The sequence below is a fragment of the Variovorax sp. F042 genome, assembly GCF_057814215.1.
Genome location: NZ_JBVASX010000010.1, coordinates 110,489 through 223,474, shown reverse-complemented (window position 1 = coordinate 223,474; position 112,986 = coordinate 110,489). Strand labels below are relative to the sequence as shown.

The 112,986-nt window shown below is 67.2% G+C and carries 102 protein-coding genes (2 of these 102 only partly in view); 52 read left to right on the top strand and 50 right to left on the bottom strand.

Features of this window, described 5'->3' with window-relative positions; all coding sequences use genetic code 11:
• Window positions 1-2,245 carry the 3' portion of an RHS repeat-associated core domain-containing protein gene (locus ACZYSP_RS26330; protein ID WP_489017459.1) on the top strand. It extends 2,207 nt beyond the left edge of the window, so 2,245 of the gene's 4,452 nt are visible here — the last part of the coding sequence; its start codon lies off the left edge, out of view; the stop codon is at window positions 2,243-2,245.
• A complete protein-coding gene (locus ACZYSP_RS26325; RefSeq protein ID WP_093078682.1) occupies window positions 2,242-2,487 on the top strand; it encodes a hypothetical protein in 246 nt (81 codons plus the stop codon). The genes ACZYSP_RS26330 and ACZYSP_RS26325 overlap by 4 nt, the downstream gene beginning before the upstream one ends.
• Before the next feature lie 548 nt (window positions 2,488-3,035).
• On the opposite strand, the gene ACZYSP_RS26320 is transcribed toward ACZYSP_RS26325, so the two are convergent.
• The gene (locus tag ACZYSP_RS26320; protein WP_489017457.1) at window positions 3,036-4,691 is read right to left on the bottom strand and encodes a lactonase family protein; all 1,656 of its coding nucleotides are present in this window, start codon (window positions 4,689-4,691) and stop codon (window positions 3,036-3,038) included.
• Window positions 4,692-4,895: 204 nt separating this feature from the next.
• Window positions 4,896-6,776: a glutamine--fructose-6-phosphate transaminase (isomerizing) gene (gene glmS / locus ACZYSP_RS26315; protein WP_093056097.1), complete on the bottom strand. Its 1,881-nt coding sequence runs from the start codon at window positions 6,774-6,776 to the stop codon at window positions 4,896-4,898.
• 138 nt (window positions 6,777-6,914) lie between these two features.
• On the opposite strand from glmS, the gene ACZYSP_RS26310 reads away from it, so the two are divergent.
• Complete coding sequence (locus tag ACZYSP_RS26310; RefSeq protein ID WP_093172956.1) at window positions 6,915-7,397, top strand: Lrp/AsnC family transcriptional regulator; 483 nt, start codon at window positions 6,915-6,917, stop codon at window positions 7,395-7,397.
• Between the two features lie 114 nt (window positions 7,398-7,511).
• On the opposite strand, the gene glmU is transcribed toward ACZYSP_RS26310, so the two are convergent.
• Window positions 7,512-8,930: a bifunctional UDP-N-acetylglucosamine diphosphorylase/glucosamine-1-phosphate N-acetyltransferase GlmU gene (gene glmU, locus ACZYSP_RS26305; protein ID WP_489017454.1), complete on the bottom strand. Its 1,419-nt coding sequence runs from the start codon at window positions 8,928-8,930 to the stop codon at window positions 7,512-7,514.
• 31 nt (window positions 8,931-8,961) lie between these two features.
• On the opposite strand from glmU, the gene ACZYSP_RS26300 reads away from it, so the two are divergent.
• Entirely contained in the window at window positions 8,962-9,816 is an 855-nt protein-coding gene (locus tag ACZYSP_RS26300) for a DUF6279 family lipoprotein (RefSeq protein WP_489017452.1), read from the top strand.
• Window positions 9,817-9,831: 15 nt separating this feature from the next.
• Here the strand turns inward: ACZYSP_RS26300 and ACZYSP_RS26295 are convergent, their stop codons facing one another.
• The gene (locus tag ACZYSP_RS26295; RefSeq protein WP_256216864.1) at window positions 9,832-10,602 is read right to left on the bottom strand and encodes a Crp/Fnr family transcriptional regulator; all 771 of its coding nucleotides are present in this window, start codon (window positions 10,600-10,602) and stop codon (window positions 9,832-9,834) included.
• A gap of 91 nt (window positions 10,603-10,693) precedes the next feature.
• Between ACZYSP_RS26295 and ACZYSP_RS26290 the strand changes: the two genes are divergently transcribed.
• Window positions 10,694-11,104 carry a BLUF domain-containing protein gene (locus ACZYSP_RS26290; protein ID WP_307616327.1) on the top strand — a complete coding sequence of 137 codons (411 nt, stop codon included), beginning with the start codon at window positions 10,694-10,696 and terminating at the stop codon, window positions 11,102-11,104.
• Window positions 11,105-11,210: 106 nt separating this feature from the next.
• Here ACZYSP_RS26290 and ACZYSP_RS26285 read toward each other — a convergent pair whose 3' ends face one another.
• A complete protein-coding gene (locus ACZYSP_RS26285; protein WP_093056107.1) occupies window positions 11,211-11,528 on the bottom strand; it encodes a DUF2917 domain-containing protein in 318 nt (105 codons plus the stop codon).
• A 172-nt stretch (window positions 11,529-11,700) separates the two neighbouring features.
• Here ACZYSP_RS26285 and ACZYSP_RS26280 point away from each other — a divergent pair, with 172 nt between their 5' ends.
• A complete protein-coding gene (locus ACZYSP_RS26280; RefSeq protein ID WP_093056109.1) occupies window positions 11,701-12,684 on the top strand; it encodes a LysR substrate-binding domain-containing protein in 984 nt (327 codons plus the stop codon).
• A 10-nt stretch (window positions 12,685-12,694) separates the two neighbouring features.
• Here ACZYSP_RS26280 and ACZYSP_RS26275 read toward each other — a convergent pair whose 3' ends face one another.
• Window positions 12,695-13,312: a 5-formyltetrahydrofolate cyclo-ligase gene (locus ACZYSP_RS26275; RefSeq protein WP_093056112.1), complete on the bottom strand. Its 618-nt coding sequence runs from the start codon at window positions 13,310-13,312 to the stop codon at window positions 12,695-12,697.
• Between the two features lie 9 nt (window positions 13,313-13,321).
• Here ACZYSP_RS26275 and ACZYSP_RS26270 point away from each other — a divergent pair, with 9 nt between their 5' ends.
• From ACZYSP_RS26270 to ACZYSP_RS26260, 3 genes are all read left to right on the top strand, one after another.
• Window positions 13,322-15,364, top strand: a complete 2,043-nt coding sequence (locus ACZYSP_RS26270) for a lytic transglycosylase domain-containing protein (RefSeq protein WP_489017448.1) — start codon at window positions 13,322-13,324, stop codon at window positions 15,362-15,364.
• A gap of 1 nt (window position 15,365) precedes the next feature.
• Window positions 15,366-15,887 carry an MgtC/SapB family protein gene (locus tag ACZYSP_RS26265; RefSeq protein ID WP_093056116.1) on the top strand — a complete coding sequence of 174 codons (522 nt, stop codon included), beginning with the start codon at window positions 15,366-15,368 and terminating at the stop codon, window positions 15,885-15,887.
• Between the two features lie 111 nt (window positions 15,888-15,998).
• Entirely contained in the window at window positions 15,999-16,685 is a 687-nt protein-coding gene (locus ACZYSP_RS26260; RefSeq protein ID WP_489017446.1) for a glutathione S-transferase family protein, read from the top strand.
• Window positions 16,686-16,709: 24 nt separating this feature from the next.
• On the opposite strand, the gene ACZYSP_RS26255 is transcribed toward ACZYSP_RS26260, so the two are convergent.
• The gene (locus ACZYSP_RS26255) at window positions 16,710-17,435 is read right to left on the bottom strand and encodes an OmpW/AlkL family protein (RefSeq protein WP_093172968.1); all 726 of its coding nucleotides are present in this window, start codon (window positions 17,433-17,435) and stop codon (window positions 16,710-16,712) included.
• 166 nt (window positions 17,436-17,601) lie between these two features.
• Here ACZYSP_RS26255 and ACZYSP_RS26250 point away from each other — a divergent pair, with 166 nt between their 5' ends.
• The 5 genes from ACZYSP_RS26250 to otsA all read left to right on the top strand — a co-directional run bounded on the left by ACZYSP_RS26250 (window position 17,602) and on the right by otsA (window position 24,822).
• Window positions 17,602-18,768, top strand: a complete 1,167-nt coding sequence (locus tag ACZYSP_RS26250; protein WP_489017443.1) for a tRNA nucleotidyltransferase/poly(A) polymerase-related protein — start codon at window positions 17,602-17,604, stop codon at window positions 18,766-18,768.
• A gap of 45 nt (window positions 18,769-18,813) precedes the next feature.
• Complete coding sequence (locus ACZYSP_RS26245) at window positions 18,814-20,646, top strand: ATP-binding response regulator (protein ID WP_489017441.1); 1,833 nt, start codon at window positions 18,814-18,816, stop codon at window positions 20,644-20,646.
• Between the two features lie 77 nt (window positions 20,647-20,723).
• Window positions 20,724-21,521 carry a trehalose-phosphatase gene (gene otsB / locus ACZYSP_RS26240; protein ID WP_093056127.1) on the top strand — a complete coding sequence of 266 codons (798 nt, stop codon included), beginning with the start codon at window positions 20,724-20,726 and terminating at the stop codon, window positions 21,519-21,521.
• Window positions 21,518-23,440: a glycoside hydrolase family 15 protein gene (locus ACZYSP_RS26235; protein WP_093056129.1), complete on the top strand. Its 1,923-nt coding sequence runs from the start codon at window positions 21,518-21,520 to the stop codon at window positions 23,438-23,440. The genes otsB and ACZYSP_RS26235 overlap by 4 nt, the downstream gene beginning before the upstream one ends.
• On the top strand, window positions 23,437-24,822 hold the full coding sequence (gene otsA, locus ACZYSP_RS26230) for an alpha,alpha-trehalose-phosphate synthase (UDP-forming) (RefSeq protein ID WP_093056131.1): 1,386 nt from the start codon (window positions 23,437-23,439) through the stop codon (window positions 24,820-24,822). The genes ACZYSP_RS26235 and otsA overlap by 4 nt, the downstream gene beginning before the upstream one ends.
• Window positions 24,823-24,906: 84 nt before the next feature.
• Here otsA and ACZYSP_RS26225 read toward each other — a convergent pair whose 3' ends face one another.
• The gene (locus ACZYSP_RS26225; protein WP_093172976.1) at window positions 24,907-25,236 is read right to left on the bottom strand and encodes a hypothetical protein; all 330 of its coding nucleotides are present in this window, start codon (window positions 25,234-25,236) and stop codon (window positions 24,907-24,909) included.
• Between the two features lie 172 nt (window positions 25,237-25,408).
• Between ACZYSP_RS26225 and ACZYSP_RS26220 the strand changes: the two genes are divergently transcribed.
• Complete coding sequence (locus ACZYSP_RS26220; RefSeq protein ID WP_426391531.1) at window positions 25,409-26,854, top strand: aminotransferase-like domain-containing protein; 1,446 nt, start codon at window positions 25,409-25,411, stop codon at window positions 26,852-26,854.
• 15 nt (window positions 26,855-26,869) lie between these two features.
• Here the strand turns inward: ACZYSP_RS26220 and ACZYSP_RS26215 are convergent, their stop codons facing one another.
• From ACZYSP_RS26215 to hisN, 5 genes are read right to left on the bottom strand one after another with little or no spacing between them, the layout of a single operon-like run.
• Entirely contained in the window at window positions 26,870-27,316 is a 447-nt protein-coding gene (locus tag ACZYSP_RS26215) for a DUF1877 family protein (RefSeq protein ID WP_093056135.1), read from the bottom strand.
• A complete protein-coding gene (locus ACZYSP_RS26210) occupies window positions 27,313-28,839 on the bottom strand; it encodes a tetratricopeptide repeat protein (RefSeq protein ID WP_489017437.1) in 1,527 nt (508 codons plus the stop codon). The genes ACZYSP_RS26215 and ACZYSP_RS26210 overlap by 4 nt, the downstream gene beginning before the upstream one ends.
• A 30-nt stretch (window positions 28,840-28,869) precedes the next feature.
• Complete coding sequence (locus ACZYSP_RS26205) at window positions 28,870-29,796, bottom strand: ROK family protein (RefSeq protein WP_093078659.1); 927 nt, start codon at window positions 29,794-29,796, stop codon at window positions 28,870-28,872.
• 17 nt (window positions 29,797-29,813) lie between these two features.
• Window positions 29,814-30,008 (bottom strand): DUF2905 domain-containing protein, encoded by a 195-nt coding sequence (locus tag ACZYSP_RS26200; RefSeq protein WP_056509065.1) that lies wholly within the window; start codon window positions 30,006-30,008, stop codon window positions 29,814-29,816.
• A gap of 10 nt (window positions 30,009-30,018) precedes the next feature.
• Window positions 30,019-30,795, bottom strand: coding sequence for a histidinol-phosphatase (hisN, locus tag ACZYSP_RS26195; protein ID WP_307616339.1), 777 nt, complete (start codon window positions 30,793-30,795; stop codon window positions 30,019-30,021).
• Between the two features lie 114 nt (window positions 30,796-30,909).
• On the opposite strand from hisN, the gene ACZYSP_RS26190 reads away from it, so the two are divergent.
• A complete protein-coding gene (locus ACZYSP_RS26190) occupies window positions 30,910-31,302 on the top strand; it encodes a DUF5329 family protein (protein ID WP_093078656.1) in 393 nt (130 codons plus the stop codon).
• On the opposite strand, the gene ACZYSP_RS26185 is transcribed toward ACZYSP_RS26190, so the two are convergent.
• The 5 genes from ACZYSP_RS26185 to ACZYSP_RS26165 all read right to left on the bottom strand — a co-directional run bounded on the left by ACZYSP_RS26185 (window position 31,303) and on the right by ACZYSP_RS26165 (window position 36,262).
• Window positions 31,303-32,172: an ABC transporter permease gene (locus ACZYSP_RS26185; protein ID WP_093078655.1), complete on the bottom strand. Its 870-nt coding sequence runs from the start codon at window positions 32,170-32,172 to the stop codon at window positions 31,303-31,305.
• A complete protein-coding gene (locus ACZYSP_RS26180; RefSeq protein WP_489017433.1) occupies window positions 32,169-33,089 on the bottom strand; it encodes an ABC transporter ATP-binding protein in 921 nt (306 codons plus the stop codon). Before ACZYSP_RS26180 ends, ACZYSP_RS26185 begins: the two co-directional genes overlap by 4 nt.
• A gap of 3 nt (window positions 33,090-33,092) precedes the next feature.
• A complete protein-coding gene (locus ACZYSP_RS26175; protein WP_093078654.1) occupies window positions 33,093-34,103 on the bottom strand; it encodes an ABC transporter substrate-binding protein in 1,011 nt (336 codons plus the stop codon).
• 22 nt (window positions 34,104-34,125) lie between these two features.
• Window positions 34,126-35,019 carry a TauD/TfdA dioxygenase family protein gene (locus tag ACZYSP_RS26170; protein ID WP_489017430.1) on the bottom strand — a complete coding sequence of 298 codons (894 nt, stop codon included), beginning with the start codon at window positions 35,017-35,019 and terminating at the stop codon, window positions 34,126-34,128.
• Window positions 35,020-35,146: 127 nt separating this feature from the next.
• The gene (locus ACZYSP_RS26165) at window positions 35,147-36,262 is read right to left on the bottom strand and encodes a class I SAM-dependent methyltransferase (protein ID WP_489017428.1); all 1,116 of its coding nucleotides are present in this window, start codon (window positions 36,260-36,262) and stop codon (window positions 35,147-35,149) included.
• 23 nt (window positions 36,263-36,285) lie between these two features.
• On the opposite strand from ACZYSP_RS26165, the gene ACZYSP_RS26160 reads away from it, so the two are divergent.
• Both ACZYSP_RS26160 and ACZYSP_RS26155 read left to right on the top strand, forming a co-directional pair.
• Window positions 36,286-37,065, top strand: coding sequence for an SDR family oxidoreductase (locus ACZYSP_RS26160; protein WP_093078651.1), 780 nt, complete (start codon window positions 36,286-36,288; stop codon window positions 37,063-37,065).
• Between the two features lie 11 nt (window positions 37,066-37,076).
• Entirely contained in the window at window positions 37,077-37,451 is a 375-nt protein-coding gene (locus ACZYSP_RS26155) for a dihydroneopterin aldolase (protein WP_093056387.1), read from the top strand.
• Between the two features lie 11 nt (window positions 37,452-37,462).
• Here the strand turns inward: ACZYSP_RS26155 and ACZYSP_RS26150 are convergent, their stop codons facing one another.
• Entirely contained in the window at window positions 37,463-38,686 is a 1,224-nt protein-coding gene (locus ACZYSP_RS26150) for an MFS transporter (protein ID WP_093078649.1), read from the bottom strand.
• Window positions 38,687-38,785: 99 nt separating this feature from the next.
• On the opposite strand from ACZYSP_RS26150, the gene ACZYSP_RS26145 reads away from it, so the two are divergent.
• From ACZYSP_RS26145 to ACZYSP_RS26125, 5 genes are all read left to right on the top strand, one after another.
• A complete protein-coding gene (locus ACZYSP_RS26145) occupies window positions 38,786-39,709 on the top strand; it encodes a LysR family transcriptional regulator (RefSeq protein ID WP_093056157.1) in 924 nt (307 codons plus the stop codon).
• A 62-nt stretch (window positions 39,710-39,771) separates the two neighbouring features.
• A complete protein-coding gene (gene ttcA, locus ACZYSP_RS26140; protein ID WP_093056159.1) occupies window positions 39,772-40,704 on the top strand; it encodes a tRNA 2-thiocytidine(32) synthetase TtcA in 933 nt (310 codons plus the stop codon).
• Window positions 40,705-40,749: 45 nt separating this feature from the next.
• Complete coding sequence (locus ACZYSP_RS26135; RefSeq protein ID WP_093056161.1) at window positions 40,750-41,367, top strand: DUF4136 domain-containing protein; 618 nt, start codon at window positions 40,750-40,752, stop codon at window positions 41,365-41,367.
• A 19-nt stretch (window positions 41,368-41,386) separates the two neighbouring features.
• Window positions 41,387-42,031, top strand: coding sequence for a histidine phosphatase family protein (locus ACZYSP_RS26130; protein ID WP_093056163.1), 645 nt, complete (start codon window positions 41,387-41,389; stop codon window positions 42,029-42,031).
• 53 nt (window positions 42,032-42,084) lie between these two features.
• Window positions 42,085-42,777, top strand: coding sequence for a Crp/Fnr family transcriptional regulator (locus tag ACZYSP_RS26125; RefSeq protein WP_093056165.1), 693 nt, complete (start codon window positions 42,085-42,087; stop codon window positions 42,775-42,777).
• A gap of 235 nt (window positions 42,778-43,012) precedes the next feature.
• Here ACZYSP_RS26125 and ACZYSP_RS26120 read toward each other — a convergent pair whose 3' ends face one another.
• Together ACZYSP_RS26120 and ACZYSP_RS26115 are read right to left on the bottom strand one after the other, a co-directional pair.
• Window positions 43,013-46,177, bottom strand: coding sequence for an efflux RND transporter permease subunit (locus ACZYSP_RS26120; protein ID WP_093056167.1), 3,165 nt, complete (start codon window positions 46,175-46,177; stop codon window positions 43,013-43,015).
• The gene (locus ACZYSP_RS26115; RefSeq protein ID WP_093056170.1) at window positions 46,174-47,358 is read right to left on the bottom strand and encodes an efflux RND transporter periplasmic adaptor subunit; all 1,185 of its coding nucleotides are present in this window, start codon (window positions 47,356-47,358) and stop codon (window positions 46,174-46,176) included. Before ACZYSP_RS26115 ends, ACZYSP_RS26120 begins: the two co-directional genes overlap by 4 nt.
• A gap of 440 nt (window positions 47,359-47,798) precedes the next feature.
• On the opposite strand from ACZYSP_RS26115, the gene ACZYSP_RS26110 reads away from it, so the two are divergent.
• From ACZYSP_RS26110 to ACZYSP_RS26070, 9 genes are all read left to right on the top strand, one after another.
• The gene (locus ACZYSP_RS26110; RefSeq protein WP_256216862.1) at window positions 47,799-48,071 is read left to right on the top strand and encodes a hypothetical protein; all 273 of its coding nucleotides are present in this window, start codon (window positions 47,799-47,801) and stop codon (window positions 48,069-48,071) included.
• A gap of 61 nt (window positions 48,072-48,132) precedes the next feature.
• Complete coding sequence (miaB, locus tag ACZYSP_RS26105) at window positions 48,133-49,482, top strand: tRNA (N6-isopentenyl adenosine(37)-C2)-methylthiotransferase MiaB (RefSeq protein WP_093078646.1); 1,350 nt, start codon at window positions 48,133-48,135, stop codon at window positions 49,480-49,482.
• Window positions 49,482-50,909 (top strand): sensor histidine kinase, encoded by a 1,428-nt coding sequence (locus ACZYSP_RS26100; protein ID WP_093056176.1) that lies wholly within the window; start codon window positions 49,482-49,484, stop codon window positions 50,907-50,909. The genes miaB and ACZYSP_RS26100 overlap by 1 nt, the downstream gene beginning before the upstream one ends.
• A 58-nt stretch (window positions 50,910-50,967) precedes the next feature.
• Window positions 50,968-51,636, top strand: coding sequence for a hypothetical protein (locus ACZYSP_RS26095; RefSeq protein ID WP_093078645.1), 669 nt, complete (start codon window positions 50,968-50,970; stop codon window positions 51,634-51,636).
• Entirely contained in the window at window positions 51,633-53,021 is a 1,389-nt protein-coding gene (locus ACZYSP_RS26090; protein ID WP_093056180.1) for a sigma 54-interacting transcriptional regulator, read from the top strand. The genes ACZYSP_RS26095 and ACZYSP_RS26090 overlap by 4 nt, the downstream gene beginning before the upstream one ends.
• Window positions 53,022-53,214: 193 nt before the next feature.
• The gene (locus ACZYSP_RS26085; RefSeq protein WP_093056182.1) at window positions 53,215-53,418 is read left to right on the top strand and encodes a hypothetical protein; all 204 of its coding nucleotides are present in this window, start codon (window positions 53,215-53,217) and stop codon (window positions 53,416-53,418) included.
• A 5-nt stretch (window positions 53,419-53,423) separates the two neighbouring features.
• The gene (mdoH, locus tag ACZYSP_RS26080; protein WP_093078643.1) at window positions 53,424-55,433 is read left to right on the top strand and encodes a glucans biosynthesis glucosyltransferase MdoH; all 2,010 of its coding nucleotides are present in this window, start codon (window positions 53,424-53,426) and stop codon (window positions 55,431-55,433) included.
• Window positions 55,434-55,711: 278 nt separating this feature from the next.
• The gene (locus ACZYSP_RS26075; RefSeq protein ID WP_093078642.1) at window positions 55,712-56,611 is read left to right on the top strand and encodes an RNA ligase family protein; all 900 of its coding nucleotides are present in this window, start codon (window positions 55,712-55,714) and stop codon (window positions 56,609-56,611) included.
• Window positions 56,608-57,747 carry an AAA family ATPase gene (locus ACZYSP_RS26070; protein ID WP_093078640.1) on the top strand — a complete coding sequence of 380 codons (1,140 nt, stop codon included), beginning with the start codon at window positions 56,608-56,610 and terminating at the stop codon, window positions 57,745-57,747. Before ACZYSP_RS26075 ends, ACZYSP_RS26070 begins: the two co-directional genes overlap by 4 nt.
• A 66-nt stretch (window positions 57,748-57,813) precedes the next feature.
• Here the strand turns inward: ACZYSP_RS26070 and ffh are convergent, their stop codons facing one another.
• The gene (gene ffh / locus ACZYSP_RS26065; RefSeq protein WP_093056193.1) at window positions 57,814-59,202 is read right to left on the bottom strand and encodes a signal recognition particle protein; all 1,389 of its coding nucleotides are present in this window, start codon (window positions 59,200-59,202) and stop codon (window positions 57,814-57,816) included.
• Between the two features lie 114 nt (window positions 59,203-59,316).
• Between ffh and ACZYSP_RS26060 the strand changes: the two genes are divergently transcribed.
• From ACZYSP_RS26060 to ACZYSP_RS26025, 8 genes are all read left to right on the top strand, one after another.
• Window positions 59,317-60,129, top strand: coding sequence for a cytochrome C assembly family protein (locus ACZYSP_RS26060; protein WP_093056195.1), 813 nt, complete (start codon window positions 59,317-59,319; stop codon window positions 60,127-60,129).
• Window position 60,130: 1 nt separating this feature from the next.
• Window positions 60,131-60,391 carry a PP0621 family protein gene (locus ACZYSP_RS26055; RefSeq protein WP_093056197.1) on the top strand — a complete coding sequence of 87 codons (261 nt, stop codon included), beginning with the start codon at window positions 60,131-60,133 and terminating at the stop codon, window positions 60,389-60,391.
• Window positions 60,388-62,085, top strand: a complete 1,698-nt coding sequence (locus ACZYSP_RS26050) for a two-component system sensor histidine kinase NtrB (RefSeq protein ID WP_093078639.1) — start codon at window positions 60,388-60,390, stop codon at window positions 62,083-62,085. Before ACZYSP_RS26055 ends, ACZYSP_RS26050 begins: the two co-directional genes overlap by 4 nt.
• 4 nt (window positions 62,086-62,089) lie before the next feature.
• Entirely contained in the window at window positions 62,090-63,637 is a 1,548-nt protein-coding gene (locus tag ACZYSP_RS26045) for a sigma-54-dependent transcriptional regulator (RefSeq protein ID WP_489017418.1), read from the top strand.
• Entirely contained in the window at window positions 63,624-64,223 is a 600-nt protein-coding gene (gene ampD, locus ACZYSP_RS26040) for a 1,6-anhydro-N-acetylmuramyl-L-alanine amidase AmpD (protein ID WP_489017416.1), read from the top strand. Before ACZYSP_RS26045 ends, ampD begins: the two co-directional genes overlap by 14 nt.
• A gap of 350 nt (window positions 64,224-64,573) precedes the next feature.
• On the top strand, window positions 64,574-67,489 hold the full coding sequence (locus tag ACZYSP_RS26035) for a ribonucleoside-diphosphate reductase subunit alpha (protein WP_354338867.1): 2,916 nt from the start codon (window positions 64,574-64,576) through the stop codon (window positions 67,487-67,489).
• 192 nt (window positions 67,490-67,681) lie between these two features.
• On the top strand, window positions 67,682-68,911 hold the full coding sequence (locus tag ACZYSP_RS26030) for a ribonucleotide-diphosphate reductase subunit beta (RefSeq protein ID WP_097200119.1): 1,230 nt from the start codon (window positions 67,682-67,684) through the stop codon (window positions 68,909-68,911).
• A 196-nt stretch (window positions 68,912-69,107) separates the two neighbouring features.
• The gene (locus tag ACZYSP_RS26025; protein WP_019656794.1) at window positions 69,108-69,617 is read left to right on the top strand and encodes a histone H1-like DNA-binding protein; all 510 of its coding nucleotides are present in this window, start codon (window positions 69,108-69,110) and stop codon (window positions 69,615-69,617) included.
• Between the two features lie 81 nt (window positions 69,618-69,698).
• On the opposite strand, the gene ACZYSP_RS26020 is transcribed toward ACZYSP_RS26025, so the two are convergent.
• From ACZYSP_RS26020 to ACZYSP_RS25990, 7 genes are all read right to left on the bottom strand, one after another.
• Window positions 69,699-70,601: a carbohydrate kinase family protein gene (locus ACZYSP_RS26020; RefSeq protein ID WP_093056209.1), complete on the bottom strand. Its 903-nt coding sequence runs from the start codon at window positions 70,599-70,601 to the stop codon at window positions 69,699-69,701.
• A 63-nt stretch (window positions 70,602-70,664) separates the two neighbouring features.
• On the bottom strand, window positions 70,665-72,038 hold the full coding sequence (locus ACZYSP_RS26015; RefSeq protein WP_354338865.1) for a zinc-ribbon and DUF3426 domain-containing protein: 1,374 nt from the start codon (window positions 72,036-72,038) through the stop codon (window positions 70,665-70,667).
• A gap of 52 nt (window positions 72,039-72,090) precedes the next feature.
• Window positions 72,091-72,981: a 50S ribosomal protein L11 methyltransferase gene (gene prmA / locus ACZYSP_RS26010; RefSeq protein ID WP_489017412.1), complete on the bottom strand. Its 891-nt coding sequence runs from the start codon at window positions 72,979-72,981 to the stop codon at window positions 72,091-72,093.
• Between the two features lie 14 nt (window positions 72,982-72,995).
• Window positions 72,996-74,345 carry an acetyl-CoA carboxylase biotin carboxylase subunit gene (gene accC, locus ACZYSP_RS26005; RefSeq protein WP_081270245.1) on the bottom strand — a complete coding sequence of 450 codons (1,350 nt, stop codon included), beginning with the start codon at window positions 74,343-74,345 and terminating at the stop codon, window positions 72,996-72,998.
• A gap of 2 nt (window positions 74,346-74,347) precedes the next feature.
• Entirely contained in the window at window positions 74,348-74,815 is a 468-nt protein-coding gene (accB, locus tag ACZYSP_RS26000) for an acetyl-CoA carboxylase biotin carboxyl carrier protein (protein ID WP_093056213.1), read from the bottom strand.
• 100 nt (window positions 74,816-74,915) lie between these two features.
• Complete coding sequence (locus ACZYSP_RS25995) at window positions 74,916-75,467, bottom strand: TlpA family protein disulfide reductase (RefSeq protein WP_097200121.1); 552 nt, start codon at window positions 75,465-75,467, stop codon at window positions 74,916-74,918.
• A complete protein-coding gene (locus tag ACZYSP_RS25990; protein WP_093173026.1) occupies window positions 75,468-76,064 on the bottom strand; it encodes a hypothetical protein in 597 nt (198 codons plus the stop codon). It lies immediately after the preceding gene.
• A 111-nt stretch (window positions 76,065-76,175) separates the two neighbouring features.
• On the opposite strand from ACZYSP_RS25990, the gene mpl reads away from it, so the two are divergent.
• Complete coding sequence (mpl, locus tag ACZYSP_RS25985) at window positions 76,176-77,579, top strand: UDP-N-acetylmuramate:L-alanyl-gamma-D-glutamyl-meso-diaminopimelate ligase (RefSeq protein ID WP_489017408.1); 1,404 nt, start codon at window positions 76,176-76,178, stop codon at window positions 77,577-77,579.
• Entirely contained in the window at window positions 77,576-78,094 is a 519-nt protein-coding gene (locus ACZYSP_RS25980) for a cupin domain-containing protein (protein ID WP_093173030.1), read from the top strand. Before mpl ends, ACZYSP_RS25980 begins: the two co-directional genes overlap by 4 nt.
• A gap of 8 nt (window positions 78,095-78,102) precedes the next feature.
• On the opposite strand, the gene ACZYSP_RS25975 is transcribed toward ACZYSP_RS25980, so the two are convergent.
• From ACZYSP_RS25975 to rodA, 4 genes are all read right to left on the bottom strand, one after another.
• On the bottom strand, window positions 78,103-79,221 hold the full coding sequence (locus ACZYSP_RS25975) for a 3-deoxy-7-phosphoheptulonate synthase (protein ID WP_093056223.1): 1,119 nt from the start codon (window positions 79,219-79,221) through the stop codon (window positions 78,103-78,105).
• 235 nt (window positions 79,222-79,456) lie between these two features.
• Window positions 79,457-79,996, bottom strand: coding sequence for a hypothetical protein (locus tag ACZYSP_RS25970; protein WP_489017405.1), 540 nt, complete (start codon window positions 79,994-79,996; stop codon window positions 79,457-79,459).
• 42 nt (window positions 79,997-80,038) lie between these two features.
• On the bottom strand, window positions 80,039-81,499 hold the full coding sequence (gene tldD, locus ACZYSP_RS25965) for a metalloprotease TldD (protein ID WP_093056227.1): 1,461 nt from the start codon (window positions 81,497-81,499) through the stop codon (window positions 80,039-80,041).
• A 55-nt stretch (window positions 81,500-81,554) separates the two neighbouring features.
• Window positions 81,555-82,709 (bottom strand): rod shape-determining protein RodA, encoded by a 1,155-nt coding sequence (gene rodA / locus ACZYSP_RS25960; RefSeq protein ID WP_093056229.1) that lies wholly within the window; start codon window positions 82,707-82,709, stop codon window positions 81,555-81,557.
• A 129-nt stretch (window positions 82,710-82,838) separates the two neighbouring features.
• Here rodA and ACZYSP_RS25955 point away from each other — a divergent pair, with 129 nt between their 5' ends.
• Complete coding sequence (locus ACZYSP_RS25955; RefSeq protein WP_489017402.1) at window positions 82,839-84,920, top strand: carboxypeptidase regulatory-like domain-containing protein; 2,082 nt, start codon at window positions 82,839-82,841, stop codon at window positions 84,918-84,920.
• Window positions 84,921-84,957: 37 nt separating this feature from the next.
• Here ACZYSP_RS25955 and ACZYSP_RS25950 read toward each other — a convergent pair whose 3' ends face one another.
• A complete protein-coding gene (locus ACZYSP_RS25950; protein WP_354338862.1) occupies window positions 84,958-86,808 on the bottom strand; it encodes a sensor histidine kinase in 1,851 nt (616 codons plus the stop codon).
• 6 nt (window positions 86,809-86,814) lie between these two features.
• Window positions 86,815-87,561: a response regulator transcription factor gene (locus tag ACZYSP_RS25945; RefSeq protein ID WP_093056233.1), complete on the bottom strand. Its 747-nt coding sequence runs from the start codon at window positions 87,559-87,561 to the stop codon at window positions 86,815-86,817.
• 385 nt (window positions 87,562-87,946) lie between these two features.
• Here ACZYSP_RS25945 and ACZYSP_RS25940 point away from each other — a divergent pair, with 385 nt between their 5' ends.
• The 5 genes from ACZYSP_RS25940 to mtgA are packed head-to-tail and all read left to right on the top strand — an operon-like array spanning window position 87,947 to window position 93,177.
• Window positions 87,947-88,540 carry a YqiA/YcfP family alpha/beta fold hydrolase gene (locus tag ACZYSP_RS25940; protein ID WP_093056235.1) on the top strand — a complete coding sequence of 198 codons (594 nt, stop codon included), beginning with the start codon at window positions 87,947-87,949 and terminating at the stop codon, window positions 88,538-88,540.
• 47 nt (window positions 88,541-88,587) lie between these two features.
• Entirely contained in the window at window positions 88,588-90,654 is a 2,067-nt protein-coding gene (locus tag ACZYSP_RS25935; protein ID WP_489017399.1) for a ribonuclease catalytic domain-containing protein, read from the top strand.
• Window positions 90,655-90,703: 49 nt separating this feature from the next.
• Window positions 90,704-91,558, top strand: coding sequence for an energy transducer TonB (locus tag ACZYSP_RS25930; protein ID WP_093056238.1), 855 nt, complete (start codon window positions 90,704-90,706; stop codon window positions 91,556-91,558).
• Window positions 91,559-91,588: 30 nt separating this feature from the next.
• Window positions 91,589-92,437, top strand: a complete 849-nt coding sequence (gene aroE, locus ACZYSP_RS25925; RefSeq protein WP_354338859.1) for a shikimate dehydrogenase — start codon at window positions 91,589-91,591, stop codon at window positions 92,435-92,437.
• Window positions 92,434-93,177 carry a monofunctional biosynthetic peptidoglycan transglycosylase gene (mtgA, locus tag ACZYSP_RS25920; protein WP_354338858.1) on the top strand — a complete coding sequence of 248 codons (744 nt, stop codon included), beginning with the start codon at window positions 92,434-92,436 and terminating at the stop codon, window positions 93,175-93,177. Before aroE ends, mtgA begins: the two co-directional genes overlap by 4 nt.
• Here the strand turns inward: mtgA and ACZYSP_RS25915 are convergent.
• Window positions 93,143-93,562, bottom strand: a complete 420-nt coding sequence (locus ACZYSP_RS25915; RefSeq protein ID WP_354338902.1) for a ribosomal maturation YjgA family protein — start codon at window positions 93,560-93,562, stop codon at window positions 93,143-93,145. The genes mtgA and ACZYSP_RS25915 overlap by 35 nt on opposite strands.
• Before the next feature lie 9 nt (window positions 93,563-93,571).
• Here ACZYSP_RS25915 and ACZYSP_RS25910 point away from each other — a divergent pair, with 9 nt between their 5' ends.
• Together ACZYSP_RS25910 and ACZYSP_RS25905 are read left to right on the top strand one after the other, a co-directional pair.
• The gene (locus ACZYSP_RS25910) at window positions 93,572-94,447 is read left to right on the top strand and encodes a lysophospholipid acyltransferase family protein (RefSeq protein ID WP_354338857.1); all 876 of its coding nucleotides are present in this window, start codon (window positions 93,572-93,574) and stop codon (window positions 94,445-94,447) included.
• Between the two features lie 4 nt (window positions 94,448-94,451).
• Window positions 94,452-95,441 carry a phosphatidate cytidylyltransferase gene (locus tag ACZYSP_RS25905; protein WP_093078616.1) on the top strand — a complete coding sequence of 330 codons (990 nt, stop codon included), beginning with the start codon at window positions 94,452-94,454 and terminating at the stop codon, window positions 95,439-95,441.
• A 6-nt stretch (window positions 95,442-95,447) separates the two neighbouring features.
• Here ACZYSP_RS25905 and ACZYSP_RS25900 read toward each other — a convergent pair whose 3' ends face one another.
• Window positions 95,448-97,511, bottom strand: coding sequence for a tetratricopeptide repeat protein (locus ACZYSP_RS25900; protein WP_354338856.1), 2,064 nt, complete (start codon window positions 97,509-97,511; stop codon window positions 95,448-95,450).
• Between the two features lie 150 nt (window positions 97,512-97,661).
• Between ACZYSP_RS25900 and ruvC the strand changes: the two genes are divergently transcribed.
• Complete coding sequence (gene ruvC / locus ACZYSP_RS25895) at window positions 97,662-98,210, top strand: crossover junction endodeoxyribonuclease RuvC (RefSeq protein WP_093056250.1); 549 nt, start codon at window positions 97,662-97,664, stop codon at window positions 98,208-98,210.
• 4 nt (window positions 98,211-98,214) lie between these two features.
• Here ruvC and glyA read toward each other — a convergent pair whose 3' ends face one another.
• Entirely contained in the window at window positions 98,215-99,537 is a 1,323-nt protein-coding gene (gene glyA, locus ACZYSP_RS25890; RefSeq protein WP_354338855.1) for a serine hydroxymethyltransferase, read from the bottom strand.
• Between the two features lie 117 nt (window positions 99,538-99,654).
• Here glyA and ACZYSP_RS25885 point away from each other — a divergent pair, with 117 nt between their 5' ends.
• Complete coding sequence (locus ACZYSP_RS25885) at window positions 99,655-100,614, top strand: LysR family transcriptional regulator (protein ID WP_489017395.1); 960 nt, start codon at window positions 99,655-99,657, stop codon at window positions 100,612-100,614.
• A gap of 6 nt (window positions 100,615-100,620) precedes the next feature.
• Here the strand turns inward: ACZYSP_RS25885 and ACZYSP_RS25880 are convergent, their stop codons facing one another.
• The 12 genes from ACZYSP_RS25880 to mraY all read right to left on the bottom strand — a co-directional run.
• Complete coding sequence (locus ACZYSP_RS25880) at window positions 100,621-101,100, bottom strand: hypothetical protein (RefSeq protein ID WP_489017393.1); 480 nt, start codon at window positions 101,098-101,100, stop codon at window positions 100,621-100,623.
• Between the two features lie 69 nt (window positions 101,101-101,169).
• Window positions 101,170-101,346 carry a hypothetical protein gene (locus ACZYSP_RS25875; protein WP_164713437.1) on the bottom strand — a complete coding sequence of 59 codons (177 nt, stop codon included), beginning with the start codon at window positions 101,344-101,346 and terminating at the stop codon, window positions 101,170-101,172.
• Between the two features lie 24 nt (window positions 101,347-101,370).
• Window positions 101,371-102,294 carry a UDP-3-O-acyl-N-acetylglucosamine deacetylase gene (lpxC, locus tag ACZYSP_RS25870; protein ID WP_258351224.1) on the bottom strand — a complete coding sequence of 308 codons (924 nt, stop codon included), beginning with the start codon at window positions 102,292-102,294 and terminating at the stop codon, window positions 101,371-101,373.
• Between the two features lie 255 nt (window positions 102,295-102,549).
• Window positions 102,550-103,764, bottom strand: a complete 1,215-nt coding sequence (gene ftsZ / locus ACZYSP_RS25865; protein ID WP_093056258.1) for a cell division protein FtsZ — start codon at window positions 103,762-103,764, stop codon at window positions 102,550-102,552.
• Window positions 103,765-103,934: 170 nt separating this feature from the next.
• Complete coding sequence (gene ftsA / locus ACZYSP_RS25860) at window positions 103,935-105,164, bottom strand: cell division protein FtsA (RefSeq protein WP_007832444.1); 1,230 nt, start codon at window positions 105,162-105,164, stop codon at window positions 103,935-103,937.
• A 30-nt stretch (window positions 105,165-105,194) separates the two neighbouring features.
• Complete coding sequence (locus tag ACZYSP_RS25855; RefSeq protein ID WP_093078611.1) at window positions 105,195-105,983, bottom strand: cell division protein FtsQ/DivIB; 789 nt, start codon at window positions 105,981-105,983, stop codon at window positions 105,195-105,197.
• Between the two features lie 2 nt (window positions 105,984-105,985).
• Window positions 105,986-106,957, bottom strand: a complete 972-nt coding sequence (locus ACZYSP_RS25850; protein ID WP_354338852.1) for a D-alanine--D-alanine ligase — start codon at window positions 106,955-106,957, stop codon at window positions 105,986-105,988.
• On the bottom strand, window positions 106,954-108,432 hold the full coding sequence (gene murC / locus ACZYSP_RS25845) for a UDP-N-acetylmuramate--L-alanine ligase (protein WP_354338851.1): 1,479 nt from the start codon (window positions 108,430-108,432) through the stop codon (window positions 106,954-106,956). The genes ACZYSP_RS25850 and murC overlap by 4 nt, the downstream gene beginning before the upstream one ends.
• The gene (gene murG / locus ACZYSP_RS25840) at window positions 108,429-109,490 is read right to left on the bottom strand and encodes an undecaprenyldiphospho-muramoylpentapeptide beta-N-acetylglucosaminyltransferase (protein ID WP_489017388.1); all 1,062 of its coding nucleotides are present in this window, start codon (window positions 109,488-109,490) and stop codon (window positions 108,429-108,431) included. Before murG ends, murC begins: the two co-directional genes overlap by 4 nt.
• Window positions 109,487-110,785 (bottom strand): putative lipid II flippase FtsW, encoded by a 1,299-nt coding sequence (ftsW, locus tag ACZYSP_RS25835; protein WP_093056268.1) that lies wholly within the window; start codon window positions 110,783-110,785, stop codon window positions 109,487-109,489. Before ftsW ends, murG begins: the two co-directional genes overlap by 4 nt.
• Window positions 110,782-112,881 (bottom strand): UDP-N-acetylmuramoyl-L-alanine--D-glutamate ligase, encoded by a 2,100-nt coding sequence (murD, locus tag ACZYSP_RS25830; RefSeq protein WP_489017387.1) that lies wholly within the window; start codon window positions 112,879-112,881, stop codon window positions 110,782-110,784. The genes ftsW and murD overlap by 4 nt, the downstream gene beginning before the upstream one ends.
• Window positions 112,882-112,888: 7 nt before the next feature.
• Window positions 112,889-112,986 carry the 3' end of a phospho-N-acetylmuramoyl-pentapeptide-transferase gene (gene mraY, locus ACZYSP_RS25825; RefSeq protein ID WP_093056272.1) on the bottom strand. Its footprint extends 1,081 nt past the window's final position, so the window shows 98 of its 1,179 coding nt (coding positions 1,082-1,179); its start codon lies beyond the right edge, outside the window; it ends in the stop codon at window positions 112,889-112,891.

Genomic DNA, 112,986 nt, shown 5'->3' with positions numbered 1-112,986 from the left:
GCTGGCCCGCGTCAAGACCATCACTGACGCGGCCAACGCCAGTGCCGGCCTCGGCTACAACGCGCTCGATGCCATCACCCAGGCCAGCGACTTCAACGCCATCGCCACCAGCTACAGCCGAGACGCCCTGGGCAACGCCACCGCAGAAGCCAGCGCTGACAGTGGCCCTCGCAGCAGCCAGTACGACGCCCTCGGCCTGCCCAGCCAGATCATCGATGCGCTCGGCCAGGCCACGAGCATCACCCGCGATGCGCTGGGACGTCCGACCAGCCTCGTCTTCGCCGACGGCAAGACCACGACCTTGCGCAACGACCTGAGCACCAACAGCAAGGGCTACCTCAGCGAGATCATCGACCGCTCCGGCATCACGGAGTACACGCGAGACATCCACGGGCGCGTCACTCTCAAGAAGCAAACCCTGGCGACAGGCACAACTACGGGCAGCGTTCAGCAAGTTGCCTATACCTACAACACCGCCACCGGCCAACTCGCCAGCGTCACGTATCCGGGCGGTGGCGTGCTCAGCCACTTCTACGACACGACCGGCCGCCTCGTGCAACTCGGCTGGAACGGTGCCCCGCTGATCGACGCCGTCACCTGGAATGCCCTGGGCCAGCCCACGGGTTGGAACTGGGCCTTCACCAGCACCAGCCCGAAGCTCGCGGCCAACCGCAGCTACGACAGCGCCACGCGTCTCACCCAAACCGAGTTCAGCAGCTACACCTACGACGCGGCCGGGCGCATCGGCAGCCTTACGCAGAACCTGTGGGGCCCTGCCGACAGCGATCCGGCTCACAGCACCATTGCAGTGGCCGACAACACCTGGATAGTCGGTTACAGCGCGACGGGCCGCATCGTCAGCTTCACTGGTCCTGGCGACAGCGCCAGCTTCAGTTATGACGCCAACGGCAACCGGATGGCGAGTACCCGGGTTCTGGCAGGCCAGACCACCAGCCGCGGCTACACCCTGGAGCCGGGCAGCAACCGCCTCGCCGGCTTCAGCCAGACCATCAACGGCACCAGCAGCACCAGCGTCGCCTATGGCTACAACGCCAACGGCGACCTGACGAGCGATGGCCTCAGAAGCTATGGCTACGACGCGGAAGGCCGCCTGGCCACGGCCACCACGGGCGCCAACGATGTCAGCCCGACCACGCGCTACGCACACAACGCCTTGGGCCAGCGCGTGTTCAAGACCGAACCGCTGTATCCGCCCAGCCAGGGCGATGAGAACGACCCCGGCTTCTGGAACAGTCTCGTGGCGTTCTTCACCAAGCTGTGGAGCCCGACCACGACACAAGCCGAGCAACTCGGCTACGCCTATGTCTACGACGAACAGGGTAGCCTGATTGCGGAGGTGGGCAGCGGCGGCACGAACAGTTCGGGCGAGGCGCAGTACATCTACCTGCCGACAGCCAATGGGCCGATGCCGATCGTCGCCGTGGTCAATGGCACCACGTATGCGGTGCACAGCGATCACCTGAACACGCCGCGCAAGCTCACCGATGCGACCGGACAGGCAGTCTGGCAATGGGGCTACAGCGCGTTCGGAGAGGACAAGCCGACGCTGGCGAAGAACCGGTTCGCCAATCTGGAGGTGACACCGAATCCAGGCACCACGAACATCGCAGAAGTGAAGTTCAACCTGCGGTATCCGGGGCAGTACGCGGACGAGGAGTCGGGACTGTTCTACAACTACTTTCGCAGCTACGACGCGAGGTTGGGGCGCTACAGCCAGCCGGACCCGATCGGGCTGGATGGTGGGTGGAATCGGTTCGGCTATGTCGATGCGAATCCGCTGGGCTTCACGGATCCGGAAGGCCTGAGGAACCTGCGGCAGGCGACGCCGGGAGGCAACGCCTACAACCGACGCCAGTGGGAACGGCATGGCCCCGGGTCCATCAAGACACCGCAGAGCAATCTTCCACGCAGTGCTGCGTATGAGGCTGGGGCAAACATGACCCAGACCCCCAACCCTGCATACCCAGGGGCTCCCTTGGATTTGCCATGTGTCCAGTGGGATTGCTCGAGCGGATCGGTCTGCAGGCCCAATGACATCAAGAGTTCGACGGACTTTCTGCCTCCTGCACGCTCCACCGCCGATGCGCCTGCGGGGTGTCGCTGTATATCGGCGGGCAGAGATCCCGCGTTTCAGCTTCCGTACGATCCGAGCATCGATCCCTATAGCAACGCGAAGGACGTGAAAGACAACTGGCGCTCCGGTACCAGATTGCTCCGGCGATGAAAGGAATCTTGTTCTTCACTGGTTGCGCACTGATCGCCATCGCGATGGGCATGCCAGAAGGTTTGCCAACGCATAGCGGTGGGATGAAGTCACCGCTTCCTTATTTCTTCTACTGGCTGACACGTCTCATCGACCCTTGGGGAGGGAAGTACTTGGTCGTGCTTGTTGGCTTGGCCATGGTCGTTTCCTCCTTCTTCATCCCCAGGCGTTCGCGCGAATCGAAAGGCGACGGCGATCAGTAGCCGGAGGCGTCGATGCTGTTACGAGGCGAGTCGGTTGCCTTTCTTTGGCCGACGAAGTTCCGTGTTCGGTCTTGTTCTGGGATTTATCGGAATGGCTGTGGATTTCCGCCCTCGCTCGACCCACATTTCCATCGAGCGTTGACCCGTTGCAATGTCCTTCCTGAGCATTGTTCATCAGGCAGGCTGAATGCTGCATGCGACTCAACGCCTCACGGAAAACTGGGGCGCTTCGAGATGGAAATCAACATGCGCCACAGTCCAAGATCCCAGTTGGTCGAACGGAGAGTCGGCGAAAGATTACAAGAGGAGGCGCACGTGTTCCTTGCCATTAATGTCCGAGACAGGCTCGCGCTCGCCCGTGCATTTGTCGGACTGAGGCAGTGCCTTGAAGTCTGGGACGCAGTCTAGAAAACAGTTCGCTTGCGCGATGCACCAGCATTAAAGTCCGGAACTGACCAGCCTTAGGAGAGAGCACGGTGAGGGGAAGTCGCCTGGAGGGTCCTACCCGTCAAGCGCGATCCTTTCCCTGTACAGGCTGCGGGCGCCCTCTATTTGGTGAGCGCGAGGAATTGCGGCCCGCCGCCCGTGGACGGGAGGCTGACCCCTGTACCGAGCGAGCCGGTCGTCCTGTCGATCGTGAAGAGGGTGATCGTGTTGCTGGCCTGGTTGGCCGTATAGGCGAAGCGGCCCGTGCGGTCCACGGTCACGGAGTTGGGTACGCTGCCCGCCGCGAAAGGCTGGCCCGGCACTGGCGTGAGCGCGCCGGTTCGTGGGTCGATGCTGTACGCCGAGACGTTGTTGGAGTTTCTGTTCGCCGCGTACAGGAAGCGGCCGCTCGGATCGACTGCCATGCCAAAGGGCGTGTCGCCAGCGGGGACCGAGCCGATCTGGGTCAGCGCGCCAGTGGTCGCGTCGATCGAGTAGGCGAGCAACGTGCCGGGGTTGTTGCCGACGTTGGCATAGGCGAAGCGGCCCGTGGGCTCAATGGCAATGTCGGTGAGTCCGCTGTTGGAGGGCAGCACGACCGACGCGGGCGGAGAGATCGGCTCGCCTGTGGCCGGGTCCAGGCGGAACGTAGCCAGGGAGGTGCTATTGACCACCACGAACGCGAAGCGGCCTTGGGGGTCCAGGCCGATCTTGCGGCTGGTGCCACCGGCGACGGCCGTGCCGCCGGTGAGGTCGCCGGTGTTGGCATCGACGTCCAGCCGGTGCAGCATCCCGTCCCCGATCACGTAGGCGTGCTGGCCGTTGGGCGCGATACCGACGAAATACGGGGTCGTTCCGACACCGGCAGTGATGGCGCGCTGCTGTGTCAGCGTGCCCGTGGGAACGGTGGTGGTGTCGATGGCGTACTGGATGACGCCCCTGGTGGCGCCCGAGATGTTGCTGGCGTAGATGTACGGCTTCGAAGGGTGCGTGGTCACATGCTGCGGCGTCCCGCCCGCGGGGAAGCGGCCGACACTCGAGAGGCTGCCATCGGAACCAACGATGTACATCGACACACTGCTCGTCCCCTCGTCGGCGGTGAAGGCGAATCGATCGGCACCGGGCGTCGTGCAGGCGATCGTCACCGCGGCAACGGGCGCCGTGGTCACCGTGCCGAAGGCCTGCTTCGCGATGCACACCTGGAGCGCGGTGGGTTGTGTCTTTACCGTCACGCCGTAATCGGCGCCGACCGCCACCGGCGTCGTGAAGCTGAAGGTGCCGTCGGCGTTCACGGCGAGGTCGTCGCCCGCGTTGTTCTGCAGCACCAGCCCGCCGGCCGCGTCGAGGCCCGTGACGGCGACGCTCACTTTCTGGCTCGTGGTGGCGCAGACCACCGCCACGCTGCCCACGTCGGCATCGCCGATGGTGCCGGACGCGTTGTTCACGGTGCAGGTCTGCGACGGGTTCGAGGGCTGCTGCTTGACGCTGACCGCGTAGCTCGTGCCCTTGGCGAGTTTTTCGCTGAAGACGAAAGCGCCGTCGGCGGCCACGGCCACGTCGGCCGAGCCGGCCAGTTGCAGCACGAGCCCGCTGCCGAGCAGGCCGCTGACGCTGCCGCCCACCGTGTACTTCGCGTCGGCCGCGGGCGGCGGATTGTTGCCGCCGGGAGGCAGGGGAAAGAAGGAGAAGCCACCGCCACCCCCACCGCCGCCGCACGAAGCGAGCGCGAGCGGCACGAGGACGAACACGGCAAGGCGAAGACGGGTAACGAGCGGCATCGCGGGCATTTTTCTTACCTTCGGCAACAAACGGGCGGGGGCGATGTTAGCGGCACGCCGTTCCATTTGCACTCCCGCCGGTCGGCGGGCTTACCGCGTGTTGTTTAGATGCCGAGGCATGGCGACGCCTGGGAAGCACATCGAACTAGCCGAAACCGGCCAGCGACCGGTAGTTGTCTCGGACTTTAATGCGCTGTCTCCGGATCACTCCACAGTCACGCTCTTCGCCAGATTACGCGGCTTGTCCACATCGGTTCCCCGCGCACACGCCGTGTGATACGCCAGCAGCTGCAGTGGCACCACATGCAGGATCGGCGAGAGCGCGCCGTAGTGCTCGGGCATGCGGATCACGTGCAGCCCGTCGCTGCTCTTGATCTTCGTGTCGCCGTCGGCCAGCACGTAGAGCACGCCGCCGCGCGCGCGCACTTCCTGCAGGTTGCTCTTGAGCTTTTCGAGCAGTGCGTCGTTGGGTGCGACGGCCACCACGGGCATCTCGCTCGTCACCAGCGCGAGCGGGCCGTGCTTGAGTTCGCCGGCGGCATAGGCTTCGGCGTGGATGTAGGTCACTTCCTTGAGCTTGAGCGCGCCTTCGAGTGCGATCGGGTAGTGCAGCCCGCGGCCGAGGAACAACGCGTTGTCCTTGCGCGCGAAGTCTTCGGCCCAGCCGATGATCTGCGGCTCCAGCGCCAGCACCGACTGCAGCGCGACGGGCAGGTGGCGCATTTCCTTCAGGTAGCGCGCCTCGTCGGCGTCGCTCAGGCGGCCCTTGGCTTGCGCGATGGCGAGCGTGAGCAGGAAGAGGCCCGCGAGCTGCGTGGTGAAGGCCTTGGTCGACGCCACGCCGATTTCGACGCCTGCGCGCGTGATGTACGCCAGCTTGCACTCGCGCACCATCGCGCTGGTGGCGACGTTGCAGATGGTCAGCGTCTGCTCCATGCCGAGCGAGCGCGCATGCTTCAGCGCGGCCAGCGTGTCGGCCGTTTCGCCGGACTGACTGATGGTGACGACCAGCGTCTTCGGGTCGGGCACGGAGTCGCGGTAGCGGTATTCGCTCGCGATCTCGACCTGCGTGGAAATCTTCGCGATGCCCTCGAGCCAGTACTTGGCGGTGCAGCCGCTGTAGTAGCTGGTGCCGCAGGCGAGGATGAGGATCTTGTCGATGTCCTGGAACACGCGGTAGGCACTGGCGCCGGTCGCACCGTCCTGGCCGATGCCGTCGAACAGCTCGGGCACGATGCCTGCCACGCCTTCGAGCGTGTCGCCGATGGCGCGCGGCTGCTCGAAGATTTCCTTCTGCATGTAGTGGCGGTACGGGCCGAGCTCGGCCGCGCCGCTGTGGGCGAGCACGGTGCGCACCTGGCGGGTGACCGGCTTGTGGTTCTTGTCGACGATCCAGTACTTGCCCGGCTGCACGTCGACCACGTCGCCTTCTTCCAGATAGACGATCTGGTCGGTCACGCCGGCCAGGGCCATCGCGTCGCTGGCGAGGAAGTTCTCTGCGCCGTCCTTGCCGGCGCCGAGGATCAGCGGCGAGCCCGCACGCGCACCGACCACGCGCTGCGGCTCGTCGCGGCAGATCACGGCAATGGCGTAGGCGCCGTGCAGTTGCAGCACGGCGGCCTTCACGGCTTCGAACAGGTCACCGTCGTAGAGGCTGTCGACCAAGTGGGCGATGACCTCGGTGTCGGTCTGGCTCTCGAAGGCGTAGCCCTTGGCTTCGAGCGCGGCGCGCAGCGTTTCGTGGTTTTCGATGATGCCGTTGTGCACAAGCGCGATGCGGCCCGGCCGCGCGGTCTGCGCATCGGCGCCGGGGCCGTGGCTGAAATGCGGGTGTGCGTTGTGCACGGCCGGCGCGCCGTGCGTGGCCCAGCGCGTGTGGGCGATGCCGGTGAGGCCCTCGACCTTGTCGTCGCGCACCTGCGCCACGAGATCGGCCACGCGCGAAGTGGTGCGCGCCCGCGTCAGGCCACCGGCATGCACCGCCACGCCGCACGAGTCATAGCCACGGTATTCGAGCCGCTGGAGGCCCTGGACCAGGACCGGAACGATGTTGCGATGGGACGCTGCCCCGACGATGCCGCACATGGTGAGCTGCCTTTGAAAGAAGAAGAGCCTCGATGGTAGGAAGGCATGGAAGAAATATGCATTCGAAATTTTGTTGATTTCGGACTTTTATTTCTCCATTTCTTTGATTTGGACTTTTATTCCATAATTTCATTCAATATGGAATCAATCTCCCTGGATTCAATCGACCTGCGCCTGCTCGACGCGCTCCAGCGCGATGCCTCGCAAACCAATCAGCGCCTGGCCGCCGACGTCGGCATCTCGCCGCCTACCTGCCTGCGCCGCGTGCAGCGGCTGCGTGAAGAAGGCCTAATCGAACGCCAGGTCGCACTGCTGTCGCCCGACCGGCTCGCCACAGTACTGGGTCACGGCCTGCAGGCGGTGATCGAAATCTCGCTCGACCGGCAGGACGCCGCCTCGCTCGACGCCTTCGAGACGCGCGTGATTGCCGACGACGCAGTGCAGCAGTGCTGGCGCGTGTCGCCGGGCCCGGACTTCGTGCTGGTCGTGGCCGCGCGCGACATGCCCGACTACGGCGCACTCACGCAGCGCCTGTTCACGGCCGACGCGAACGTGCGCAACGTCAAGGCCTTCTTCAGCCTCAAGCGCGCCAAGTTCGAGCCCCGGTTGCCGCTGCGATAAAGCTTTCGTGCCTCTTCGCGGAACACCGCGGAACCGGCTTTGCCGGGCCGCTGGTGTTGCCCCGGGCAGGGGGTTGGCGAAGCGACACGAAGTGCGCGCAGCCTGGGGGCGAGCCTATTTCTTCTGGGGGCGCTTCCAATTCGGAAAACTCACCTGCTTGCCCCGCGCCACGGTCAGCGCCCCCGGCTCGGTCGACTTGTTGATGGTCGAGCCGCCGCCGATGGTGCCGCCCGCACCGATGGTGATGGGCGCCACCAGCACGCAGTTGCTGCCCACGTGCACGTCGTCGCCGATCACGGTGCGGTGCTTGTTGGCGCCGTCGTAGTTGGCGGTGATGCTGCCCGCCCCGTAGTTCACGCGCTCGCCCACGGTGGCGTCGCCCAGGTAGGCCAGGTGGTTGGCCTTGGCGCCGGCAGCCAGCGTCGAGTTCTTGACCTCTACGAAATTGCCGATGTGTACCTCGGCACCCAGTTGTGCGCCGGGCCGCAGCCGTGCGAAGGGGCCGATGAGCGAGCCCGCGCCCACCGTCACGCCGGCCTTCTCGCCCTCGATATGCGTGAACGGATGAATCACCGCGCCCGCCTCGATGCGCGCATTGGCAATGACGCAGTTCGCGCCGATGCGCACGCCCTCGCCCAGCGACACCACGCCTTCGAACACGCAATTGACGTCGATCTCCACGTCGGCCCCGCAATCCAGCGTGCCGCGCAGGTCGAAGCGCGCCGGGTCGGCCAGGCGCACGCCCTGCTCCATCAGCGCGTTCGCCTGGCGCAGTTGCCAAGCGCGCTCGAGCGCCGCGAGCTGGGCCGGGCTGTTGATGCCGGCCACCTGCAATGCGTCGGTGGTGATGTGCGCGACCACGGGCACGCCGTCGGCGGCGGCGAACTTCACCACGTCGGTCAGGTAGTACTCGCCCTGGGCGTTCTTGTTGTCCAGCCGCGCGAGCCAGCCCTTGAGCAGGCGCGCGGGCACGGCCATCACGCCGCTGTAGATCTCGCGCACGGCGCGCTGCGCTTCGGTGGCGTCCTTGTGCTCGACGATGGCGGTGACCTCGCCTTGCCCCGCCGCGCGGATGACGCGGCCGTAGCCGCTCGGGTCGTCGAATTCGATGGTCAGCAGCGCCAGCTTGCTGCCTGCGCTGGCCGCGATGAGCGCGCGCAGCGTGTCTTCGCCGATCAGCGGCACGTCGCCCGACAGCACGACCACCGTGCCGTCGTCCGGCAGCAGCGGCGCGGCCTGCTGCACTGCGTGTCCGGTGCCGAGCTGCGGCTCCTGGCGCGCAAAGCGCAGCGTGACGCCCTCGATGCCGCTGTTCAGCGAGGCCTCGACTTCGGCCGCGCCATGGCCGGTGATGACCACCACGTCGCGCGCGCCGATGCGTGCGGCGGTGCCCGCCACATGGGCCAGCAATGCGCGGCCGCCCAATCGATGCAACACTTTGGGCAGTCTGCTTTTCATGCGCGTGCCCTTGCCGGCCGCCATGATGACGACGTCGACCGGCCCCCGGCTGTCTTGTTGCGGAGTCTGATTCATGCGTTTTTCTTCCCGATTTCGTTGCGCTGCAGTGGCCCGAATTATCGGCGTGCTGCTCATCGCCGCCGCCCTGGGCGCCTGCAGCGCGATCAAGCTGGCTTACAACAACCTGCCCACGGTGAGCTACTGGTGGCTCGACGGCTACCTCGACTTCGACGGCGCGCAGACTCCGAAGGTGCGCGACGAGCTCGACCAGCTGCTGGCATGGCACCGCCAGAACGAGCTGCCGCGCATCGCCTCGCTGCTGCAGGAAGCGCAGGCGCTGGCGCCGGGCGAGGTGACGCCGGAGCAAGTCTGCGCCATGGCCGACCGCATCCGCGAGCGCCTGCTGGCCGTTACCGAACGCGCCGAGCCCGCCGGCACCGAGCTGGCGCTGAGCCTGACCGACGCGCAGCTGCAGCAGCTGGAGCGCAAATACGCGAAGAACAACGCCGAGTACCGCAAGGACTGGCTCGACCGCACCCCGGCGCAGGTGCAGGAAAAGCGCTACGACCAGTTCCTCGACCGCACCGAGGACTTCTACGGCCGCCTCAGCACGGAGCAGCGCGAGCTGCTGAAGCAGCAGGTCGCGCAGTCGGTGTTCGACCCACGGCTGGCGGACGCCGAGCGCCGCAAGCGCCAGCAGGAGGCGCTGATGCTGCTGCGCGGCTTCGTGGCCAGCAAGCCGTCGCCGGCCGAGGCGCGCGCGGCGCTGCATGGCTACATCCAGCGCATCGCCGAACCACCGCCCGGACCCTGGCGCGACCAGCAGCAGGCCTTGCTGCAGGAGGGTTGCCGCAACACGGCGGCGCTGCACAACGGCACCACGGCCAGCCAGCGCGCGCAAGCGGTGCGCCGGCTGCAGGCCTACGAGAGCGACCTGCGCCAGCTGGTGGCCACGCGCTGAAGGCCGTGTGGCGGATCAGATCAGCGGCGTAGGCCGCATCGGGCGCTCGAAGTAGTCGCCCAGCGTTTCCAGCGCGTGCGGCTCCATGATGCGCAGCCAGCCGGCGTCGATCTTGTAGAGCCCCAGCCGCTGCAGCCGCCGCAGCGTCTTGTTGGTGTGCACCAGCGACAGCCCCAGCGCATCGGCAATGTGCTGCTGGTTGAACGGAAACTCGACCCAGCCGTCGCGCACCATGCCCACGCGCTGCGCGCGGCGATACAGGTGCATCAGCAGCATAGCCACGCGCTCGCCGGCATTGCGCCGGCCGGTGGTGACGAGGTTGTCATCGACCATCTTTTCCTCGCGCGCTGCAAGCCAGGTGATGTCGTAGCCCAGCTTGGGCTGGGCATGGAACAGGTCCCACAGCCGGTCGCGCGAGAAGGCGCACAGCGTGACGTCGGTCACCGCCTCGACGCCGTGCGTCTGGCCCTCGGCGAACTCATCCTGCAGGCCGAGGAAATCGCCGGGCAGCAGAAAGCTCAGTATCTGCCGCCGTCCGTCGCTCAGCGTCTTGTAGCGGAAGGCCCAGCCTGAATAAAGGGTGAAGAGCTGCGGGCTCGGCCGGTGCTCGTCGATGATCGAACTGCCCGCCTCCACGCGCCGGGTGCCGACGCGGAAAGACTGGATGGCCTGCAACTCTTCGCCGGCAGGCGGCAGGAAGGCATCGAGCCGTCGCAATGCGCACTGGTCGCACGAATTCACGCCCTGGGGAGGCGCTGCAGCAGCGGGGTAGTCCTCGAATTTCACGCTTTACTATAGGCGCTTCGCCTGTGTCTTTTGACATTTCGCGGCGTCCCGGGGCTGCCTACACTCCGCACCGCTTTCCTCCCCAAGACGCATGACAGAAGACCCAAGGCTCCCGCTCTACGAAGTGCTTTACTGCAGCACGCTCGCCCAGGACCTGCCCCCGGGCACCGTGGGCTCGATCACCTCCCGGGCGCGCATGCGCAACGCGGAGCGCGACATCACCGGCCTGCTGGTGTTCGACGGGCAGCGTTTCTGCCAGCACCTGGAAGGCCCGCCCGAAGCCATCGACGCGCTGATGCGGCAGATCCAGGAAGACCCGCGCCATGTCGATGTCAGGGTGGTCTACGAAGCTCCGCTGGCGGCCCGGCGCTACAGCGGTTTCGGCATGGGGCTGGCCGAATGCGAGGGCCCTGACCTGATGGCCGGCGTGCATGTGCTGCTTGGCGAGGCGGCGCTGCGGCACTTTCTGGCCCTGGTGCCCAGCTTCGACATCAACGGCTGAATTGAACTGAACGGGCGGCCGCCCGACGGCCCTACCCCAAAAGACGCTTCAAAAAGAAAAAGGCGGCCGAGGCCGCCTTTTCAGCACTTGGAGGGAAAACAATCGCTCAGGCGTTGTCCCAGCTGTAGGTCGCGCCGTAGCCGTCCCACGCCTCCATCACGATGCGCTGGCCCGCGGCCACCGTCAGCGATTCGCCGGGTGCGAGCACCAGGTCTTCGCTGGGGTTCTTGAGCGTGGCATCGGGCGTGATCCACACCCGGCCCTGCTTGACCCGCAGGATGCTGGCCGCCCGCGCCTTCAGGCTCATCGCCTCGCCGGGCGCGATCTGCCAGGCACCACGACGCACGGCCGGCGGAACGGCGGCGGTGCGGGCGGGAACGGACAGGGACGAGAGCGATTCGGTGGTGCAGACGGCGGTGGACATGATGTAACTCCTTGGCTTTGCCGAAGCGCTTGTCAGAAAGTGGCAATAGCGCAGTTCGGGAATGAATGATCGTTTCTATGGCGTTGGCGGTCCAATGAAAACGAGGTAGCCTACTGATGCGCGTTTCGCATCAATCGATCCAAACGCCGATTCGCCCTCCAAAGTCATATCCATGCAACATTCGCAAACCCATCTGCGCTCCCGCCCGATCTCCGCCGGGCACCTGCGCGCCTTCGAGGCGGTGGCCCGGCACCTGAACTTCCGCGCCGCGGCTGAGGAAATGGCGCTGACCCAGTCGGCCGTGAGCCGCCAGATCCAGTCGCTGGAAGAAGAGGTGGGTGTGGCCCTGTTCCTGCGCCATACGCGCGCGGTGGAGCTCACGAGCGCGGGGGCACTGCTGCTGCTGGCGGTGCAGCAGTCGCTGCCGCGCATCGACACGGCTGTGCGCCAGATCCGCCAGAGCGCGGGGCGGCAGAGCGTGTCGCTGACCACTTTTGCCTCTTTCGCCTCGATGTGGCTGATCCCGCGGCTGGAGGCCTTCCAGCGCGACAACCCCGAGATCGACATCCGCATCGACGCCAGCGACGTGGCGGTCGACCTCGAAGTGGCCGACGTGGACATCGCCCTGCGCTACGGCCCGCGCGAGTCCATGACGGCCGGCGCGGTGCGCCTGTTCGGCGAAACGCTGACGCCGGTGGCCAGCCCCTGGCTGCTGAAGAGCAGCCCGCCCATCAAGACACCCGCCGACATCACCCAGTTCACGCTGATCGAGGCCGGCGACGCGCACCGCACGCACCTGGAATGGCTGACCTGGCGCCGCTGGTTCGAGGTGAACGGGCTGGAACGCGCGCAGCCCAAGCGCTGGCTCTATTTCAACTACGCCTACCAGATGGTGCAGGCCGCCCTCACCGGGCAGGGCGTGACGCTGGCGCGAAGCTCGCTCATTGCCGAGAGCCTGGCCAACGGCGACCTGGTCGAGGTGCTGCCGCAGCACCGCATGGATTCGCCGATGTCTTACTGGCTCATTGCCGGGCCGCGCAGCGCGCTACGGCCGGAAATCAGGGCCTTCTGCGACTGGTTGCTGCTCCAGTCCGAGACCACCCGCCAGACCATCGGCGAGGTGCCCGACCCGGACACCATCGACAACATCGACTGACGCTGGCAGCTCAGCTGGTCGGCCAGACGACTCCGTTGTCGTTGAGGATGGCGTCGAGCGGCAGGTCGTGCGCCTCGGGCTCGAAGTCTTCGAGAAAGCCGTGGGTGAAGCCCAGACCCACCGTGAACGGCCGCGGCTCGAGCGCCGCCAGCGTGCGGTCGTAGAAACCGCCGCCGTAGCCCAGCCGGTAGCCGCCCGCGCTGTAGCCCACGCAGGGCACGAACAGCAGGGTCGGCACGATCAGCTCGGTGTCCTTGGGCTTGGGAATGCCGTAGGCGTCTTCTTCCATCTGGCAGCCCGGGTACCAGGCATGGAAGGTCAGGGTCTTGTGGACTTTGTCGATCACCGGCAGTCCGATGCGCCGGCGCTGCGTCTCTTCCATGAGTTCGCCGTCTTCCTTCCAGCGGTGCAGGGCGGGCAGCGGATCGAACTCGCCCTTGATGGGCCAGTAGGCGCCTATCACGGTGTCGGGCCGGCCGACCAGCCAGATCCGCATCACGCGCTGCAAAAGGTCTGCGCGTGTCAGCCGGTCGGGCATCGCAAGACGTTGCTCGATGAGTGCCTTCCTCAACTGTTCCTTAAGAAAACTCGCCGTTGCCGAAGTGTCGGCACCCTTTGACTTGTCCATAATCCCCCGATGCAGTTCCCAAGCATTTTGGCACCCAAGCGCCATCGCCCGCGCGTCAACCCGCGCAACGCGGCACCCGCACTCGTTTTTTCCACTGTTCTTGCCCTCGCCGCGTTGCTCTCGCAGCAACCCGCAGCAGCCCAGAGCAACACCAACGACGACGTGCTGATCCAGATGAAGCAGGCCTTCCAGCGCGGCGACAAGGCCCGCCTGACCGCCCTGCTGCCGCAGGCCCGAGGCCATGCACTGGAGCCCTGGGCCGCCTACTGGGAACTCAAGGCGCGCCTGCAGGACGCCCCCGCCAACGAAGTGCAGGACTTCTTCGCGCGCTACCCCGGCACCTACCAGGAAGACCGCCTGCGCAACGACTGGCTGCTTCTGCTCGGCCAGCGCCGCGACTGGGACAACTTCACCGCCTCGGTAGACGGTTTCCGCATGGGCGACGACGCGCAGGTGCGCTGCTACGCGGTCCTGGTCGACTCGCTGCGCACCGGCACCGCCACGCAGGCACAGGCCGACGAAGTGCGCCGCAACTGGTTTGCCCAGAAAGACCTGGACGACGGCTGCCTCACCGCCGCCGACCGCCTGGTCGCCGCCCGCCTGATGTCGACCAACGACGCCTGGAAGAAGGCGCGCCTGGCCATCGAGGCCAACCGCCCGCAGGCCGCACGCGCCGCCGTCACCATCGCCGCGCCCGACGCGCTGCCGCTGTTCGAGGAGCTCAACGCCAGCTCGGCCAAGTTCCTGACCGGCCGCGCCTTCGTGGCCGCCAAGTCGCGCAAGGAACTGGTGGTGCTCGCGCTCATCAAGATCGCCATTGCCGACCCCGAACTCGCCGCCTCGCAGCTCGACAGCAAGTGGGGCCCGATGCTCTCCGCCGAGGAGCGCAACTGGCTCTGGGGCACCATCGGCCGCGCCGCCGCGCTGAAGCTCTGGCCACAGGCCGGCACCTATTACGCCAACGTCACGAAGAACAGCGACCTGTCCGACGACATGCTCGGCTGGCGCGTGCGCGCCGCCCTGCGCGCCGGCCAGTGGAAAGAGGTGGCGCCCGCCATCAACGCCATGAGCGAAACCGCCCAGCTCGAGCCGACCTGGGTCTACTGGAAGGCCCGCGCCCTGGCCAGCGCCGGCGGCGACGAACGCCGCGCGCAGGCCCGCGACCTCTACCAGAGCATCGCCGGCTCGCGCGGCTTCTACGAGATGCTGGCGCTCGAGGAACTCGGCCAACGCACCATGGTGCCCACGCGCCCCGACCCGCTCACACCCGAGGAAAAAGCCGCCGCGCGCAACAACCCGGCGCTCGCCCGCGGCCTCTACGCCATCGCCATCGGCCTGCGCCCCGAAGGCACGCGCGAGTGGAACTACGCCACCAACCTGCACGACAAGGGCGGCATGGACGACCGCGCGCTGCTGGCCGCGGCCGACTTCGCCTGCCAGCGCGAGGTGTGGGACCGCTGCATCAACACCAGCGAGCGCACCAAGGGCGTGGTCGACGTCGAACAGCGCTTTCCCATGCCCTTCCACGACACGGTGCTGCGCAAGAGCCAGGACATCGGCCTCGACCCGGCCTACGTGTACGGCCTGATCCGCCAGGAAAGCCGCTTCATCATGGACGCGCGCTCGGGCGTCGGCGCCTCGGGCCTGATGCAGGTCATGCCCGCCACCGCGCGCTGGACGGCCCGCAAGATCGGCATGAACGACTTCTCGCCCGGCCAGATCAACGACCGCGAGACCAACATCACCATCGGCACCAACTACCTGAAGCTGGCGCTCGACGACTTCGACGGGTCGATGGCGCTGGCGGCCGCCGCCTACAACGCCGGCCCGGGGCGCCCCCGCAGCTGGCGCAACGGCCCGGTGCTCGACGCCGCCATCTGGGCCGAGAACGTGCCGTTCAACGAGACACGCGACTACGTGAAGAAAGTGCTGGCCAACACCACCAATTACGCGGCCATCATCAGCGGCCGGCCGCAGTCGCTGAAGGAACGCCTGGGTCGCATTGGCCCGCGCGATGCGGCTGAGCCGGAGCCCAACAAGGACCTCCCCTGAGATGAGCTGGCGCGACGAGGTGCTCGACACCCTCGCATCCGAGTTCTCGGACGTGAGCGACGTCGCGCAGCTCACCCGCATCGTGCTGCGCCTCACGCTCGCTGGCGCCCTCGGTTTCGTGCTCGGCTTCGAGCGCGAGCAGCAGGGCAAGGCGGCCGGCGTGCGCACCCACATGCTGGTGGCCATCGGCTCGGCGATGTTCGTGCTGATCCCGCAGCAGACCGGCATCGTGCCGGCCGACATGAGCCGCGTGATCCAGGGGCTGGTGGCGGGCGTGGGCTTTCTGTGCGCCGGCACCATCCTCAAGCAGGGCAAGGACGAGAGCCATGTGCAGGGCCTGACCACCGCCGCGGGCCTTTGGATGACGGCTGCCATCGGCATGGCCTGCGGGCTCGGCCGCGAGGTGACCGCCGTGGTGAGCGCGCTGCTGGCGCTCGCCGTGCTGGCACTGGTGCCGCGCCTCGTGAGCGTGATCGAGCGCGTGGCCGGTCCGAAGAAGAACGACGACACCCGCGAGCGCTGAACGCGCTCCCGCATCAATTCGCGCTGCCTTCGGCATCAATCGCGGCACCGCGTCCGGCTAGCATCGAAGACCCCCTTTTTGAACCACCGCAACGGACCGGAGATCCCTCTCATGCGCAAGCTCTATGTCGGCAACAAGAACTACTCGTCGTGGTCCATGCGGCCCTGGGTGTTGATGAAGCAGGCCGGCATCGACTTCGAGGAAGTCGTGGTGCGCTTCGATTCGTTCGAGGCCGATTCGCAGTTCAAGCACACCATCGCCGCGCTGAACCCAGTGGCCAAGGTGCCGGTGCTGGTGGACGACGGCCTCGTCGTCTGGGACACGCTGGCCATCGCCGAATACCTCGCCGAGACCTTCCCCGAAAAGCAGCTCTGGCCCCAGTCCGCGGCTGACCGTGCACGCGCCCGCAGCGTCTGCGCCGAGATGCACTCGGGCTTCGGCGGCCTGCGCAACCATTGCGGCATGAACATCGAAGCCTCGCTGCCCGAGGTGGGCGCCCGGCTGCTGAAGGAAGTGCCCGAAGTCGCCAGCGACCTCGCGCGCATCGTGCAGATGTGGAGCGGCCTGCTCGACACGCATGGCGGCCCGATGCTGTTCGGTGCCGGATTCGGCATCGCCGATGCCTACTTCGCGCCCATCGGCACGCGCATCAAGACCTATGGCCTGCCGGTGCCGGCGCATATCACGGCCTACATCGAGCGCGTGCAGGCGCTGCCGGGCGTCAAGGCCTGGATCGACGATGCACTGGCGGAAAAAGATTTCCTGCAGTTCGAAGAGCCCTATCGCACGGGGCGCTAGGCTCTTCGAAGCAGGTGGGGCGGATCAGAACCGGTAGGTTGCCGCCACGTAGGTGACGATCGGGTTCAGCTTCAGGCTGGCTTCGCTATTGGCCACCGGCAGGCCGTAGATCGAGGTCGTCGTCAGCTTGGCCTTGGTCTTCAGCGGGATGTACGACACCGAGAACGAGATGCCCCAGTGCTTGTCGAACTGGTAGGCCGCGCCCACGTTGATCACCGGCGCGAACTTGCTGTCGAGCTTGGCCGTGGTGTTCACCGCGAACGGCGACTGGTGGAACTGGCCGGCCAGTGCGCTCTGCAGGTTCGAGGTCAGCTTGACGTCGCTGTACCAGACGTAGGTGGCGCCCAGGCCCACGAACGGCCGGAAGGCGTCGGTGCCCTCGTTGAAGAAGTACTTGCCCAGGATCGTCGGGCTCCACTGGCGCGCCTCGCCGAGCTGTCCGACGCGGCCGAGGGTGCCGGTGCCGTTGAGCTTGAACTTCGGCGGCACGCCGAACACGCCTTCCACCGCCCAGTGGCTGTCGAGGAAATAGGTGGCGTTGAGACCCACCGTGTCGGAATCGCTCACGCTGGCGCCCGAACCGGCCAGCACGCTCGGAATGGGCGAGGTCACGGTCAGCGGCTTGCTGGAATCCTGTGGTGACAGATGGAACCAGCCCGCGCCGACGACCCAGTCGCCCGCCTGCTGCGCCATCGCGCTTCCGGATGCCAAGGCACCCAGAGCCGCCAGCGCAAACATTGTTTTCTTCATGATGTGAATTGCTCCTTTGGTTGACATATCCCTCTACGGATGCGGGCGTCGACTTGTGACTGCCGCTGAATTTCGTCCGATGAACGAACGATTTCCCGGTCCGCTCCGGGGATTATCGAACGACCGTTCTATTTTTTGGTACCGGGAGTATCCCTACACTGCACTTATGAAAATTTTTCTCGTTGGAGGTGCACTTCGCGATCGGCTGCTGCAGCGGCCGGTGTCCGACCATGACTGGCTGGTGGTCGGGGCCACGCCCGAAGAAATGGTGGCCCGCGGCTACCTGCCCGTGGGACGCGACTTTCCGGTGTTCCTGCACCCCGAGACGCGCGAGGAATACGCGCTGGCCCGCACCGAACGCAAGAGCGCGCCTGGCTACCGCGGCTTCACCGTGCACGCCGCGCCCGATGTCACGCTGGAGCAAGACCTCGCGCGCCGCGACCTGACCGTCAACGCCATTGCGCTGCCGGCCGAGCTGGTGAGCGCCGACGGCCGCTTCGACCCCACGCCCGCCACGCTGGCCGACCCCTTCCACGGCCAGCGCGACCTGCGCGACAAGGTGCTGCGCCACGTGACCGACGCCTTCCGCGAAGACCCGGTGCGCATCCTGCGCGTGGCGCGCTTCGCGGCACGCTTCGACGACTTCAGCGTCGCCCCCGAAACCATGGCGCTGATGCGCGAGATGGTCGCCGCCGGCGAGGTCGATGCGCTGGTGGCCGAGCGCGTGTGGCAGGAGCTGTCGCGCGGCCTGATGGAAACACGCCCCTCGCGCATGTTCGAGGTGCTGCGCGAATGCGGTGCGCTGGCCGTGCTGCTGCCCGAGCTCGACGGCGGCACGCAAGCGACGATGGCAGTCATCGATGCCAGCGCCCGCCTGCAGGCCTCGCTGGCGGTGCGCTTCGCCTGCCTCATGCGCAACGAGAGCGTCAAGCAGCTGCAGCAGGTGTGCGACCGCTGGCGCGTGCCGGTGGACATCCGCGAACTGGCCGAGGTGGTGGCGCGCGAGCATGGCCACATCGACGGCAGCGACGCGCTGGACGCCACGGGCTTGGTGCGCCTGCTGGAGCGCTGCGACGCCTTCCGCAAGCCCGCGCGCTTCGCCAAGGCGCTGCTGGCCTGCGAGTGCGATGCGCGCGGCCGGCCCGGCTCCGGCGATGCGCCCTACCCGCAGCGCGAGCGCCTGCTCGCCGTGCTGGCGACGGCAGCGGCCGTGGCCACCGATGTGGTGGCCAAAGCCGCCCAGCAGTCCGGCGCCACCGGCCCGAAGATCGGCGAGGCGATCCACCAGGCCCGGGTCGAAGCCGTCGCGGCATCGCTGCTCGCCAGGGCATGACTTCTGGCACTTCCCGGAGCAGACCCGGCCGATAGCATCGACCGGGTGAATGCCACCGCGCCGAAGCCCGCACTCGAATCCGACGCTTCCCAGCATCCGACCGATCCATCCGCCGGGCCGGACGACCTGAGCCTGCGCGTGCTGCGCGAGCACGTGGCCTCGGTGTACGCGGCCTACAACGCATCGGTGTTCGTGCACTTCGGCCTGGGCGCGGCGCTCGGCGCCGCCATGTACGTGCACCAGCCCCGCCTGTGGATCCTGGCCTGGATGGCGGCCCACCTGTCGTTCGGCCTCGTCCTCTTCTTCATGCCGCGCTGGCACGAGGGCGTGCCGCTCGCGGACACGACGCGCTGGGCGCGCCGGCATTCGCGCACCGTCACTGCCGTGAGCATGGCCACGGCCACCGCGCCGCTGCTGTTCATCTCGGCCGGCGACCTGCCCGTGACCTCGGTGGTAACCGTGGTCATCATCGGCAGCTGCGCCCGGGCCATGCAGCTGCTGTGGCCGCTCAAGCCCGCGCTGTACGGCTACACCCTGCCGATGATGCTGAGCCTGATTGCCGCGCTGGCTTGGCAGGGCGACGCCCTGCACTTCTTCCTCGCGGTGTTCAGCCTGGGCTACCTGCTGTTCACGCTGCGCGTGGGCGACCAGCAGCACAAGCTGCTGACCGACTCGCTGGTGCTGCGCTTCGAGAACGAGGCGCTGGCCGGGCAGCTCGGCAAGCAGATTGCCGTCGCCGAACGCGCCAGCGCCGAGAAGACGCGCTTCCTCGCCACCGCCAGCCACGACCTGCGCCAGCCGCTGCATGCCATCGCCCTGTTCGGTGCCGCGCTGGAGAACGAGCTGCGCGAGCACCATGGCGGGCGCAACGCGCAGCGGCTGATGCGCGCGGTAAATGCACTGGGCAATTCGCTGGACACCATGCTCGACGTGTCGCGCCTCGACGCTGGCGTGGTCATGCCGGCCGTCGGGTCCGTGTCGCTGGATGCGCTGTTCCGCTCGCTCAACCACATGTTCGCGGCGCAGGCCGAGCAACGGCAATTGCAATTGCGGGTGCGCGCCAGCGGCCTGTGGGTGCGCAGCGATCCGCAGCTGCTGTACCGCATGCTCTCGAACCTCGTCGACAACGCGCTGAAGTACACGGCACGCGGCGGCGTTGCCGTGCGGGCCCGTTCGCGCGGCGACATGGTGTGGATCGAAGTGCTCGACACCGGCATCGGCATCGCGCCCGAGCAGCACGAGCGCGTGTTCGAGGAGTACTACCAGGTGCAGAACCCGGGCCGCGACCGCGCGCAGGGCCTGGGCATCGGCCTGTCGATCGTGCAGCGGCTCTCGCGCCTGCTGCAGCATCCGGTGCAGGTGAAGTCGCGCCTGGGCGGTGGCTCGCGCTTCCGCATCCAGCTGCCGGCCGCGGCGCCCCTGGTGGCCGACGTCGAGCCGGCCGCAGCTTTCCGCAGCACCGCTGCTTCGCCCGAGGCGATGATCCATGCGACACGCGCACGCATCCTGCTGATCGACGACGAAGCCGAGATCCGCGAGGCCATGACCGACCTCTTCCACGCCCACGACCTGGCCGTGGACGCCGTGGCCAGCGAAACCGAAGCCGTCGAGGTGCTGGGCCGGCCCGATGTGCAGGAGCGGCCCTTCGCGCTGCTGATGTGCGACTACCGCCTTTCCAACGGCGACAACGGCCTCGACGTCGGCCTGAGGCTGCAGCGCCGCTTCGGGCTGCAGGCGCCGCTGATGCTGGTGACCGGCGAGACCTCGCCCGAGCGGCTGCAGCACGTGCGCGCCTCCGGGGTGCCGGTGCTGTTCAAGCCGGTGAACGCCGCGGCGCTGCTGCATGCGCTTGCCGATGTGGTGCCCAAGGCCGCCTGATTCACGGCCCTGACCCCGACGCACGTCCGGTTTTGGCCGACACGCGCATGCTTCGACGCGTGTTAAGGTTTTTCCCGATGCCAAAGTCCTCCAGCAACTTGCAGTTGCCTCCTCCGTTGGGCCGGGATGCAGCCCTCTTCCTCGACTTCGACGGTACGCTGGTCGGGCTTGCGCCCACGCCTGAAGCCATCGAGATTCCGCCTGCCCTCGTGCCTCTGCTGAGCGACCTGCGCGACCAGCTCGGCGGCGCGCTTGCCGTGGTGTCGGGCCGCCAGATCGACTCCATCGACCGCTTTCTCGCACCGCTGCGGCTGCCCGCGGCCGGCGAGCACGGCGTGCAGCGCCGCAACGCCAGCGGCCACACGCAGGAGCAGCGCCCGCCCGATCTCATTCCCATCCTCGAAATTGCCAACGAACTCGCGCGCGTGCACGAAGGCCTGCTGGTGGAGCGCAAGCACGCCGCCATCGCCCTGCACTACCGGCTCGCGCCGCAGCTCGAAGCCGTATGCCGCGACGCAATGTCGCGCGCCATCGAAAACCATCCGCAGCTCGAACTCATGCACGGCAAGTTCGTGTTCGAGGTAAAGCCCACGGGCGTCAACAAGGGCATCGCCATCGACGCCTTCATGACCGAGGCGCCGTTCGCGGGCCGCACGCCGGTCTTTCTGGGCGACGACACCACCGATGAAAGCGGCTTTGCGGTAGTGCAGCCGCGCGGCGGCATCGCCATCAAGGTCGGCTCGGGGCCGAGCCTGGCGCTGCACCGGCTCGAATCGCCGCGCGCGGTCTACGAATGGCTGGTGCAGGCACGCGACATGCTGGCGACACAAAAACCCGCAAAAACCAACGAAGAATCCCCGAGGAGCCCCCGATGAGCGAACAACAACTGCCGGTGGCGCCCGAGGATCGCGCCGGCCAGGCGCTGGCAGGCGCGGCCGGCCCGGACGACCGCGCACCGGCCGACATGCAGGCAGCCGCAGCACCCGGCCCGCGCGGCTTTGCCCCGCCGGCCGAGCCTTCGCTCAACGTCGGCGTGATCGGCAACTGCGCCTACAGCGCACTCATCGACGCGCGCGGCCGTGCCGTGTGGTGCTGCCTGCCGCGCTTCGACGGCGACCCGGTGTTCAACGCCCTGCTGCACCCCGGCGAGGATGCGGGTGCGTGGAGCATCGACATCGAAGACTTCGCCGAGGCCAAGCAGTGGTACGAGCCGAACACGGCCGTGCTGCGCACGCAGCTGTTCGACAGCGCGGGCCAGGGCGTGGAGATCACCGACTTCGCGCCGCGCTTCTACAGCCGCTCGCGCTACTTCCGCCCGCTGATGATGGTGCGCCGCGTGCGGCCGATTGCCGGCGCGCCGCGCATCCGCGTGTCGCTCGACCCGCGCTTCCAGTGGGGCGCCTCGGCGCCGGTGGAGGTCACGCGCGGCAGCAACCACATCCGCTACGTCGGGCCCGATGTGACGCTGCGACTGAACACCGACGCATCGATCTCGCACATCCTCTCGCGCCAGCCCTTCGTGCTCTCGCGCGAATACAACTTCATGTTCGGCGTGGACGAGACGCTGCTCGACGGCATTGCCGACACCGCGCGCAAGTTCGAGCAGGAAACCATCTCCTACTGGCGCACATGGAGCAAGCGCCTGGCCATTCCCTTCGAGTACCAGGAGGCGGTGATCCGCGCGGCCATCACGCTGAAGCTCTCGCTGTACGAGGACACCGGCGCCATCGTCGCCGCCATGACCACCAGCATTCCCGAGGCGCCGGGCAGCCAGCGCAACTGGGACTACCGCTACTGCTGGCTGCGCGACGCGTTCTTCGTGGTGCGCGCGCTCAATTCCCTGAGCGAAGTGGGCACCATGGAAGACTACCTGCGCTGGCTGGGCAACGTGGTGATCGGCTCGCACGGCGAGCACATCCAGCCGCTGTACGGCATCGGGCTGGAGCGCGAGCTGCCCGAGTCCTTTGTCGAGAACCTGGCGGGCTATCGCGGCATGGGCCCGGTGCGCGTGGGCAACCAGGCGCAGGAGCATTTCCAGCACGACGTGTACGGCAACATCGTGCTCGGCGCGGCGCAGGCCTTTCACGACCACCGGCTGCTCAGCCGCGCGGGGCTGGCGGAGTTTCCGCACCTCGAGGCGGTGGGCGAACAGGCGGTGCGCGTCTACGGCACGCCCGACGCGGGCATGTGGGAGCTGCGCACGCGCGCACGCGTGCACACCAGCTCGGCGCTGATGAGCTGGGCGGCCTGCGACCGGCTCAGCAAGATCGCCCGCGCGCTGCACCTGCCCGAGCGTGCCGCCTACTGGCACGGCCATGCCGCGCGCATGAAGGAAGAGATCCTCGCCAAGTCGTGGTGCGAAGAGCGCCAGGCCTTTGCGGAGAGCTTCGGCGGGCACGAACTCGACGCGAGCATCCTGCTGATGGTGGAGGTCGGCCTGATCGACGCGCGCGACCCGCGCTTCATCTCGACGGTCGACGCAATGGAAAAGTCGCTGTGCGACGGCCCCTACATGCGCCGCTACGAGGCCGCCGACGATTTCGGCAAGCCCGAGACCGCGTTCAACATCTGCACCTTCTGGCGCATCGACGCGCTCGCCAAGATCGGCCGCAAGGCCGAGGCGCGCCAGATCTTCGAGACCATGCTCGCGGCGCGCAACCCGCTGGGCCTGCTGTCGGAAGACACGCACCCGGTCACGGGCGAGATGTGGGGCAACTTTCCGCAGACCTATTCGATGGTCGGCATCATCAACGCGGCCGTGCGCCTGTCCGCTCCCTGGGATTCGTGCATATGAGCCGTCTAGTCGTCGTTTCCAACCGCGTGGCGGACCCACGCAAGCCGGCAGCCGGCGGCCTGGCCGTGGCGCTCGGCGAAAGCCTGCAGCAAAGCGGCGGCATGTGGTTCGGCTGGAGCGGGCAGGTCATCGAAGGCGGCCCCACGGGCGAAGGCGAACTGCACCGGCAGCAGGCCGGCAAGGTAACGCTGGCCACCATCGACCTGAGCCGCGAAGACCACGACAGCTACTACCTCGGCTACAGCAACGACGTGCTCTGGCCGGTGTTCCACAACCGGCTCGACCTGGCGCATTTCGACGCCGGCTTCATCGGCGGCTACCGGCGCGTGAACCAGTTGTTCGCACGCAAGCTGCTGCCGCTGCTGAAGGAAGACGACATCATCTGGGTGCACGACTACCACCTGATCCCGCTGGCAGCCGAGCTGCGCGCCATGGGCTGCAGGCAGCGCATCGGCTTCTTCCTGCACATTCCGCTGCCGCCGCAGATCATCACCGCGGCCATTCCGCAGCACGAATGGCTGATGCGCTCGCTGTTCTCGTACGACCTGATCGGCTTCCAGGCGCAGCAGGACGTGCAGCACTTCGAGCACTACGTGCGCAACGAGGCCCACGGCGAGTACCTGGGCAACGACATGTACCGAGCCTACGGTCAGACGGTGCGAAGCAGCGCCTTTCCCATCGGCATCGACGTCGACGAATTCGCGGCGCTCACGCATGCGAAGGAATCGCGCGACATGTACGAGACCATGAAGCGCGAGTATTCGAGCCGCCGGCTGTTGCTGGGCATCGACCGGCTCGACTACTCCAAGGGTATTCCGCAGCGGGTGCGTTCGTTCCGCGAGCTGCTGGCCAACTACCCCGAAAACCGGCGCAGCGCCACGCTGATCCAGATCGCCTCGCCCACGCGCGAGACGGTCGACGCGTATGGCGACATCCGGCGCGAGCTCGAATCGCTCTGCGGTGCCATCAACGGCGACTACGGCGAACTCGACTGGATGCCGGTGCGCTACATCCACCGCATGGTGGCGCGCAAGCGTGTGCCGGGGCTGTGCCGCGCGGCGGCCGTGGGGCTTGTAACGCCACTGCGCGACGGCATGAACCTCGTCGCGAAGGAATACATCGCGGCGCAGGACCCGGCCGACCCGGGCGTGCTGGTGCTGTCACGCTTTGCGGGAGCGGCCGAGCAGCTGAAGGAAGCGTTGCTGGTGAATCCGTACGACACGCACGGCACAGCGGAAACTGTTCAGCAGGCGCTGCAGATGCCGCTGGAGGAGCGGCGCGAACGGCACCAGAAGTTGTTGTCGCGTATTCGTGAGCAGGATATTCACTGGTGGCGAAATAGCTTTCTCGAGGCGCTGCGGGAAGCGGCTAGCGAACGTTGATTGTTCGGGGTGCGATCACGCCGACGGGGGACATTCGCGGAGGGGAGTACCCGGTGTCATTCGCACGCACCCCGAACAAGTCCCCTACCAGCCAGTAAGCAGACGCACAAAGCGCATCACCGGCCGCGCCTCCACAGCCGAAACCTGCGCAACCAGCGGCACGTGCACCCGCAAATGCACCGGCGTCAGCGCAGACACTTCGATCCAGCCGCCGTGCGGCAGCCGATGCACCTCGCCTTCCTCGAGCAGCGTCTCGGCCATGAACACGGTCTCGCCGAACCATCCGGGCGGCGACACGACCCGGGCGCGGCCCTCGGCCAACTGGAGCCAGGCCCCGGCATCGACCGAGGTGCGCAGGGACTGGCCGGGCTCCAGAACGATGGAATCGGGCGCTTGGGAGAGGGTGGTGATCATGGCGAACCTCGGGTGAATGAGGGTTCATCGTAGAAATTCCGTCGCCTAAAAAACAGGCACACGCCATGACTATTGCGACCGTAACAGCGGTGCCGCCGACGCATCTGTTATGGTCGTTTTCCCTAGCAACTGCATCTGTTTTCGGATGCCCGATACGGGGAACATCGACCCCATGGACTCGCTACCGCTCTACCGCCAGCTCTCCGCGCACTACGTGGACGCGATCCACACCGGCTCCCTCAAGCAGGGCGACAAGCTGCCCTCGCTGCGCAGCCTGATGCGGCTGCACGACATCAGCCTGTCGACCGCGCTGCAGGTCTGCCGAGCCATGGAAAGCGACGGCTGGGTCGAGGCCCGCGACCGTTCGGGCTACTTCGTGCGGCGGCCACAACGGCTGGCCATCGCGCCGATGGAAGAGCCGATTGCCGACGTGCCGCCCGACCCCGCGCAGTTCGTCAGCATGCGCACACGCATGGCCAACTTCATGGCGCGCGGCCGGCATACGGGCGTGAAGCTCAACTTCGCCATCGCCCGCGCGGCTCCCGAGCTGTATCCCGCCGAGGCCCTGCGCAACTCGATGACGCGCGCACTGCGCCAGCGGCCCGAGCTGCTGACCACCGCCTCGTCGCAAAAAGGCCACGAGCAGTTCCGCGAAGCGCTGGCACAGCGCAGCCTGCGCGTGGGCATGACGGTGCCGCCCGACGAAGTGCTCGTCACCAACGGCTGCATCGAGGCGCTGAACCTCGCGCTGCGCGCCATCGCCAAGCCCGGCGACACGGTGGCCGTGGAGTCGCCCACCTTCTACGGCCTGCTGCAGGTGCTCGAAAGCCTGGGGCTGCGCGCGCTGGAGATTCCGACCAGCCCGCAAACGGGCATCTCCCTGGAAGCGCTCGACCTCGCCATCCACACCTACGACGACATCAAGGCCGTGGTAGTGGTGCCGCACCTGCAGAACCCCATCGGCAGCGTGATGCCCGACGCCCACAAGCAGCGGCTGGTGCACCTGTGCGAGAGCCACGGCATCGCGCTGGTCGAAGACGACACCTACAGCGACCTCGTGGAAAGCGACGCGCCGCTGCGCGCGGTGAAGTCGTGGGACCGCACGGGCAACGTGATCTATTGCGCGTCGCTGCACAAGGTGCTGGCGCCGGGGCTGCGGCTGGGCTGGATCACCGCCGGGCGCTGGCACGCGCAGGTGGAAATGCTCAAGTACGCGCAGACCCGCAACAACGAGGCGCTGGCGCAGATCGCCGCGGGCGAGTTCGTCGCGAGCGGCGGCTACGACCGCCACCTGCGCCGGCTGCGCGAGCGGCTGCACGTGCAGCGCGACCAGACGGCGGATGCCATCGCAAAGTACTTTCCGTCGGGCACGCGGCTGAACCTGCCGCGCGGCGGGCTGCAGCTGTGGGTCGAGCTGCCCGGGCAACGCTCGTCGGTGGACGTGTTCGACGCGGCGCTGCGCGAACACATGCTGGTGGCGCCGGGCGCACAGTTTTCGAACTCGGGGCGCTTCGACAACTACCTGCGCATCAACTGCGGCTGGCCGTATTCGAAGGCGGTGGATGCGGGGCTGCAGCGGCTGGGCGAGATCGTGTCGGCCGTGCGGCCGCCGCACTAGCAACCAGCCGGCGATTCAGACGATGTAGAACACGACGGCGTCGCGCCTTGCGGCCGCGCCGGCGAAGAAGCGCTTCACGCCCTCCATGAAGCCCTCGAGGTCCCGGGCGCCGTCCTGCCAGACCTTGGCCCAGTAGAGTTCGCTGAACTTCGCCGGCTCGCCGGTGAAGCGGCCCATCAGTTCCGCCACGTCGCGCTGCGCGAGCCGGGCCGCGGTGCGCTCGACGTGGGCGGCCGTGAGATAGATGCAGCCCAGCCCGTCGGTGCCGTCGAGCTCCTCGCCGTCAACCGCCTCGGGCAGCAGCGTGCGCACCACGTCCCAGGCCTGCTCCACCGTCTGGCTGTCGTGCGGGCCGCCCTGCGCGGCCGGTGAATGCAGGAAGCCCGACACGGTGGACGGATCGATCACCAGCGCGCGCAGCCGGTAGCGGTCCAGGGCGTAGAAGGCGCCGCCGATGCTCATGTGCTGGGTTCCATGCGTGCGGCGCGGGCCACCGCGGCGAGCACCATGCTCACGCTGTCGATGTTGCGCTGCGCGTTGTCGATGTTCCTGAAGTGGTCGGGCGCGCAGATCTGGTTGAGCAGCAGCGTGCGCTTGAAATGCATCAGCGCCTGGCGCAAGTCGCCCTCTTCCTGCGCGATCAGGCCCAGGTCGTTGTGGGCGGTTGCGGCCGCCTGGGAAATGCCCCGGCAGCTGCCCTGCTGGATGTCGAGCGAGCGCTCGAACAGCGGCCTGGCCTTGTCGAATTCGCGGCGCGCCATGAACAGGCTGGCGAAGTTGTTGAGCATGTCGGAATGCAGTTCGGCGTCGCCCTCGCCCGGCGGGAGCTTGTCCAGATGCACGAGGGCGCGCGCGTAGCAAAGCTCGGCTTTGGCGTCCTGGCCGGACTCGGCATAGAGAAACGCCAGGTTGTTGAATGCGCGCACCACGCCATCGCTGGAGCCGCCCCGGGCTTCGGCCACCGCCATGGCGATGGTCTTCTTGTAGAGCGCTTCGGCCTCTTCGGCCCGCCCGGCCGCAGCATGCAGCAGCGCCAGGGTGTTGGTCGGCCCGCGCCGCCAGCTGTCGTCGAGGCCGAGCAGCCCGATCATGGCCAGGGCTTCGTCCGCCGAGGCCTGTGCCTTGTCGTACCACTGCAGCCGGCGGCACAGTTCCGCATAGCTGGCCAGCTGGAGCACCACGGCCCTGTCCGCGCCGCCGTACAGCCGGCGACTGGCGGCGACGGCTTCGGCGCAGAACTTCTCGGCCCGGGGCAGGTCGCCCTGGGCCAGTGCGTCGCGGTAGCGCGCGTCGCGGTCTTCGAGCAGGTTCAGCAGCGCGCCTTCTTCGTCGGACGCAGCGCCGTGGGCCTTGCGTTCGGCGATGCCGGTCAGGGTCAGGTCCAGCGCCTTGCGGGCGATGTCCATGTCTTCCGCCGGCATGCCAATCTTGCGGCCGATGGAAAGGCTTTCCTCCAGGCTGGCCCGGGCCCTGTCGAAGGCCTTGAACTGGTAGCAGGCCTGGCCGAGCATGCACAGCGTCATCGCGAGGTTCTGGTGCGGGCCCTTGAACACGCGGCGCGCGGTGGCGACGATCTGCTCGGCGATGGCGACGGCGCCGGCCCAGTCTTCGGCCTCGGCGGCGGCCACGAAGCGCTCCTGCAGCTTGTTGGCTTCAGCGAGGGCGGCGAGGTCGTATTCCTTGGCCTCTCGTGTCCCGGCGCGACGGGCGCGCTGGCGGGCCGGAGCTTCTTCACCATCTTCGACAGCGGCCCCATCCTGCTGCTTCATCCGCCGGTAGATCCAGTAGACGTCGAACAGCATCCACGGCAGCACAAGCGCCAGGCCGAAGCGCGATCCCGGCAGGCCGGCGACGCCATACAGCAGCAGCGCCAGTTGCGCCGCGCCGCCCAGGTAGCTCCCGAGATAGAAGCGATGCGCCCCGATGAAGCCGCCCACCAGCCACAACAAGTAGGCATAGGAGCGACGGCGAGGCAGCAGGGTCATGATGTTCGCCGGATCGTACGATGTGGCCGTTCAGTCGAGCAGCGCCAGTGCGGCGTAGTCGCCGACCTTGTCGCCCAGGCCGGCGGGCACGAGGCGCACGCCTTGCGTGAGCGGCGGCAGCTTGCCGTCTACATGCGCCTGCAGCCTCGGCAGCAGAAAGTCGCGGTGGTGCCAGAACACGCTGCCGCCCAGGCTGATGCGCTGCAGGTCGAGCGTGGCAATCAGGTTGTAGAGCATGCGGCCCATCACCCGGCACAGCGCGTCGACGATTTCCAGCGAATGCGGCTCGCCGGCTGCGGCCGAGCTGAAAAGATCGGCCGCGGGCTGGCCGAAGCGCCGGGCGATCGAGTTGCCGGCAATCAGCCCTTCGACGTCGCCGACGTTGCCGCAGCCGCACAGCGCCCCGCTGGCGTCGTCCACCACGAAGCTGTGGCCCGCATGGCCGGCGTTGCCGTTCTTGCCGCGCAGCGCGCGGCCGTCCACGCACAGGCCGACGCCGACGCCGGTGCTCCACGTAACGTAGGCGCAATCGTCCAGCCCCTTGAGCGCGCCCCAGTGGCGCTCGGCCTCCAGCGCGGCGACCGCATCGTTCTCGACCCGCACGCGGGCGAAGCGCTTTGCCAGCGGCGCCTCGACCAGCGCGGTCATCCATGTGTTGGGCAGGCCGCGCGCCGGGCCGGCGATGCCGCCGCAGATGTTGGGCGTGGCCAGTTCGACCTTGCCCTCGCGCAGCTCGAAGGGCCCGGCCGACGACACGCCCACGCGGTCGATGGTTGCGGCATCGATGCCTTGCTCCGCGCAGACCTCGTCGATCATCCGCATGATCTGCACCGCCACCGCGTCGTTGTCGCCGGTCTTGGCCGTGGGCTCGCTGCGGCGGCCGATCAGCGGCGCGTCGCTCGAAGCGGAAAGGCTTACGGCCACCTTGGTGCCACCGATGTCTACGCAGGCTCTCATTGCTGTTTGTCTTTTCTCTACAGAAGACGCGCGACCAGCGCCGCGATCATGCTGAGCACCACGGTGCTGGCAATCGGCAGTTGCCACTCGCGGCCGAAGGCGCGGAACTCGAAATCGCCGGGCAGTCGTCCGAAGCCGAAGCGGCGCAGCCAGGCCGTCAGGCCGCTCATGAGCACCAGTGCGAGGACGACGACGATCAGCCAGCGGAACATGTTCGACAGTCTAGGCCGAGAGGATGGCCATCGCTTGCCGGTGGAGTTCGGGCGTTGCCGCCGCGATCACCCGCCCGTCGGACTTCAGCCCCAGCGGCTGGCCCTGCCAGTCGGTGATGACGCCGCCCGCGGCCTCGATCAGACCGGCGGGGCCGAGGTAGTCGTAAGGCTGCAGGCCGGTCTCGACCACGAGGTCGATGGTGCCGCCCGCCAGCTGGGCGTAGCCGTAGCAGTCGCCGCCGAAGCGGCGCATCGCGCACTGGCGGCTGAGCCGGTCGAAGGCAGTCCAGTCGGCCGGCGCGAAGATGTCGGGCGAGGTGGTGACGATGCGGGCCTTGGCCACCTCGGTGCAGCTGCTGGCGCGCACGGGCTGGCCGTCGCGCGTGGCGCCCTTGCCGGCCTCGCCGATCCAGCGCTCCTTGAGCACCGGCATGTCGACCACGCCCAGCACGATGCGGCCGCCCTGCAGCACACCGATCAGCGTGCCCCACAGCGGTGAGCCGGTGATGAAGCTGCGCGTGCCGTCGATGGGGTCGAGCACCCAGACGCGCTCTGCGTCGAGCCGCTCGGGGCCGTGCTCCTCGCCGTAGATGCCGTCGGCCGGCACCCGCGCGCCAAGGATTTCGCGCATGGCCGTCTCGGCGGCGCGGTCGGCCAGCGTGACCGGGCTTTCGTCGGCCTTGGTGATGATGTCCAGCGGCGTACGGAAGTAGTGCATCGACTGCGCTGCGGCGGCATCGGCCAGCGCCTGGGCAATCGACGAAAGATCGGGGGTCGAGGAGCTCATGGGAGAGTGGTTAACACATGCCAAAACCTGCGATTAGACCCGAGCCGGGCCGGGTTTGACACGGCGGGGGCGCCGGTCCTAGCATGGCCCGAAAATTGCCAGGAGACAAAACAAATGGCCTCGCTCAAATTCCTGCGCACCACGCTGCTCGCCCTCCTGCTCGGCGCCTCGGCCCTGCTGGCGCACGCCACCCCTTCCGACGCCGAGGACAAGCTGATCGACACGCTGATCCAGCGCGTCTCGAAGATGTCGGCGATGGTCTTCCTGCGCAACGGCAACGAATACACCGCCGCCGACGCCGCCAAGCACATGCAGGCGAAGTACGACTACTTCAAAAAGGAGCTGGTGACGGCCGAAGACTTCATCGAGCGCTGCGCCTCGCGCTCGGAGATGACGGGGCAGGCCTACAAGGTGAAGCTCAACAACGGCACGGTGCGCGACGCCAACGAGTTCCTCAACGGCGAGCTGCGCACGATGCGGCAAGCCGCGAAGAAGACCAGCGGCTAGCTAGCGCTGCTGGCCCCAGCGGCGCACCGTGAGCCGCTCCAGCGTCTTGAAGCCCAGACTCTCGACCAGCAGGCCGATCAGCACCACCATCGCAAGGCCCGCGAACACGCGGTCGGTGTACAGCTCGTTGCGGTTCTGGAAGATGTACCAGCCCAGCCCGCCCTTGCCCGACGAGGCGCCGAACACCAGTTCGGCCGCGATCAGCGTACGCCAGGCAAAGGCCCAGCCGATCTTCAGGCCCGACAGGATCGACGGCAGCGCAGCCGGCACCAGGATCTGCAGCACGTAGCGCAGGCCCTTCAGCCCGTAGTTGCGCCCCGCCATGCGCAGCGTCTCGGGCACGCCCTGGAAGCCCGCATAGGTGTTGAGCGCCAGCGGCCACAGCACCGAGTGGATCAGCACGAACACGAGGCTGCCGCGCCCCAGCCCGAACCACAGCAGCGCCAGCGGCAGCAGCGCGATGGCGGGCAGCGGGTTGAACATGGACGTGAGCGTGTCCAGCAGGTCGCGGCCGATCTGCGTCGACACGGCGAGCGTGGTGAGCGCGAATGCCAGCAGCACGCCGGCGAGGTAGCCCTGAAGCAGCACGGCCAGCGAGATGCGCACCTTCTCGATCAGCTCGCCGCTGGCAAGCCCTTCGAACAGCGCGCTCGCCGTGGCGGTGAAGGTGGGCAGCAGCAGGTCGTTGTTCTGCCAGCGGGCCGCAAGCTCCCACAGCACGGCGATGACGGCGAGGATCAGCCCCTTGCGCAGCCAGGCCTGCGACCAGATGCGCGCCCCCAAGGGCAGCGTGCGTTCGACCGGCAGCTCGGTGAAGGGCTCGAGCGTGCGCTCGTATTCGGGGCGGATGGGAGGAACGATCGCGCTCATGCCGCGGCCTCCTCATGTTCTTCTTCGAACAGCATGTCGTGGATGCGCTGCGCCGTGCTTTGGAACTCGGCACCGCCCAGGCTCGCAAGCGAAAAGCCGTGGCTGTTGATCTCGGCGCGCATGCGCCCCGGGTGCGGCGAAAGCAGCGCGATGCGGTTGCCCACCACCAGAGCCTCTTCGATCGAGTGCGTGACGAACAGCAGCGTGAAGCGCACCTCGTCCCACAGCTCGAGCAGTTCCTGCTGCATCTTGCGGCGCGTGAGCGCGTCGAGTGCGGCAAAGGGTTCGTCCATCAGCAGCACGCGCGGCTGCATCGCAAGCGCGCGAGCAATCGCCACGCGCTGCTTCATGCCACCCGAGAGCTGGTGCGGATGCACATCGGCAAACTTTGCAAGGCCGACCTTGTCGAGGTAGTGCAGCGCGCGTTCGGCGGCTTCCTTCTTGCCGAGCGTGCGCGAAGCCAGCAGCGGGAACATCACGTTCTGCTTCACGGTCTTCCACGGCGGCAGCTGGTCGAACTCCTGGAACACGACGATGCGGTCGGGGCCGGGCTGCGTTACGCGATGGCCTTCGAGGCGGATCTCGCCTTCGACCGGCGGGATGAAGCCCGCCACGGCCTTCAGCAGCGTGGACTTGCCGCAGCCCGAGGGGCCGAGCAGCACGAAACGGTCGGCGGCGTGGACATCGAAACTCACGCGGTGCGTGGCGCGGACAACTCGCTCGGGGGTGCGGTATTCGAGGCTGACCTTGTCCACCTGTAGCAGCGGTGCGCTTTCTTGCCCCCTCTCCCTCTCTCGCTCGCGGGAGAGGGTTGGGGTGAGGGCGAGTGGCGATGCCAGAGGCTCCCCCCTCACCCCTGCCCTCTCCCGATGTGAGAGGGAGTTACCCCGGGAAGGCAAAGCCGCTGCCGTGCTCATCGATCAATTCCCCGACGAATTCTGCGCATCGTCGAAGAAGTAATCCTTCACCGAAGCCGGCTTGTTCTTGATCGCGCCCACACGGTGCATGAACTCCGCCAGCGGATACGTGTTCTGCGGCGTGGTCTTGAACTGCACCTCGGGGTTCTTGATGATCTTCAGCAGCAGATCGCGGTCGAGCTTCGCGTTGCTCACCTTCAGGTAGATATCGGCCGCCTTCTCAGGGTTGGCCGTGACGAACTTGGCCGCTTCGTCGAGCGCATCGACAAAGGCCTTGTACGTCTTCGGGTTCTCGCTGCGGAATTTTTCCGTCGCGTAGAGCACCGTCGCCGACGACGGACCGCCCAGCACCTGGTACGAGTTGAGCACGATGTGTGCATTCGGATTGCCCGCGAGCTCCTGCTCCTGGAACGGCGGATTGCCGAAGTGCCCCGTGATCTCCGTGCCGCCCTTGATGATGGCCGCAGCCGCATCGGGGTGCGGCAGCGCCACGCTGATCTTGTCGAGCCGGTTGAACTCCTTGTCGCCCCACAGCTTGGCCGAGGCGAACTGCAGCACGCGCGACTGCACCGACACGCCCACGGCGGGCAGCGCGATGCGGTCCTTGTCGGTGAAGTCGGCGATCGTCTTCACGTTCGGGTTGTTGCTCACCAGGTAGTACGGGAAGTTGCCCAGCGAGGCCACGCCCTTCACGTTCTGCTTGCCCTTGGTGCGATCCCACAGCGTGAGCAGCGGGCCCACGCCGGCGCCCGCGATCTCGATGTTGCCTGACAGCAGTGCGTCGTTGACGGCCGAGCCGCCCGAGAGCTTGACCCATTCGACCTTGGCGTCGACGCCCACGGCCTTCGCGTGCTTCTCGATGAGCTTCTGCTCCTGCGCGACGTTGAGCAGCAGGTAGACGATGCCGAATTGCTCGGCGATGCGGATCTGGCCTTCGGCATGCGCAGCGAGGCTGCCAGCGAGAAGGCCGAGGCCGGTGACGAGCGCGGCGGCTTTGCGGGTGAAGCGGTTCATTGACGGGGGTCCGGAAGAAAGATCAGAAAGGCGTGTCGCCGACGATGGTGGTGCGGTTGAGGCGGCGGCGCAGGTGGTCTGGCGTACCCGCTGCGAGGTGCATCAGCGAGCGGTTGTCCCAGAACACCAGGTCGTGCGGCGCCCACTGGTGGCGATAGACGAACTCGGGCTTCACGCTGTGCGCGAACAGCTCGGCGAGCAAGGCGTCGCTTTCGGCCTGCGGCAAACCGACGATGCGCGTGGTGAAGTGCTCGCTGACGAACAGCGCCTTGCGGCCTGTCTCGGGGTGCGTGCGCACCACGGGCTGGACGGCTGGGGCGACCTGATCGATCTGCGCTTGCGAGAGCTTGGGGCGCCACGGATTCTTGGCGCGCAGCTCTTCGTACTTGGCGAGGTAGCTGTGCTCAGCCTTCAGCGGCAGGACGCGCTGCTGCAGCTCGGGGCTCAGCGACTCCCATGCGAGATGCTGGTCGGCGAACAGCGTGTCGCCGCCTTCGCTCGGCAGCTCCTGCGCGTGCAGCAGGGAGCCCAGGCTGGGGTTGGGTTTGTACGAAATGTCGGAATGCCAGTAGACGCCCGCATCGCCGAGGCCGATGGGCTCGCCGTTCTCCTTGATGTTGGAGACGATGAGGATCTCGGGGTGGTTCTTCAGCTGGAATTGGTGCAGGACGTGGATTTCGAGCGGGCCGAAGCGGCGGCTGAAGTCGATGTGCTCCTGCGGGGTGATCTGCTGGTCGCGGAATACCAGGACGTGGTGGTCGAGGTGGGCTTTGTGGATTCGAGCGAAGTCTTCGGTGCTGATTGGCTTCGAGATGTCGAGGCCGATGATTTCGGCGCCTACGGGGGCATCGAAGGGGCGCACTTCGAAGTGCTGTGCGGCGGGCTCGGGCCCGCTGCTGGAAAGAACGGCTGTCATGCCGGGAATGTAGGGGCCGGTTTGTTGTTTCCCAACGAACTCTTCGTTGATAGCTTATGACTTTGGATGTTTGGGTTCCGAGGCCGGGTCTCGCCCCGGCCTCGGAAAAACAAACAACCACAGTCACTCAAAGCGTATGACTGCGATCCCCATCAACAAACCCCATCGCATCCCAAGCCCCCCCAACAGCAAACCCGACAACCTTGAACAGTTCCCCCATCTCATGCTCATGGATCAACCGCGCAGCCATCGCCCGCTCGGCAACAGACCCGGCTTCCATCCGAGCCAACAACCCACAGTTCAGCAGAAACCGCGCCTGACTCGTATAGCCCAGCACCTCAAGCCCCGCGTCCTGCCCAGCCAGCGCAATACCCGTGAAGTCGACATGCGCAGTGATGTCCTTGTAGCCCACATCAGACAGCGGATCGCCATCAGCCTGGTGCGCCCGGTGGCACATCACCGTGCCCATATGCCGCTGCGGGTGGTAGTACTCGGCCTCGGGAAAACCGTAGTCGATAAGAAAAGCCGCGCCCTTCCCAAGCCGATCCGCCAGCGTCGCAATGAATGCCCGAGCCTGCGGATGAATCTCGGTGAGGTAGTCGTGCCCGCCGGGCACTTCGATCGGCGGGTGAAGTTCGGTGGAACGGTCCGCCCATGTCCAACCGTCGTCGCTCGCATTGCGCACCACGCCGCGTTCGAACCACTGCCCGCCCACACGCGCCAGCAATTGCACAGGCATCGCATCGAGCACTTCGTTTCCGACCACCACGCCTTCCATCGACTCAGGCAGCTCGTTCAGCCACTCGACACGATCCGCATACCGCACCAGCGCCTGCTGCTGCCGCTCCCGCAACGTGCCGGACAGATCGACGATGCGATAGCGCACATCGCTGCGCCCCATCTCGTCGAGCGCATGCAGCAGCTGAACCGCCAACGCACCAGAACCGGCGCCGAATTCCCAAACCGTGTCGGTCCCCGTCTTCTCCAGCGCCTCGGCCACCTGAGCCGCCAGGGTCTGGCCAAACATCGGCGTGAGTTCCGGCGCCGTCACGAAGTCGCTGCCCGAAGAAGGCATGTGCCCGAACTTGGCGGAAGTGTTGGCGTAGTAGCCCAGGCCGGGCGCATACAACGCGAGTGCCATGAAGCGGTCGAACCCGATCCATCCACCCGCGCGCTCGACGGAACGCGCAATGAGGTGGTCGAGGGCGGTAGGTAAACTGCTGGGGGTCGTCTTTGTCGTCACAGCGCCATTCTCCCTCTCCCCGCATGAGCCCCGTTTCCCAAGCCCCTGCCTCCCGCCGCACCGTTCTCGTCACGGGCGCAGGCCGCAGGCTGGGCCGCGAGATCGCGCTGGGGCTTGCCGCAGGCGGCTGGCAAGTGGCGGTGCACTACCGGAGTTCGCTGGCCGAGGCCGAGCAGACGGTGGCCGACTGCGCCGCGCTCTCGGGCGACTCGGCCCTGTTCGCCGCCGACCTCGAAGACGAACAGGCCACGCGCGCCCTGCTGCCCCGCGTGGTCGCGCGCTTTCGCAGCGTCGACGCCGTGGTGCACAGCGCAGCGCTGTTCGAGCACGACGAAGCCGCCACCTTCGGCTATGCGCTCATGGAACGCCATGCGCGCAGCAACACCGGCGCGGCCATCCTGCTGGCGCAGGCGCTGCATGAACACGTGACGGCGCGCGACGCGCAAGGCGCGGTTGTCCATCTGCTCGACCAGAAGTTGTGGAACCCGAACCCCGACTTCCTGAGCTACACGCTGTCGAAGGCCGCGCTCGAAGCCGCCACGCCGATGCTGGCACTGGCCCTCGCGCCTCGCGTGCGCGTGGTGGGCGTGGCGCCCGGCCTCACGCTGGCGAGCCACATGCTGGACGACGACAAGTTCGCGCAATTGCACAAACTGTCGCCTCTGGGCCGCTCCTCCACCCCGGACGACGTGGTCGCCACGGTGAAGTTCGCGCTGGAGAACCGCTCGATCACCGGCACCACGCTGCTGGTGGACGGCGGCCAGCACCTGATGAAATTCGAGCGCGATTTCTCGCTCATGTGAGCACCACCACCATGTCCACTCCCTCGCAAGGCCACCAGACACTCACCCTCCAGGGCCTGCGCTTCGACGCCAACCTGGGCATCCTCGAACAGGAGAAGACGGCGCCGCAACCGATCCTGGTCGATGCCGAACTCAACCTCGGCCCGCAGCCGCTGCTGCCGCAGGACGACGACATCTTCCACGTGCTCGACTACCGCAAGGTGCGCCGCATCATCATCGAAGAGTGCACCGCCGAGCACGTCAACCTGCTCGAAAGCCTGATCGGCAAGCTGGTGCAGCGCCTGCTGCAGCTGCCCGGCGTGGTGGGCGTGCGCGTGAAGATCGCCAAGCTCGAAATCTTCGACGACTGCGAAGTGGCGATCCGCATGGAAGCCGGCGAGTGGTGAGCAACAGCCCCTCAGGCCGCTGAACCACAAGCCACGGCGGGCTTGACGGCCAAAGGCCACATCCGCACGGCAAGCGCACCCAGCCCCGACACCGCCCCCAGCAAGGCCACGGCCGACCAGCCCCACTGCGCCAGCACCAGGGCGCCGAGCGCGGAACCCGTGGCCATGCCGATGAACACGCCGGTGAAGAACACCGCATTGAGCCGGCTGCGCGCACCGGGGTCGATGCCGTAGACCACGGTCTGGTGCGCGATCAACGCGGCCTGCAGCCCGAAGTCGAAGCCGATGGCGCTGGCCACGATCAGCCCCAGCCGAGCGGCAGGCGCCATCAGCGGTGCAAACAGCATGGCCGCGAACGACACCACGACCAGCACGGCGCCCATGCGGATCACCAGCTCGGGACCGCGGCGGTCCGCCAGGCGCCCGGCGAGCGGCGCGGCCAGCGCACCCGCCGCACCGGCCAGGCCGAAGGCGCCGGCAGCCGCGCTGCCCAGATGGAAGGGCGCACCGTGCAGCATCACGGCCAGCGTCGACCAGAAGGCGCTGAAACCCACCGACAGCAGGGCCTGCGCAAAGGCGGCGCGGCGCAGCGCGCTGTGGCGCTTCCACAGATCCGCCAGCGAGCCCAGCAGCGCGCCGTAGCCCAGCTGCGTGGTCGGGCGCAGGTGCGGCAGGCCGCGCGCCGCGGCAACGCCAATGAACGCGATGCTGGCCGCCGCGACCATGAACATCGTGCGCCAGCCGAAGTGCTCGGCCACGAAGCCGCTGAGCACGCGCGACAGCAGGATGCCCAGCAGCAGCCCCGTCATCACCGTGCCGACAATCTTGCCGCGGTGCGCCTCGGGCGCCAGCGTGGCGGCGGCCGGCACCACGTCCTGCGCCATGGTGGCGGCAAGGCCGATGACGAGGCTGGCCGCCAGCAGCGGGCCGACCGAGGGCGAAAAAGCTGCACCGAGCAACGCCAGCACCAGCACCGTTGCCTTGACGAGGATGATGCGGCGGCGGTCGAAGCGGTCGCCCAGCGGGGCGAGCAGCAGGATGCCGAGCGCATAGCCCAGCTGCGTGAGCGTGGGCACGAAGCCCACGGAACGGGCCGAGGCGCCGATGTCGGGCCCGAGCACGCCCAGCATGGGCTGGCTGTAGTAGAGCGCCGCGACACCGAAGCCGGCGCTGGCGGCCAGCAGCAGGATCAGCGAGCCGGGCAGTCGCTCATGCGTTGATTGAATGGAAGACATGGTGTTAACCCTTAGAACCAGAAGCAAGGGCCGGAGTTTGCAGGGCGGTAGCAGTCAAAGGTAGCCTCCCGGGTCGAACAATTGATATACGCTTGGCGCATGGAAAAGCCCGCTCCCGCCGACCGCATCGAGCTGATGCAGACCTTCGTGCGCATCGTCGAGGCCGGCAGCCTGTCGGCCGCAGCCACGCAGATGGGCACCACCCAGCCCACCGTGAGCCGCCGCCTGCAGGCGCTCGAGCGCTCGCTGGGCGTGCGGCTGCTGCAGCGCTCCACGCACGCGATGAAGCTCACGGAGGACGGCGAGCGCTGCTTCGACCGCGCCAAGGAGCTGATCCAGAGCTGGGGCGCCTTCGAGGCCGAGCTGCGCGGCGTCGGCGACCAGCCCGAGGGCCGGCTGCGCGTGGTGGCGCCGCACGCCTTCGGGCAGCAGTTGCTGGTCGGCCCGCTGGCCGGGTACCTGCAGCGCCATCCGCAGGTGACGGTCGAATGGCTGCTGCACGACAGCCCGCACGACCAGACGCCCGACTTCATCGCCGAGGGCGTCGACTGTGCGATTCGCGTCGGTGAAGTGACTGACCCGGCCGTGGTGGCGATCCGGCTGTCCGAGGTGCCGCGCATCGCGATTGCCGCGCCTTCTCTTTTCGAGGGTGCGGCCGCAGTGCCCACCCACCCCCGCGAGCTGGAAGCCCTGCCCTGGCTGGCCGCGCGCAACTTCTACCGCACCGAGGTCGTGCTCACGCACGAGACCACCGGCGAGGTGTGCCGCGTGCCGATCCGCCCGCGCCTGATCACCGACAGCCTCTACGCCCTGCGCAGCGCCGTCGTGCTGGGCCTGGGCGCGGGCGTGTCGTCGACATGGATGCTGACCGAGGAGATCGCCGCGGGCCGGCTGCTGCATCTGGTGCCGCAGTGGCGCGGGACGCCCGCGCCGGTGTACCTGGCGTACCCGTACGCGCGCTTCTACCCGGCGAAGCTGCGGCTCTTCGTCGAGGCGATGCGCACCGCCTTTCCCGCCGCGTAGCGTGCGGAATGGGGATCGGGGACAATCCCCCCCTTCCCCCGACTCCCCGAAGTAGCCTGCCCATGAACGCCGTCTGGATCGACGAGGCGCCCGCCGCCGCCGACGCCACTGCCAATTCCCTGAAGATCGAGCGCGAAACGCACAAGCTCGAAAAGCGCCTGTGCCGCCAGGTCGGGCAGGCCATCGTCGACTACAACATGATCGAAGAGGGCGACAAGGTCATGGTGTGCGTATCGGGTGGCAAAGACAGCTACGCGCTGCTCGACATCCTGCTCAAGCTGAAGGCGCGCGCGCCGATTCACTTCGACATCGTCGCAGTCAACCTCGACCAGAAGCAGCCCGGCTTTCCCGAAGAGGTGTTGCCCAAGTACCTGAGCGACCTGGGCGTGGACTTCCACATCGAGAACCAGGACACCTACAGCATCGTCAAGCGCGTGATCCCGGAGGGCAAGACCACCTGCGGCCTGTGCAGCCGGCTGCGCCGCGGCATCCTGTACCGCGTGGCCGACGAGCTGGGCGCCACCAAGGTCGCGCTGGGCCACCACCGCGACGACATGCTGCAGACCTTCTTCCTCAACATGTTCTTCGCCGGCAAGCTCAAGAGCATGCCGCCCAAGCTGGTGAGCGACGACGGCAAGCACATCGTGATCCGCCCGCTGGCCTACGTGGCCGAAAAAGACACGGTGCGCTGGGCCCAGCACCGCGAGTTCCCGATCATTCCGTGCACGCTGTGCGGCAGCCAGGAAAACCTGCAGCGCAAGCAGGTCGGCGAAATGCTGCGCGAGTGGGACAAGAAGTACCCCGGCCGCGTGGAGAACATGTTCACCGCGCTGCAGAACGTGGTGCCGTCGCACCTGCTCGACGGAACGCGGCACGACTTCAAGGGTCTGAAGGCGACGGGCGTGGCGGATGACGACGGCGACAAGGCCTTCGACACCCCCTCCTTCGATCTGCTCTCCCAGGCACCTGCCGCCCTGCGCATCGTCCAGGGCTGACCGGGCACCCCAGGGGAATTTTGGGCTTTGCGCCCGGAGACCCTCATGAAACTTGCGTTCTCTGCTCTTCTTCTTGCAGCAAGCCTGACGGGTTGCGCCACCTCCTGGGTGGTCGACAGCGACGTCAAGAGCTTTGCCTCCCCCGGCACCGTGGCGCCCGGCGCCACCTACCGCTTCGACCGCCTGCCCTCGCAGCAGGCCGACGGCGCGCGGCAGGAATCGCTCGAAGCCATGGCCGCCGCGGCGCTCGACAAAGTCGGCCTGCGCCGCGACGACGCCAAGCCCCAGTACACCGCGCAGATCGGCGCGCGCGTGACGGCCGGCCTCTCGCCCTGGGCCGATCCGTGGCTCTACAACGGCCCCTGGGGTTATGGCTACGGCGGCTATGGCTACTACGGCCGGCGCTGGTACGGCGGCGGCTGGTATGGCGGCCCGGCGTTCGCGCCGCCAGCCAACCCCTGGTATGAGCGCGAAGTGAGCGTGGTGCTGCGCGAGGTGGGCTCCAACCGCGTGGTCTACGAGACCCGCGCCCGCAACGATGGCCCCTACACCTCGAGTGCGGCGATCCTGCCGGTGATGTTCCAGGCCGCGCTGCAGGGCTTCCCGAACCCGCCGCAGGGTGAGCGCCGGGTCAACATCGAGCTGTCAACGGCCAAAAAGTAGCGCTTCTAGAATCCCGCGAATGGAAGAAGCCACCCGCCTGATCGCCGTTCGCCACGGCGAAACCGCCTGGAACGTCGACACCCGCATCCAGGGCCAGCTCGACATCGGGCTCAACGAGACCGGACTCTGGCAGGCGCGGCGCGCCGGTGGTGCGCTGGCCGACGAGCCGATTGGTGTCGTCTACGCCAGCGACCTCTCGCGCGCCTGGCAGACCGCAGAAGAAATCGCCAAGCCCCATGGCCTGGCCGTGCAACCCGAGCCGCGCCTGCGCGAGCGTGCCTTCGGGCATTTCGAGGGCCTGAGCTTCGCCGAGATCGAAGCCACGCTGCCGGTGCAGGCCAAGCTCTGGCGCGAGCGCGATCCCGAGTTCGAACCCGACGGCGGCGAGAGCCTGCTGGTGTTCCGCGACCGCGTGACAGGCGTGGCCTCCGAGCTGGCGGCACGACATCCGGGCGAGCTGGTCGTGCTGGTTGCACACGGCGGCGTGATGGACGTGCTGTACCGCGCAGCCACCCGCCAGGAGCTGCAGGCGCCACGCACCTGGCAGCTGGGCAATGCAGCCATCAACCGCATGCTGTGGACGCCGGAAGGTTTCAGCCTTGTGGGCTGGAGCGACACCGCCCATCTGGCGGCGGACACGCCGCTCGATGAGCCCACGACCTAGCGCGACGGCACGATGGGCCGCTTGCCTTTCTCCGACCCGGGCAAGACGCTCCCATGAAAAGAACAAATTCGCCCCCCTCGGCGTACGCCAGTTGGGATGCATCCCAGACGCTGTCTGCGCCGTGGACCGACGCCACGCATCTGGGAAGCTTCGTCACCCTGGAGGCCGGCGACACCATTGCGCGCGAAGGCGAACGGCACGACTACTTCTATCTTTTGCGATCGGGGTTCGTTCACTCCACGATCCAGCGAAGCAACGGCTCGGAGTTCCTGCTCGAGATCTTCGGACCGGGTGCGATTTTTGGCGAAGGCCCCGCGTTTGCCGACAGTCCTCGGCCCACGACGACCCGGGCGGTCGCGCCGGCCATTCTCAGCCGCTATCGCCCGGCGGATGTCGCGCAGCAATTTTCGGAGCTTCCCGAACTCGCGACCTCATTGATCCAGCTGCTCGGCTTCAAGAATCACATGATCGTCGCCAAGCTTGCCGGGGTGGCCTCGGCGGCGCCCAAGGAGCGGGTCATCGATTTGCTGCTGCGTGTGGCACGCCTGCCATCGGCGCAGGCATCGAAACAACTCACCGTCGATCTGACGCATGAGCAGATCGGCGCCATGACGGCATTGAGCCGCGTCACCGTCACCCGCACGTTGAATGCGCTGGCGGGACACGGGCTCATTGAAACGCGGGCCCGGCAGGTCAGCATCCCGAATGCGCCGGCCCTGCGGCGTTTCCGCGATGCGTCACCATAAGAAAAAAGCCCACTTCCTGTATCGCTGGATACCGTCGAGCCCTTCCCCCATCGCCATCATTCACCCCGTCACACACATGGATGGGAAGAGCGGAGGAGGGAACGGGAGGAGCCGTTGAAGAAGAGGCCCGCCTTCAATTGGCGATGGCCCGGGTGTGACGTTTCGCAGGACTGCCAAAGTCCTTTCTGGCCGGGTGGCTCACGCTCATGACCATCCGGCATCTTTTGGATCGCCGTCAGGCGTGCGAGGCGGCGTGACCGCCCGCTGCAGCTTCGGCCTTGGCCTCTCCCGGCAGATCGACCATCGGCCCCGTGCCGCTGTAGCGGTCCAGCGCCAGGTAGATGGCAGGCGTGATGTACAGCGTGATCACCTGCGAGAAGATCAGCCCACCCACCACGGCCACGCCCAGCGGCTGGCGCAGCTCGGCGCCGGCGCCCAGGCCCAGCGCCAGCGGCAGTGCACCCATCAGCGCGGCCAGCGTGGTCATCAGGATCGGGCGGAAACGCAGGCGGCAGGCCTCGCGGATCGCGTCCACCGGCTGCATGCCCTCGGTGCGCTGCGCGTCGAGCGCGAAGTCGATCATCATGATCGCGTTCTTCTTCACGATGCCGATCAGCAGCAGGATGCCGATGGTCGCGATCAGCGTCAGGTCGAAGCCGAAGAGCTTCAGCGAGATCAGCGCCCCCACCGCCGCCGAAGGCAGCCCCGCCAGAATCGTCAGCGGGTGGATGTAGCTCTCGTACAGCACGCCCAGCAGCACGTAAATGACCAGCACCGCCAGCACCAGCAGCACGGCCTGACTCGACTGCGAACTCTGGAACACCGCCGCATCGCCGCCGTAGGTGGTGATGATCGACTGCGGCATCTTCAGCTCGTCCTTGAACTGGTCGATCTTCGCGGTCGCGTTGCCCAGCGGCACGTCGGGCGCGAGGTTGAACGACACCGTCACCGCCTGCAGCTGGCCCTGGTGGTTGACCGAAGTCGGCCCCACCGTGCGCTTGACAGTCGAGAAGGCCGACAGCGGCACCAGCCTGCCCGTGGTGCTGCGCACCGACAGGCGCGAGACGTCTTCCTCGAACTGGCGGTCGTTGTCGGCGGCCGAGAGGATCACCTGGTAGGTGTTGCTCGAACCGTAGATGCTGCCGATCTGGCGGTCGCCGTAGGCGTTGTAGAGCGCGGTGCGCAGGTCGCCAACGGCCACGCCGAGCACGCCGGCCTTGTCGCGGTCGATGTCGAGCGTGGCCTGCAGGCCGCGGTTCTGCGAATCGCTGGTCACGTCGCGGAAAGCCGGGTCGGCGCGCATGCGCTCCATGAGCTTGGTAGACCAGGGCACCATCTCGCCCGCGTTCACGCTCTGCAGCGTGTACTGGAAGCGCGCCTTGCTCTGGCGGCCGCCCAGGCGCAGGTTCTGCACCGGCTGCATGTAGACGGCGATGCCCGGGATCTCGCGGAAGCGCTGGCGCAGCGACTCGAGCACCTTCGCCATCTGCGGGCGCTCGCTGCGCGGCTTGAGCACCGCGAACAGCCGGCCGGAGTTCTGCGTGGCCGTGGGCCCGCCGACGCCGACGAAGGAGCTCACGTAGTCGACGCTCGGGTCGTCCTTGAGCGTGGCGGCCACACGGTCTTGCAGCGCCTTCATGGCGGTGAATGAAATGTCTTCGGCGGCCTCGGTCGTGATCTGGATCTGGCCGATGTCTTCCTCGGGGAAGAAGCCCTTCGGGATGGTCGCGAACAGCCAGCCCGTGATGACGAAGGTCAGCGCCGCCATCATCAGCATCACCTTGCGATGCCCCAGCGTCCAGTCGAGCGTACGCATGTAGCCGCCATGTACCGCGCGGTAGCCGCGCTCGAATGCGCGGCCGATGGCGGTGCCCGGCTCGGGGTGTTCTTCTTCGTGGTCGAGCGCGCCTTCCTTGCGCGGCACCTGCTTGAGCAGGCGGCTCGCGAGCATCGGCACCAGCGTGAGCGACACCACGGCCGACACCAGCACCGCCAGCGCCACCACCACCGCGAACTCGTGGAACAGCAGGCCGATCACGCCCGGCATGAAGAAGATCGGGATGAACACGGCCACCAGCGAGATGGAGATCGACACGATGGTGAAGCCCACCTCGCGCGCGCCGCGCAGCGCCGCCGCGAACGGGTCCATGCCCTTCTCGACATAGCGCATGATGTTTTCGAGCACCACGATGGCGTCGTCCACCACCAGGCCCACCGCCAGCGTGATGCCGAGCAGCGAGATGTTGTCGAGGCTGTAGCCGAAGGCGTAGAGCAGCGCCACCGCGCCGATCAGCGAAATGGGAATGGTCGCGGCCGGAATCAGCGTGGCCACCAGCCGGTGCAAAAACAGGAAGATCACCAGCACCACCAGCGCGATGGTGCCCAGCAGCGTGAGCTGCACGTCGTGCACGGCCTCGCGGATCGACAGCGAGCGGTCGTTCACCATCTGGATTTCCACCGACTGCGGCAGCTCGGCCTTGAAGCGCGGGATGAGCGCGCGCACCGCGTCCACCACCTGCACGGTGTTGGCGTTGGGCTGGCGCTGCACGGCGAGCGAAATCGAGTCCTGCCCGTTGAAGCTGCTGGCGGTCTTGACCGACTCGAAGCTGTCCTCGATGGTCGCCACCTCGTCGAGCCGCACCGGTGCGCCGTTGCGCTGGCCGACGATCAGCTTGGCGAAGTCGGCCGCCTTCATGAGCTGGCGGTTGGCCTGGATGGTGAGCGTCTGGCGCGGGCCGTCGAGCACGCCGACCGGCGTGTTGGCATTCGCCGAGTTCACCGCCTTGGCGAGTTCGTCGAGCGTGATGTTGCGCGCGTTGAGCAGGTCGGCGTTGGCCTTGATGCGCACCGCAAAAGCCTTGCGGCCATACACGCCCACCTGCGCCACGCCGTCGATGGTCGAGAGCGTGGGCGAGATCAGGTTCTCGGCGTAGTCGTTGAGCTCCGACGGGTTCATCGACGGCGAGATCAGCGCGATGAACAGCACCGGCGCATCGGCCGGATTCACCTTGCGGTACGAGGGCAGCTGCGTGAGCTCTTGCGGCAGCTGGCGCTGGGCGCGCAGCAGCGCGGCCTGCACGTCAACGGCGGCGGCGTCGATGTCGCGGCTGCTCACGAACTCGAGCGTGAGCGAGGTCACGCCCTGCGTGTTCACCGAGCTGATGGTCTGCAGGCCCGGGATGGTCGAGAACTGCTTTTCGAGCGGCAGCGCCACCGACGATGCCATGGTGTCCGGGCTCGCGCCCGGCAGTTGCGCGTTGACGTTGATGACCGGCGTGTTGTAGCTGGGCAGCGCGGCCACGGGGATGCTGAAGTACGCAAAGATGCCGATGACCACCACGGCCGCAGACAGCAGCACCGTCATCGCAGGACGACGGATGCAGAGCTCCGAAATGTTCATGCGCGTTCCTGCTTCGGCGGCTTGATGTCGGCGCCGTCGGAAGACGCTGCACTGCCCGGCGTGACGCCGGTAGTGCCGTTGGCGGGCGCTGCAGGCTCGGCGGGCGCACCCGGCGCCTTGACGTCAACGCGAACCTTGCCGCCCGGGCGCACGTTCTGGCTGCCTTCGATCACCACCTGCTCGCCTGGCTCCACGCCGCTGACCGCGACCTTGGTGCCGAAGGTGTGCAGCGTCTTCACCTTGCGGCGCGTGGCGGTCTTGCCCTCGTCAACCACATAGAGCGAAGTGCCCTCGGACAGCATCATCAGCGCCGCGGCCGGCACAACGGTGACGCCATTGAGCGTGCGCACCGTGATGCGCGTGCCGACGAACTGGCCCGGCCACAGGCTCTGGTCGGCGTTGGCGAACACGGCCTTGGCGCGCACAGTGCCGATCTGAGGATCGACGGTGTTGTCGACGAAGTCGAGCGTGCCGCTCAGCGGCGCCTTGCCGCCGGTGACGACGGCTTCGACCTTCGAACGCGAGCGCGCGGCCTCCAGCAGGTCTTGCAGGTTGCCTTCGGGCACCGGGAAGCTCACGGCGATCGGGTCGAGCTGCGTGATGGTGACCAGCGACAGCGTCGGCTGCACCAGCGTGCCCGGATAGATGTTGACGGCGCCGATACGCCCCGCAATGGGCGCGCGCAGCGTGGCATAGCCCAGCGCCACCTGCGCCGACTGCACGGCCGCGCGGTCGGCGGCCACGGCGGCGCGCTGTGCCTCGAGCTGCGAGAGCGTGGCGTCGGCAGCGCTCTTAGCGATGAAGTTCTGCGCCACCAGGTCCTGGCTGCGCTTGTACTGGCGCTCGAGGTCGGCCATGGTGGCCTCGTCTTTTTGCTGCTGTGCGCGGGCGCGCGCGAGATTGGCCTGGTCGTTGCGGTCGTCGAGCGTGAACAGCAGCTGGCCGGACTTGACGAACTGGCCTTCCTTCACGTGCACCGCGCTCACCGTGTTGGTCACCTGCGGGCGCAGGTCGACGCTGTTGAGGGACACCACGCTGCCGTTGACCTGCACGGTCACCGGCACGTCCTGCTTCTGCGCCGTGGCCAGCGTCACGAGCGCAGGAGCACCGCCGCCGGAAGCTGCGCCGCCGTTGGCTGTCGGGGCCTTGGCACTCTTTGTGGCGGACTTGTCGCCGGACATGCTCCACCACCCGCCTGCGACGGCTACGATCAACACGCCCGCAAGGGCGACCGCGACATTTTTCTTCATGGGTTCTTTGTGCACTTTGGGCTGACAGCGACTATTGGAGCAGCGGCTGACTCTCGGTGTTCATGGGGCCTGTAAAGAAATGTAAAGCAGGTCAACCCAAAGCCCCGCATAACTGACTGTGGCCGGTGCGAGAGAACCACACCCCCTCGCTAAAATCGCCGCTCCACAGCCTCTGGATAAACCCCATGAACCGCTGCAAGACAATCACGAATGCTCTCACTTTCATAGCAGTTTGCACAGCAGCCATTGCTGCTGCAGGCCTTTTCCCGCTCACCGCCAGCGCCCAGGACGAAGTGCCCCGGCCGCAGACCCAGAACGAATCGCTCGTTGGAGGTCGCACTTTCCCTATCGGCACTTTGCGCGGCAAATTCATGGTCACCAACGCGCCCGAGGTCGAACTCGACGGCAAGTCCGACCGCCTGGGCGCCGGCGCGCGCATCCGCAGCGGCCAGAACATGCTGGTGATGCCCGGTGCCATCGTCGGCCAGAAGTACCTCGTCAACTACACGCGCGACGCCGCCGGACTGCTGCGCGAGGTGTGGATCCTCACGCCCGACGAAGCCATGGCCAGCCGCGAGTCGCTGGACAAGCCGCTCCTGAACATCTGGCCGTTCACCTCGAACGACACCGTCAACACGCAATAACGCAGCGGCGCGCCGCGCGCACCTGCAGCCCTCCACCCTCGGAGGGCAGAGAGAGTTCCCCATGAAAAAAGTATTCATCAAGACCTTCGGCTGCCAAATGAACGAGTACGACTCGGACAAGATGGCCGACGTGCTCAACGCAGCCCAGGGCTACGAGCCCACGCAGAACGTGGACGAGGCCGACCTCATCCTGTTCAACACCTGCTCGGTGCGCGAGAAGGCGCAGGAGAAGGTGTTCTCCGACCTCGGCCGCGTGAAGCACCTGAAGGCCAAGGGCGTGAAGATCGGCGTGGGGGGCTGCGTGGCGAGCCAGGAGGGCGAGGCCATCATCGCGCGCGCTCCCTACGTCGACATCGTGTTCGGACCGCAGACGCTGCACCGCCTGCCCGAGATGCTGAACGACCGCGAGCGCCTGAACCGCCCGCAGGTGGACATCAGCTTCCCCGAGATCGAGAAGTTCGACCACCTTCCGCCCGCGCGCGTCGAGGGCGCGACGGCCTTCGTGTCGATCATGGAAGGCTGCTCCAAGTACTGCAGCTACTGCGTGGTGCCCTACACCCGCGGCGAGGAAGTGAACCGCCCCCTCGACGACGTGCTGGTCGAGATCGCCGGCCTGGCCGACCAGGGCGTGCGCGAGATCACGCTGCTGGGCCAGAACGTGAATGCCTACCGCGGCAAGATGGGCGACACCGCCGAAATTGCCGACTTCGCGCTGCTGATCGAATACGTCGCAGAAATTCCCGGCATCGAGCGCATCCGCTACACCACGAGCCACCCGAACGAGTTCACGCCGCGGCTGATCGAGGCCTACGCGAAGGTGCCCCAGCTCGTGAGCCACCTGCACCTGCCGGTGCAGCACGGCAGCGACCGCATCCTGATGGCAATGAAGCGCGGCTACACCGCCATGGAATACAAGAGCACGGTGCGCAAGCTGCGCGCCATCCGCCCCGAGCTCGCATTGAGCAGCGACTTCATCGTCGGCTTCCCCGGCGAGACCGACGACGACTTCAACAAGATGATGAAGCTGATCGACGACTGCCAGTTCGACGCCAGCTTCAGCTTCATCTTCAGCCCGCGCCCCGGCACGCCCGCCGCCGCGCTGCATGACGACACGCCGCACGAGGTGAAGCTCGCGCGCCTGCACACGCTGCAGGCCGTGATCGACACCAACGTGAAGCGCTTCGGCCAGGCGCTGGTCGGCACCACGCAGCGCGTGCTGGTGGAAGGCGCCTCGCGCAAGGACGCGAACGAGCTCATGGGCCGCACCGCCTGCAACCGCGTCGTCAACTTCGAGGGCGACGCAAGGCTCGTTGGCCAGATGACCGATCTGCGCATCACCCGCTCGCTGGCCTACACGCTGCGCGGCGAGGTGGTCACGAGCGAATCGTCGATGCCGGCGCTCGCCCACTGATGGCGAAGCGACCTTCCATACGGGGCTCGTTCCAGCAGCTCCTGCTGTTCGCCTTTTTGCTGATCACCGCGCTGCTGGTTGGCGTGGCGCTGCGCTCGGTGCTGCAGTACGACGTACTGATGACGCAAAGCCGCGACGCGGCCGCGCGTGCGCTGCGCCTGTCGGGCGCGTCCCAGTCGCTGGCCGAACGCAGCGCGGCCATGGAGCGCGCGGGGCGCCAGTCGCTGGTGCTCAACGACGCGGTGCTGCGCCGCCGTTTCGACGACGCGGCGCGCGAGGCGCACCAGGTGCTGGAGCGGCTGGAAAAGAACGGCCTCGCACCCGCCGGCATCGAGATGTGGCGCACCCAGCTCGGCGTGATCGAGGGCCTGATGAGCGGCAACGCCGACAGCGCCCTCGCCCGCGAAAGCACGATGGCCATGCAGTTCCGCGAGCTCGACGCGCTCAACACCAACCTCGCGCAGCAGGCGCAGTTCTTGATCGAAACGCAGAACGACGCGCTGGCCAAGCGCATCGAGAACGCGCGCCGCCGGCTGATGCGCGAAGTGGTGGCCGCCAGCGTGCTGGCCGTGTCGCTGGCGCTGGCCTTCGGCATCTGGCTGGCGCGGCCGTTCAAGCGGCTGGAGCACGCCATCGTCGGCCTCGGCCAGAACCGGCTCGACGAGCCCATCGACATCCGCGGCCCGGCCGACGTGCGGCGCGTGTCGCAGCAGCTCGAATGGCTGCGGCTGCGCCTGACCGAGCTCGACGCCGACAAGGCGCGCTTCCTGCGCCACGTATCGCACGAGCTGAAGACGCCGCTGGCCGCGCTGCGCGAGGGCGTCTCGCTGCTCGAAGACGGCGTGACCGGGCCGCTGAACCCGGCGCAGCTCGAAGTCGCGCAGATCCTGCAGCAGAACACCGTGGCGCTGCAGGGCCAGATCGAGGCGCTGCTGCGCTTCAACGCCGCCGCCTTCGAGGCGCGCGAATTGCGCCGCGAACGCACCGAGCTGCTGCCGCTGATCGAGGAACAGATCGAGGCGCAGCGCCTGCAGTGGCAGTCGCACGGACTGCGCGTGCGCGCCGAGGGCGAGCCCATCGCAATGACGGTCGACCGCACCAAGCTCGGCACCGCAATCGCCAATCTGTTGAGCAACGCCATTCGCTTTTCGGTAACGGGCGGTGTCATCACCCTGGCGGTGTCGGGGACGCCCGAGGCGGTGCACATCGACGTGAACGACGCCGGGCCCGGCATTGCCGAGGGCGACCGCGACCGGATCTTCGAACCCTTCTTTCGCGGCGAACGCCAGCCCGAGCACACTGTGAAAGGTACGGGCATCGGACTTTCCATCGTGCAGGAGTACATTGCAGCCCACGGGGGCCGCATCACTCTGCAGCCCGGCGGTCCCGGTGCTCGCTTTCGCATCGAACTGCCGCGCACGGCCTGACCACCCCGGCTTCCCCTCTCCAACACTGCCTGACCGCCTCGCGTCCTTTCTTCGACCCATGTCTTTTTCGTTCGTCCGCCGTTCCTCCTTCGCCGGGGCGATGACCGTGCCTTTCGTCCTGCTGCTGGCCGCCTGCGCCACGCAGCCCAAGCCGCCCGCGGAGGCCGATGCGCTGCCGCCGCCCCCGGTCGTGCCGCGCGTGATGCCGGTCGAGGCCGAGCCCAAGGCCCCGGCCACGCAGCCGGCCTCGTCGCTCTTCACATTGATGACGCAGGGGCCGCAGGCGGCCATGCTGTCGTATGCCGACAGGGTGCGCCCGCTGAACGGCGCCGACCTGAACACGGAAATCACGCGCATCGGCGACCCCGGCGATGCGCCCACGGCGCAGATGCAACTGGCGCTGCTGCTCTCGCAAACCCGCGTGCCAGCCGACCTGGCGCGCGCGCTGGGCCTGCTGCAACGCGTGATCGCCAACCCCGCGCCCGAGGCGCAGGCCCTGCATCCGCTGGCACGCGCCCTGGCCGCGCGCTATGTAGAGCAGCGCCGCGTGGAAGACGACCGTGACAGGCAGGTGCAGCAGCTGCGCGACAGCCAGCGCCGCATCGACCAGCTGAACGACCGCATCGAAGCCCTGCGCGCCATCGAGCGCAGCTTTGCGCGGCCCAACACCACCCCGGCCGCAGCCACACCTGCGGCGCCGCCTACCGGAAGCAAGCCGAACCAATGAGCACCTCTGGCGCCCGTCTTCTCGTGGTCGACGACGACCCGGACATGCTGCGGCTGCTCTCGATGCGGCTGAGCTCGGCGGGCTACCAGGTCACGGCCGTCACCTCTGCAGAGACGGCGCTCACGCAGCTCGAGATCGAACATCCGCAGCTCGTGCTGAGCGACGTGCGCCTGCCCGGGCGCGACGGCCTCCAGCTGTTCGACGAGATCCGCAAGCGCCACCCTTCGCTGCCGGTGATTCTGCTCACCGCGCACGGCACCATTCCCGACGCGGTCGAGGCTACGGCGCGGGGCGTGTTCACCTACCTCACCAAGCCCTACGACGGCCGCGAGCTGCTCGACAAGATCGCGCAGGCACTGGCGCTCGGCGCCCCCGCCACCACGCCGAGCAAGGCCGGCGACGACAGCTGGCGCGCCGAGATCGTGAGCCGCAGCAACCGCATGGCCGAGCTGCTGGCCGAGGCGCGCATGGTCGCCAAGTCAGATGCTTCCGTGCTGCTGCGCGGCGACTCCGGCGCCGGCAAGGAGCTGCTGGCGCGCGCCATCCACAAGGCCAGCGCGCGCGCCGACAAGCCCTTCGTGGCCGTCAATTGCGGCGCCATTCCGGAAGCGCTGCTCGAGTCGGAACTGTTCGGCCACATGAAGGGCGCCTTCACCGACGCCCACGCGAATCACAAGGGCCTGTTCCAGCAGGCCGACGGCGGCACGCTGCTGCTCGACGAAATCGGGGACATGCCGCCTGCCCTGCAGGTCAAACTGCTGCGCGTGCTGCAGGAGCGCGCGGTGCGGCCACTGGGCGCGAGCCAGTCGATCGAGGTCGACGTGCGCATCGTCTCGGCCACCCACCGCGACCTCGACGCCGCGATGGAAGCCGGCCAGTTCCGCGAAGACCTGTATTACCGCCTGAACGTGGTGACGCTCACGCTGCCGCCGCTGTCGGCACGGCGCGAAGACATTCCGCTTTTGGCCAATCACTTCCTGCAGCGCCTGTCGACCAAGTACGGCAAGCGGCTGTCGGGCTTTGCGCCCGAGGCGCTGAAGGCGCTGACAACGGCAGCCTGGCCGGGCAATGTGCGCCAGCTGTTCAACGTGGTCGAGCAGGTCTGTGCGCTGTCGAGCTCGCCGCTGATTCCGCTGGCGCTGGTGCAGCGGGCGCTGCGTGTGCCGACGGTCGAGGTCCAGACCTACGCCGAAGCCAAGCAGCGTTTCGAGCGCGATTACCTCGTCGGCCTGCTGAAACTGACGGACGGCAACGTGGCCGACGCGGCCCGCCTGGCCGACCGCAACCGCACGGAGTTCTACCGGCTTTTGCAGAAGCACGAACTCACGCCGGGCCACTTCAAGGCCGACGCTGTCGCTCCGGGTGGGGACCCTGTCGCCGAGTAGCGACGCACCTAAGTCGTTGATTTATATGGCCTATCCCCACCAGCCCAGAAGGCTTGTCGGGATTCGGCGACAAAAACAGGGGTTTTGAGGCCTTCCAGCAGCCTCTTCCCGCGAAAAACACCGTCAGATCGCTCCAAGTCGTTGATCTGAAAGCGTTTTTCCAGCCTGGCACAGGGTTTGCCCCTGTACAGGCATGACAGCACTCACCAGCCCATCTTTCGCACTGCGTCAGCAGCGCGACGGCCTGCGTCAAAAGCAGTTTTCCCCCTCGCGGCCCCGTGCCGCGGGTCATTCGCTGGCCGCGCTCGCAAGCGCTGGCGGCGCTGAGCCGGATTGCGTGATCAAGCGCTTTCCTGCCATTGGCGACACCCCTTCCCTCGACAAGCAACGTTGGTAAATCACATGAAGCCGAACGACTTCTCCCAACTGAATGTGCTGGCCGATACCGATTTTTCGCACCGCAGCCCGGTTCGCGAAGAACGCCATCCCAACTCGGTCACCGCTCCCCCCGTCAACCGCGGTTCCATGGCACCCCGCCCCTGGCGCGGTTTCTGGAACAGCCTCGGCACCGCCGCGCTGGTCAAGCTCGGCGCGGGCCGTGACGCCGAAGCCGGCGTCCACGACGCCCGGCAGGCGAAGCAACCCTGGCAGCGCGCCGCCGCACAGCGCCGCTTCGCTTTCATGATGCTCACGCTGCTGAGCACCGTGATCGCGTCGTCGCTGTTCGCCAGCGTGCAACCCGACTACGACAACCTCTGGCTCGAATACGGCCAGATCGGTCTCTACGGCCTGCTTTCGGGCTGGGTCGTGACCGGCTTCGTGACCGCGCTCATGGGCTTCTACGTTTCCGTGCGCGGTGACAAGCACGCCCTCTCGGCGAAACAGGTGGTCAACCACCCGATGAATCCCGAGGCACGCACCGCGATCATCATGCCGATCTGCAACGAGGACGTGGCCACGGTGTTCGCCGGCCTGCGCGCCACCTGCGAATCGGTCGCGGCCACCGGCCACGCCAAGCAATTCGACGTGTTCGTGCTGTCCGACAGCTACAACCCCGAGACCGCCGCCGCCGAGCGCGCCGCCTGGGAAGACCTGCGCGCCGCCCTGGCCGAGAGCCCGAACCAGCCGCAGGTCGAGGTGTACTACCGCCTGCGCACCCGCCGCACGCACCGCAAGGCCGGCAACGTGGCCGACTTCTGCCGCCGCTGGGGCAAGGACTACCGCTACATGGTCGTGCTCGACGCCGACTCGGTGATGAGCGGCGACTGCCTGACCTCGATGGTCAAGCTGATGGAAGCCAACCCCACCGCCGGCATCATCCAGACCGCGACGCAGGCCATCGGCCACGTCACGCTGCACGCCCGCGCACAGCAATTCGCTTCCCGCGTGACGGGCCGCCTGTTCACGCTGGGCATGCAGTTCTGGCAACTGGGCGAATCGCATTACTGGGGCCACAACGCCATCATCCGCGTCGAACCCTTCATGAAGCATTGCGCGCTGGCCCCGATCAAGGGCACCGGCGGCATGTCGGGCGGCATCATGTCGCACGACTTCGTCGAAGCTGCGCTGATGCGCCGTGCCGGCTACAACGTATGGCTGGTGTCCGACCTGGTCGGCAGCTACGAACAACAACCGCCGGACCTGCTGGCCGAACTGCAGCGTGACCGCCGCTGGTGCCAGGGCAACCTGCAGAACGCCCGCCTGATGGCCGAGCCCGGCATCCACCCGGTGCACCGCGCGATGTTCGTGACCGGCACCATGGCCTATGTCTCGGCTCCGCTGTGGCTCGCGTTCCTGACGCTGGGCACCGCCCTGTGGCTGAGCGGCTCGAGCCTCGTGTCGAGCTGGAGCGTGCTGCCCGCCGAACTGGCCGGCCTGTGGGTCTGGACCCTGTGCCTGCTGTTCCTGCCGCGCGTGCTGGGCATCGCTGCCGTGCTGATGCGCGGTGAGCAACGCCAGTACGGCGGTGCGTGGGGCCTGGTGAAGAGCTCGGTGATGGAAAGCGGCCTTGCCATCGTGCAAGCCCCGGTCCGCATGCTGGCCCACTCGCTGTTCGTGCTGGTCGCCCTCACCGGCATCAAGCTCGACTGGAAGTCGCCCCCGCGTGAAGCCGCTGCCGTGCCGTGGAAGGTCGCTGCCTCGCAGCTGGCCCCCATGACGCTGGTGATCGCCATGCTGGCCGTCGGCGTCGCGATGATCGACCCGAGCGCTCTGATCTGGCTCATGCCCGTTGGCCTGCCGCTGCTGCTGGCGATCCCGCTGACCGTGCTGACCAGCCAGATCGCGCTGGGCACCACGCTGCGTGACCGCGGCTACCTGCTGATTCCCGAGGAATCGCGCTCGCCGGCCGTGCTGCGCCGCGCATGGATGCATGCAGTGCGCCTGGCGCGCCCCGCACTGGCAACCGCCTGATGCGCTGAAGACACAGCACCTCGAAAAGCCGGCCTCAGGGTCGGCTTTTTTCATGGCGCGTGGCTAGAATCGCGCCTTCCTTTTTTCAACCCACGGATCCCTCGATCCCCTGGAGCGCCAAGTGCCCCGATTCGCCGTCATCACTCTCTGACGCCGACACAACGCCACTTCATTGCTGGTCAAGTCGGGCGCCTGGCTGCGCTTTCCGCTGACCGCACTCTTTACAGCTTCGCTCCCGCACGTTGTCGGTTCTTCCTGATTTCCATCTGGAGAACAACGTGTTCCCTCTCTCTTCTTCTCTTTCATCGATTCCGCTGCTCAAGTACCCGCGTACTGCGCATCTGGAAGGCTCGCGCCTGCAGGCCGGCGACAGCGACGACGGCCAGACGCCGCTGTCGGCGCTGCATGGCCAGCACGTGGTCATCGAGGAAAAACTCGATGGCGCCAATGCGGCCGTTTCATTCACGTCGGCAGGCGAACTGCTGCTGCAATCGCGCGGCCACTACCTCGCAGGCGGCGCCGGCGAGCGGCAGTTCAACCTGTTCAAGCACTGGGCCGCCGCCCATGAAGCAGCGCTGCTGGAGCGCCTCGAAGACCGCTACGTGATGTACGGCGAATGGTGCTTTGCCAAGCACAGCTGCTGGTACGACCGGCTGCCGGCCTTCTTCCTGGAGTTCGACATCTACGATCGGCAGGCGCAGCGCTTTCTCTCGACACCGGCGCGGCATGCGTTGCTCGCGGGCAGCCCCGTGCTGCCGGTGCCCGTGCTCTACGAAGGCGAGATGCCGCGCCATGCCAAAGCACTGCGAGCGCTCGTGCGGCCTTCGCTGGCGCGCAGCGCGGACTGGAAGACGGCCTTCGAGGACGCGGTGGCGAACGAAGGCCAGCCGCTCGATCGCGTGCGCCAGCAGACCGACCTGTCCGATCTGGCCGAGGGCCTGTACCTCAAGACCGAATCGGATGGGCAGGTGACGGGCCGCTACAAGTGGGTGCGCCCGGACTTCGTCCAGACCATCCTCGACTCGGGCTCGCACCACAGCCGCCGGCCGGTGCTGCCCAACCGGCTCGCGCCCGGCGTAGACCTCTACGCACCGACGCCGCCGGTCACCTGGCAAGACCTGGGGCTGCGCACCTTGCGCGACCCCGCCGAACTCGCAACCCAAGGGAGGCCGCGATGACATACGACGATCTGCGCGCCCTGGTGCCCGCGCCCGACAAAGGCACCGACTGGGCGCAATGCTGCGACCTGCTGCCGGCCTTGCTGCGCCTCGAAGAGACGCCGCAAGACCCGTACTACCACGCCGAAGGCAACGTCGGCATCCACACACGCATGGTGCTCGACGCGCTGATGCAGGACGCGCACTACCAGCGTGCCGATGCCGACGGCCGCTTCGTGCTGTTCATGGCCTGCCTGCTGCACGACATCGCCAAGCCCGACACCACGGTGATCGACGAAGCCAACGGCCGCATCGGCCAGCCCGGCCACTCGCGCCGCGGCGCGGTCGACGTGCGGGTGCTGATGTGGAAGGCCCGCGTGCCTTTCGCGCTGCGCGAGGCCGTCTGCCGGATCATCGCCGTGCACCAGGTGCCGTTCCACGCCTTCGCCTCGCGCAAGGGCGTGCGGCCGGAGTGGCTGGTGCACAAGCTCTCCTGGGAGCTGAGCCTGCCCGACCTGTGTTGCGTGGCGCGCTGCGACATGCTCGGCCGCCACTACGAGAAGCGCGCGGACAGCATGGCCGACATCGCGCTCTTCGAGGAGCTGGCACAGGAAGAAGGCTGCTGGGAAGGCCCTCGCCAGATGGTCGACGCCCACACGCGCCTGGCCTACTTCCGCGGAGCCGACACCAGCCCCGACTACCCGCTGTTCCAGACGCCGGGCTCACGGGTAACGGTGATGTGCGGCCTGCCGGCCAGCGGCAAGAACCACTGGGTGGCACGGCACCGCAAGGGCTGGCCGGTTGTGTCCTTCGACGATGCGCGCGCCGAGCTGGGCCTGAAGCACGGCGAGAACGACGGGCTCGCGGCACATCACGCGGTCGATCAGGCGAAGGCGTTGCTGCGCAAGCAGCAGCGCTTCGTCTGGAACGCCACGCACCTGAGCCAGCAGATGCGCACCAAGACGCTCGACCTGCTATGGGCCTACCACGCGCAGATCGAGCTGGTGTACCTGGAAGCGCCGCACGCAGAGCTGATGCGCCGCAACCGCGAGCGCGACACGACGCTGTCGAACGCGGGCATCGAGCGGATGCTGCACCGCTGGGAGTTGCCTGCGCCAACCGAGGCGCACGAAACGGTCTACGAAGTGCAGACCTGAAGACAGAAGGCCCGCCAGTGCGAACCGGCGGGCCTTCTTATATATATGGAGGGGCGAAGCGTTCGCCTAGAACGGCAGCTTCGGGCCGCCGGGCCCACCCATTCCGCCCATGCCCTTCATGCCGCCCATCTTCTTCATCATCTTCATGAGGCCGGCGCCCTTCATCTTCTTCATCATCCCCTGCATCTGCTCGAACTCGTTGAGCAGGCGGTTCACTTCCTGAACCTGCACGCCGGCACCGGCCGCGATGCGGCGCTTGCGCGTGGCCTTCAGCAGTTCGGGCTTGCGGCGCTCCAGCGGCGTCATGCTGTTGATGATGCCTTCCTTGCGGCGGATGTCGCGCTCGGCGCGGGTCATGTCGGCTTCGGTGGCCTTGGCGGCCATCTGCGCGGGCAGCTTGTCCATCAGGCTGGAGAGGCCGCCCATCTGCTTCATCTGCTGCAGCTGGCCGAGGAAGTCGTTGAGGTCGAAGCCCGCGCCGCTCTTGACCTTGGCCGCGAGCTTCTGCGCCGCCGCCACGTCGACACCGGCCGTGACCTGCTCGACCAGCGCGACGATGTCGCCCATGCCCAGGATGCGGCCCGCATGGCGCTCGGCGTCGAACACTTCCAGGCCGTCGATCTTCTCGCTGGTGCCCGCGAACTTGATCGGCACGCCCGTGACCTGGCGCACCGACAGCGCCGCGCCGCCGCGCGAGTCGCCATCGGTCTTGGTCAGGATGATGCCGGTGAGCGGCAGCGCTTCCTTGAAGGCCTTGGCGGTGTTGATCGCGTCCTGGCCCTGCATGGCATCGACCACGAACAGGGTTTCGACCGGGTCGAGCGCCGCATGCAGCTGCTTGATTTCGGTCATCAGCACTTCGTCGATGGCAAGGCGGCCGGCCGTGTCGACCAGCAGCACGTCGAAGTAATGGCGCTTGGCGTGGTCGAGCGCGGCGCGCGCGATGTCCAGCGGCTTCTGGTCGGGCGTGCTCGGGAACCACTCGGCGCCGGCCTGCTTGGTAACGGTCTTGAGCTGCTCGATGGCGGCAGGGCGATACACGTCGCCCGACACGGTGAGCACCTTCTTCTTGCGCTTTTCGATCAGGTGCTTGGCGAGCTTGGCGGTGGTGGTGGTCTTGCCGGCACCTTGCAGGCCGGCCATCAGGATCACTGCCGGCGGCTGGGCCGCGAGGTTGATGTCGGACACGCCCTCGCCCATGGTTGCGGCGAGTTCCCGATTGACGATGCCGACCAGCGCCTGGCCCGGCTTGAGCGAGCCCAGCACTTCCTGGCCGAGCGACTTCTCTTTCACGCGGGCGACGAAGTCGCGCACCACGGGCAGCGCCACGTCGGCCTCCAGCAGCGCCATGCGCACTTCGCGCAGCATGTCCTGCACGTTGCTTTCGGTGATGCGGGCCTGGCCGCTCATCGTCTTGACGAGGCGGGAGAACTTTTCTGTGAGGGCGGTGGCCATGAGCGGAATGCCTTGCTGCCCGCTGCTGCGGGCCGGATGGAAAGTCTTGGAGACGAGGAGAGAACTTGAAGTCGGGCGCGGGGAACGCAAGGGCGAGCCGGTACACTCCGGCCGATGATTTTAGCGATCCCCTCCCCGCTCGGCGTGGCGCTGGGCATCGCCACTGCGGTTGCCTACGGTTTCGTTGCCGGTGCCGGTGCCAAACTGAGCCGTCAATCGACCCAGTGGGCCCTCGGAATTGCGTGGATTCTGCATGCCGCCGTGCTGGCCCACGGCCTCATCGGCAGCGAGCCGCGCTTCGGTTTCGCACCCGCCCTGTCGGTCACCGCCTGGCTGGTGCTCACCGTCTACGCGGTCGAAAGCCGCATGTATCCCCAATTGAAGGTGCGGCGTGCGCTCGCCTGGCTGGGCGCGGCCGCGGTGCTGCTGGCCATCCTGTTTCCCGGTACGCCGCTGCACGTCACGGCTTCGCCGTGGCTGCCGCTGCATCTGGCGCTGGGCATTGCCTCGTACGGCCTGTTCGGCGCCGCTGTCGTGCACGCCTGGCTGATCACCCGTGCCGAAAAGCAGATCCGCCTGGCCACCGCCGAGCCGCAGGGCGGCGTGCCGCTGCTCACGCTCGAACGGCTCACCTTCCGATTCGTCACCGCCGGCTTCGTGCTGCTGTCGGCCACGCTGCTGGCCGGCCTGCTGTTCAGCGAGCAGCTGTACGGCGCCGCCGGCCGCGTCTGGAAGTGGGACCACAAGACCATCTTCTCGGTGCTCGCCTGGATCACCTTCGCGATCCTTTTGATCGGCCGGGCCCGCTTCGGCTGGCGCGGCCGCACTGCGCGCCGCGTGCTGTACGCCGGCTCGGCCCTGTTGCTGCTGGCCTACGTGGGTTCACGCTTCGTGCTCGAAGTGGTGCTTGCGCGTCCTCCCGTCTGAAATGAAATACCTCCTCGTCCTCGCGGTGCTCTGGGTCGCGATCTGGCTCTGGCGCAAGAACCGCCGCGAAGAAATGCGCGACGCCATGCGCGAGCGCGCGGCCAAGGCGCAGCAGCGCCCCGCCGCACCAGCCGGCCCGCCGCAGGCCATGGTGCGCTGCGCCCATTGCGGCCTGCACCTGCCGGCGACCGATGCCATCGCCGGCCCCGGCGGCGCGGTCTATTGCAGCACCGCGCACCGCGAAGCCGCAACGCCCCAATGAGCGCCCCCCTCTGGTCGCGCGGCGAGCCGGTCACCGACTGGGACGTGCTCGACCAGGGCACGGGCGAAAGCTCGGCGCTGATCCGGCTCTGGCGTGGCTTCATGGCCGCGCGCTGCTTCATCGCGCTGGTGCTGATGCTGCTGCAGGGCGTGGCCTTTGTCATCGGGCAGACGATGCAGCCGGTGGCCATCACCATCTCGGCGCTCTACCTCGCCGCGACCTGGCTGGGCATGCGCTACACGCGCGTGCAGCCGCCGATCCGCGGTTTTGCCGCGCTCTGGCTGCTGACCATCGGCATCGATCTGGCCGCCTTCACCGCCTTGCAGGTGCTGCAGGGCGGCAACGTCAACTACACGCCGCTGTTCGCGCTGCCGGTGCTCATGAGCGCGGTGCTGGGCACCATGATCGTGAGCCTGGGCACCACCGCCACGGTCACGCTGCTGCTGCTGGCCGACGCGGGCTGGCACTGGCTGCAGCAGCCGGGCGATTCTTCGCCGCGCTTCGTGCAGGCGGCGCTCACCGGCACGGGTCTCTTCGTGGTGGCGCTGCTCGCGCACGAAATGGCCCGCCGGCTGGCGCGCGAGGAAGCCGTGGCGCAGCGCAGCCGCAGCAGCGCGCAGATGCAGGCGCAGGTCAACGACCTGGTGATCGAGACGCTGAGCGAAGGCGTGCTGGTGATCGACGCCGAAGGCCTGGTACATGCGGCCAACCCAGCAGCCGATGCCATCCTCGGCCAGGGCCTGGCGAAGCTGACGCTGCCGTTCCCGCTGCATGCCCAGCCTGCCTGGCATGCGCTGGCCGCGCTGGCGCGCCAGACCTTCGCGCGGCGGGCGCCGCAGACGGAAGAAATCCCGGTGGCGCAGGTGCGCGGCGCGGCGCGCGAGGTGCGCGTGCGCACGCGGCTCACACCCACCAGCGAAAAACGCATCGACAGCCTGTGCGTGATGTTCCTGCAGGACCTGCGCGAGCTCGAAGCCCGCATCCGCACCGAGAAGCTGGCCGCAATGGGCCGCATGTCGGCGGCCGTGGCGCATGAAATCCGCAACCCGCTGGCCGCCATCACCCAGGCCAGCGCGCTGCTCAACGAAGACCTGACAGACCCGGCGCACCGTAAGCTCACGAGCATGGTGCAGCACAACGCGCAGCGGCTCGCGCGCATCGTGGACGACGTGCTCGACGTCTCGCGCGCCCGCCAGCAGCGCGTGCTGTCGCTCGGCGAGCAGGTCGTGCTCGACCCTGCGGTGCAGGTGCTGGCCGAGGAATGGGTGCGCCAGACCCAGCGCAAGGGCGTGCTGGTGTCGCTCGATGCGCCCAGCAGCGAGGTGCGCTTCGACGCCGAGCACCTGCGCCGCCTGATCGTGAACCTGCTGGACAACGCCTCGCGCTACGCCGGCAAGCGCGAAGACTCGATCCAGGTGCTGACCGCGCTGCAGCGCAGCGGCACCAACCGCCCCAGCCTGATGGTGTGGAGCGACGGCGCGCCGCTGGAGCCGGCGGTGCAGCGGCACCTGTTCGAGCCTTTCTTTTCTTCCGAGAGCCGCTCCAGCGGGCTCGGCCTGTTCCTGTGCCGCGAGCTGTGCCGGCGGCATGGCGCCACCATCGGCTACGAGCGGCGCGCGCTGGTGCCGGGCGGGCCCGAGGGCAACGAATTCTTCGTCAGCTTCGCCCCCAGCGAAAACCGGCTGACACAATAGCGCCGTGAGCACCCCCCCCCCTTCCACCCAGCGACCGGCGCAGATCCTGGTCATCGACGACGAACCCGACCTGCGCACGCTCTATGAATTGACGCTGCTGCGCGAGGGCTATCGCGTCGAGGCCGCGGGCAGCGTGTCAGAAGCCTGGCAGCACCTGGAGGCCGGCCGCTTCGACGCCGTGATCACCGACATGCGGCTGCCCGACGGGCAGGGCATGGAGATCATCCACCGCATCCAGAAGGCCCAGCGCAGCGAGCGCTGCGTGGTGATGACGGCATACGGCTCGGCCGAGAACGCGGTGGAAGCGCTGAAGGCCGGCGCCTTCGACTACCTCACGAAGCCGGTCGACCTGAAGCAGTTCCGCGCCGTCGTGGCTTCCGCCGTGCAGGCGCGGCTGGCGCCGCAGCCGGTGGCCAAGCCCGTGCAAGCGGTACCCGCGAGCAACAACAGCGCCGACGCAACGGTGGTCACCTCCGGCACCGGCATCGCCGCGCTCGACCGTCTCGTGGGCGAATCGGAGCCTATGCGCCTCGTCAAGTCGCGCATCGCCAAGGTGGCGCGCGGCATGGCGCCGGTGCTGGTGCGCGGCGAATCGGGCACCGGCAAGGAGCTGGTTGCGCGCGCGGTGCATGCCTGCAGCCAGCGCAGCGAAGGCCCATTCGTCGCGGTGAACTGCGGCGCGATTCCCGAGAACCTGCTCGAGGCCGAATTCTTCGGCGCGCGCAAGGGCTCGTACACCGGCTCCTCGCAAGACCGTGACGGCTACTTCCAGGCCGCGCGCGGCGGCACGCTGTTCCTCGACGAAATCGGCGACCTGCCGCTGGCCATGCAGTCGAAGCTGCTGCGCGCGATCCAGGAGCGCAGCGTGCGCTCGATCGGCTCGACGCAGGAAGAAGCTGTCGACGTGCGCATCGTCAGCGCCACGCATAAAGACCTGCACGCCGAAGTGCAGGCCGGCCGCTTCCGCCAGGATCTTTTCTACCGCCTCAACGTGATCGAGATCGCGGTGCCCGCGCTGCGCGACCGCCGTGAGGACCTGCCCGCGCTGTGCGCCGCGCTGCTCTCGCGCATCGCGCAGGACGGCGGCCTGCCCGTGCCGCATCTGTCGAACGAACTGCTGCGCCGCCTCGCGCAGCATCCGCTGAACGGCAACGTGCGCGAGCTCGAAAACCTGTTGCACCGCGCGGTGGCGCTGAACGACGGAGACGAACTTCATCTCGACCTGATGGGCGGCTTCACTGCTGCGGCCGAAGCCGCGGCGTCCGCGCCAGCGCCGCTGTCGCCCGTCACCGACGCGCCTGTCGCGCTGGCTCCACTTCCGGTCGCGCCCCCCAAGGTCGCACCGCCGCCGCTGCCCTCCGACCTGCAGGCCTACCTCGACCAGCAGGAGCGCGAGATCCTCGTGCGTGCGCTGCACGAGAGCGGCTTCAACCGCACCGCGGCCGCCGCGCGGCTCGGCATGAGCCTGCGCCAGATCCGCTACCGCATCGCGCGGCTGGGTATCACCACGCCCAACGGCGACGATGGCGCGAGCAGCCATGTCGACGACTGAAGCCAACGACAGCGGGCTCTGGCAAGCCGGCTGGTACCGCTTCGCGAAGGCGCTGCGCTCGCCGAACTTCGGGCCCCGCCCCGCGGGCGCGCAGACCGATCTCATCGTGCTGCATTCAATCAGCCTGCCGCCCGGCGAATATGGCGGCGACGCGGTGCAGCAGCTGTTCACCAACCAGCTCGACTGGGACGCGCACCCCTACTTCCAGTCGATCCACGGCCTCGAGGTGTCCTCGCATTTCTTCGTGCGCCGCAACGGCGAACTCTGGCAGTTCGTGAGTTGCGACGACCGTGCCTGGCATGCCGGCGTGTCGTCGTGGCGCGGCCGCGGCAACTGCAACGACGACTCCGTCGGCATCGAGCTCGAAGGCCTCGAAGGCCAGCCCTTCGAAGAGCCGCAATACGAGACGCTCGCGAGCCTGTGTGCCGCGATCGCGCAGCACTACGCGATCGCGCACATCGCCGGCCACGAGCACATCGCGCCGGGCCGCAAACAGGATCCGGGCGCGGGCTTCGACTGGCGCCTGCTGCGCGAACAGCTCGGCTGGAATCCACAGATGTTTCCGCCGCAGGTGGTGCAGCGCTAATTTTTTCAATCGTGCGGCACCTCGTGATGCGTCGCTCTTGCAGCGCAGCAATGCGAAAATAGCAACCGCGCGATTCAGCAACCATGCGGCCTGCAGGCCCAAATCGGCTTGCAAGCCAAGCCCCATGCGGGTTGAGAGACCATAGGCCAGTATTCAAGCGGCATCGCTGGCCGTGTCCTATGGCGGAAGTAATACCGGCAATCCTTGTATCCATAGGAAAACGCTACATCTAGTGGGTTGTACACCCCCCGCACCCTAGATATAGTGTCCCCTGTCCGGTCATCCACACCGGCGCAGCGCCCGGCCCAGGCGCCGCCATCCAACAAGAATTGCCAACCGAGAGGAAGCGAATGCAAACTGCCCTGACCCCCCAATCGACCCCGCGTGCCGTTCCCTCGACGCCACCGCAGCAGCAGCGAGACACTGCTGGCTCCCCCACCGGCCAGAACCTGGCCCACTACCAGATCATCCGCCGCAACGGCGCTGTCGTGCCCTTCGAGCCGAACAAGATCGCCATCGCGATGATGAAAGCCTTCCTGGCCGTGCACGGCACCCAGGGCGCGGCTTCGGCCAGCGTGCGCGAAACGGTCGACGTGCTCACGCAGGGCGTGATCCGCGCGCTGGTGCGCTCGCGTCCGGGCGGCGGCACCTTCCACATCGAAGACGTGCAAGACCAGGTCGAACTCGGCCTGATGCGCGGCGGCCACCATGAAATTGCCCGCGCCTACGTGCTGTACCGCGAACGCCGCACGCAAGAGCGCTCGAAGCAGGGCGAGCAAGACGTGCCGGCCGCGCCCGCACTGCACGTGCTGGACAACGGCGAGCTCGTCACCCTTGACCTGAACGAACTCAAGGGCCTGATCGAGTCGGCCTGCGAAAACCTGGGCGACAGCATCACGTCCGCCCCCATCGTCGCCGAGACGATGCGCAACCTGTACGACGGCGTGCCGCTCGACGAGGTCTACAAGGCTTCGATCCTGGCGGCCCGCACGCTGATCGAGAAAGACCCCGACTACACCTTCGCCACCGCGCGCCTGCTGCTGCACACGATCTTCAAGGAGATCATCGGCCGCGAAGTGATGCCGGCCGAGCGCGCCACCGCCTACGCCGACTACTTCCCGCAGTTCATCAAGAAGGGCGTGGACAACGACCTGCTCGACGAAAAGCTGCTGCAGTACGACCTGCCCCGCCTGGGCGCGGCGCTGAAGGCCGAGCGTGACAACCAGTTCGACTACCTCGGCCTGCAGACCCTGTACGACCGCTACTTCCTGCACGTGCGCAAGACCCGCATCGAGCTGCCGCAGGCCTTCTTCATGCGCGTGGCCATGGGCCTGTCGCTGAACGAAATCGACCGCGAAGCCCGCGCCATCGAGTTCTACGAAGTGCTGTCGTCGTTCGACTTCATGTCGAGCACGCCCACGCTGTTCAACGCCGGCACGCTGCGCTCGCAGCTGTCGAGCTGCTACCTGACCACGGTGCCCGACGACCTCGACGGCATCTACGAGTCGATCAAGGAAAACGCGCTGCTGTCGAAGTTCGCCGGCGGCCTGGGCAACGACTGGACCCGCGTTCGCGCGCTCGGCAGCCACATCAAGGGCACGAACGGCGAATCGCAGGGCGTGGTGCCGTTCCTGAAGGTGGTGAACGACACGGCAGTGGCCGTGAACCAGGGCGGCAAGCGCAAGGGCGCTGTCTGCACGTACCTCGAAACCTGGCACCTCGACATCGAGGAGTTCCTGGAGCTGCGCAAGAACACCGGCGACGACCGCCGCCGCACGCACGACATGAACACCGCCAACTGGATCCCCGACCTGTTCATGCGCCGCGTGATGGAAAAGGGCACCTGGACGCTGTTCTCGCCCTCCAACGTGCCCGACCTGCACGACCTGTTCGGCGCCGACTTCGAGAAGGCCTACGTGGCCTACGAAGAGAAGGCTGCCCGCGGCGACATCAAGCCCGCGCGCACCATCCAGGCGACCGACCTGTGGCGCAAGATGCTCACGATGCTGTTCGAGACCGGCCACCCCTGGATCACGTTCAAGGACGCCTGCAACGTGCGCTCGCCGCAGCAGCACGCAGGCGTGGTGCACTCGTCGAACCTCTGCACCGAGATCACGCTGAACACCAGCGACACCGAAACCGCCGTCTGCAACCTGGGTTCCGTGAACCTGCTGCAGCACCTGAAGGACGGCAAGGTCGACCAGGAAAAGCTGAAGAAGACGATCTCCACGGCGATGCGCATGCTCGACAACGTGATCGACATCAACTACTACGCCGTGAAGAAGGCACGCGACTCGAACCTGCGCCACCGTCCGGTCGGCCTGGGCCTGATGGGCTTCCAGGACGCGCTGTACGAACTGCGCATTCCGTACGCATCACAAGAAGCCGTGCAGTTCGCCGACGAGTCGATGGAAGCCATCTGCTACCACGCCTACTGGGCCTCGACCGACCTGGCGCGCGAACGCGGCAAGTACTCGAGCTACAAGGGCTCGCTGTGGGACAAGGGCATCCTGCCGATCGACTCGCTCGACCTGCTGGAAAAGGCACGCGGCGGCTACGTCGAGGTCGACCGCTCGGCCACCCTCGACTGGGACGCGCTGCGCTCGAAGATCAAGGCCGACGGCATGCGCAATTCGAACTGCGTGGCCATCGCACCGACCGCGACCATCTCGAACATCATCGGCGTGGACGCTTCGATCGAACCCTGCTTCGGCAACCTGTCGGTCAAGTCGAACCTGTCGGGCGAATTCACCGTGATCAACCACTACCTGGTGCGCGACCTGAAGCGCCTGGGCCTGTGGGACGACGTGATGGTGATGGACCTGAAGCACTTCGACGGTTCGCTGCGTCCCATCGACCGCGTGCCGCAGGATGTGAAGGCGCTCTACGCCACCGCGTTCGAAGTCGAAACCACGTGGCTGGTCGAAGCCGCTGCGCGTCGCCAGAAGTGGATCGACCAGGCGCAGTCGCTGAACATCTACATGGCCGGTGCATCGGGCAAGAAGCTCGACGACACCTACAAGCTCGCATGGCTGCGCGGCCTGAAGACCACGTACTACCTGCGTACGCAGAGCGCGACGCACGCCGAGAAGTCGACGGTGCAATCGGGCCGTCTCAACGCGGTGTCGTCGGGCAACGACGCACCCTCGGGCATGAGCGCACTCGAAGCCGCCGCTGCTGCAGCGAAGGCACAGATGAGCGCAATGCCCGCCACCGACATCGCGTTCTGCGGTGTGGACGATCCGACCTGTGAAGCGTGCCAATAACGCGTCGATGCTCGCGACAGTGAGTCAGTGAGGTGCATGCAAAAAATCGCGCGACGTTCACTCAATGAAGGCATTGACTGACATCGCGCGATGCATGCGAGCAACATAACAACCACATAAATGGCGTGCGATGTGAACGAGCACTTTGCAACTCACATCGTTACTCCGATAATTTGAGCATTGGATTTTTCTATGTTGACCTGGGACGAAGAAGTCAAGCCCTCCTTACCAAAGGATATGCAACAAGGATTGCAGCACCACAACGCATCGACCAGCGGCTTGCCCGCAGGCCGTTCGGTGGACGCTCCGACTTCGTCGATTGCGCAACCCGCGCTCCGCGCGCTCGATGACGGCGCGGTCGTGCGTCCAGTTGCCGCCGCCGCAGCAGCAACGCCTGCTGCCACCCAACGCGTCAAGGCTTCCGACAAGCGCATCATCAACGGCCAGACCGACGTCAACCAGTTGGTGCCGTTCAAGTACAAATGGGCGTGGGAAAAGTACCTCGCCACCTGCGCCAACCACTGGATGCCGCAGGAAGTGAACATGACGCGCGACATCGCGCTCTGGAAAGACCCGAACGGCCTGACCGAAGACGAGCGCCGCATCGTCAAGCGCAACCTCGGCTTCTTCGTGACCGCCGACTCGCTGGCCGCCAACAACATCGTGCTGGGCACCTATCGCCACATCACGGCCCCCGAATGCCGCCAGTTCCTGCTGCGCCAGGCCTTCGAGGAAGCGATCCACACGCACGCGTACCAGTACATCGTCGAGTCGCTCGGCCTGGACGAGAGCGAGATCTTCAACGCCTACAACGAAGTGCCGTCGATCCGCGAGAAGGACCAGTTCCTGATCCCGTTCATCGACGCCATCAGCGACCCGAACTTCAAGACCGGCACCCACGAGACCGACCAGACGCTGCTCAAGTCGCTCATCGTGTTCGCCTGCCTGATGGAAGGCCTGTTCTTCTACGTCGGCTTCACGCAGATCCTCGCGCTGGGCCGCCAGAACAAGATGACCGGCGCCGCCGAGCAGTACCAGTACATCCTGCGTGACGAGTCGATGCACTGCAACTTCGGCATCGACCTGATCAACCAGCTCAAGCTCGAGAACCCCGGCCTCTGGACCTCCGAGTTCAAGGCCGAGATCAAGGCGCTCTTCATGCGCGCCGTCGAGCTCGAATACAAATACGCCGAAGACACCATGCCACGTGGCGTGCTCGGCATGAACGCCTCCATGTTCAAGGGGTACCTGCGCTATATCGCCAACCGGCGTGCACAGCAGATCGGCCTCGAAACGCTCTTCCCGAACGAAGAAAATCCGTTCCCCTGGATGAGCGAAATGATTGACCTGAAGAAAGAGCGCAACTTTTTCGAAACCCGCGTGATCGAGTACCAGTCGGGTGGTGCGCTCTCCTGGGATTGAATCTTTCGACAAGAATTAATGAATTCAAGAATTGCCCTTGCCACCGATCGCGCCAAAGAGCGCGGCATGGACTGGGGCTCAGGTGTTCATGGTGCTGGGGCTCAGATCTCAACGCCATGAATCGCTTCACGCTACCCAACGTGCGTGGAGTGCTTCAATAGGTTGATTTTTTCAACTTGATCAAGGAGAAATAGAAATGGCAACTGCAAAGAAAGCGCCGGCTAAGAAAGCCGCTGCAAAGAAGGCTCCGGCAAAGAAGGCTGTGGCCGCTAAGAAGGCTCCGGCAAAGAAGGTAGCCGCCAAGAAGGCACCGGCCAAGAAGGTCGCTGCCAAGAAGGCTCCGGCGAAGAAGGTAGCCGCCAAGAAGGCAGCACCGGCCAAGAAGGCCGCTGCCAAGAAGGCTCCGGCGAAGAAGGCCGTAGCGAAGAAGGCGCCTGCGAAGAAGGCTGCTGCCAAGAAGGCCCCGGCAAAGAAGGCCGCCGCCAAGAAGGCGCCTGCGAAGAAGGCTGCTGCCAAGAAGGCGCCTGCGAAAAAGGCTGCGGCCAAGAAAGCCGCGAAAAAGCCTGCTGCCAAAAAGCCTGCTGCGAAGAAGGCTCCCAAGGCCGCTGCGCCCGCCAAGGCTGCAGCCGTAGCGCCTGCCCCTGCGGCGCAAACGACGCTGAATCCCCAGGCAGCCTGGCCGTTCCCCACGGCCAGCAAGCCCTGAGTTTCTCAGCGGCCTTGAAGGCGCAAAGCCCGACACCTCGCGGTGTCGGGCTTTTTTATTGGCGCTTCTGCGGGAAGAAGATCAGAGACCCAGGGCCTTGCGATCGATCTCGTAGTTCTGCGGGCCACGCTGCGCGATCTTGATCGCGCCGACCTTGTTGCCCAGCGCTGCGCACTGCGCCAGCGGCCAACCCTTTTCCAGACCGAACAGCAGCGCGCCACGCCATGCGTCGCCGCAGCCCGTGGGCTCGACCACTTCGGTGGCCACCACGCCCGGCACGTGCTCGCGTTCGCCGTCGGTCCAGATCTCGCAGCCCTCGGCCGCCAGCGTGACCACCAGGCCGCGCACGCGCTTCGAGATCTCGGCCAGGCTCCAGCCGGTGCGCTGCGACAGCATCTTCCCTTCGTAGTCGTTCACGACCACCCAGCTCGCGAGATCGACGAAATGACGCAGCGCCTCGCCGTCGAACATCGGCAAGCCCTGGCCCGGATCGAACACGAACGGAATGCCGGCGGCAGCGAACTGCTCCGCGTGCTGCAGCATCGCGTCGCGGCCATCTGGCGCGATGATGCCGAGCTTGATGTCATCGCGCGCGGCCACCTTCGTGATGTGCGCCTGCTGCATCGCGCCGGGGTGGAAGGCGGTGATCTGGTTGTTGTCGACGTCGCTCATGATCATCGCCTGCGCGGTGAAGGTGTCGTCGAGCTGGCGCACGAACTCGGTGTCGATGCCCAGCGAGCGCATGCGCTCGAGGTACGAAGCGCCGTCGCTGCCGAGCGTGGCCATCGGTAGCGCAGTGCCGCCCAGTGCATTGAGGCTGTAGGCAATGTTGCCGGCACAGCCGCCGAAGTCACGCCGTAGCGTCGGCACCAGGAACGACACATTGAGGATGTGCAGCTGGTCCGGAAGAATCTGGTCGGCGAACCGGCCCTCGAAAGTCATGATGGTGTCGAACGCGAGGGACCCGCAAATCACTGCTGCCATGGTTGAGCCGTTGGTTGAATGGTGGATGGAAGAGAAAAGGACGCGTGCAGGCAAGCGCCCCGCTCAGGGATAGAAAGCTTCGACGCGGTAACCCGCGATCGGCGGTAGCGCTGCGGCTTCCGAAGCGGACAAGGTCAGTGGCAGCGAGGCTGCGCGGTCGGCGCGGGCCTGCAGCACCGTCGGCGCACCGTAGTCCGCCGGCAACAACACGCGGCGCACCACGGCGCGCTCCTGCGTGTCGAGCAGCGAGAGTTCGACGGCGGGCATCGCGAGCGGCACGGTGGCGCCATTGCGCAGGGTGAAGCTCAGGCGGTAGTCGTTGCCCCCACTCTTCTCGCGCGCGAAGGCCGCGCCTTCGATCACGATGTCGCCGATCTGGCGCAGAGCCGCGAGTTCACAGCCTGTGTACTGGCACAGCGCGGCGAGGGCCGGCCGCAGATTGGGCTGGCGCGCGGCAATGCCGTCGCGCTCGTGGCGGATGACCTGCAGGATGAGCAGCAGCACGGCAATCACCGCCAGCAGGACCAGCACGATGCGCACGCTCTTGCGCTGCCAGAAGCCGGTTGCCCTCTCGAAGGACTCGTCATCGTCCGCGAAGGGATGCCCTATTGGCAGTTCGAAATCCGGGGAGCGCGCAAGGTCGGACTCGCTTTCGGCCTGCACCACAACAGGCGAAGCCTTCGCAGCCGCACGCTCCTCACGCGCCTTGGCGCTCGCGATCTTGGCCGACTTGATGCGGGCGCGGCGCAGCGCCTTCTGCATCTGCACCTGGTCGTGGTCTTTTTCTTCCTGCTCGCGCTCCCCTTCAGCGCCGTCGTCGCTCGCTCGCTCGATCATCAGCCCGCGCATTGCCTTGATGCGCGGGGCGACGGGCAGGGGCGGCGCCGGGGGTGGTGGCGCGGGCGGCGGCGACGCGAGGTTCAGGTCGATGTTCGGGAACGGCGGCAGCGTGCTCGGTGGCGGCTTCCACGCGGGTTCGCTGACGTCGAGGTCGGACCATGGCTCGTCGGCGACGATGCCGTGTTCGGGCAATGACAGCGAGAACTCGAGCGCTGCTGGAGGTGGTGGTGGCAACGCCGGTGTCGGTGCAGGCGCTGGAGCCTCCGGGGGCAGCGCATGCCGAGGTTGCTGCTCGGGCTCGTCGTCGAAGAAGTCCGCATCTTCGGCAGGCGACGAGGGCTCCAACTCGAGCGGCGGCGGTGGCGCAGGAAGTTCGGGCGCGACCTTGGGCTCCGAGGCGGACTCGACCAGCCCCGGCATGTAGCCACCGCCCTGCACTGGCGGCGCTGCGCCATCGGGCGCCTCGTGCAGATCGAGCGTGGCGTCGAACACATGGCTGCATCGGCCGCAGCGCACCCAGCCATCAGAGATGCGAAGCTGGTCGCGCACCACCTTGAAGGTGGTGGTGCAGGCGGGGCAGCGCGTGACGAGACTCATGACCGGGCGATTGTAGGGTCGAGCCCCCGCCACGGGAGGGGCGCAAGGCGGCTCAGCAGCGCGCGGTCATGAGGATCCAGCCGTCCTCGGTGTCGCTGACTTCGAGCGTTGCGTACGGCGCGTAGGCCTCTTTCAATTCATCGGCCTGGCGCTCGAGGATGCCGGCCATCACCAGCGATCCGCCCGCCTTCACATGGCTGCGCAGCAACGGCGCGAGCACCTTGAGCGGCGTGGCCAGGATGTTGGCGAGCACGGTGTCGTAGTGGCCCTTCGCCGCTTCGGGCAGGCCCGCGTTCAGCCGGACGCCGTTGGCCTCGGCATTGAGCCGGGTCGACGAGACCGCGGCTTCGTCGATGTCGACAGCGTCGATGTCGGTTGCGCCGAACTTCGCCGCGCCGATGGCAAGAATGCCGGAGCCGCAGCCGTAGTCGAGCACGCGTTGGTTGGCCAGCACGCCGTCGCCCTGCGTCGCAATCCACCGCAGGCACATGCGCGTGGTGGGATGCGTGCCGGTGCCGAAGGCCAGGCCCGGATCGAGCCGAATCACCTGCTTTGCCTGCTCAGGTGGCTCATGCCACGTCGGCACGATCCAGAACTCGGGCGTGATCTCGACGGGAGCGAACTGCGATTGCGTCAGGCGCACCCAGTCCTGCTCGGGCACCGGCGCGATGCCGAGCACCTCGCAGCCTTCGAAGAAGTCCTGCAGCGCGAGCACCGACGCGGCCTCCTTGGCGAGCGCCTCGTCGGGGAACAGCGCGATCACGCGCGAACGCTGCCAGCCCTCCTTCGGCTGCGGCATGCCCGGCTCGCCGAAAAGCGCCTGCTCTGCGTCGGTCTGCGCGTCGGCGTCTTCCACCGACACGCTCAATGCATCGAGTGCATCGAGCGCTTCACCGAGCGTTTCGACCCGGTCTTCCGGCGCCATCAGGCGGAGTTCGAACATCGCGGCGTCCCGGGTCAGCGCTTGTGCGCAGCCAGCCACTCTTCGAGGTAGTGGATGTTGGTGCCGCCGGTCATGAACTTGGAATCGACCATCAGCTCGCGGTGCAGCGGGATGTTGGTCTGGATGCCTTCGATCACGGTTTCATTGAGCGCCGTGCGCATGCGGGCCATGGCCTGCTCGCGCGTGTCGCCGTAGACGATGATCTTGCCGATCATGGAGTCGTAGTTCGGCGGCACGAAGTAGTTGGTGTACGCGTGCGAGTCGACGCGAACGCCTGGGCCGCCCGGCGGGTGCCACATCGTGATGCGACCCGGCGACGGCGTGAACTTCCACGCGTCTTCGGCATTGATGCGGCATTCGATGGCGTGGCCGTGCATCTGGATCTGGCGCTGCGTGAACGGCAGCTTTTCGCCGGCCGCGACCATGATCTGCGTCTTGACGATGTCGATGCCGGTGGTGAACTCGGTCACCGGGTGCTCCACCTGCACGCGCGTGTTCATTTCAATGAAATAGAACTCGCCGTTCTCGTAGAGAAACTCGAAGGTGCCGGCACCGCGGTAGTTGATCTTCTTGCAGGCGGCCGCACAGCGCTCGCCGATCTTCTCGATCAGCTTGCGCGGAATGCCCGGCGCGGGCGATTCCTCGATCACCTTCTGGTGGCGGCGCTGCATGGAGCAGTCGCGCTCGCCCAGGTAAACCGCGTTCTTGTGCTTGTCCGCGAGGATCTGGATTTCGATGTGGCGCGGGTTCTGGAGAAACTTCTCCATGTACACGGCCGGATTGTTGAAGGCCGCGCCGGCTTCCGCCTTGGTCATCTGGATCGCGTTGACCAGAGCCGCCTCGGTGTGCACCACGCGCATGCCGCGACCACCGCCGCCGCCCGCCGCCTTGATGATGACCGGGTAGCCGATGGCACGCGCGATGCGCTTGTTGGTGGCGGCGTCGTCCGAGAGCTCACCCTCGGAGCCGGGCACGCAAGGCACGCCGGCCTTGATCATGGCCTGCTTGGCCGACACCTTGTCGCCCATCGTGCGGATGTTGTCAGGCGTCGGGCCGATGAACTGGAAACCGCTCTGCTCCACGCGTTCGGCGAAGTTCGCGTTCTCGCTCAGGAAGCCGTAGCCGGGGTGAATCGCTTCGGCATCGGTCACTTCGGCCGCCGAAATGATCGCCGGCATGTTGAGATAGCTCTGCGCCGAAGGGGCCGGGCCGATGCACACGGCTTCTTCGGCGAGCTTGATGTACTTCGCGTCGCGGTCGGCTTCGGAATACACCATCACGGCCTTGATGCCGAGCTCGCTGCAGGCACGCTGAATCCGGAGGGCAATCTCCCCCCGGTTTGCAACCAGGATCTTCTTGAACATGGTCACTCGATGATGAACAGCGGCTGTCCGTATTCGACCGCCTGGCCGTTTTCGCCGAGGATCTGGGTGATCGTGCCGGACTTGTCGGCCTCGATTTCATTGAGGATCTTCATCGCTTCGATGATGCAGATGGTGTCACCTTCGTTGACTTTGCTGCCAACCTCGACGAACGCAGCAGCGCCCGGGCTGGACGAACGATAGAAGGTGCCGACCATGGGCGACTTCACGGCATGGCCGGCCGGAGCGGCTTCGGCCGCCGGTGCGCTGGCCACGGCGGGTGCCGCGGGAGCGCCAGCTGCGGCCGGTGCGGCAGCCGCCTGAGGCGCCGCCAGGGTTTGCACATACTGCACCGGAGCGGCGCCGCCGCCCTTCACGATGCGAACCTTGCCTTCGGTTTCGGTGATTTCCAGCTCGGAAATATTCGATTCGGACACCAGATCGATCAGTGTCTTGAGTTTGCGCAGATCCATGGGACTCCAGTGCCGGCTGAGCCGGTCTTCAGGACATAACTTGTTCGAAAATCGGTGATTTTCGGCGTTCGGCGTCTAACGCCAGCGTAAGGAACTGATTCTAACCATGAACCAGTTCGCGTCGCCAAGTGTCCAGGTCGGTGGTCTCGAGCTTGCCCATTTTACGGGCGGCCACGGAGCCGTTCGCATTCAGGACCAGCGTGAAGGGCAAACCGCCACCCGTATTGCCCAGATTCTTGACCAGCTCCGTACCCTGAAGGCCGGCCAGGCCGGTCGGATAGGTGACGGGCGTGCGTTGCAGGAACTTGCGCACGGCGCTGGGTTGATCGATGGCCAATCCAACCACTTGCCAGCCGTTGGCGCCATTTGCACGAAAGAAAGCGTCGATCATCGGCATTTCTTCAACGCAGGGCGGGCACCACGTCGCCCAGAAGTTGAGCAGCAGCGGCTTGCCGCGCAGGCTCGACAGGACGAGGTCACCACCCTCCGGGCGCTCGAAGCTCTGGGCCCAGAAGGCCGCGTCGAGCATCTCCCCGCCCGCTGCGCCACTGCTGCTGCGCTCCTTCCACCATGCGCCGCCGAGCCCGGCGGCCGCAGCCGCTGCCGCCACGCCGGCATAGAGCATGCCGCGTCGGGTGGGCGAAGAAGTCATTCACTTGTCCTTTTCTCGTTCAATCAGTCGGCGCAATGCGGGCAGATCGCCACGCGGCACGCGCCCCTGCGCGTCGGGCTTCAAGGCCCCGCGCAGGTCGTCGAGGTCGTAGACCAGCAGGTGCACGCCGATTTCCTCGCCGAGTGCACGGCTCGGGGCGTGCACGCTCAGGGCCTCGACCTGCTCGCCATGAAAGCCGGTCACCATGCGCGGCTCGTAGTCCACGTGGTGATCGATCAGGGCGATTTCGGCCGATTTGGAATCATCGCAAAACAACTGAATATAAATGTCTGACAGCCGGGTGGCCGTTCCGTGCCACACGGCGCCGCCCACATGAGGGCGGAAGACGGCCATGCGCTCCATCCATTCGAGCGCGAGAAGCCGCAATGCATGCAATTCCTGCGGCTGGGTATCGGCGCAGAAAAGCTCGATGTACTCGCGCACCTCGGCCTCGACCTCGTCGTTGTTGGGCAGCGCGGTGCGCGCCGAAAGGCCCAGGTCACGCAGGGCCCGGCGCTTGGCCGGACCATATTCCAGTCCCTCCTCGACAACGAGGCGGGCTGCAGTGGCGGCAATTTCACGCTTGGACGTGTCCATCGGGGCATTTTGCCCGCAGTACGCGCCCCACACAGCAACATCAGTACGAAGCGCGGGACAAACACGTGGCCCAGGCACGGGCGCGGCACATCGCTTCCCTAGAATCGACCGATGCACATTCATATTCTGGGTATCTGCGGCACGTTCATGGGTGGCGTGGCCGCCCTGGCGCGCGAGGCAGGCCACCGGGTCACGGGCTGCGACGCCGGCGTGTACCCCCCGATGAGCGACCAGCTGCGCGCCCTCGGCATCGACCTGATCGAGGGCTTCGGCGCCGACCAGCTTTCCCTGGCGCCCGACATGTTCGTGGTCGGCAACGTGGTGTCCCGCGCGCGGCTGCCCGACGGAAGCCCCAAGTTCCCGCTGATGGAAGCCATCCTCGACGCCGGCAAGCCCTACACCAGCGGTCCGCAGTGGCTGGCCGAGCATGTGCTGCTCGGCCGCCACGTGCTGGCCGTGGCCGGCACGCACGGCAAGACGACGACCACGTCGATGCTGGCCTGGGTGCTGGAAAAGGGCGGCAAGGCGCCCGGCTTCCTGGTGGGCGGCGTGCCGCTGGACTTCGGCGTCTCGGCCCGGCTGGGCGACGGCCCGGCCTTCGTGATCGAGGCCGACGAGTACGACACGGCCTTCTTCGACAAGCGCAGCAAGTTCGTGCACTACCGGCCGCGCACCGCCGTGCTGAACAACCTCGAGTTCGATCACGCGGACATCTTCGACGATCTTGCCGCTATCGAGCGCCAGTTTCATCATCTCGTGCGCACTGTGCCGAGCACGGGGCGGCTGGTCGTGAACGCCACCGAAGAAAGCCTGCAACGTGTGCTGGCCCAAGGCTGCTGGAGCGAACTCGCGCGCTTCGGCACGAATGGTGAATGGCAGGCGCGCGGCACGCACGACGCCTTCGACGTGCTGCAGCGGGGCGAAGTGGTGGGCCGAGTCGAATGGGAGCTCTCGGGCCTGCACAACCAGATGAACGCGCTGGCCGCCATCGCCGCGGCCGAACATGTGGGCGTGGCGCCGGCCGAGGCAGCCCGTGCGCTGGGCAGCTTCCGCAACGTGCGCCGGCGCATGGAGCTGCGCGGCACGGTCGAGCAAGGCGGCGGCGCAATCACGGTCTACGACGACTTCGCCCACCACCCGACAGCCATCCGCACCACACTCGACGGCCTGCGCAAGAAGCTGGATGCTGCTGGCAAGCAAAGTGAGCGCATCCTCGCGGCCTTCGAGCCGCGCAGCAACACGATGAAGCTGGGCGTCATGGCGGCGCAGCTGCCCTGGAGCCTGGAGGCGGCTGACCTGTCGTTCTGCCACACGGCCGGCCTCGACTGGAATGCCGCAGCAGCGCTCGCGCCGATGGGCGACCGCGCACAGGTGGCCGGAGCCATCGAGCCGCTGGTAAAGCAGATCGTCGCAGCGGCCCGGCCGGGCGATCACATCGTCTGCATGAGCAACGGCGGCTTCGGCGGCGTGCACGACAAACTGCTTGCGGCGCTGCGCTCGGCGGCGGCATCATGACCGCCATGCCGCTCACACGCGCCCACGAACTGATCGAGACCCTGAAGCTGCAGCCCCACCCCGAGGGCGGCTGGTACGGCGAGGTGTTCCGCTCAGCATCGAGCGTCACGCCCACCGACGGTCGCGCGCCGCGCAGCGCGCTGACCAGCATCTACTTTTTGCTCGAAGCGAGCCAGCATTCGCGCTGGCACCGGGTGCTGTCCGACGAAGTCTGGGTGCATCTGGAAGGCGTACCGCTCACGCTGTGGACCTGCGACGCCGCAATGCGCACGGCGCCGGCCCATGTGCGGCTGGGCCCGGTCGATGCGCACGGCACGCGTCCCCAGCATGTGGTGCCCGCCGGCCAATGGCAAGCGGCCCGGCCGATCCAGGGCCACAGTTCAGGCGACTACACACTGGTCGCCTGCATGGTCGGGCCGGGCTTCGATTTCGCTGACTTTTCGATGGTGCCGCCCGACAGCGACGAAGCTGCGTCGATGCGGCACCATTGGCCTGACCTGGCCAGGATGCTCTAGCCCGGGCTTCAGCCCCGGCGCTGCTTGACCGCCTTCGAGAGCGTGTCGAGCACCTGTACCGAATCGTCCCATCCCAGGCAGGCGTCGGTGATGCTCTTGCCGTATTCGAGGCCCGACAGCTGGTCCTTGCCCGGCGTGAACTTCTGGGCGCCCGGCTGCAGGTGGCTTTCGACCATCACGCCGAAAACCCGGTTCGAGCCGCCGGCAATCTGCGCGGCGATGTCCTTCGCCACGTCGATCTGCTTCTGGTGCTGCTTGGAGCTGTTGGCATGGCTGCAATCGACCATCAGCGTGGGCGGCAGCTTGGCGGCTTCGAGATCCTTGCAGGCGGCTTCGACGCTGGCGGCGTCGTAGTTCGGCGCCTTGCCGCCGCGCAGGATCACGTGGCAGTCGCGATTGCCGTTGGTCTGCACGATCGCGACCTGGCCGTTCTTGTGCACCGACAGGAAGTGATGGCCGCGCGCCGCCGCCTGGATGGCATCGGTGGCGATGCGGATGTTGCCGTCGGTGCCGTTCTTGAAGCCGATGGGCGCCGAGAGCCCCGAGGCCAGTTCGCGATGCACCTGGCTTTCGGTGGTGCGTGCACCGATGGCGCCCCAGGAGATCAGGTCGCCGATGTACTGCGGCGAGATCACGTCGAGGAACTCGCTGCCCGCCGGCAGGCCGATGCGGTTGATGTCGATCAGCAGCTGGCGCGCGATGCGCAGGCCTTCGTCGATGCGGAAGCTTTCGTCGAGGTACGGGTCGTTGATGAGCCCCTTCCAGCCGACAGTCGTGCGCGGCTTCTCGAAGTACACGCGCATCACGATTTCCAGCGTGCCGGCGTATTTCTCGCGCTCGACCTTGAGGCGGCGGGCATATTCGAGCGCGGCAGCCGGGTCGTGGATCGAGCAGGGACCCATGATCACCAGCAGCCGGTCGTCCTTGCCGGCCATGATGTTGTGGATGTTGCGGCGCGTGCCTTCGATCAGGGTTTCAACGGGCGTGCCGCGGATCGGGAAAAAGCGGATCAGATGTTCGGGAGGGGGCAGCACGTTGATGTCCTTGATGCGTTCGTCGTCGGTCTTGCTGGTTTTTTCGACGCTCGCATACCAGCTGTCGCTGGCGGGGGCAGTGTTCGTGCTCATGGTTGCTTCCTTGTCTGTCGGGTTTGAGTGGATATCGCAGGGGCAAAAAAAAACCGCCGGGGCTCAGGGCACCGGCGGTTTTGGGAGGGTGTTCGTTTGCTTTACGCGCTCGCCTCTCGTCCGCCGGAAACCGGGAACCAAAAGTAGGCAAAGAAATAAGCGCGGAGGGCGGACATGTGCGCGAAATGTAGCACGGAAAGCAAAAACCCGGTCAAGCCGCCGGGTGCGGCGTTGTTTACCGGTAGCCCGACTCGTTGGCGTTGTGGATGATCCAGATCAGGTTGCCACTGGTGTATTCGCCCATGCCGCCACCCGCGAAGATGAGGCGGCCCTGACCCTTGTAGGTCATCTCGAAACGATGGCGGTCGCTGCCGAAATAGAACGGAATGAAGGCCTTGCCCGTCACGTACGCGCCCTGATCGGTCGGCGGCCCCGCGAGGTCGGTGACCTGCCTGGCGCTCATGCCGATCTGCAGGCGCGCAAACTTGCTGTTTCGCGCCGGGTTGCCGGTGATTTCGCCTTCGTAGCCGTTCAGGCCCTTGACGGTGCGGCCGCTGCCGGCTTCGACCTTCGACGAGTCGACCACGTTGCCCTGGGCATCCATGCCGGCCTTCGCACCGCCGCGCGCCGGCGCCGCGGGGGCGGCTGCGGGTGCCGCAGCAGCCGCAGGCTGGCTGCCCCCGGAACCGCCGCGCGACGCGCAACCTGCGCTTGCCAGCACCACCACGGCAGTCACGGCCCACAGAGCCGCGGACGAATTGATCCTGATCCTCATCGAACGCTCCTTGTTGTGAAAGGAGCGCAGCTTAACAAGCCCTCAGGCCGTACCGCCTACGGTCAAACCATCGATGCGCAACGTCGGCTGGCCGACGCCCACAGGCACGCTCTGGCCTTCCTTGCCGCAGGTGCCGACGCCCGAGTCGAGCGCCATGTCGTTGCCGATCATGGTCACGCGGGTGAGCGCGTCGGGGCCGTTGCCCACGATGGTCGCGCCCTTCACCGGGTACTGGATCTTGCCGTTCTCGACCCAGTAGGCCTCGCTGGCCGAGAACACGAACTTGCCGCTCGTGATGTCGACCTGCCCGCCGCCGAAGTTGGTGGCGTACAGGCCCTTCTTGATGCTCGCGACGATTTCCTTCGGGTCCTTGTCGCCGCCGAGCATGTAGGTGTTGGTCATGCGCGGCATCGGCACGTGTGCGTAGCTTTCGCGCCGGCCGTTGCCGGTGGGCTTGACCTTCATGAGGCGCGCATTGAGCGCGTCCTGGATGTAGCCCTTGAGGATGCCGTCCTCGATCAGTACGTTGCGCTGGCTGGCGTTGCCCTCGTCGTCGACGTTGAGCGAGCCGCGGCGATCGGCGATCGTGCCGTCATCGAGCACCGTGACGCCCTTGGCCGCCACGCGCTGGCCGATGCGGCCCGAGAACGCGCTCGAGCCCTTGCGGTTGAAGTCGCCCTCCAGGCCGTGGCCGATGGCTTCGTGCAGCAGGATGCCGGGCCAGCCGGAGCCGAGCACCACGGTCATTTCGCCGGCCGGTGCCGGGCGTGCGTCGAGGTTGGTCAGGGCGGCCTTCACGGCATGGTCGACGTACTCGGCGATCTGTTCGTCGGTGAAATAGGCCAGGCCGAAACGCCCGCCACCGCCGCCGGAGCCGATTTCGCGGCGGCCATTCTGCTCGGCGATCACCGTGACCGACAGGCGCACCAGCGGGCGAACGTCGGCGGCCAGCGTGCCGTCGGCACGGGCCACGAGCACCACGTCGTACTCGCTCGCCAGGCCCGCCATGACCTGCGCCACGCGCGGATCGCGCGAGCGGGCCAGCTTTTCGACCTTTTCGAGCAGCTTCACCTTGGTGGTGCTGTCGAGCGTGGAAATGGGGTCGATACCGTCGTAGAGCGAGCGGCTCGATGCGATCTTGCGGGCCGGCGTCTTCACGCGGCCCGTGCGGCCTGCGGAGGAAATGGAGCGCACCGTGCGCGCCGCGTCGAGCAGCGAGGCCTCGGAAATGTCGTCCGAATAGGCAAAAGCGGTTTTCTCGCCACTGACCGCGCGCACGCCGACGCCCTGGTCGATGCTGAAGCTGCCGGTCTTGACGATGCCCTCTTCGAGGCTCCAGCCCTCGCTGCGCGTGTACTGGAAGTACAGGTCGGCGTCGTCCACCCGGTGCGCGGTGATCTCGGCCAAGGCCTTGCTCAGGTGCGATTCGTCGAGGCCGAACGGCGTGAGAAGGAGCTGTTGCGCCGTGGCGAGGCGCTCGATGGTGGGTTCGCGAGAGATCATCGCGACATTCTAGGCAGCCGCCCTCTTCCGCGCTGCGCCAAAGGGCACTCCGGCGCTAGTTCTGCGCCAGCTTCCTTGCCCGGGCGATCGACATCAGGATCCCCAGCCCCAGCCCCAGCGTCACCATGGCCGTGCCGCCATAGCTGATGAACGGCAGCGGCACCCCCACCACCGGCAGGATGCCGCTCACCATGCCCATGTTCACGAAGGCATAGGTGAAGAAAATCATGGTGACCGCCCCCGCCAGCAGGCGCGAGAACAAGGTCGCCGCATTGGTCGCGATCACCAGCCCCCGGAAGATCAGCAGGATGAAGGCCGAAATCAGCGCCAGGTTGCCCATCAGCCCGAATTCCTCGGAATAGGCGGCAAAGATGAAGTCGGTGGTCCGCTCGGGAATGAATTCGAGGTGCGTCTGCGTACCCTGCATGAAGCCCTTGCCGCCCACCCCGCCCGAACCGATGGCGATCATCCCCTGGATGATGTGGAAGCCCTTGCCCAGCGGGTCCTTGCTCGGGTCGAGCAGCGTGCACACGCGCTGCTTCTGGTAGTCGTGCAGCACGCGCCAGTCGACCCCGTCGGCGCACAGCCTCGACTCGAAGCCCACGATCAGCGTCACGGCCACCGCGCCAATCAGCACCGGCGGCACGATCAACTTCCACGGCAGCCCGGCAAAGAAGATCACCGCCAGCCCGGCGGCCAGCACCAGCAGCGAGGTGCCCAGGTCGGGCTGTTTCATGATGAGCCCGACCGGCACCGCCAGCAGCACCGTCGCCACCACGAAGTCGAGCGGCCGCAACTGGCCTTCTCGTCGCTGGAACCACCAGGCCAGCATCAGCGGCATCGCGATCTTCAGGATTTCGCTGGGCTGGATCACCACGCCCACGTTGATCCAGCGCTGCGCGCCCTTCTTGGTGATGCCGAACAGCGCCACCGCCACCAGCAGCGCCACGCCCATCGTGTAGAGCGGCACGGCAGCCAGCATCAGCCGCTGCGGCGGCACCTGCGCCACCACGAACATGATGAAGCCGGCCAGCAGCATGTTGCGGCCATGGTCGACGAAGCGCGAGCCATGGTCGTAGCCCGAGGAATACATGGTCAGCAGCCCGGCGAACGCGAGCAGCAGCACGGCGAAGGCCAGAAAGCCGTCGAAGCCCTGGAAGATGGGCGCAATGCGACGCGCCAGGGAGGGCTGATTGAACACGGCAGACATGAGGGCGGATTATCCGGCTTATACGAATCCCCGGCGCGTGTCCCCCCGTGGAAATCCCCATCCCCGACTGTCACGGGTCGTTCGCCCCTTGCTCTTACATTCGGGGATTCATAAAAAAGGGAGGATCGGATGGCGTCTCAACGTCTGCGCTTGTCGCTCGTGACAGGTCTTTGCATTTCGGTCGTCGCGTGCGGCGGCGGTGGCGGCGGAGGGAGCTCAGGGCTGCCCTTCGGACTGGCCGGCTCGGGTAACTCGTCCACCCCGAATTCCTCTGCTTCGACCTCGCCCACCCTGAGCGGCACGGCCGCCACCGGCGCGGCCTTCGGTGGCGCCACCGTCACGGTCCAGGATCAAAGCGGCGCGACGGTCTGCACCACCCAGACCGACGGGCAAGGCACCTACCGCTGCGCGCTGTCCGCAGCCACCAAGGCTCCCCTCGTAATCACCGCGGTGCGCGACGACCAGTCGCTTTACAGCACGCTCGCCAACAACAGCGGCACCGCCAACATCACGCCGCTGACCACGGTCATCGTCTCTCGGCTCTCGCCGGATGGTCGCCCCGCCAATCTGGCGGCGGCCATCCAGGCCGACGCCGGCACCGTGACCGACGCGCGCCTGCAACAGCAGACAGCCGCGCTCGTTGCCGCGCTGAAGCCGGTGCTGGACGCCCTCGGGCAGGCCACCTTCGATCCGATCACCGGCCAGTTCAGCGCCGACGGCACCGGGCACGACAAGGTACTCGACGCGCTGCTGGTCAGCGTGCGCCCCGACAGCGGCGCCGCCAACATCGAGATCACGGTGAAGGGTCTGCCGGCGGGCGACAGCGCTGCGCCGGCCTCCATCATCTTCCGTAGCAGCGACGCCTCCGTTCCGGCTCTGCCGCCGGGCATCACGCCGGACCAACTGGCCGGCCTTCCCCCGCCGCCCTTGCTGGCCGACCTGGTCGACCGCCTGAACGCGTGCTATCGGCTGCCGCTGTCGCAGCGCGTCACCGCGCCGAACGACACAACGGCAGTGACCGGCGGGCCGACTGATGTGATCGCACCCGCCTGCCGCGAACTCTTCGTCGGCGACGACCCTGCCGGCTACCTCCACAGCGGCTTCGGCGTGGGCCGCGACGCCAACAACCAGGGCGGCTTCACCAGCCTCTTCCGCCCAGAAAACACGGGCCGCACCTGGGACCGCGCCAACTTCGAGTTCTTCCGCCCAAACGGCGACCTGGCACTCAGCTACCGCGCAACCGACGTGGGAGACAACGTCACCTTCGGCACCGTCACCGTGCGCAAGGTGGGCAGCACGCTCAAACTCGCCGGGGACGGCCATGTCTACGCCTCCAACGTGCGCCCGGTGTTCGCTTACCGCGACATGATCAACTCCCCCGCATTCAACTCGTACACCACGGGTTACGGCATCCCGATCCGGAATCGGCAGGAAGGCGGCGCGGCAGTCTTCAGCAAGGTCATCGTGACTTCGCCGCTGAACAAGGTCCTGACCTTCATCCCGCAACCCGGCCTGTCGTTCCTCGTGGTGACCAGGCCCGACGGCACGCCGGAGCTCAACAACGGCATCAATCTGCGCGGCATCTACGAGAACCCGTCGACGCCCGGCAGCCTGGCGAGCCGGGAGCCCGGCATCGGGTTGCTCGACCCCCAATACACCGACACGCAGATCAGCCAGTTGCAGGACCAAAGCGTGTGGAAATTCGAGTTCGTGCACGCGAAGCCGGGCGTACCCAACGTGATCCAGTACGAGCGCACTCTCTCTCGCGCAGCAACGATCGGCGAGATCCGCCAGCAGCCGCTGTTCGACCTGGCGCCGCCCATGCGCACCCAGCTGGTCGCCCGCACCAATGCCAACGCTGGCCTGGTCTACCCCGCGAACAGTGCGGGTCAGCCGAACATCCTGGACATCAGCGTCACTGGCAACCAGGATGCGTGGGTCGTGCCGAGCGGCGCGCTGGCCCCCGCCGTGCTGACGGCCTACGGCTTCGCCAAGTCAGGCACCCGTTTCAACGACAACATCGCGCTGTCCTCCACGGCGCGCAAGGCGGTGATCGACTGCTCCGCCGAGACGGCCGGCGACACGCATTGCGACAGCGCTGCTGGCAAGCAGTACGCCGAAGGCACGCGGGTGCATTACCTGGCGTTCGAGGCCTACAACGCGCGCAGCCTCGGCATCACGCGCTACGTGCTGTTCTACAAGCAGTTCTGAATGAACATCCGAGGGCCCCGTATCGGGCGCGGGGTTCTCAATCGAATTCGAGTTGAACGACCGTGCGCCCAGGTCGGCTTTCAACCGTAAGCCGGGCCCCGATGGCCCCCGAACGCTCCGCCAGCGACCGCGGCCGATGCTTCACGGCGTCGAAGCCCTTGCCGTTGTCGATCACCCGCAGTTGCACCGTCGTGCCCTGCATCCCGGCCTCGAAGCGCAGCACGGTGGCCTGGGCGTGCTGCAGCACGTTGGAGATCGCCTCGAACAGCAGGAACTGCAACTGCCGCATGCCTTGCGCGCCGAGCCGCTCTACCGGCTCCACCTCGTCCACCGCCCATTCGAACTCAATGCCCGAAGACGCCAGGCGGGGTTCCAGCCGGTAGCGCGCCGCTGCCAGCAGCGCACCCACGTCGCCCGGCGGCAGGTGAATCGAATCGATCTGCAGCTTGAGCTGGTCCAGCGAATCGCGCAGCGTGCGCAGCAGGTCGCCCGAGCTGGTCTGGCCCGACTGCAGCTGCCGGATCGCCGAAGTGATGTGCGAGCCCATGCCGTCGTGCATTTCGCGCAGGATGCGTTCGCGCTCGTGGGTGCGCGCCTGGTCGCGCGCCGCGGCCTCGAGTTCGGCGTACGTGGCCGCCAGCTCGCGTTCGCGCTGGGCCACCCGCTCGGCCAGGGCCGCGACCGATCCGCGCGCCAGCACGCTCGCCGCACGAAAGCGCCGCAGCACGATCAGCAGCAGCGCCACGCCGAAGAACACCGACGAATAGCGCACCCAGGTGGTCTCGCCATAGGCATCGCTGAGGCGGATCACCAGCCAGTCGCGCACTCCGAACATCACCGTCACCAGAGCGGCGCCGGCCACCAGCAAACGCTCGGCGCTCGGTTTGCGCAGGGTGTCGACGGCGAAGGCGCTGACGAAGGCCAGGACGAACACGATCTGGACGGCAAGCCAGCCGGTGAGCCACATCGGCTCCTCGCGCTGCAGCGACAGCGCGCTGAACAGCACCGTAGCGACCACGATGCCCGCAATAGGCCAGCGCACCCACTGGTAGCGGCGGTCGCGCCCCCACCCCGCGAGGTGGTAGACGAACATCATGGAAGAGGCAGCCCAGCCCGCATAGCAGGCGGCCATCAGCACGCCCCAGGGCCCCCAGGACAGGGGAGGCTCGGCGATGACGCCGTCGGCCACCCGCACCGCCCAGCAGAACTCCGCCAGCGCGGCCCAGAAGTAGATGCCGTCGCGCCGCTGGGCGCCCTTGGCATCGGCGTCGACCTGCGTCAGCCACAGCGCCAGCGCGATGCCGCCGACGATCAGGCTGAAGGCCATCAGCAGCACCGAGCCGGTGAAGCGCCATGCATAGGCGCTCTCGAAGAGTTCGGTGCGAACCGGCGCGGCCGGCCCGATGACCACCTGCGACAGCCCCGCGCGCCGGGCGGTGTCGGCGTGCAGGCGGATCTGCAGGAGGTTGTCACCCTTTCGCAGCAGGCGCCCGGGCACCGGCACGTAGATGGGCGCCTTGGCGTAGTCGGCGTCGTTGCTGCGGTCCAGGTCGCCGTAGACCTGCAGCAGCGCGTCGTTCAACTGCACCTCGAAGACGTTGCCGACGCGCGGAATGAAGATGCCCCACGGCGTCTCGGGCTCGGCCTCGAGCGTGAACGGCAGGTCGAAGCTCGCCATGCCCGGGCGGCCGTTGTGCTGGCGGTCCCAGTGGTAGGACAGCTCGACCGGCTCGGTGCGCGTGACGCCGCCGACCGTGGTCGTCACGGTGCCCTGGCGCAGTTCGATCGGCGCCTCGGACGCGGCCGTGGCCGCGCTGGAGACTCCGGCAATACCCGCGAGGAGCATCGCCAGCCATAGCATCAGCAGCGACGCCCATTTTGGTCGCATCTGTGCTCAGCCCGGATGAGACAACAGGCCGAGCCGCGTCGCTTCGAAAACGGCCTCGCTCTTGGAATGCACAGCGAGCTTTCCGTAGAGATTCTTGATGTGGGTCTGCACGGTGTGCACGCTCAGGCCCTTGAGCCGCGCGATCTCCGCGTACGAGAAGCCACGCGCGATCAGCGTCAGCACCTCGTGTTCGCGAGCCGACAGCAGGCCGCGGTCGGATTCGTCCGCGGCTGCTTCGGGCGCCGCACCCGGCGGCGCGCCGGGAACGGCCGCCGATTGCAGGCTGCGGTACTTCGCGAGCACGCGCCGCGCGATCATGGGCGAGATCGGCGAGGCACCTGCCTTCATCTCCACGATGGTCTGCGCGATGTCCTCCGGCGCGGCGTCCTTGTGGATGTAGCCCACGGCACCCGCCTCGATGCTGGCGAGCACGTTCTCTTCGTCGCCGAAAACAGACACTACCAGCGGCTCGCAGCCGGGAAAGCGCGCCACGGCGTCGCGGATCACGTCGAGCCCGGTGCCGTCGGGCATGCCGAGATCGACCAGAAGCACGTCGGGAATGGTGGTGGTGCGGGACAGCCAGCCCAGCGCTTCCTGCACCGTCCCCGCACTGCCGAGCCAGAAAAGGCGCGGGCTGCGCTGCACGCTGGCCTCGAAAAAGGCACGCGCGCGGCTATCGTCTTCGACGACCAGCACACCCCAGCGGCGTAGCGTCGCGTCGTCCTGAGCCTCAGTGTTCATGGGCATGAGCATAAGCCCCGGCGCGCACCGGGAATCCATACACGCCTCCCCCGTTCATGGGATGCCCACGATGAAGCATCGCCGCGAAACTTTCGCCGCTTTTTTGCAGGGCATATCCCCCTTCCCATGCAAATGAAGTAACCCGAACGTAGGCCATTCATGCCGCAGTGGTCAAGGTCTTAGTACTTTTGAATTCCCAACGCACGGCACACCCCGAACCGGGGCACGCGAAATGCCGGCGCGCCTCGGGCTCTCAGTAAGCTATGGCCTTACCGAAGAACCTCGTCCGGCGGGTTTTTTGTATGTTGGAAGCGGCCTCGCGAGAACAGACCTCATGCAGAATTACCCGTTCCCGGCAAGCGAGGTGCGACGCCCGCATCTCCCGTCTTTTCCTCGCATGGATCCGCAAACCACACACCTGCTTTACCTGCACGGTTTCCGTTCTTCGCCTCGTTCGACCAAGGCCCGGATCGTCGCGGAGCGCGTGGCGCGGCAGCATCCGAATCTGCAGTGGTGGTGCCCGCAATTGCCACCGTCGCCGCACGATGCCATCGACATGGTGATGAAGGGCATCGCGCACTGGCCGCGCAAGTCGATGGCGGTGGTGGGCTCGTCGCTCGGCGGCTACTACGCCACCTACGTGGCCGGCATGACGCGTTGCCGCGCGGTGCTGCTCAACCCGGCCGTGCATCCCGCGCGCGACCTCACGCGCTACATCGGCGACCAGACCGTCTGGCACGACCCCGCCGAGCATTTCTACTTTCGTCCCGAATACATCCACGAGCTTCGCGCGATGGAAGTCGGCCCGCTCACGCGGCCCGAACGCGTGTTCGCGATCATCGCCAAGGGTGACGAGGCGCTCGACTGGCACGAAATGTCCGCGCGCTACCCCGATAGCAACATCAAGCTGCTCGAGGGCAGCGACCACGCCCTGTCGGATTTCGAAAAGGCCCACCTGGACGACGTGATGGCCTTCATCAACCCGGTCTGAGCACAGCCGGGCCGAGCGGGCCCATCCTGCATGGGACAATCCGCGCCATGTTTGTATTGTTTGAAGAAGCCGGCAAGTACCTCGGCGGCCGCGTGCTGTCGGAGGCCGAAGCATCGGCACAAGTCGAGCTCGAAACCGGCAAGCGCGTCAAGGTCAAGGGCGCCAACATCGTGCTGCGTTTCGAGAAGCCGTCGCCCGCCGATCTGATCGCCGAGGCGCGCTCGCTCGCCGCAGCCCTCGATCTCGACCTCGCCTGGGAGTTCGCGCCCGAGGGCGAATTCGCCTTTGCCGAGCTGGCCGCCGAATATTTCAGCGAAAAGCCCTCGCTCGCCCAGCAGGCGGCCGCCCTGTTCGCGCTGTTCGAGGCGCCGCACTACTTCCGCCGCGCGGGCAAGGGGCGCTTCAAGAAGGCGCCGGCCGAGATCGTGCAGCAGGCGCTGGCCGCCATCGAGAAGAAGAAGGTCATCCAGGCGCAGATCGCCGAGTGGGCCGCGCAGCTGGCCGAGGGCATTTGCCCCGCGCCCGTGCGCGAGCAGCTCTACAAGATCCTGTTCCGCCCCGACAAGAACGCCCCCGAATACAAGGCCGTGGTCGACGCCGCGCGCGCCACGCAGCGTCCGCCGCTCGACCTGCTGGAGCGCGCCGGCGCCATCGACTCGCCCTACCAGTTCCACTGGCGGCGCTTCCTGTTCGAGAACTTCCCCAAGGGCACCGGCTTCCCCGCGCTCGCGGCGCCCGCCATCGTGGACGATCTGCCCGTGGCCTCCGAGGTGCAGGCCTTCTCGATCGACGATTCGCAGACCACCGAGATCGACGATGCCCTCTCCGTGCAGGGCCTCGGCACCGGCACCGTCACCGTCGGCATCCACATCGCCGCACCAGCCCTCGCGCTCACGCCGGGCAGCGCCATCGACAACGTGGCGCGTGCGCGCATGTCGACGGTCTACATGCCGGGCTACAAGATCACGATGCTGCCCGACGAGGTGGTCAACACCTACACGCTGCTCGAAGGCGGCGACCGCCCGGCCGTGTCGCTGTACGCGCGCTTCGACGAAGCCACGCTGGAGCTGCAAGGCACCGAAACGAAGCTGGAGCGCGTGCCCATCGTGGCCAACCTGCGCCACGACCAGCTCGACACCGTCGTCACGCAGCCATGGCTCGAAGACGCGTCCTTCCAGAGCGACAACACTCCGGAAGCCGCCGCCAAACTGCGCGCCCCGCTCTCCTTCCTGTTCCACCTTGCCAAGCAGCTGAAGGCGCAGCGCGAAGTGGTGCGCGGCAAGCCCGAGAACTTCAACCGGCCCGACTACAACTTCCGCCTCGTCGGCAACGAGGGCGAGCCCACCGGCAGCGAGCAGGTGCAGATCAGCACGCGCCAGCGCGGCGCGCCGCTCGACCTGATCGTGTCCGAAGCGATGATCCTGGCCAACAGCAGCTGGGGCGGCTGGCTCGGCGAGCTGGGCGTGCCCGGGCTCTACCGCAGCCAGGCCAGCCTCGCGCCCGGCATCAAGGTACGCATGGGCACGCGCGCACTGCCGCACGCGGGCCTTGGCGTGAAGAGCTACGCCTGGAGCACCTCGCCGCTGCGCCGCTACACCGACCTCGTGAACCAGTGGCAGATCATCGCGGCCGCGCGCCACGGCAAGACCGCGGCATTGGCCGCGCCCTTCAAGCCGAAGGACGCCGACCTGTTCTCCATCCTCTCTGGCTTCGACGCGGCCTATGCCACGTACAACGCCTACCAGGGCGGCATGGAACGCTTCTGGACGCTGAAGTACCTGCAGCAGCAGGGCATCACCGAGCTCGAAGCCACCGTCATCAAAGACCTGCCGAACGGCGCGCTGGTGCGGGCCGAAACGCTGCCGCTGGTGTTCCCCGTGGCTGGCCAGCAGGAACGCGGCGCCCGCCTGCGCGTGAAGCTCGGCGAGATCGATGAGATCGCGCTCGACGTGAGCGGCACGGTGCTCGAACGCCTCGACACGCCGAAGGCCGATGCGGCCCTCGCAGACGAAAGCGATGAGGGCGACGAAGAAGAAGTGGTCGCAGGCCCGATCGCCATTGCCGTCGACCTGAGCGACAGCGAGGCTGCTGCGCCCGAAAACACACCCGCATGAACTTCGGCGGATCGTCCGAAGAAATGCGGCCCCTGGAGGAGTTTCGAGAATGAACTTCAAGGACCTCAGCACGCTGCAGATTGCACTGGGCGTGTCGGTCATTGCGCATGCCGCACTGCTCGCGGTGCGCTTCGTCGATCCCGAATCGTTCAACAAGGTCTTCAGCGACACACCGCTCGAAGTGATCCTGGTCAACAGCAAGACCAACGACAAGCCCGACCCCAGCGCCCGGCTGCGGGCCCAGACCTCGCTTGCGGGCGGCGGCGACCTCGACAAGGGCCGCGCAACCAGCCCGCTGCCGCCGTCGAGCTTCACCACCGTCGGCGATTCGTTCGAAGATGCGCAGCGCAAGGTCGACGCGATGCAGACCGAGCAGATGCAGATGCTCACCCAGCTCAAGCGCGACCTCGCCGCAATGCCCGCGCCCGACCCGCGCAACCCCGGGGACCCGACCGAGGCCACGGCGCAGGAAGAAAAGCGCCGCCAGATGATCAATCTGCTGGCCGAAATCGAGCGGCGCGTAAACGAAGAAAACGCACGCCCGAAGAAGCGCTTCCTGAGCCCCTTCACGCGCGAAGCGGCCTTCGCCACCTACGTCGATTCGCTGCGCCGCCGGGTGGAAGCGCAGGGCACTGCCAACTTTCCGACGCTCGCCGGCAAGAAGCTCTACGGCGAGCTGACGATGACCATCACGGTCAACTTCGACGGCCGCCTGCTCTCGACGGTGGTCGATGAAAGCTCGGGCATTGCGCTGCTGGACAAGCGCGCCCAGGCCATCGTTGCCAGCGTCGGCAACTTCGGCACCTTCACCGACGCGATGCGCAAGGAGCACGCCGACCAGATCGTGATCCGGCCGCACTTCCGGTTCGCGCACGACGGGTCGGTCGAACTCTCCTCGCAGTAGAAGCAGACGCAACAAAAGAAGGCAGACGCCATGGACCTGTACTGCGTCATGGGCAACCCCGTCGAGCACAGCCGCTCGCCGCGCATCCACGCACGTTTTGCCGAGCTCTGCGGCCAGCAGATGGACTACGGCCGGCGGCTGATTCCGCTCGGCGCGTTTGCCGAAGGCATCGCGGCCTTTCGCAGCGAAGCCGCCGAACGCGGCGACACCGCGCGCGGCTGCAACATCACCGTGCCCTTCAAGTTCGAAGCCGCTGCGCTCGCGCAGCACACCAGCGAACGCGCCCTGCTCGCGCAGGCGGTCAACACGCTGCGCTTCGACGCCGACGGCAGCATCCATGCGGACAACACCGACGGCATCGGCCTGGTCAACGACATCGTTCGCAACGCGGCCGTGCCGCTACAAGGCAAGGCGCTGCTGCTGATCGGCGCAGGCGGTGCGGCGGCCGGCGTGCTCGGACCGCTGCTCGACGCGGGCGCTTCGCGCGTCGTGGTGGCCAATCGCACCGTGGGCAAGGCCGTCGAGCTGGTTCGCCGCCATGCGGCCATTGCGCTGCGCCACGGCGCATCGCTCGAAGCCTGGGCGCTCGACGAAGTGCCGGGCGCCTTCGACGTGGTGGTCAACGCCACCGCCTCCAGTCTCGCGGGCGATGCAGTGCCTGTGAAGGCCAGCGTGCTGCGCGCCGGCGGACTCGCGGTCGACATGATGTACGGCCCTGCGGCGGCGGGCTTCATGGCCTGGGCCGAGGCGCATGGCGCGGTCGCGCGCGACGGGCTCGGCATGCTGGTCGAGCAGGCTGCCGAGTCCTTCGAGATCTGGCGCAGCGTGCGGCCTCCTTCCGCGCAAGTGCTGGCTGAAGTTCGAGCCGAGCTGAAATGAAGGCAGTGCTGCGCCTGATCGCCTGCCTCGTGGTGGCGGGCGTGGCACTCGAGTTGTTCTTCGTGGTGCGCATCGCGGCGATGACCGTGCTCGATCCCCAGAGCACCGCGTTCCAGCGCTCCGAGGCTTTTCAGATCGCCATCCACCAAGGCCGCGGAGCCGGCTGGCGGCAGGAGTGGGTGCCCTATGCGCAGATCAACGACACGCTCAAGCGCGCCGTCATCGCGAGCGAAGACGCCGGCTTCGTCGACCACAACGGCGTGGAGTGGGAAGCCATCGAGCGCGCCCGCCAGCGCAACGCCAGGGCCGAAGAACTCGCCGCCAAGCGCGCAGCGCGCGCGGTGGCACGCGGCAAGCCGGTACAGCCGGTGCGCCTGCGCGGCGGCTCGACCATCACGCAGCAGCTTGCGAAGAACCTGCTGCTGTCCGGCGAGCGCACCTTGCTGCGCAAGGGCCAGGAGCTGGTGCTTGCCACGCTGCTCGAAGTGCTGCTCGACAAGCGGCGCATCCTAGAGATCTATCTCAACAACGTCGAGTGGGGCGAAGGCGTGTTCGGTGCCGAGGCGGCCTCGCAGTACTACTTCCGCAAGCCGGCCTCGCGCCTGAGCACCAACGAGGCCGCGCGCCTCGCGGTGATGCTGCCGAGTCCCAAGTTCTTCGAGCGCCGGATCGGCTCGCCCTACCTGAGCGGGCGGGCGTCGACGGTCATGGCGCGGATGCCTGCGGCCGAGCTGCCCTGACGACCGCATCGCGCAGGCTCTCGATGGCCAGCACGGCAGCAAAGCCGATCACGTAGGCCAGCACGTCCCACCAGTCGGCCGTGCTGCCGAGCACGATGCGCAAGGCACGGTTCGGAATATGCAGCTGCCACGCCGCCGCAAGGTACTGCCCGAGCTCGACCGCGAGGCCCACGCCCAGCGCAGCCAACGCCAACGGCAGCACGCGCGCGCCAATCACCGTCCTGAAGACGAAGTAGACCCACACCACGGCCAGCACGTCGCCGAAGAAGCTGCGCAGCCAGCCCCAGCGCGCGCCGACGGTGGCCAGCAGCACGAGAACGAGAAACAGGGCCACCGCCCACACGAGTGAAAGAGGATCGAAACGCCATCGCATGGCCCGTATCATCGCGCCCATATGCTGGCAAAGCTCACGGGTTGGTTGTTGTTGGGAATCGTCCGGTTGCTCACTGGCGCACAGGCGCGCTGGTATGGCTGTCCGCCGAAAGCCGAGCAGCGCATCTATTTCGCCAATCACCAGAGCCACGCCGACCTCGTGATGATCTGGGCGGCGCTGCCCGAAGAGTTGCGCAGCATCACGCGGCCCATCGCGGCGCGTGACTACTGGGCCAACACGCCGGTCAAGCGCTGGATCACGACGGAGGTGTTCAACGCGGTGTACGTGGAGCGACAGGCGACGCCCCCTGCCGCAGCGGCGGCACCTCCCGTACCCGCACCTGTGGTGGCCGAAGCCCCGCCACCGCAACGCCCGCCGATGCCTGCCGAGCGCATCGAGCCCTCGATGGAGCCGCTGCTGCCCTTGACGCCGCCGGTACCGCCCGCAGAGACCGCGCCCGAAGCACAGGGCCGGCTCGACCTTCCCGAGCCGCTCGCTCCGCCGCCTCCTCCTCCAGAGCCGCCACCGCCCGCGGCGCCCGAAGAAGTCCCGGTCGCTGCACCGGCCCCAGCCGTCGATCCACTCGCACCCCTCGTCGAAGCGCTGCGAAGCGGCGACTCCATCATCATCTTCCCCGAAGGCACGCGCGGCCACACGGGCGAGCCGCAGAAGTTCAAGTCGGGCCTCTACACGCTCGCCACCATGTTCCCCGACGTGGTGCTGGTGCCGGCATGGATCGACAACGTGCAGCGCGTGATGCCCAAAGGCGAGATCGTGCCGGTGCCCATCCTCTGCTCCGTCACCTTCGGCGCGCCGATCCGCGTCGAAGAAGACGAAGAACGCCGGCCCTTCCTCGACCGGGCGCGCGCCGCGGTGATCGCCTTGCGCGACGTCTGACGACATGAACCAGTTCCTGCGCAACCTCACCCCGACCCAGCAAGTCGCGGCGCTCTTCCTCATCATCTTCGGCGTGCTCGTGATCGTGAGCACCACCGCCTTCTTCCTGAGCTTCAGGGAAAAGCGCAACCCCGTGCACGACGCCACCTGGCAGGCCGAGCTCGCGCACTTCCGCGCACTGCTGGGCACCACCTGGTTCATGGTCATCATTTTCTGGATCGGCTGGGCACTGGGCGAAACCGTGGCCACCGTGCTGTTCGCGCTGATCTCCTTCTTCGCGCTGCGCGAGTTCATCACGCTCTCGCCCACGCGGCGCGGCGACCACCGCAGCCTGATCCTCGCCTTCTTCGTGGTGCTGCCGATCCAGTTCTGGCTGGTGGCCACGGCGCGCTTCGACCTGTTCACCGTGTTCATCCCGGTCTACGTTTTCCTCGCGATACCGGTGGCGAGCGCGCTGGCCAACGACCCGAGCCACTTCCTGGAGCGCAACGCCAAGCTGCAGTGGGGCATCATGGTCTGCGTCTACGGCATGAGCCACGTGCCGGCGCTGCTGCTGCTGAGCTTTCCGGGCTACGAGGGCAAGAGCGCGTTCCTCGTGTTCTTCCTGGTGTTCGTGGTGCAGACCTCGGTGCTGGTGCAGCACCTGATATCGCGCCGCACACAGCGTGCGCCCTTCGCGCCCAACGTGAGCCGCAGCTTCAACTGGACCAGCTGGGGCATCGGCATCGTGGTGGCGAGCCTGGTGGGCGCGCTGTTCTCGTTCATCACGCCGTTCAAGTTCGGGCAGGCGCTCGCGGTGTCGGTCATTGCCTGCATCGCGGGGTCGATGGGGCACCTGGTGATGAAGGCGCTGAAGCGCGACCGGGGCATTCCGAACTGGGGGCAGAAGGGCGTCGGCGTGACCGGTGCGAACGGTCTGCTGGACCGCGTCGATGCCCTGTGCTTCGCCGCCCCAATCTTCTTTCACTCCATCCGCTGGTACTTCAACGCCTGAGCCTCATCAGGCCTTGCGGCGCACCACGCGGTCGAAGGCCTGCTTCGCCGCGCGTCCGAAGGCCTTGGCCTTCAGCGCCTGCAGCTCGCGCGTCAGCCGAGTGCGCTGCTCGGCCGACAACGCCGTGCCGAAACGACCCAGCGCGGCTTCGAGCGCCGCGCGCTGCGCCTCCACACGACCTTGCCGGCCCTCGGCCTCGGCCAGCCATTCGCAGGCATTGGCGACGCGTTCGCGCAGCGCGGCATCGCCTGTATCGCCGAAGCGCGCAATGAGCGCGCGATACGCCTTGGCCTGCCCCACGGGATCGCCGAGCTTGTCGAGCGCCTTGGCCTTGTTGATCATCGACTTGGCGGCCCACAGCTGCAGCGTGCCTTCCCTCGCGCCGGTGGTGCGCGCGACGGCTTCGTCGTAGCAGGCCACGGCCGCCTTGAGCTGGCCGGTCTGGCGCAGCGTGGCGCCCTTGCGAAACAGCGCGCCGACCACGCGCCCGCGCAGGTCCGGCAGCTCGGAGTTGCCCCAGCGCGCGACGATCTCGTCGTGCACCCGCATCTCGTCGTCGTGCAGGCCGAGGCGGTCGAGCGCGGTGCTCTTGTACTGCAGGCACAGCGCGACTGTCTCCTGCATCTCCGTCGATGGGTCGGCGCCGTAGCGCGCGTCCATCGCGTCTGCGGCGGCTATCACTTCGGCAAAGCGGTCCAGCGCGACCAGGCAGAAGGCCTTGTGGACGAGCGCCCGCGCGCACTGGCGGCGCAGCTCGGGATGGGGCGATGCGGAATACGCGGCCAGCACTTCGTCGAACAGTGCGATGGCCTCGCGCGACTCGCCCGCATCGCCGTGCTTGCGGCCCTGTTTGACCTTGTCGCGCACCTCGTCGCGCAGCTCGGGCGGCAGCTCCGTATCGGCCTTGCGCAGTCGCTTCAGGCAAGCCTGGCGGCCAGCGTTGGCCTTGGACAGGGTGTCCTGCAGCTCGGGCGTGGGCGTGTCCTTCAGCTGCTTCGCGAGTTGCTCGTACACCGCGAGCGCTTCCTCGGGCCGGTTGAGCCGTTCGAGCAGCACGAAGCCCTTGTTGAGCAGCGCGCTCGCCACGGTGCGCTGCACTGCGGCGTCGTTGTCGGCGCCGAAGGTGGCGAGCAGCCGCTCGCAGGCGGCCAGCGCGACCCCTCCGTCGTCCTGCTCGCGCAACCCCACCGACCAGTCGTAGGCACGGCGCACGGCCATGCGGCGCACCTGCGACGACTCGTCGCGACCGTAGCGGTCGAGCAGCCAGCCGACCAGCTCGGCGCGGTTCGCGTGCTCGTCGATGCCGAAGCCGTCGAAGAACAGCGTCAGCGCCCGCACGCCTTCGATGCGCAGCTCGGGCGCCGCGTCGGCAAGGCCGGCCTCGATCTGGTCGGCCACGGCCAGGCACATCACCTGGGCCTGCGCGTGCTGCGCCAGTTCGCGCAGGTTCAGCACCGAGGCCAGGCGCGCACGCGCCACGCGCAGCACCACGCCGGGGTCGGTGCTGCCGTCGAAGCGCTCGATCACTGCTTCCAGCGTGGCGAGCGCGTCTTGCGGCAGGCCGCGATGGTGTTCGATCTCGGCCTTGAGCAGCCGGGCCTCCACGCGCCACGCGTCGAGCGCGGCATCGGGCTGGCTGTCGAGCAGATCGCTCATGGCATCGCAGGCTTCGCAGCGCGCCTCGGGCTCGTCGATCCACCAGGTGCGCTGATACAGCGCATGGGCGATGTGCTCGCGGATCGCGGGCTCGCTGCGCTGGCCGTGCGCGGCGATCAGGCGGTCGAGGGTGGCGAGCGCGTCGGCGGGGCGATGCATCTGGCGCAGCATGTGCGCCAGCAGGCGCAGCGCCTGGCAGCAGGGCACGACCACGCCGACGTCGGGCCGGGCTGCGTACTCGTCGAGCAGACGGGTACAGGCGGCCAATGCCTCGTTGCGGCGGCCCAGGTCGTTGAGCAGTTCGATGCGGCGGAAGCTCGCGGCCGCGCGTTCGGCGGGGTGCTGCTGCAGGCGTTCGATCAAGGCTTGCGCCTCGTCCAGTTGCCGCTGCGCTGAGGACTCGACTACATTCACATTCGCTTCCTTGTGTGGCGCGCCCTGCGGAAAGCGGGGCAGACTGTACGAATCGGCACGGATTCTGCCCGCGATAGCGCTGCTTTCGAGCGATAGTTCGGTCCCTTCTCTCTCCTCTTTGCACTGGCGTAAGCCTTTTCGCTTCCTTTCATGCGCATTCTTGGCATCGACCCCGGCTTGCAGACCACCGGCTTCGGCGTGGTCGACGCGGACGGCCATGCGCTGCGCTACGTGGCCAGCGGCACCATCAGCACCCGGCACCTGGGCACCGGCAATCTGCCGGCGCGCCTGAAGGTGCTGTTCGACGGCATCGCGGAGATCACCGCGCGCTACCAGCCCGATGCGTCGGCGGTCGAAATCATCTTCGTCAACGTCAACCCGCAGTCGACACTGCTGCTGGGACAGGCGCGCGGCGCCTGCGTGACCGCGCTGGTGAGCAACAACCTCTCGGTGGCCGAGTACACCGCGCTGCAGATGAAGAAGGCGGTGGCCGGCCACGGCCAGGCCGCCAAGGCACAGGTGCAGGAGATGGTGCGGCGGCTGCTCGAGTTGCCAGGCTTGCCGGGCGCCGACGCGGCGGATGCGCTGGGCATTGCCATCACGCATGCGCAGGTGGGGCGGTCGATGGCACGACTCGCGGAAGCGGCCGAGCTGTCGAAGACGCATGCCGGCACCTACCGGCAAGGGCGCTCGCGCTGATAACTCAGCGCACGATGTAGCGCAGCTCGCCGAGGCGCTTGCGGCGCTCTCGCACTTCAGCGGCGACGGCGGCGGCATCGCCTGCCAGAGCCCGCGCGATCCAATCGGCCAGCTGCGGCATGTCGTCTGGCGTGAAGCCCAGGCGCACGATCTCCGGCACGCCAAGCCGCAGGCCGTTGATGTCGCCGTCCACGGGTGCGATCGGCAGGCCGATGCCGCAGGCCAGCAGACCGCCCTGCGCGAGCTTCTTCGCCGCATGCTGCCCGCCACCCCAGCGCGCCGCTTCGACCGCGAGCTGATGCGACTGCGTGAAGCCGCGCGCCTTCGCGAACACGGGCAGGCCTTGCGCATCGAGCGCACGCGCCAGGGCCTGCGCGGTCTCGCGCATCGCGGCCGCATAGGCAACGCCATGCACCTTCCAGTCGAGCAGCCCGCGAGCCAGCGCGGCGGTGCGGCCTGCATCCGAGTTGGCCGTGAGGCCGGGGTAGGCGATGGCGTCGATGCGCTCCATCAGCGCCGCGTCGTTCGACACGATCAGCCCGCCCGCCGGGCCGCCCAGGCTCTTGTAGGTGCTCATGGTGATCGCATGCGCCCCCTGCTCGAGCGGCTGCGGCCACGCCTTGCCGGCCACCATGCCCGAGAGGTGAGCGGCATCGAACAGCAGCTTCGCGCCCACGCTGTCGGCAATCTCGCGGATCGCAGGCACCGGGTGCGGGAACAGGTTCAGGCTGCCGCCGATGGTGATGAGCTTGGGCTTCACCTCGCGCGCCAGCTTTGCCAGCGCAACCACATCGACCGTGTAGCCGTCGGCATCCACCGGCGCGGAGACAGGCTTCAGGCCATAGAGCCCGGCCGCGCCCGCCGCATGGTGCGTGACGTGGCCACCGATGCTGGGCGGCGGCACGATGATCGTGTCGCCGGGCTGGCAGGTCGCCATGAACACGTAGAGATTCGACAGCGCGCCGGAGCTCACGCGCACTTCGGCGAACTTCGCGCCGAACACCTCGGCTGCAAGCTCGGTCGCGACGACCTCGATGCGCTCGATGGCTTCCAGCCCCATCTCGTACTTGTCGCCGGGATAGCCGAGCGACGGACGCGAGCCGAGCCCGCGCGACAGCAGCGCTTCGGCGGCCGGGTTCATCACGTTGGTGGCGGGGTTGAGGTTCAGGCCCTCGACATCGTGGATGCGGTGGTTGTCGGCCACCAGCCGTTCGATCTCGGCGGCGACGCCCGCCGCATCGCGCGCAGCGGCATCGGCGGCAATGGAGAGCACGTGGTCTTCGCTGGCGGCGGGAACCCAGGGGCGGCGTTGCAGGGCGGCTGGCATGCGGTGGATCTCGCTGGAAGTGGTGAATGGCCGCATCGTCGCCTGCCGCCGCCGGTCGGGCAAACCGGATAATCTGGGCCTGGGCCCTAGAAAAACTTGGCCTGAAGGATTGCTCCGATGCCGCTCGCACCGCCCCGCCCCCGCCTGCCGCCGCACACGGCCGTGCGCGCCTTCGAGGCAGCTGCGCGCCACGGCAGCTTCGCGCGCGCAGCCGAAGAACTCTTCGTCACGCCGGCCGCCGTCGCACAGCAGATCAAGACGCTGGAGACATGGGCCGGCGGCGCGCTGTTCGAGCGGCACAGCCAGGGTATTCGCCTCAGCGCGCACGGGCGGCGCGCGCTGCCGGCGCTCAGCGCTGCCGTCGACCAGCTCGGCCTCGCAGTACAGGCGCTGCGCCACGAGACGCAGACCGCAGCGCGCCGCAGCACGCTGCAGGTGGCTGCCTTGCCAGCCGTGGCGCAGCTATGGCTGTCGCCCCGGCTCTCCCGGCTGAAGGCCGCACTGCCCGGCGTGCAGGTGTCCGTCACCGCGTTGGAGCAGCCGCCGAACTTCCGCCGCGAGCCTTTCGATCTCGGGTTGTTCTATGCGCGGGCCGGTGAGCACATCGAGGCTGCTGTCGGCGCGCAGGCGATTCCGCTCGTGCGCGACCGGCTGCTGCCGGTGTGCAGCCCGCGCCTGCAGCAGCCGTTGCCCAGCGGGCGTCCTCGCTCGCTCGATGACCTGGCGGATCTGCTCGCGCGCTGCGGCGGTTTGCACGACACCGTGTGGCGCGACGATTGGCCGCGTTGGCTGCAGGCTGTTCGCCCCGGCTTCACAGCAGTCGAAGCCGAAGCGATGGCCGCCGGGCCGGACTTCTCGCTCTACAGCCTCGCGCTGCAGGCCGCGCTCGATGGCGAAGGAGTGTTGATGGGCCGTGAGCGGCTCGTTGCGCCATTGCTTGCGCAAGGCAAGCTGCATGCGCCTTGGGGACGGCCGAAGGCGGTGGGAGACACGGTCATGCTGCTGGTGCCTGCGCACCGCAAGGGGCCGCTGCTCGCACAGCAAGTGCAGGCCCTGCAGGCACTCGCCGCAGCCTGAGCAGCCCTATCGCCGGAAATCCAATCGCCCGTTGGGCCAGCGGCCGTCGATCCGGCGGTTGTCGACGATCAGGCCCACCCAGGGCTGCGTGATGGCCGGATTGCTCTGGTTGATGTAGCGGCCCACAAGCATGTCGGGATCGACATAGCGGACATCGAGCAGGGCCTGCCGCGCGCCGCCATCCCAATCGAACAGCAGGTAGAACCGACTGCCGGCCACCCGCACGGTGGCCTTGCCCTGCTTCCACGCAGCTTCGGAATCACCGGGGATCGTCGGATCGGCGCCTCCATTCCAGCGGCTGGACCATGCGCCGACGATTGAGGACGGCGCGTCGTTCGCCGATGTGCCCCACGCAGGCGCGTTCGGGTCATCGGGCCCGCCGTGCAGTTCGATGCTCTCGGCAAACGCTTCGATATCTGCGCCCTCCGGGTCGGGCGCATCTTCAACGCCGAATGGATTCCGGCTGGGGGATGTGTTGGTATTCATGGCGCCATCGTGCGCCGGAGTGTGCTGCCACGCATGCCGTTTCCGGACATGCGAACGAAGACGCGAAGGCTACGCCACGCGCTCGGCGATCAGCACCGCGAAGAAACCGAACGCCGCCAGCAGCGTCCACTTCAACACGATCCATCCGATGCGCCGGTACTTGGCCTGCCCCGTGCCCGCATAGAACGCAAAGCACACGCCCGCCACCAACAGAAGCAGCAGGATGGCCCAGCGAAAAAGAAGCATGAGGGACTGAGAGACGGGCGCGGCCTACCAGGCCCGGGCGACTTCGCCGAAACCGCGCGGTGCGCGCTTCTCGTCCTCGAAGGTCACGACTTCGTAGGCGTCGCTGTGCGAAAGCAGTTCGCGCAGCAGCTTGTTGTTGAGCGCATGGCCCGAGCGGAACGCGGTGTAGGCCGCCAGCAGCGGCTTGCCGATGATGTACAGGTCGCCCATGGCGTCGAGGATCTTGTGCTTCACGAACTCGTCGTCGTAGCGCAGGCCGCCCGCATTGAGCACCTTGGTGTCGTCCATGACGACCGCGTTGTCGAGCCCACCACCGAGCGCGAGGCCCTTGGTGCGCATGTACTCGACGTCCTTGGTGAAGCCGAAGGTGCGTGCGCGTGCGATGTCTCGGCTGTACGAGTCGGTGCCCAGGTCGAACTCCACGCGCTGGCCGGTGGAATTGACCACGCGGTGGTCGAAGTCGATCTCGAAGCTCAGCTTGTAGCCGTGGTACGGCTCCAGGCTCGCCCACTTCTCGTTGGCGCCCTCGCCTTCGCGCACCTCGACCTTGCGGGTCACGCGGATGAAGCGGCGCGGCGCCTTCTGCAGCGCGATGCCCGCGCTTTGCAGCAGGAACACGAAGGACGAAGCCGATCCGTCGAGGATCGGCACTTCGTCGGCCGTGATGTCGATGTAGAGGTTGTCGATGCCCAGCCCAGCGCAGGCCGACATCAGGTGTTCGACGGTCTGCACCTTTGCGCCGCCGGTGGAAACGGTGGATGCAAGGCGCGTGTCGGTGACCGCCTCGGCGGTCATGCGGATCTCGGCCGGCTCGGGCAGGTCGACGCGGCGGAACACGATGCCCGTGTCGGCGGGAGCCGGTCGCAGGGTCAGCTCCACGCGTTGGCCGCTATGGAGCCCCACGCCCACGGCGCGGCTGATCGACTTGAGGGTTCGTTGTTGCAGCACGGCCGGGATTTTAGGCGCGCGACGGGCATGGCGCCCTATGCCCCTCGCTATGGCACCGATAGACATGGGTTCTATGCAATCCCGCCAAATTGGCGCGAAATGGACGCAAAGGGCACGAGGTGAGCGCAGCGCCTAGAGCCAGCAGACGTCCCTTTCAGGTCGTCCCTGTGCCCCTTGCGAACCCTCGTACCCTCTGCGTCTGGTCGAGTTCACCCCGCGATGGCCTCCAGCGAGACCATCGAACGCGGTGTCCTCTTAATCAGCCTGGCGGCGCAGGAAGGCCGGGATCTCGAAGTCGTCCATGCCGCCCGAAGACAGCGCGTCCACCTTCGCTGCAGCCATCGTGCGGTTGGTGCGCCACACGCTGGGAACGGCCATGCCGTCGTAGTTGGGCTGGCTGTGGCCGCCACCACTGGCGTGCCCCGTACCACCGAGCGTCGGCACGTTGAACGGGATGTTGTCGGTGCCGGTGCGGATCACTTCCAGCGTCGGTGCCTGGCGGCGGGCATCGGCACGCGACAGGCCGGTGGCCACCACGGTCACGCGCATCTCGTCGCCGAGGCTGTCGTCGTAGGCAGCCCCGTAGATCACGTGCGCATCCGGCGAAGCGTAGGCACGGATGGTGTTCATCGCGAGCTTCGATTCGTTCAGCTTCAGCGAGCCCTTCGACGCCGTCACCAGCACCAGCACGCCCTTGGCGCCCGAGAGGTCTATGCCTTCGAGCAGCGGGCAGGCCACGGCCTGCTCGGCTGCGATGCGCGCGCGGTCCGGGCCAGCTGCGGCAGCGGTGCCCATCATGGCCTTGCCGGGTTCGCCCATCACGGTGCGCACGTCTTCGAAGTCGACGTTCACGCCGCCGTACTCGTTGATGATTTCCGAGATGCCGCCCACGGCGTTCTTCAGCACGTCGTTGGCTTGCGCAAAGGCTTCGTCCTGCGTGACGTCTTCGCCCAGCACGTCGAGCAGCTTCTCGTTGAGCACCACGATCAGCGAGTCGACGTTCGCTTCGAGCTCGGCCAGGCCGGCGTCGGCGTTGGTCATGCGGCGACCGCCTTCCCAGTCGAAGGGCTTGGTCACCACGCCCACGGTGAGGATGCCCATTTCCTTCGCGACGCGCGCGATGACCGGAGCAGCGCCGGTGCCGGTGCCGCCGCCCATGCCGGCCGTGATGAACAGCATGTGCGCGCCGTCGATGGCCGCGCGGATGTCGTCCACCGCAAGCTCGGCCGCTTCACGGCCCTTGTCGGGCTTGCTGCCTGCACCCAGGCCGCTGGTGCCGAGCTGGATGATCTTGTGCGCGCTGCTGCGCTGCAGTGCCTGTGCGTCGGTGTTCGCGCAGACGAACTGAACGCCCTGCACACCGCGCTCCATCATGTGGGCGACCGCATTGCCGCCGCCACCGCCAACACCGATTACCTTGATCTGCGTGCCCTGATTGAACTCTTCGACTTCGATCATTTCGATGGTCATTTTTAACTCCTTGAATCTTGCAGTTGCCGTTGTGTGTCTATGAATAATTCTTGTGCCGTGACGAGATCAACGATGCGTCCGTCACGATGGTGGACCTGTTCGTCGCCATCGCTCGTTGAAATGCAATGGGGGGCTGCCACGCGCGAGCCAGAGTGGAGACTTGATCATGGCTAGAAATTCCCCACGATGAAGTCTTTGAAACGTCCGAATGCAGTCTTTACCGACCCATTCTTCTGCGCGACCTTGAAGCCACGCATGCGCGCGAACCGTGCTTCTTCGAGCAGGCCCATCACCGTCGCTGCGCGAGGCTGCGCAACCATGTCCGACAGCGCGCTCGAATACTTCGGGATGCCGCGGCGCACGGGCTTCAGGAAGATGTCTTCGCCGAGCTCGACCATGCCGGGCATCACCGCGCTGCCGCCCGTGAGCACCACGCCCGACGACAGCACCTCTTCGTAGCCCGACTCGCGCACCACCTGCTGCACCAGCGAGAAGATCTCTTCGATGCGCGGCTCGATCACGCCGGCCAGCGCCTGCTTGCTCAGCATGCGCGGGCCGCGGTCGCCGAGGCCCGGCACTTCGACCTGCGTGTCGGGGTCGGCCAGCAGTTGCTTGGCATAGCCGTTCTCGACCTTGATGTCTTCCGCGTCCTTCGTCGGCGTGCGCAGCGCCATGGCGATGTCGCTCGTGATGAGGTCGCCCGCGATCGGGATCACGGCCGTGTGGCGGATCGCGCCGTTGGTGAAGATCGCCACGTCGGTCGTGCCCGCGCCGATGTCGACCAGCACCACGCCGAGCTCGCGTTCGTCTTCGGTCAGCACCGCCTGGCTCGAGGCCAGCGGGTTCAGCATCAGCTGGTCGACCTCGAGGCCGCAGCGGCGCACGCACTTGATGATGTTCTCGGCCGCGCTCTGCGCACCGGTCACGATGTGCACCTTGGCCTCGAGCCGCATGCCGCTCATGCCGATCGGCTCCTTCACGTCCTGGCCGTCGATCACGAACTCCTGCGGCTCCACCAGCAGCAGGCGCTGGTCGCTGGAGATGTTGATGGCGCGGGCCGTCTCCACCACGCGGGCCACGTCGGCGGGCGTCACTTCCTTGTCCTTCACCGCCACCATGCCGCTCGAATTGATGCCGCGGATGTGGCTGCCGGTGATGCCGGTGTAGACGCGGCTGATCTTGCAGTCGGCCATCAGCTCGGCCTCTTTCAGGGCCTGCTGGATGCTCTGCACGGTGGCGTCGATGTTCACCACCACGCCGCGCTTCAAGCCGTTGCTCGGCGCAATGCCGAGGCCGGCCAGCTTGAGCTCGCCTCCGGGCAGCACTTCGGCCACGACCACCATCACCTTGGCGGTGCCGATGTCGAGTCCTACGACCAGGTCTTTGTATTCTTTAGGCATTGAGATATGTCCTCGATTTCTCGATGAGCGCTACTTGATTTTTCTTGGGGCCTCTGGCGAGACCGTGGTGACGCCGCGCAGCCGCAATGCATACGCGTCGTTGTGTCGCAGGTCGGCGCCCTCGACGTCGGCCATCGTGCGGCGGTACTGGCCCGCGACCTGGGTCACGGTCTTCAGGAACCGCTGCAGTCGTGCCGTCACCTCCTCGCTCTGGCCGCGGCCGAGCTCTATTTCGGCACCGCTGTCGAGCACCACCTTCCAGCTGCCCCGGCTCGACAGCGTGAGCTCGTCGATGCTCATGTCGTAGGGCTGGAACTGCGGCTGCAGCACGCGGTACATCCCCAGCACCTGGCCGGCCTGTTCGATCGGGCCGTCCAGGCGCGGCAGGTTGTCGTCCACCTCCGCCACGTTGGCCTCGAACACGTCGCCGAAGCCGTTGATCAGCTTCGAGCCCGCGTCGTCGCCCCAGTTGGCAACCGGCACCTGCTCGGTCAGCGTCACGCGCAGCTTGTTCGGGAACTCGCGCCGCACCACCGCGCTGCGCACCCACGGCACCGACTCGAAGGCAGCGCGTGCGCGCCCCAGGTCGATGGTGAAGAAGTTGCCCGTGAGCTGCGGCGCCACATTGGCGCGCAGTGTGACCGCGTTGTTGTGCGTGACTTCGCCGTCCACCTTGATGCCGCCGATGGGGAAGAAAGGCTGCCGCAGCACCCACCACGCACCCGCCGCCAGCAGCATGAGCGCCACCATCGCGAAGGCAATGTTCGCGACGATGTTCATGAGCTTGACGTCGAAGGGAGCGGGGATGCTGTCGGCCATGGCTATAGCGAGCCTCCCGTTGCGTCGAGCGCGGCCGAGGCCAGCACCCGCAGGCACAGGTCTTCGTACGCGATGCCCGCGGCGCGGGCCGACATCGGCACCAGCGAATGGCTGGTCATGCCGGGCGAGGTGTTCATCTCCAGCAGGAAGGGCTTGCGGTCGCTGGCGCGGATCATCACGTCGGCGCGGCCCCAGCCGCGGCAGCCGAGCGTGCGGTAGGCAGCCAGCGTGATGCGCTGGATCTCGTGCTCTTCCGCTTCGGGCAGGCCGCTCGGGCACTGGTACTTCACGTCGTCGGTGAAGTACTTGTTCTGGTAGTCGTAGGCGCCTTCGGGTGCGGAGATGCGCACCACCGGCAGCGCGCGCGCGTCGAGCCCGTGGCCGAGCACGGCGCAGGTCACTTCCTCGCCTTCGATGAATTCCTCGCAGAGCACGTCGGCGTCGTACTTGGCCGACAGCGTGATCGCGTCCTGCATCTGCGAGTAGCCCTCGACCTTGGTCACGCCGATGGAGGAGCCCTCGCGCGGCGGCTTCACGATCAGCGGCAGGCCGAGCACGTCGGGCACGGCCATGATCTGCTCGCGGCTTTGCTGGTCGAAGGCCAGGCGCACGTACTTGGGCGTCGGCAGGCCGTCAGCCTGCCAGATGCGCTTGGTCATGACCTTGTCCATGGCCACGCTGGAAGCCATCACGCCCGAGCCGGTGTAGGGAATGCCGAGCAGTTCGAGCGCACCCTGCACCGTGCCGTCTTCGCCGTGGCGGCCGTGCAGCGCGACGAAGCAGCGCGCGAAGCCTTCGCGCTTCAGGTCGGCCAGATCGCGCTGCGAGGGGTCGAAGGCGTGCGCATCGACACCACGCGAGCGCAGGGCTTCGAGCACGCCGGTGCCCGACATCAACGAGATTTCGCGTTCGGCGGAACTGCCGCCGAACAGCACGGCAACCTTGCCGAAGAGTTGGGGGTCCTGAAGGCTCATGAGGCCCTCCCTTTGCGCGAATCGCGCTGCGATGTTGAGGGTGCGACGGCGGTGACAGCCGCTGCGCCGAGTTCGACAACCTTGCCCGGCACCGCGCCGATGGAGCCGGCGCCCATGGAAAGCACCACGTCGCCCGCGCGGGCGTTGTCGAGAATGGCTTGGGGCATGGCGGCGATGTCGTCGACGAACACCGGCTCGACCTTGCCGGCCACGCGCAGCGCGCGCGCCAGCGTGCGGCCATCGGCCGCCACGATGGGCGCCTCGCCCGCGGCGTAGACCTCGCCGAGCAGCACGGAGTCGGCCGTGCCGATGACCTTCACGAAGTCTTCGAAGCAGTCGCGCGTACGGGTGTAGCGGTGCGGCTGGAAGGCCAGCACCAGCCGGCGGCCCGGGAACGCGCCGCGCGCGGCGGCGATGGTGGCCGCCATCTCGACGGGGTGATGGCCGTAGTCGTCGATCACGGTGAAGGTGCCGGCCCCACCTTCGTTATGGCCGCCTTGCACAGCCACGTCGCCATAGCTCTGGAAACGTCGGCCCACGCCCTTGAAACCTGCGAGGCCGCGCTGCACGGCTTCGTCGGGAATGCCGAGTTCCACAGCCACCGCGATCACCGACAGCGCATTGCGCACGTTGTGCTCGCCCGGCAGGTTCAGCACGATGGGCAGGTCGGGCAGCGTCACGCCGTTGCGGCGCTGCGCGGTGAAGTGCATCTGGCCGCCGACGGCGCGCACGTCGATGGCGCGCACCTGGGCGTCCTCGCCAAAGCCGTAGCTGGTGACCGGGCAGGTCACGTCGGCCACGATCTCGCGCACCGCCGGATCGTCGGTGCAGAGAATGGCCACGCCGTAGAACGGCATGCGGTGCAGGAAGTCGACGAAGGCTTTCTTGAGCTTCGCGAAGTCGTGCCCGTAGGTCTCCATGTGGTCGGCGTCGATGTTCGTGACCACTGCCATCACCGGCAGCAGGTTCAGGAACGAGGCGTCCGACTCGTCGGCCTCGACCACGATGTAGTCGCCGCTGCCGAGCTGCGCGTTGGCGCCCGCGCTGTTGAGGCGACCGCCAATCACGAAGGTCGGGTCGAGCCCGGCGGCGTCGAGCACGCTCGCCACCAGGCTGGTGGTGGTGGTCTTGCCGTGCGTGCCGGCAATTGCAATGCCCTGCTTCAGGCGCATCAGCTCGGCCAGCATCAACGCGCGCGGCACCACGGGAATGCGCTTCTCGCGCGCGGCCAGCACTTCGGGGTTGTCCGGCTGCACGGCAGTGGAGGTGACGACCGCGTCCGCGCCGTCGATGTGCGCGGCGGCATGGCCCACGAAGGTGCCGATGCCCAGGCCCGCGAGCCGTCGCAGTGTGACGCTATCGGACAGGTCAGAGCCCGTGATCTTGTAGCCCAGGTTCAGCAGCACTTCGGCGATGCCGCTCATGCCGGAACCACCGATGCCCACGAAATGGATGTGACGAATAGCGTGCTTCATTTGGCAAGCTCCTCGCAAGCGCGGACGACCGCCTCGACGGCTTCAGTCTTCTGCATGGTCTTGGCCTTGACGGCCTTGTCGATCAGCGCGGTGCGCTCGGTTTTCTGTAGCAAGTCAGCCAGCAATTCAGGAGTGAGGTCGGCCTGCTGCACGAGCCATCCGCCGCCCGCGTCCACGAGGAAGCGCGCGTTGGTGGTCTGGTGGTCGTCGACCGCCGAGGGGAAAGGCACGAACAGCGCTGCTGCGCCGACGGCCGCGATTTCTGTGACGGTGCTGGCGCCGGCGCGCGCGACGATGATGTCGGCGTCGGCGTACGCCTGCGCGGTGTCTTCGATGAAGGGCGTGAGTTCGCCTTCGACGCCGGCCGCCGTGTAGTTGGCGCGCAGCTCATCGATTTGCTTGGAGCCGCTCTGGTGCAGCACCTGCGGGCGCGTGGCCGGCTCGATGCGCGCCAGCGCCTGCGGCACCACGGTATTGAGGCCGCGTGCGCCGAGGCTGCCGCCCACCACCAGCAATTTCAGCGGACCGGTACGGCCCGCGAAACGCGTGGCCGGATCGGGTTGCGAAGTGAAGGCCGCCCGCAGTGGATTGCCCACCCACTGCGCCTTCTTCAGCACATTGGGGAAAGCCGTGAACACGCGATCGGCCACGCCCGCCAGCACCTTGTTGGCGAGGCCGGCGACCGAGTTCTGCTCATGCAGCACCAGCGGCTTGTTGAGCAGCACGCCCATCATTCCGCCCGGAAAAGTGATGTAGCCGCCAAGGCCCACCAGCACGTCGGGCTTCACACGGCGCACCACGCGCAAGCTCTGCCAGAAGGCGCGCAGCAGCTTCAGCGGCAGCAGGAACAGCGTGAGCGGGCCCTTGCCGCGCACGCCGCCGAAATGCACGGGCTCGAAGGCGAAGCCGCGCGGCGGCACGAGTTTTTCTTCCATGCTGCCGGGCGCGCCCAGCCAGTGAACCTGCCAGCCGCGCTCACGCAGGGCCTCGGCCACCGCGAGACCCGGGAAGATATGGCCGCCTGTGCCGCCTGCCATGACGAGTGCGGTACGCGTCATACGCGACCTCCCCGCATCAGCACGCGGTTTTCGTAGTCGATGCGCAGCACGATGGCCAGCGCCACGAGGTTCATCAGGATCGCCGAACCGCCGAAGCTCATCAGCGGCAAGGTCAGGCCCTTGGTCGGCAGCGCGCCCAGGTTCACGCCCATGTTGATGAAGGTCTGGAAGCCGAGCCACACGCCCACGCCCTGTGCCACGAGGCCCGAGAACACGCGGTCCAGCGCAATCGCCTGGCGGCCGATGTGCATGATGCGGCGCGTGAGCCAGAGAAACAGGCCGATGATCAGCAGCACGCCGACCAGGCCGAACTCTTCGCCGATCACGGCCAGCAGGAAGTCGGTGTGCGCCTCGGGCAGCCAGTGCAGCTTCTCGACGCTGCCGCCCAGGCCCACGCCGAAGATCTCGCCGCGACCGATGGCAATCAGCGAGTGCGACAGCTGGTAGCCCTTGCCCAGCGCGTGCTCTTCGCTCCACGGATCGAGGTACGCAAAGATGCGCTCGCGGCGCCACGGGCTGCTCGCGACGATGGTGCCGAAGGCCACCACCACCAGCGCGGCAATCACGAAGAACATGCGCGCGTTCACGCCGCCCAGGAACAGGATGCCCATGGCGATCACGGCGATCACCATGAACGCGCCCATGTCGGGTTCGGCCATCACCAGCATGCCGACCACCACCACCGCGATGCCCATCGGCAGCACGGCGCGGAAGAAGCGCTCCTTGATCTCCATCTTGCGCACCATGTAGCTGGCGGCGTAGAGCACCATCGCGAGCTTGGCCAGCTCCGAGGGCTGGAAGCGCATGAAGCCCATCGGCAGCCAGCGACGCGCGCCGTTCACGTTGATGCCGATGTGCGGAATGAGCACGGCCACCAGCAGCAGCAGCGAGGCCACGAAGAGCCAGGGCGCGGCGCGCTCCCAGGTCTTCATCGGGATCTGGAAGGCCAGCAGCGCGGCGATGAACGCGAAGATCACCGAGGCCGCGTGCCGCGTGAGGAAATACGAGGCGCTGTAGCCCGCGCGTGCGAAGCGCGGGTTGTCGGGCAGTGCGATGGAGGCCGAATACACCATGATCAGGCCCCAGGTCAGCAGCGCGACCGTGACCCAGACCAGCGCCTGGTCGAAACCCAGCACGCGCATCGGCGTGGCTTTTGTCTGCGCGATGCCGGCGCCGCCCAGCCGCACGGGCAGGTGCACGGGCAGCGAGTCGATCCCGCTGCGGGCGCGCCTGAACCAGCCGCCGAAGCGGCTGGTGGATGCGTTGGGCGTGGCGCCTGAGGCGGCAGAGTTCAAACCGTGTCCTCCGTCGTCGAACCGCCCATGCCGCGCGGGCTGTCCTCGTAGGCCTGCACGGCCTCGCGGAACACCTCGGCGCGGTGCGCGTAGTCCTTGAACATGTCGAAGCTCGCACAGGCTGGTGACAGCAGCACGGCGTCGCCGGGGTTGGCGCGTGCGGACGCGAGCTTCACGGCCTCGTCCATCGAGGCGGCATGCAGCAGCGAGACGCCGGTCGATGCCAGCGCGGCTTCGATGAGCGGTGCGTCGCGGCCGATGAGCACCACGGCGCGCGCGTACTGGCGCACGGGTTCGGCCAGCGGCTCGAAGTCTTGTCCCTTGCCATCGCCGCCGAGGACGACGACCACGCGGCGCTCTTCGCCCAGGCCGATCAACGCGGCCACAGTGGCGCCGACGTTGGTGCCCTTGCTGTCGTCGAAGTACTCGACCTCGTCCACGATGGCGATCGGCTCCACGCGGTGCGGCTCGCCGTGGTATTCGCGCAGGCCGTAGAGCATGGGGCCCAGCGGGCAGTCGGCGGCGCTGGCCAGCGCGAGTGCGGCCAGTGCGTTCATGGCGTTGTGACGGCCGCGGATGCGCAGCGCGTCGGCGGGCATCAGGCGCTGCAGGAAGATTTCTTCTTCCACCACGGCGCCGCGCTTGCGTTTCTGCGTTTCGTCGGCTTCCAGCGCGCGCACCAGCCAGGCCATGCCGTTGACGCGCTCGATGCCGTAGTCACCCGGGCGCAGCGGCATGGTCGCGCCGAAGGTGACGTGCGTGCGGATCTGCGGGCGCTGCAGCTTGACCCTGACGGGCGCGGGCAGCATCGCCATCACGCCGGCATCGTCGCGGTTGAGGATCATCAGCCCATGCGCGCCGAAGATGCGCGCCTTGGCCGCCGCGTAGGCCGGCATGTCGCCATGCCAGTCGAGGTGGTCCTGCGTGAGGTTGAGCACGGTGGCGGCCGTGGGCTCGAAGCCCTGCACGCCGTCGAGCTGGAAGCTGGACAGCTCCAGCACCCACACGTCGGGCAGCGTGTCGGCATCCATGTGCGCCGAGAGCGTGTCGAGCAGCGTCGGGCCGATGTTGCCGGCCACGGCCACGGTCTTGCCCGCACGCTCGACCAGCTGGCCGGTGAGCGAGGTGACGGTGGTCTTGCCGTTGGTGCCGGTAATGGCGAGCACCGCGGGCGCATAGCCCTTGGGGGCTTCGGGCTCGACGATGGGCGCCAGCTCGAGCTGCGGCGATTCTTCTTCGACGGCGGCAGAGGCCGGATTGGTGGCGGAGATTTCGGCGATCTTGGCGACGAACTCCGCGGCCTCCCTGGCGGCGGTCGGGACGTAGGGCTTGCCGGTGACGGGCAGGCGGGAAGCGGCGGCGGGTGCAGGAGCAGAAGCCTCGGAGGACTCGGGGACAACGGCGGGCACTTCCGGCGCGGGCTCGGCCGCCGGCTCGACGACTTCTGCGGCCTCGGGCGGCAGCGGCACGGCGACGCTCATCGACGGATCGCGCGGCATCGCTTCAGCCTGCGCGGGCACGGTCGGCTCGGACGCGGCTTCTGCGGCGACTTCGGGCGTTTCGGCTTCGACAGGCTCGGGCTGTTGCTCCGGCTCGGCCACGGCTTCAGCTTTCTCGACGTGCGCGGGCTCGTCCAGCGGCAGTTGCGCCTGCGCCTCCGGCTCGGCGGTTTCCACGGGCGCTTCTGCCACCGGCTCGATGGGTACTTCCGCCTCGGGTTCCGGCTCGGCCTCGACCACCGGCACTTCCACCGTCCGCAGGTCCAGCAACGCACGCGCGAACAGGTCCAGCTCGCCACCGACCGGCAGCCCGACAGCACGCGCCGCTTCCACCACCGGCGCAATGGTCGCGGGCGACAGCCCCGGCGAGCGATACACCGCGCGGACCGGCGTGCCTTCGACCAGCGCAGCCGTGAACGGCCCGCCGACGAACGTCACCCCGGGCAGCTCCGCCTGTAGCGTCGCGAGCAATGCCGGCGCCTCGCGCGTGTCGGCCACGGTCACGACGGCGCCGTGGCGCGCGCACCAGCGCGTCATCGCCAGCCCGGACGCACCGAGGCCGAGGATGAGAACGGGGAGGTCTTTCAAATGCCGCATGGTTCCGTTACCGCAGCTTCAACGTCGAAAGACCCACGAGGCACAGCAGCATCGTGATGATCCAGAAGCGCACCACGACCTGCGTTTCGCGCCAGCCGCTCTTCT

Bases quoted from the DNA above. Each gene is read 5' to 3' on its own strand.
- ACZYSP_RS26325 (WP_093078682.1), top strand. From the start codon at position 2,242: ATGAAAGGAATCTTGTTCTTCACTGGTTGCGCACTGATCGCCATCGCG.
- ACZYSP_RS26320 (WP_489017457.1), bottom strand. From the start codon at position 4,691: ATGCCGCTCGTTACCCGTCTTCGCCTTGCCGTGTTCGTCCTCGTGCCG.
- glmS (WP_093056097.1), bottom strand. From the start codon at position 6,776: ATGTGCGGCATCGTCGGGGCAGCGTCCCATCGCAACATCGTTCCGGTC.
- ACZYSP_RS26310 (WP_093172956.1), top strand. From the start codon at position 6,915: ATGGAATCAATCTCCCTGGATTCAATCGACCTGCGCCTGCTCGACGCG.
- glmU (WP_489017454.1), bottom strand. From the start codon at position 8,930: ATGAATCAGACTCCGCAACAAGACAGCCGGGGGCCGGTCGACGTCGTC.
- ACZYSP_RS26290 (WP_307616327.1), top strand. From the start codon at position 10,694: ATGACAGAAGACCCAAGGCTCCCGCTCTACGAAGTGCTTTACTGCAGC.
- ACZYSP_RS26285 (WP_093056107.1), bottom strand. From the start codon at position 11,528: ATGTCCACCGCCGTCTGCACCACCGAATCGCTCTCGTCCCTGTCCGTT.
- ACZYSP_RS26280 (WP_093056109.1), top strand. From the start codon at position 11,701: ATGCAACATTCGCAAACCCATCTGCGCTCCCGCCCGATCTCCGCCGGG.
- ACZYSP_RS26275 (WP_093056112.1), bottom strand. From the start codon at position 13,312: ATGGACAAGTCAAAGGGTGCCGACACTTCGGCAACGGCGAGTTTTCTT.
- ACZYSP_RS26270 (WP_489017448.1), top strand. From the start codon at position 13,322: ATGCAGTTCCCAAGCATTTTGGCACCCAAGCGCCATCGCCCGCGCGTC.
- ACZYSP_RS26265 (WP_093056116.1), top strand. From the start codon at position 15,366: ATGAGCTGGCGCGACGAGGTGCTCGACACCCTCGCATCCGAGTTCTCG.
- ACZYSP_RS26260 (WP_489017446.1), top strand. From the start codon at position 15,999: ATGCGCAAGCTCTATGTCGGCAACAAGAACTACTCGTCGTGGTCCATG.
- ACZYSP_RS26255 (WP_093172968.1), bottom strand. From the start codon at position 17,435: ATGAAGAAAACAATGTTTGCGCTGGCGGCTCTGGGTGCCTTGGCATCC.
- ACZYSP_RS26250 (WP_489017443.1), top strand. From the start codon at position 17,602: ATGAAAATTTTTCTCGTTGGAGGTGCACTTCGCGATCGGCTGCTGCAG.
- otsB (WP_093056127.1), top strand. From the start codon at position 20,724: ATGCCAAAGTCCTCCAGCAACTTGCAGTTGCCTCCTCCGTTGGGCCGG.
- ACZYSP_RS26235 (WP_093056129.1), top strand. From the start codon at position 21,518: ATGAGCGAACAACAACTGCCGGTGGCGCCCGAGGATCGCGCCGGCCAG.
- otsA (WP_093056131.1), top strand. From the start codon at position 23,437: ATGAGCCGTCTAGTCGTCGTTTCCAACCGCGTGGCGGACCCACGCAAG.
- ACZYSP_RS26225 (WP_093172976.1), bottom strand. From the start codon at position 25,236: ATGATCACCACCCTCTCCCAAGCGCCCGATTCCATCGTTCTGGAGCCC.
- ACZYSP_RS26220 (WP_426391531.1), top strand. From the start codon at position 25,409: ATGGACTCGCTACCGCTCTACCGCCAGCTCTCCGCGCACTACGTGGAC.
- ACZYSP_RS26215 (WP_093056135.1), bottom strand. From the start codon at position 27,316: ATGAGCATCGGCGGCGCCTTCTACGCCCTGGACCGCTACCGGCTGCGC.
- ACZYSP_RS26210 (WP_489017437.1), bottom strand. From the start codon at position 28,839: ATGACCCTGCTGCCTCGCCGTCGCTCCTATGCCTACTTGTTGTGGCTG.
- ACZYSP_RS26205 (WP_093078659.1), bottom strand. From the start codon at position 29,796: ATGAGAGCCTGCGTAGACATCGGTGGCACCAAGGTGGCCGTAAGCCTT.
- ACZYSP_RS26200 (WP_056509065.1), bottom strand. From the start codon at position 30,008: ATGTTCCGCTGGCTGATCGTCGTCGTCCTCGCACTGGTGCTCATGAGC.
- hisN (WP_307616339.1), bottom strand. From the start codon at position 30,795: ATGAGCTCCTCGACCCCCGATCTTTCGTCGATTGCCCAGGCGCTGGCC.
- ACZYSP_RS26190 (WP_093078656.1), top strand. From the start codon at position 30,910: ATGGCCTCGCTCAAATTCCTGCGCACCACGCTGCTCGCCCTCCTGCTC.
- ACZYSP_RS26185 (WP_093078655.1), bottom strand. From the start codon at position 32,172: ATGAGCGCGATCGTTCCTCCCATCCGCCCCGAATACGAGCGCACGCTC.
- ACZYSP_RS26180 (WP_489017433.1), bottom strand. From the start codon at position 33,089: ATGAGCACGGCAGCGGCTTTGCCTTCCCGGGGTAACTCCCTCTCACAT.
- ACZYSP_RS26175 (WP_093078654.1), bottom strand. From the start codon at position 34,103: ATGAACCGCTTCACCCGCAAAGCCGCCGCGCTCGTCACCGGCCTCGGC.
- ACZYSP_RS26170 (WP_489017430.1), bottom strand. From the start codon at position 35,019: ATGACAGCCGTTCTTTCCAGCAGCGGGCCCGAGCCCGCCGCACAGCAC.
- ACZYSP_RS26160 (WP_093078651.1), top strand. From the start codon at position 36,286: ATGAGCCCCGTTTCCCAAGCCCCTGCCTCCCGCCGCACCGTTCTCGTC.
- ACZYSP_RS26155 (WP_093056387.1), top strand. From the start codon at position 37,077: ATGTCCACTCCCTCGCAAGGCCACCAGACACTCACCCTCCAGGGCCTG.
- ACZYSP_RS26150 (WP_093078649.1), bottom strand. From the start codon at position 38,686: ATGTCTTCCATTCAATCAACGCATGAGCGACTGCCCGGCTCGCTGATC.
- ACZYSP_RS26145 (WP_093056157.1), top strand. From the start codon at position 38,786: ATGGAAAAGCCCGCTCCCGCCGACCGCATCGAGCTGATGCAGACCTTC.
- ttcA (WP_093056159.1), top strand. From the start codon at position 39,772: ATGAACGCCGTCTGGATCGACGAGGCGCCCGCCGCCGCCGACGCCACT.
- ACZYSP_RS26135 (WP_093056161.1), top strand. From the start codon at position 40,750: ATGAAACTTGCGTTCTCTGCTCTTCTTCTTGCAGCAAGCCTGACGGGT.
- ACZYSP_RS26130 (WP_093056163.1), top strand. From the start codon at position 41,387: ATGGAAGAAGCCACCCGCCTGATCGCCGTTCGCCACGGCGAAACCGCC.
- ACZYSP_RS26125 (WP_093056165.1), top strand. From the start codon at position 42,085: ATGAAAAGAACAAATTCGCCCCCCTCGGCGTACGCCAGTTGGGATGCA.
- ACZYSP_RS26120 (WP_093056167.1), bottom strand. From the start codon at position 46,177: ATGAACATTTCGGAGCTCTGCATCCGTCGTCCTGCGATGACGGTGCTG.
- ACZYSP_RS26115 (WP_093056170.1), bottom strand. From the start codon at position 47,358: ATGTCCGGCGACAAGTCCGCCACAAAGAGTGCCAAGGCCCCGACAGCC.
- ACZYSP_RS26110 (WP_256216862.1), top strand. From the start codon at position 47,799: ATGGTCACCAACGCGCCCGAGGTCGAACTCGACGGCAAGTCCGACCGC.
- miaB (WP_093078646.1), top strand. From the start codon at position 48,133: ATGAAAAAAGTATTCATCAAGACCTTCGGCTGCCAAATGAACGAGTAC.
- ACZYSP_RS26100 (WP_093056176.1), top strand. From the start codon at position 49,482: ATGGCGAAGCGACCTTCCATACGGGGCTCGTTCCAGCAGCTCCTGCTG.
- ACZYSP_RS26095 (WP_093078645.1), top strand. From the start codon at position 50,968: ATGTCTTTTTCGTTCGTCCGCCGTTCCTCCTTCGCCGGGGCGATGACC.
- ACZYSP_RS26090 (WP_093056180.1), top strand. From the start codon at position 51,633: ATGAGCACCTCTGGCGCCCGTCTTCTCGTGGTCGACGACGACCCGGAC.
- ACZYSP_RS26085 (WP_093056182.1), top strand. From the start codon at position 53,215: ATGACAGCACTCACCAGCCCATCTTTCGCACTGCGTCAGCAGCGCGAC.
- mdoH (WP_093078643.1), top strand. From the start codon at position 53,424: ATGAAGCCGAACGACTTCTCCCAACTGAATGTGCTGGCCGATACCGAT.
- ACZYSP_RS26070 (WP_093078640.1), top strand. From the start codon at position 56,608: ATGACATACGACGATCTGCGCGCCCTGGTGCCCGCGCCCGACAAAGGC.
- ffh (WP_093056193.1), bottom strand. From the start codon at position 59,202: ATGGCCACCGCCCTCACAGAAAAGTTCTCCCGCCTCGTCAAGACGATG.
- ACZYSP_RS26060 (WP_093056195.1), top strand. From the start codon at position 59,317: ATGATTTTAGCGATCCCCTCCCCGCTCGGCGTGGCGCTGGGCATCGCC.
- ACZYSP_RS26055 (WP_093056197.1), top strand. From the start codon at position 60,131: ATGAAATACCTCCTCGTCCTCGCGGTGCTCTGGGTCGCGATCTGGCTC.
- ACZYSP_RS26050 (WP_093078639.1), top strand. From the start codon at position 60,388: ATGAGCGCCCCCCTCTGGTCGCGCGGCGAGCCGGTCACCGACTGGGAC.
- ampD (WP_489017416.1), top strand. From the start codon at position 63,624: ATGTCGACGACTGAAGCCAACGACAGCGGGCTCTGGCAAGCCGGCTGG.
- ACZYSP_RS26035 (WP_354338867.1), top strand. From the start codon at position 64,574: ATGCAAACTGCCCTGACCCCCCAATCGACCCCGCGTGCCGTTCCCTCG.
- ACZYSP_RS26030 (WP_097200119.1), top strand. From the start codon at position 67,682: ATGTTGACCTGGGACGAAGAAGTCAAGCCCTCCTTACCAAAGGATATG.
- ACZYSP_RS26025 (WP_019656794.1), top strand. From the start codon at position 69,108: ATGGCAACTGCAAAGAAAGCGCCGGCTAAGAAAGCCGCTGCAAAGAAG.
- ACZYSP_RS26020 (WP_093056209.1), bottom strand. From the start codon at position 70,601: ATGGCAGCAGTGATTTGCGGGTCCCTCGCGTTCGACACCATCATGACT.
- ACZYSP_RS26015 (WP_354338865.1), bottom strand. From the start codon at position 72,038: ATGAGTCTCGTCACGCGCTGCCCCGCCTGCACCACCACCTTCAAGGTG.
- prmA (WP_489017412.1), bottom strand. From the start codon at position 72,981: ATGTTCGAACTCCGCCTGATGGCGCCGGAAGACCGGGTCGAAACGCTC.
- accC (WP_081270245.1), bottom strand. From the start codon at position 74,345: ATGTTCAAGAAGATCCTGGTTGCAAACCGGGGGGAGATTGCCCTCCGG.
- accB (WP_093056213.1), bottom strand. From the start codon at position 74,815: ATGGATCTGCGCAAACTCAAGACACTGATCGATCTGGTGTCCGAATCG.
- ACZYSP_RS25995 (WP_097200121.1), bottom strand. From the start codon at position 75,467: ATGACTTCTTCGCCCACCCGACGCGGCATGCTCTATGCCGGCGTGGCG.
- ACZYSP_RS25990 (WP_093173026.1), bottom strand. From the start codon at position 76,064: ATGGACACGTCCAAGCGTGAAATTGCCGCCACTGCAGCCCGCCTCGTT.
- mpl (WP_489017408.1), top strand. From the start codon at position 76,176: ATGCACATTCATATTCTGGGTATCTGCGGCACGTTCATGGGTGGCGTG.
- ACZYSP_RS25980 (WP_093173030.1), top strand. From the start codon at position 77,576: ATGACCGCCATGCCGCTCACACGCGCCCACGAACTGATCGAGACCCTG.
- ACZYSP_RS25975 (WP_093056223.1), bottom strand. From the start codon at position 79,221: ATGAGCACGAACACTGCCCCCGCCAGCGACAGCTGGTATGCGAGCGTC.
- ACZYSP_RS25970 (WP_489017405.1), bottom strand. From the start codon at position 79,996: ATGAGGATCAGGATCAATTCGTCCGCGGCTCTGTGGGCCGTGACTGCC.
- tldD (WP_093056227.1), bottom strand. From the start codon at position 81,499: ATGATCTCTCGCGAACCCACCATCGAGCGCCTCGCCACGGCGCAACAG.
- rodA (WP_093056229.1), bottom strand. From the start codon at position 82,709: ATGTCTGCCGTGTTCAATCAGCCCTCCCTGGCGCGTCGCATTGCGCCC.
- ACZYSP_RS25955 (WP_489017402.1), top strand. From the start codon at position 82,839: ATGGCGTCTCAACGTCTGCGCTTGTCGCTCGTGACAGGTCTTTGCATT.
- ACZYSP_RS25950 (WP_354338862.1), bottom strand. From the start codon at position 86,808: ATGCGACCAAAATGGGCGTCGCTGCTGATGCTATGGCTGGCGATGCTC.
- ACZYSP_RS25945 (WP_093056233.1), bottom strand. From the start codon at position 87,561: ATGCTCATGCCCATGAACACTGAGGCTCAGGACGACGCGACGCTACGC.
- ACZYSP_RS25940 (WP_093056235.1), top strand. From the start codon at position 87,947: ATGGATCCGCAAACCACACACCTGCTTTACCTGCACGGTTTCCGTTCT.
- ACZYSP_RS25935 (WP_489017399.1), top strand. From the start codon at position 88,588: ATGTTTGTATTGTTTGAAGAAGCCGGCAAGTACCTCGGCGGCCGCGTG.
- ACZYSP_RS25930 (WP_093056238.1), top strand. From the start codon at position 90,704: ATGAACTTCAAGGACCTCAGCACGCTGCAGATTGCACTGGGCGTGTCG.
- aroE (WP_354338859.1), top strand. From the start codon at position 91,589: ATGGACCTGTACTGCGTCATGGGCAACCCCGTCGAGCACAGCCGCTCG.
- mtgA (WP_354338858.1), top strand. From the start codon at position 92,434: ATGAAGGCAGTGCTGCGCCTGATCGCCTGCCTCGTGGTGGCGGGCGTG.
- ACZYSP_RS25915 (WP_354338902.1), bottom strand. From the start codon at position 93,562: ATGATACGGGCCATGCGATGGCGTTTCGATCCTCTTTCACTCGTGTGG.
- ACZYSP_RS25910 (WP_354338857.1), top strand. From the start codon at position 93,572: ATGCTGGCAAAGCTCACGGGTTGGTTGTTGTTGGGAATCGTCCGGTTG.
- ACZYSP_RS25905 (WP_093078616.1), top strand. From the start codon at position 94,452: ATGAACCAGTTCCTGCGCAACCTCACCCCGACCCAGCAAGTCGCGGCG.
- ruvC (WP_093056250.1), top strand. From the start codon at position 97,662: ATGCGCATTCTTGGCATCGACCCCGGCTTGCAGACCACCGGCTTCGGC.
- glyA (WP_354338855.1), bottom strand. From the start codon at position 99,537: ATGCCAGCCGCCCTGCAACGCCGCCCCTGGGTTCCCGCCGCCAGCGAA.
- ACZYSP_RS25885 (WP_489017395.1), top strand. From the start codon at position 99,655: ATGCCGCTCGCACCGCCCCGCCCCCGCCTGCCGCCGCACACGGCCGTG.
- ACZYSP_RS25880 (WP_489017393.1), bottom strand. From the start codon at position 101,100: ATGAATACCAACACATCCCCCAGCCGGAATCCATTCGGCGTTGAAGAT.
- ACZYSP_RS25875 (WP_164713437.1), bottom strand. From the start codon at position 101,346: ATGCTTCTTTTTCGCTGGGCCATCCTGCTGCTTCTGTTGGTGGCGGGC.
- ftsZ (WP_093056258.1), bottom strand. From the start codon at position 103,764: ATGACCATCGAAATGATCGAAGTCGAAGAGTTCAATCAGGGCACGCAG.
- ftsA (WP_007832444.1), bottom strand. From the start codon at position 105,164: ATGCCTAAAGAATACAAAGACCTGGTCGTAGGACTCGACATCGGCACC.
- ACZYSP_RS25855 (WP_093078611.1), bottom strand. From the start codon at position 105,983: ATGGCCGACAGCATCCCCGCTCCCTTCGACGTCAAGCTCATGAACATC.
- ACZYSP_RS25850 (WP_354338852.1), bottom strand. From the start codon at position 106,957: ATGAGCCTTCAGGACCCCCAACTCTTCGGCAAGGTTGCCGTGCTGTTC.
- murC (WP_354338851.1), bottom strand. From the start codon at position 108,432: ATGAAGCACGCTATTCGTCACATCCATTTCGTGGGCATCGGTGGTTCC.
- murG (WP_489017388.1), bottom strand. From the start codon at position 109,490: ATGACGCGTACCGCACTCGTCATGGCAGGCGGCACAGGCGGCCATATC.
- murD (WP_489017387.1), bottom strand. From the start codon at position 112,881: ATGCGGCATTTGAAAGACCTCCCCGTTCTCATCCTCGGCCTCGGTGCG.